Origin of the sequence: Streptomyces sp. NPDC085481 (assembly GCF_044541845.1) — a bacterium.
Lineage (GTDB): Bacteria > Actinomycetota > Actinomycetes > Streptomycetales > Streptomycetaceae > Streptomyces.
In genome coordinates, this window is the sequence record NZ_JBITTJ010000018.1 from 1 (window position 1) to 113,972 (window position 113,972).

103 protein-coding genes, 2 pseudogenes and 1 riboswitch (1 of these 106 running past the window's edge) are annotated in these 113,972 nt (G+C 71.8%); of the genes and pseudogenes, 79 read left to right on the plus strand and 26 right to left on the minus strand.

All coding sequences use genetic code 11. The features are described from left to right. Positions 1–284: 284 nt before the first annotated feature. From recG to mutM, 8 genes are all read left to right on the plus strand, one after another. Positions 285–2,498, plus strand: a complete 2,214-nt coding sequence (gene recG, locus ACIGEZ_RS30000; RefSeq protein ID WP_399837202.1) for an ATP-dependent DNA helicase RecG — start codon at positions 285–287, stop codon at positions 2,496–2,498. 139 nt (positions 2,499–2,637) lie between these two features. After that, positions 2,638–3,219 carry a 16S rRNA (guanine(966)-N(2))-methyltransferase RsmD gene (rsmD, locus tag ACIGEZ_RS30005; RefSeq protein ID WP_399837205.1) on the plus strand — a complete coding sequence of 194 codons (582 nt, stop codon included), beginning with the start codon at positions 2,638–2,640 and terminating at the stop codon, positions 3,217–3,219. Positions 3,220–3,245: 26 nt separating this feature from the next. Then, a complete protein-coding gene (coaD, locus tag ACIGEZ_RS30010; RefSeq protein ID WP_399837520.1) occupies positions 3,246–3,725 on the plus strand; it encodes a pantetheine-phosphate adenylyltransferase in 480 nt (159 codons plus the stop codon). Between the two features lie 109 nt (positions 3,726–3,834). Continuing rightward, a complete protein-coding gene (locus tag ACIGEZ_RS30015; RefSeq protein ID WP_399837207.1) occupies positions 3,835–4,914 on the plus strand; it encodes an ATP synthase F0 subunit B in 1,080 nt (359 codons plus the stop codon). 81 nt (positions 4,915–4,995) lie between these two features. Further along, positions 4,996–5,679 carry a YceD family protein gene (locus ACIGEZ_RS30020; RefSeq protein ID WP_399837210.1) on the plus strand — a complete coding sequence of 228 codons (684 nt, stop codon included), beginning with the start codon at positions 4,996–4,998 and terminating at the stop codon, positions 5,677–5,679. A 2-nt stretch (positions 5,680–5,681) separates the two neighbouring features. Further along, positions 5,682–5,855 (plus strand): 50S ribosomal protein L32, encoded by a 174-nt coding sequence (gene rpmF / locus ACIGEZ_RS30025; protein WP_030496967.1) that lies wholly within the window; start codon positions 5,682–5,684, stop codon positions 5,853–5,855. A 19-nt stretch (positions 5,856–5,874) separates the two neighbouring features. Then, positions 5,875–6,681 (plus strand): ribonuclease III, encoded by an 807-nt coding sequence (rnc, locus tag ACIGEZ_RS30030; RefSeq protein WP_399837213.1) that lies wholly within the window; start codon positions 5,875–5,877, stop codon positions 6,679–6,681. Between the two features lie 109 nt (positions 6,682–6,790). Continuing rightward, complete coding sequence (gene mutM, locus ACIGEZ_RS30035) at positions 6,791–7,654, plus strand: bifunctional DNA-formamidopyrimidine glycosylase/DNA-(apurinic or apyrimidinic site) lyase (protein WP_399837215.1); 864 nt, start codon at positions 6,791–6,793, stop codon at positions 7,652–7,654. A gap of 110 nt (positions 7,655–7,764) precedes the next feature. Here the strand turns inward: mutM and ACIGEZ_RS30040 are convergent, their stop codons facing one another. Further along, on the minus strand, positions 7,765–8,151 hold the full coding sequence (locus tag ACIGEZ_RS30040) for a winged helix-turn-helix transcriptional regulator (protein WP_399837219.1): 387 nt from the start codon (positions 8,149–8,151) through the stop codon (positions 7,765–7,767). A 131-nt stretch (positions 8,152–8,282) separates the two neighbouring features. Between ACIGEZ_RS30040 and ACIGEZ_RS30045 the strand changes: the two genes are divergently transcribed. Further along, entirely contained in the window at positions 8,283–8,867 is a 585-nt protein-coding gene (locus tag ACIGEZ_RS30045; protein ID WP_399837223.1) for a flavodoxin family protein, read from the plus strand. A gap of 91 nt (positions 8,868–8,958) precedes the next feature. On the opposite strand, the gene ACIGEZ_RS30050 is transcribed toward ACIGEZ_RS30045, so the two are convergent. Continuing rightward, the gene (locus tag ACIGEZ_RS30050; protein WP_399837225.1) at positions 8,959–9,813 is read right to left on the minus strand and encodes a CAP domain-containing protein; all 855 of its coding nucleotides are present in this window, start codon (positions 9,811–9,813) and stop codon (positions 8,959–8,961) included. Between the two features lie 169 nt (positions 9,814–9,982). Between ACIGEZ_RS30050 and ACIGEZ_RS30055 the strand changes: the two genes are divergently transcribed. From ACIGEZ_RS30055 to ACIGEZ_RS30070, 4 genes are all read left to right on the plus strand, one after another. After that, positions 9,983–10,264 (plus strand): acylphosphatase, encoded by a 282-nt coding sequence (locus ACIGEZ_RS30055; RefSeq protein ID WP_365332422.1) that lies wholly within the window; start codon positions 9,983–9,985, stop codon positions 10,262–10,264. Positions 10,265–10,677: 413 nt separating this feature from the next. Continuing rightward, on the plus strand, positions 10,678–10,893 hold the full coding sequence (locus tag ACIGEZ_RS30060) for a hypothetical protein (protein WP_399837227.1): 216 nt from the start codon (positions 10,678–10,680) through the stop codon (positions 10,891–10,893). A gap of 184 nt (positions 10,894–11,077) precedes the next feature. Continuing rightward, complete coding sequence (smc, locus tag ACIGEZ_RS30065; protein WP_399837229.1) at positions 11,078–14,644, plus strand: chromosome segregation protein SMC; 3,567 nt, start codon at positions 11,078–11,080, stop codon at positions 14,642–14,644. 207 nt (positions 14,645–14,851) lie between these two features. Then, positions 14,852–16,285: a sugar porter family MFS transporter gene (locus tag ACIGEZ_RS30070; protein WP_399837231.1), complete on the plus strand. Its 1,434-nt coding sequence runs from the start codon at positions 14,852–14,854 to the stop codon at positions 16,283–16,285. 48 nt (positions 16,286–16,333) lie between these two features. Here ACIGEZ_RS30070 and ACIGEZ_RS30075 read toward each other — a convergent pair whose 3' ends face one another. Both ACIGEZ_RS30075 and ACIGEZ_RS30080 read right to left on the minus strand, forming a co-directional pair. Further along, a complete protein-coding gene (locus ACIGEZ_RS30075; protein WP_399837233.1) occupies positions 16,334–17,311 on the minus strand; it encodes an LLM class flavin-dependent oxidoreductase in 978 nt (325 codons plus the stop codon). A 58-nt stretch (positions 17,312–17,369) separates the two neighbouring features. Continuing rightward, positions 17,370–18,833, minus strand: coding sequence for a cytosine permease (locus ACIGEZ_RS30080; protein ID WP_399837235.1), 1,464 nt, complete (start codon positions 18,831–18,833; stop codon positions 17,370–17,372). 87 nt (positions 18,834–18,920) lie between these two features. Here ACIGEZ_RS30080 and ftsY point away from each other — a divergent pair, with 87 nt between their 5' ends. Then, complete coding sequence (ftsY, locus tag ACIGEZ_RS30085) at positions 18,921–20,135, plus strand: signal recognition particle-docking protein FtsY (protein ID WP_399837238.1); 1,215 nt, start codon at positions 18,921–18,923, stop codon at positions 20,133–20,135. A gap of 78 nt (positions 20,136–20,213) precedes the next feature. Here ftsY and ACIGEZ_RS30090 read toward each other — a convergent pair whose 3' ends face one another. Continuing rightward, positions 20,214–20,867: a bifunctional DNA primase/polymerase gene (locus ACIGEZ_RS30090; RefSeq protein WP_399837240.1), complete on the minus strand. Its 654-nt coding sequence runs from the start codon at positions 20,865–20,867 to the stop codon at positions 20,214–20,216. 413 nt (positions 20,868–21,280) lie between these two features. Here ACIGEZ_RS30090 and ACIGEZ_RS30095 point away from each other — a divergent pair, with 413 nt between their 5' ends. The 6 genes from ACIGEZ_RS30095 to ftsH all read left to right on the plus strand — a co-directional run bounded on the left by ACIGEZ_RS30095 (position 21,281) and on the right by ftsH (position 31,041). Continuing rightward, positions 21,281–22,756, plus strand: a complete 1,476-nt coding sequence (locus tag ACIGEZ_RS30095; protein WP_399837242.1) for a hypothetical protein — start codon at positions 21,281–21,283, stop codon at positions 22,754–22,756. A gap of 342 nt (positions 22,757–23,098) precedes the next feature. After that, positions 23,099–24,448, plus strand: coding sequence for an ammonium transporter (locus ACIGEZ_RS30100; RefSeq protein ID WP_399837244.1), 1,350 nt, complete (start codon positions 23,099–23,101; stop codon positions 24,446–24,448). Then, on the plus strand, positions 24,445–24,783 hold the full coding sequence (locus ACIGEZ_RS30105; RefSeq protein ID WP_069170469.1) for a P-II family nitrogen regulator: 339 nt from the start codon (positions 24,445–24,447) through the stop codon (positions 24,781–24,783). Before ACIGEZ_RS30100 ends, ACIGEZ_RS30105 begins: the two co-directional genes overlap by 4 nt. A 62-nt stretch (positions 24,784–24,845) precedes the next feature. Next, positions 24,846–27,314 (plus strand): [protein-PII] uridylyltransferase, encoded by a 2,469-nt coding sequence (locus tag ACIGEZ_RS30110; RefSeq protein ID WP_399837246.1) that lies wholly within the window; start codon positions 24,846–24,848, stop codon positions 27,312–27,314. A gap of 98 nt (positions 27,315–27,412) precedes the next feature. Next, positions 27,413–28,966 carry a signal recognition particle protein gene (gene ffh, locus ACIGEZ_RS30115; RefSeq protein ID WP_399837248.1) on the plus strand — a complete coding sequence of 518 codons (1,554 nt, stop codon included), beginning with the start codon at positions 27,413–27,415 and terminating at the stop codon, positions 28,964–28,966. Between the two features lie 149 nt (positions 28,967–29,115). Continuing rightward, positions 29,116–31,041: an ATP-dependent zinc metalloprotease FtsH gene (gene ftsH, locus ACIGEZ_RS30120; RefSeq protein WP_399837250.1), complete on the plus strand. Its 1,926-nt coding sequence runs from the start codon at positions 29,116–29,118 to the stop codon at positions 31,039–31,041. Between the two features lie 18 nt (positions 31,042–31,059). Here ftsH and ACIGEZ_RS30125 read toward each other — a convergent pair whose 3' ends face one another. Then, the gene (locus ACIGEZ_RS30125; protein WP_399837254.1) at positions 31,060–31,785 is read right to left on the minus strand and encodes a class I SAM-dependent methyltransferase; all 726 of its coding nucleotides are present in this window, start codon (positions 31,783–31,785) and stop codon (positions 31,060–31,062) included. A gap of 294 nt (positions 31,786–32,079) precedes the next feature. On the opposite strand from ACIGEZ_RS30125, the gene ACIGEZ_RS30130 reads away from it, so the two are divergent. The 17 genes from ACIGEZ_RS30130 (at position 32,080) to ACIGEZ_RS30210 (ending at position 45,038) form a co-directional block, all read left to right on the plus strand. After that, a complete protein-coding gene (locus ACIGEZ_RS30130) occupies positions 32,080–32,673 on the plus strand; it encodes a hypothetical protein (RefSeq protein ID WP_345485364.1) in 594 nt (197 codons plus the stop codon). Between the two features lie 154 nt (positions 32,674–32,827). Next, complete coding sequence (gene rpsP / locus ACIGEZ_RS30135) at positions 32,828–33,271, plus strand: 30S ribosomal protein S16 (RefSeq protein ID WP_399837256.1); 444 nt, start codon at positions 32,828–32,830, stop codon at positions 33,269–33,271. A gap of 2 nt (positions 33,272–33,273) precedes the next feature. Further along, positions 33,274–33,513, plus strand: a complete 240-nt coding sequence (locus ACIGEZ_RS30140) for an RNA-binding protein (protein WP_005311361.1) — start codon at positions 33,274–33,276, stop codon at positions 33,511–33,513. Positions 33,514–33,612: 99 nt separating this feature from the next. Next, entirely contained in the window at positions 33,613–34,236 is a 624-nt protein-coding gene (rimM, locus tag ACIGEZ_RS30145; RefSeq protein WP_399837259.1) for a ribosome maturation factor RimM, read from the plus strand. Continuing rightward, positions 34,236–35,057 carry a tRNA (guanosine(37)-N1)-methyltransferase TrmD gene (gene trmD / locus ACIGEZ_RS30150; protein WP_399837262.1) on the plus strand — a complete coding sequence of 274 codons (822 nt, stop codon included), beginning with the start codon at positions 34,236–34,238 and terminating at the stop codon, positions 35,055–35,057. The genes rimM and trmD overlap by 1 nt, the downstream gene beginning before the upstream one ends. 128 nt (positions 35,058–35,185) lie before the next feature. Beyond that, complete coding sequence (rplS, locus tag ACIGEZ_RS30155; protein WP_356697895.1) at positions 35,186–35,536, plus strand: 50S ribosomal protein L19; 351 nt, start codon at positions 35,186–35,188, stop codon at positions 35,534–35,536. A gap of 39 nt (positions 35,537–35,575) precedes the next feature. Then, a complete protein-coding gene (gene lepB, locus ACIGEZ_RS30160; protein WP_399837266.1) occupies positions 35,576–36,382 on the plus strand; it encodes a signal peptidase I in 807 nt (268 codons plus the stop codon). Continuing rightward, positions 36,375–37,430 (plus strand): signal peptidase I, encoded by a 1,056-nt coding sequence (lepB, locus tag ACIGEZ_RS30165; protein ID WP_399837522.1) that lies wholly within the window; start codon positions 36,375–36,377, stop codon positions 37,428–37,430. Before lepB (ACIGEZ_RS30160) ends, lepB (ACIGEZ_RS30165) begins: the two co-directional genes overlap by 8 nt. After that, complete coding sequence (gene lepB / locus ACIGEZ_RS30170; protein ID WP_399837524.1) at positions 37,345–38,337, plus strand: signal peptidase I; 993 nt, start codon at positions 37,345–37,347, stop codon at positions 38,335–38,337. Before lepB (ACIGEZ_RS30165) ends, lepB (ACIGEZ_RS30170) begins: the two co-directional genes overlap by 86 nt. Before the next feature lie 72 nt (positions 38,338–38,409). Further along, positions 38,410–39,201 carry a signal peptidase I gene (gene lepB / locus ACIGEZ_RS30175; protein WP_399837270.1) on the plus strand — a complete coding sequence of 264 codons (792 nt, stop codon included), beginning with the start codon at positions 38,410–38,412 and terminating at the stop codon, positions 39,199–39,201. Further along, positions 39,198–39,683, plus strand: a complete 486-nt coding sequence (locus ACIGEZ_RS30180; RefSeq protein ID WP_399837272.1) for an NUDIX hydrolase — start codon at positions 39,198–39,200, stop codon at positions 39,681–39,683. Before lepB (ACIGEZ_RS30175) ends, ACIGEZ_RS30180 begins: the two co-directional genes overlap by 4 nt. 55 nt (positions 39,684–39,738) lie before the next feature. Further along, positions 39,739–40,047 (plus strand): DUF2469 domain-containing protein, encoded by a 309-nt coding sequence (locus tag ACIGEZ_RS30185; RefSeq protein WP_005311352.1) that lies wholly within the window; start codon positions 39,739–39,741, stop codon positions 40,045–40,047. Positions 40,048–40,166: 119 nt separating this feature from the next. Next, positions 40,167–40,532, plus strand: coding sequence for a YraN family protein (locus tag ACIGEZ_RS30190; protein ID WP_399837274.1), 366 nt, complete (start codon positions 40,167–40,169; stop codon positions 40,530–40,532). Then, the gene (locus ACIGEZ_RS30195) at positions 40,532–42,145 is read left to right on the plus strand and encodes a YifB family Mg chelatase-like AAA ATPase (RefSeq protein ID WP_399837277.1); all 1,614 of its coding nucleotides are present in this window, start codon (positions 40,532–40,534) and stop codon (positions 42,143–42,145) included. Before ACIGEZ_RS30190 ends, ACIGEZ_RS30195 begins: the two co-directional genes overlap by 1 nt. Next, complete coding sequence (gene dprA, locus ACIGEZ_RS30200) at positions 42,142–43,338, plus strand: DNA-processing protein DprA (RefSeq protein ID WP_399837280.1); 1,197 nt, start codon at positions 42,142–42,144, stop codon at positions 43,336–43,338. Before ACIGEZ_RS30195 ends, dprA begins: the two co-directional genes overlap by 4 nt. Before the next feature lie 245 nt (positions 43,339–43,583). After that, positions 43,584–44,420: an RNA polymerase sigma factor WhiG gene (whiG, locus tag ACIGEZ_RS30205; RefSeq protein WP_399837282.1), complete on the plus strand. Its 837-nt coding sequence runs from the start codon at positions 43,584–43,586 to the stop codon at positions 44,418–44,420. Positions 44,421–44,477: 57 nt separating this feature from the next. After that, complete coding sequence (locus ACIGEZ_RS30210; RefSeq protein ID WP_399837527.1) at positions 44,478–45,038, plus strand: TetR/AcrR family transcriptional regulator; 561 nt, start codon at positions 44,478–44,480, stop codon at positions 45,036–45,038. Position 45,039: 1 nt separating this feature from the next. Here the strand turns inward: ACIGEZ_RS30210 and ACIGEZ_RS30215 are convergent, their stop codons facing one another. After that, positions 45,040–45,519 carry a murein hydrolase activator EnvC family protein gene (locus tag ACIGEZ_RS30215; protein WP_399837284.1) on the minus strand — a complete coding sequence of 160 codons (480 nt, stop codon included), beginning with the start codon at positions 45,517–45,519 and terminating at the stop codon, positions 45,040–45,042. A 255-nt stretch (positions 45,520–45,774) separates the two neighbouring features. Here ACIGEZ_RS30215 and rpsB point away from each other — a divergent pair, with 255 nt between their 5' ends. The 9 genes from rpsB to ACIGEZ_RS30260 all read left to right on the plus strand — a co-directional run bounded on the left by rpsB (position 45,775) and on the right by ACIGEZ_RS30260 (position 55,553). Continuing rightward, complete coding sequence (gene rpsB / locus ACIGEZ_RS30220; protein WP_399837286.1) at positions 45,775–46,683, plus strand: 30S ribosomal protein S2; 909 nt, start codon at positions 45,775–45,777, stop codon at positions 46,681–46,683. A 113-nt stretch (positions 46,684–46,796) separates the two neighbouring features. After that, on the plus strand, positions 46,797–47,633 hold the full coding sequence (gene tsf, locus ACIGEZ_RS30225) for a translation elongation factor Ts (RefSeq protein ID WP_399837288.1): 837 nt from the start codon (positions 46,797–46,799) through the stop codon (positions 47,631–47,633). Positions 47,634–47,791: 158 nt separating this feature from the next. Then, positions 47,792–48,556, plus strand: a complete 765-nt coding sequence (gene pyrH, locus ACIGEZ_RS30230) for a UMP kinase (RefSeq protein WP_399837291.1) — start codon at positions 47,792–47,794, stop codon at positions 48,554–48,556. Between the two features lie 93 nt (positions 48,557–48,649). After that, complete coding sequence (gene frr / locus ACIGEZ_RS30235; RefSeq protein ID WP_026057589.1) at positions 48,650–49,207, plus strand: ribosome recycling factor; 558 nt, start codon at positions 48,650–48,652, stop codon at positions 49,205–49,207. Next, entirely contained in the window at positions 49,207–50,322 is a 1,116-nt protein-coding gene (locus ACIGEZ_RS30240; protein WP_399837292.1) for a phosphatidate cytidylyltransferase, read from the plus strand. Before frr ends, ACIGEZ_RS30240 begins: the two co-directional genes overlap by 1 nt. A 79-nt stretch (positions 50,323–50,401) precedes the next feature. Continuing rightward, positions 50,402–51,508 (plus strand): 23S rRNA (adenine(2503)-C(2))-methyltransferase RlmN, encoded by a 1,107-nt coding sequence (gene rlmN, locus ACIGEZ_RS30245; protein ID WP_399837294.1) that lies wholly within the window; start codon positions 50,402–50,404, stop codon positions 51,506–51,508. Positions 51,509–51,537: 29 nt separating this feature from the next. Next, positions 51,538–51,648, plus strand: a riboswitch (TPP riboswitch). A gap of 82 nt (positions 51,649–51,730) precedes the next feature. Further along, positions 51,731–52,843, plus strand: coding sequence for a thiamine ABC transporter substrate binding subunit (locus tag ACIGEZ_RS30250; RefSeq protein ID WP_399837297.1), 1,113 nt, complete (start codon positions 51,731–51,733; stop codon positions 52,841–52,843). 77 nt (positions 52,844–52,920) lie between these two features. Next, the gene (locus tag ACIGEZ_RS30255; protein WP_399837300.1) at positions 52,921–54,534 is read left to right on the plus strand and encodes an ABC transporter permease; all 1,614 of its coding nucleotides are present in this window, start codon (positions 52,921–52,923) and stop codon (positions 54,532–54,534) included. Beyond that, entirely contained in the window at positions 54,534–55,553 is a 1,020-nt protein-coding gene (locus tag ACIGEZ_RS30260) for an ABC transporter ATP-binding protein (RefSeq protein ID WP_399837303.1), read from the plus strand. The genes ACIGEZ_RS30255 and ACIGEZ_RS30260 overlap by 1 nt, the downstream gene beginning before the upstream one ends. Before the next feature lie 6 nt (positions 55,554–55,559). Here the strand turns inward: ACIGEZ_RS30260 and ACIGEZ_RS30265 are convergent, their stop codons facing one another. The 6 genes from ACIGEZ_RS30265 to ACIGEZ_RS30290 all read right to left on the minus strand — a co-directional run bounded on the left by ACIGEZ_RS30265 (position 55,560) and on the right by ACIGEZ_RS30290 (position 61,915). Beyond that, a complete protein-coding gene (locus ACIGEZ_RS30265; RefSeq protein ID WP_399837305.1) occupies positions 55,560–56,579 on the minus strand; it encodes a hypothetical protein in 1,020 nt (339 codons plus the stop codon). Positions 56,580–56,675: 96 nt separating this feature from the next. Continuing rightward, positions 56,676–57,791, minus strand: coding sequence for an LOG family protein (locus ACIGEZ_RS30270; protein WP_399837308.1), 1,116 nt, complete (start codon positions 57,789–57,791; stop codon positions 56,676–56,678). A gap of 193 nt (positions 57,792–57,984) precedes the next feature. Continuing rightward, positions 57,985–59,112, minus strand: a complete 1,128-nt coding sequence (locus tag ACIGEZ_RS30275) for a hypothetical protein (protein ID WP_399837311.1) — start codon at positions 59,110–59,112, stop codon at positions 57,985–57,987. Next, positions 59,094–59,822, minus strand: a complete 729-nt coding sequence (locus ACIGEZ_RS30280; protein WP_399837314.1) for an ABC transporter ATP-binding protein — start codon at positions 59,820–59,822, stop codon at positions 59,094–59,096. The genes ACIGEZ_RS30275 and ACIGEZ_RS30280 overlap by 19 nt, the downstream gene beginning before the upstream one ends. 237 nt (positions 59,823–60,059) lie before the next feature. Then, positions 60,060–61,439: an aspartate aminotransferase family protein gene (locus ACIGEZ_RS30285; protein WP_399837316.1), complete on the minus strand. Its 1,380-nt coding sequence runs from the start codon at positions 61,437–61,439 to the stop codon at positions 60,060–60,062. Beyond that, positions 61,424–61,915 carry an Lrp/AsnC family transcriptional regulator gene (locus ACIGEZ_RS30290; protein ID WP_384883078.1) on the minus strand — a complete coding sequence of 164 codons (492 nt, stop codon included), beginning with the start codon at positions 61,913–61,915 and terminating at the stop codon, positions 61,424–61,426. Before ACIGEZ_RS30290 ends, ACIGEZ_RS30285 begins: the two co-directional genes overlap by 16 nt. 205 nt (positions 61,916–62,120) lie before the next feature. Here ACIGEZ_RS30290 and ACIGEZ_RS30295 point away from each other — a divergent pair, with 205 nt between their 5' ends. From ACIGEZ_RS30295 to ACIGEZ_RS30310, 4 genes are all read left to right on the plus strand, one after another. Beyond that, positions 62,121–63,557, plus strand: a complete 1,437-nt coding sequence (locus tag ACIGEZ_RS30295; RefSeq protein ID WP_399837319.1) for a gamma-aminobutyraldehyde dehydrogenase — start codon at positions 62,121–62,123, stop codon at positions 63,555–63,557. A gap of 153 nt (positions 63,558–63,710) precedes the next feature. Continuing rightward, positions 63,711–64,874 (plus strand): PotD/PotF family extracellular solute-binding protein, encoded by a 1,164-nt coding sequence (locus ACIGEZ_RS30300; RefSeq protein WP_399837321.1) that lies wholly within the window; start codon positions 63,711–63,713, stop codon positions 64,872–64,874. Between the two features lie 11 nt (positions 64,875–64,885). After that, a complete protein-coding gene (locus ACIGEZ_RS30305; RefSeq protein ID WP_399837323.1) occupies positions 64,886–65,422 on the plus strand; it encodes an HXXEE domain-containing protein in 537 nt (178 codons plus the stop codon). A gap of 30 nt (positions 65,423–65,452) precedes the next feature. Beyond that, a complete protein-coding gene (locus tag ACIGEZ_RS30310) occupies positions 65,453–66,007 on the plus strand; it encodes a hypothetical protein (RefSeq protein ID WP_399837326.1) in 555 nt (184 codons plus the stop codon). Here ACIGEZ_RS30310 and ACIGEZ_RS30315 read toward each other — a convergent pair. The 5 genes and pseudogenes from ACIGEZ_RS30315 to ACIGEZ_RS30335 form a co-directional block, all read right to left on the minus strand. Then, positions 65,973–66,503 (minus strand): annotated as a pseudogene (locus ACIGEZ_RS30315) (serine hydrolase); the annotation flags it as partial. The gene ACIGEZ_RS30310 and the pseudogene ACIGEZ_RS30315 sit on opposite strands and share 35 nt — an antisense overlap. A gap of 3 nt (positions 66,504–66,506) precedes the next feature. Beyond that, positions 66,507–66,704 (minus strand): hypothetical protein, encoded by a 198-nt coding sequence (locus ACIGEZ_RS30320; protein WP_399837328.1) that lies wholly within the window; start codon positions 66,702–66,704, stop codon positions 66,507–66,509. Positions 66,705–66,769: 65 nt separating this feature from the next. Beyond that, on the minus strand, positions 66,770–67,549 hold the full coding sequence (locus ACIGEZ_RS30325; protein ID WP_399837331.1) for an SAM-dependent methyltransferase: 780 nt from the start codon (positions 67,547–67,549) through the stop codon (positions 66,770–66,772). After that, on the minus strand, positions 67,546–68,235 hold the full coding sequence (locus tag ACIGEZ_RS30330) for a glycerophosphodiester phosphodiesterase (protein WP_399837335.1): 690 nt from the start codon (positions 68,233–68,235) through the stop codon (positions 67,546–67,548). Before ACIGEZ_RS30330 ends, ACIGEZ_RS30325 begins: the two co-directional genes overlap by 4 nt. Positions 68,236–68,254: 19 nt before the next feature. After that, positions 68,255–69,280, minus strand: coding sequence for an adenosine deaminase (locus ACIGEZ_RS30335; protein WP_399837337.1), 1,026 nt, complete (start codon positions 69,278–69,280; stop codon positions 68,255–68,257). 75 nt (positions 69,281–69,355) lie between these two features. Here ACIGEZ_RS30335 and ACIGEZ_RS30340 point away from each other — a divergent pair, with 75 nt between their 5' ends. Then, positions 69,356–69,979 (plus strand): DUF4190 domain-containing protein, encoded by a 624-nt coding sequence (locus ACIGEZ_RS30340; RefSeq protein WP_399837340.1) that lies wholly within the window; start codon positions 69,356–69,358, stop codon positions 69,977–69,979. Positions 69,980–70,060: 81 nt separating this feature from the next. Here ACIGEZ_RS30340 and ACIGEZ_RS30345 read toward each other — a convergent pair whose 3' ends face one another. Next, on the minus strand, positions 70,061–70,612 hold the full coding sequence (locus ACIGEZ_RS30345; RefSeq protein ID WP_399837343.1) for an NADAR family protein: 552 nt from the start codon (positions 70,610–70,612) through the stop codon (positions 70,061–70,063). Between the two features lie 175 nt (positions 70,613–70,787). On the opposite strand from ACIGEZ_RS30345, the gene ACIGEZ_RS30350 reads away from it, so the two are divergent. The 8 genes from ACIGEZ_RS30350 (at position 70,788) to ACIGEZ_RS30385 (ending at position 80,466) form a co-directional block, all read left to right on the plus strand. Next, on the plus strand, positions 70,788–72,302 hold the full coding sequence (locus ACIGEZ_RS30350; protein ID WP_399837345.1) for a gamma-aminobutyraldehyde dehydrogenase: 1,515 nt from the start codon (positions 70,788–70,790) through the stop codon (positions 72,300–72,302). 29 nt (positions 72,303–72,331) lie between these two features. Then, positions 72,332–73,579: a PotD/PotF family extracellular solute-binding protein gene (locus ACIGEZ_RS30355; RefSeq protein WP_399837347.1), complete on the plus strand. Its 1,248-nt coding sequence runs from the start codon at positions 72,332–72,334 to the stop codon at positions 73,577–73,579. A gap of 43 nt (positions 73,580–73,622) precedes the next feature. Then, positions 73,623–74,771 carry an ABC transporter ATP-binding protein gene (locus ACIGEZ_RS30360; protein WP_399837349.1) on the plus strand — a complete coding sequence of 383 codons (1,149 nt, stop codon included), beginning with the start codon at positions 73,623–73,625 and terminating at the stop codon, positions 74,769–74,771. After that, the gene (locus ACIGEZ_RS30365) at positions 74,768–75,697 is read left to right on the plus strand and encodes an ABC transporter permease (RefSeq protein ID WP_399837351.1); all 930 of its coding nucleotides are present in this window, start codon (positions 74,768–74,770) and stop codon (positions 75,695–75,697) included. Before ACIGEZ_RS30360 ends, ACIGEZ_RS30365 begins: the two co-directional genes overlap by 4 nt. Next, positions 75,697–76,491 carry an ABC transporter permease gene (locus ACIGEZ_RS30370; protein ID WP_399837355.1) on the plus strand — a complete coding sequence of 265 codons (795 nt, stop codon included), beginning with the start codon at positions 75,697–75,699 and terminating at the stop codon, positions 76,489–76,491. The genes ACIGEZ_RS30365 and ACIGEZ_RS30370 overlap by 1 nt, the downstream gene beginning before the upstream one ends. 36 nt (positions 76,492–76,527) lie before the next feature. Then, positions 76,528–77,946 (plus strand): NAD(P)/FAD-dependent oxidoreductase, encoded by a 1,419-nt coding sequence (locus ACIGEZ_RS30375; RefSeq protein ID WP_399837357.1) that lies wholly within the window; start codon positions 76,528–76,530, stop codon positions 77,944–77,946. Positions 77,947–78,080: 134 nt separating this feature from the next. Next, positions 78,081–78,563 (plus strand): hypothetical protein, encoded by a 483-nt coding sequence (locus ACIGEZ_RS30380; protein WP_399837360.1) that lies wholly within the window; start codon positions 78,081–78,083, stop codon positions 78,561–78,563. Positions 78,564–78,660: 97 nt separating this feature from the next. Then, a complete protein-coding gene (locus ACIGEZ_RS30385; protein ID WP_399837363.1) occupies positions 78,661–80,466 on the plus strand; it encodes a chitinase in 1,806 nt (601 codons plus the stop codon). Here ACIGEZ_RS30385 and ACIGEZ_RS30390 read toward each other — a convergent pair. From ACIGEZ_RS30390 to gabT, 3 genes are all read right to left on the minus strand, one after another. After that, entirely contained in the window at positions 80,451–81,107 is a 657-nt protein-coding gene (locus tag ACIGEZ_RS30390) for a hypothetical protein (protein ID WP_399837367.1), read from the minus strand. The genes ACIGEZ_RS30385 and ACIGEZ_RS30390 overlap by 16 nt on opposite strands. Continuing rightward, complete coding sequence (locus ACIGEZ_RS30395; protein ID WP_399837371.1) at positions 81,104–81,871, minus strand: phosphatase PAP2 family protein; 768 nt, start codon at positions 81,869–81,871, stop codon at positions 81,104–81,106. Before ACIGEZ_RS30395 ends, ACIGEZ_RS30390 begins: the two co-directional genes overlap by 4 nt. A gap of 88 nt (positions 81,872–81,959) precedes the next feature. Next, entirely contained in the window at positions 81,960–83,294 is a 1,335-nt protein-coding gene (gabT, locus tag ACIGEZ_RS30400) for a 4-aminobutyrate--2-oxoglutarate transaminase (RefSeq protein ID WP_399837374.1), read from the minus strand. Between the two features lie 234 nt (positions 83,295–83,528). Here gabT and ACIGEZ_RS30405 point away from each other — a divergent pair, with 234 nt between their 5' ends. From ACIGEZ_RS30405 to ACIGEZ_RS30460, 12 genes are all read left to right on the plus strand, one after another. Further along, positions 83,529–85,949: an ATP/GTP-binding protein gene (locus ACIGEZ_RS30405; RefSeq protein WP_399837377.1), complete on the plus strand. Its 2,421-nt coding sequence runs from the start codon at positions 83,529–83,531 to the stop codon at positions 85,947–85,949. Positions 85,950–86,072: 123 nt separating this feature from the next. After that, positions 86,073–87,638 carry a PucR family transcriptional regulator gene (locus ACIGEZ_RS30410; protein ID WP_399837381.1) on the plus strand — a complete coding sequence of 522 codons (1,566 nt, stop codon included), beginning with the start codon at positions 86,073–86,075 and terminating at the stop codon, positions 87,636–87,638. Between the two features lie 111 nt (positions 87,639–87,749). Continuing rightward, complete coding sequence (locus tag ACIGEZ_RS30415; protein WP_399837384.1) at positions 87,750–88,700, plus strand: EamA family transporter; 951 nt, start codon at positions 87,750–87,752, stop codon at positions 88,698–88,700. A 210-nt stretch (positions 88,701–88,910) separates the two neighbouring features. Next, positions 88,911–90,356, plus strand: a complete 1,446-nt coding sequence (locus ACIGEZ_RS30420; protein WP_399837388.1) for an aldehyde dehydrogenase family protein — start codon at positions 88,911–88,913, stop codon at positions 90,354–90,356. A 148-nt stretch (positions 90,357–90,504) separates the two neighbouring features. Beyond that, a complete protein-coding gene (locus ACIGEZ_RS30425) occupies positions 90,505–92,430 on the plus strand; it encodes an acyl-CoA dehydrogenase family protein (protein ID WP_399837392.1) in 1,926 nt (641 codons plus the stop codon). Between the two features lie 94 nt (positions 92,431–92,524). Continuing rightward, entirely contained in the window at positions 92,525–93,772 is a 1,248-nt protein-coding gene (gene aroA, locus ACIGEZ_RS30430; RefSeq protein WP_399837394.1) for a 3-phosphoshikimate 1-carboxyvinyltransferase, read from the plus strand. Positions 93,773–93,806: 34 nt separating this feature from the next. After that, positions 93,807–95,057 (plus strand): 1-deoxy-D-xylulose-5-phosphate reductoisomerase, encoded by a 1,251-nt coding sequence (gene dxr / locus ACIGEZ_RS30435; protein WP_399837397.1) that lies wholly within the window; start codon positions 93,807–93,809, stop codon positions 95,055–95,057. Continuing rightward, complete coding sequence (locus tag ACIGEZ_RS30440) at positions 95,054–96,358, plus strand: M50 family metallopeptidase (RefSeq protein ID WP_399837400.1); 1,305 nt, start codon at positions 95,054–95,056, stop codon at positions 96,356–96,358. The genes dxr and ACIGEZ_RS30440 overlap by 4 nt, the downstream gene beginning before the upstream one ends. 114 nt (positions 96,359–96,472) lie before the next feature. After that, positions 96,473–97,630, plus strand: a complete 1,158-nt coding sequence (gene ispG / locus ACIGEZ_RS30445; RefSeq protein WP_399837403.1) for a flavodoxin-dependent (E)-4-hydroxy-3-methylbut-2-enyl-diphosphate synthase — start codon at positions 96,473–96,475, stop codon at positions 97,628–97,630. A 133-nt stretch (positions 97,631–97,763) separates the two neighbouring features. Continuing rightward, the gene (locus ACIGEZ_RS30450) at positions 97,764–98,609 is read left to right on the plus strand and encodes a GNAT family N-acetyltransferase (protein ID WP_399837405.1); all 846 of its coding nucleotides are present in this window, start codon (positions 97,764–97,766) and stop codon (positions 98,607–98,609) included. 29 nt (positions 98,610–98,638) lie between these two features. Continuing rightward, on the plus strand, positions 98,639–99,184 hold the full coding sequence (locus tag ACIGEZ_RS30455; RefSeq protein WP_399837408.1) for a GNAT family N-acetyltransferase: 546 nt from the start codon (positions 98,639–98,641) through the stop codon (positions 99,182–99,184). A 70-nt stretch (positions 99,185–99,254) separates the two neighbouring features. Then, the gene (locus ACIGEZ_RS30460; RefSeq protein WP_399837411.1) at positions 99,255–100,955 is read left to right on the plus strand and encodes a proline--tRNA ligase; all 1,701 of its coding nucleotides are present in this window, start codon (positions 99,255–99,257) and stop codon (positions 100,953–100,955) included. Positions 100,956–101,079: 124 nt separating this feature from the next. Here the strand turns inward: ACIGEZ_RS30460 and ACIGEZ_RS30465 are convergent, their stop codons facing one another. Genes ACIGEZ_RS30465 through ACIGEZ_RS30480 form a run of 4 tightly spaced genes read right to left on the minus strand, consistent with a single transcriptional unit; the run spans position 101,080 to position 104,007 of the window. After that, positions 101,080–102,036 carry a slipin family protein gene (locus ACIGEZ_RS30465; protein WP_399837414.1) on the minus strand — a complete coding sequence of 319 codons (957 nt, stop codon included), beginning with the start codon at positions 102,034–102,036 and terminating at the stop codon, positions 101,080–101,082. Positions 102,037–102,094: 58 nt separating this feature from the next. Beyond that, positions 102,095–102,979, minus strand: a complete 885-nt coding sequence (locus tag ACIGEZ_RS30470) for an aminoglycoside phosphotransferase family protein (protein ID WP_399837416.1) — start codon at positions 102,977–102,979, stop codon at positions 102,095–102,097. Between the two features lie 27 nt (positions 102,980–103,006). Continuing rightward, a complete protein-coding gene (locus ACIGEZ_RS30475; protein WP_399837419.1) occupies positions 103,007–103,423 on the minus strand; it encodes a ferritin-like domain-containing protein in 417 nt (138 codons plus the stop codon). Further along, the gene (locus tag ACIGEZ_RS30480; RefSeq protein ID WP_399837422.1) at positions 103,420–104,007 is read right to left on the minus strand and encodes a hypothetical protein; all 588 of its coding nucleotides are present in this window, start codon (positions 104,005–104,007) and stop codon (positions 103,420–103,422) included. The genes ACIGEZ_RS30475 and ACIGEZ_RS30480 overlap by 4 nt, the downstream gene beginning before the upstream one ends. A gap of 121 nt (positions 104,008–104,128) precedes the next feature. On the opposite strand from ACIGEZ_RS30480, the gene rimP reads away from it, so the two are divergent. The 8 genes and pseudogenes from rimP to ACIGEZ_RS30520 form a co-directional block, all read left to right on the plus strand. Then, positions 104,129–104,635 carry a ribosome maturation factor RimP gene (gene rimP / locus ACIGEZ_RS30485; protein WP_399837425.1) on the plus strand — a complete coding sequence of 169 codons (507 nt, stop codon included), beginning with the start codon at positions 104,129–104,131 and terminating at the stop codon, positions 104,633–104,635. Positions 104,636–104,637: 2 nt separating this feature from the next. Beyond that, the gene (gene nusA / locus ACIGEZ_RS30490) at positions 104,638–105,633 is read left to right on the plus strand and encodes a transcription termination factor NusA (RefSeq protein WP_399837428.1); all 996 of its coding nucleotides are present in this window, start codon (positions 104,638–104,640) and stop codon (positions 105,631–105,633) included. Positions 105,634–105,707: 74 nt separating this feature from the next. Further along, positions 105,708–105,989, plus strand: a complete 282-nt coding sequence (locus tag ACIGEZ_RS30495) for a YlxR family protein (protein WP_399837431.1) — start codon at positions 105,708–105,710, stop codon at positions 105,987–105,989. Between the two features lie 151 nt (positions 105,990–106,140). Continuing rightward, the gene (gene infB / locus ACIGEZ_RS30500; protein ID WP_399837434.1) at positions 106,141–109,236 is read left to right on the plus strand and encodes a translation initiation factor IF-2; all 3,096 of its coding nucleotides are present in this window, start codon (positions 106,141–106,143) and stop codon (positions 109,234–109,236) included. 137 nt (positions 109,237–109,373) lie between these two features. Then, positions 109,374–109,667, plus strand: coding sequence for a DUF503 domain-containing protein (locus ACIGEZ_RS30505; protein WP_399837437.1), 294 nt, complete (start codon positions 109,374–109,376; stop codon positions 109,665–109,667). 48 nt (positions 109,668–109,715) lie between these two features. Then, positions 109,716–110,156: a 30S ribosome-binding factor RbfA gene (rbfA, locus tag ACIGEZ_RS30510; RefSeq protein ID WP_399837440.1), complete on the plus strand. Its 441-nt coding sequence runs from the start codon at positions 109,716–109,718 to the stop codon at positions 110,154–110,156. Beyond that, positions 110,153–111,052 carry a tRNA pseudouridine(55) synthase TruB gene (gene truB, locus ACIGEZ_RS30515; RefSeq protein WP_399837442.1) on the plus strand — a complete coding sequence of 300 codons (900 nt, stop codon included), beginning with the start codon at positions 110,153–110,155 and terminating at the stop codon, positions 111,050–111,052. Before rbfA ends, truB begins: the two co-directional genes overlap by 4 nt. 199 nt (positions 111,053–111,251) lie before the next feature. Continuing rightward, positions 111,252–113,972: pseudogene (locus ACIGEZ_RS30520) on the plus strand (trypsin-like peptidase domain-containing protein); its annotated part runs 609 nt beyond the window's last position; the annotation flags it as partial.

Sequence of the window (113,972 nt, forward strand, 5' to 3'; positions counted from 1 at the left end):
TTCTGCAGCAGTTCGCGCAGGTAGACCCGGGGGCTGGAGTAGAGGTGGTGGGAGAGCAGATCCACCAGGCCACGCAGATCGACCTGGAACGTGTGCGGTGTCTGGTCAGCAGTCATCGTCGCTGCGCCGGTGGGGGGACGAGCGACGGCGCGGGTCGGGCGATCCCGGCGGGCCGGTGATCGCGGAGAGAAGAGCGGAAGAGGCGCCATCCTAGGGGCCACGGCGCCGACGTGACCAGGGGATATCCACAGCCTGCGCGACGTCTGTCAGTGCGGTGGTGTGCAATGGATCGCGTGCCCGCCCTCGACGAACCCCTCAGGAAACTGCTCGGCGCCGCCACCGCCAAGGTGATGGCCGAGCACATGGACCTCCACACGGTCGGCGACCTCCTCCACCACTACCCCCGGCGGTACGCGGAGCGCGGCGAGCTGACCGCACTCGCCGACCTGCCGCTGGACGAGCACGTCACCGTCGTCGCCCAGGTCGCCGACGCGCGCGTACACACCTTCAACAAGGGCGGGCGCGGCAAGGGGCAGCGCCTCGAGGTCACCATCACCGACGGCAGCGGGCGCATGCAGCTGGTGTTCTTCGGCCGCACCGTCCACTTCCACCAGAAGGAGCTGCTGCCCGGCCGGCGCGCCATGTTCGCCGGCAAGGTCGGCGTCTTCAACCGCCGGCTCCAGCTCGCCCACCCCGAGTACAAGCTCCTCGACGCCGACAGCAGCACCGACACCGTCAAGGCCTTCGCGAGCGAGCTGCTGCCCATCTACCCCGCCTGCAAGCAGATCGAGTCCTGGACCATCGAGCAGTCCGTCGCGATCGCCCTGGACTCGATGGCCGCCACGCACTGGGCCGGCCTCGTCGACCCGCTGCCGCCCGCCCTGCGCGAGGACCGCGGTCTCACCGACCTGCCCGACGCCCTCACCAAGGTCCACCGGCCCCGTACCAAGGCCGACATCGCCGACGCCCGCGACCGCCTCAAGTGGGACGAGGCCTTCGTCCTCCAGGTCGCCCTCGCCCGCCGCCGGCACGCCGACACCCAGCTGCCCGCCGTCCCCCGCAGACCCGCCGAGGGCGGCCTGCTCGACGCCTTCGACGCCAAGCTCCCCTTCACCCTCACCGAGGGCCAGCAGAAGGTCTCCAAGGAGATCTTCGACGACCTCGCCACCGACCACCCCATGCACCGCCTGCTCCAGGGCGAGGTGGGCTCGGGCAAGACGATGGTGGCCCTGCGCGCCATGCTCGCCGTCGTCGACACCGGGGGACAGGCCGCGATGCTCGCGCCCACCGAGGTCCTCGCCCAGCAACACCACCGCTCGGTCACCGAGATGATGGGCGAGCTCGCCGAAGGGGGCATGCTCGGCGGGTCAGAGCACGCCACCAAGGTCGTGCTGCTCACCGGCTCCATGGGCGCCGCCGCGCGCCGGCAGGCGCTGCTCGACCTGGTCACCGGTGAGGCCGGCATCGTCATCGGCACCCACGCGCTCATCGAGGACAAGGTGCAGTTCCACGACCTCGGCCTGGTCGTCGTCGACGAGCAGCACCGCTTCGGCGTGGAGCAGCGCGATGCCTTGCGCGGCAAGGGCAAGCAGCCGCCGCACCTGCTCGTGATGACCGCGACGCCCATTCCCCGTACGGTCGCGATGACCGTCTTCGGCGACCTGGAGACCTCCGTCCTCGACCAGCTGCCGGCCGGGCGCTCCCCGATCGCCAGCCATGTCGTCCCGGCCGCCGACAAGCCGCACTTCCTCGCCCGCGCCTGGGAGCGGGTCCGCGAGGAGGTCGAGGGCGGCCACCAGGGGTACGTGGTCTGCCCCCGGATCGGCGACGAGGAGGACCGGAAGCAGAAGCGGAAGGCGAGCCCGGAGGACGAGGCCGAGAAGCGCCCGCCGCTCGCCGTCCTCGACGTCGCCGAGCAGCTGCGCACGGGGCCGCTCGCCGGGCTCCGCGTCGAAGTGCTGCACGGCAGGATGCACCCCGACGACAAGGACGACGTCATGCGCCGCTTCGCCGCCGGCGAGGCCGACGTCCTGGTCGCCACCACCGTCATCGAGGTCGGCGTCAACGTGCCCAACGCGACCGCCATGGTGATCATGGACGCCGACCGCTTCGGCGTCTCCCAGCTCCACCAGCTCCGCGGCCGCGTCGGCCGTGGCTCCGCCGCCGGCCTGTGCCTGCTCGTGAGCGAGATGCCCGAGGCGAGCCCGGCCCGCCAGCGGCTGAACGCCGTCGCCTCCACCCTCGACGGCTTCGAGCTCTCCCGGATCGACCTCGAACAGCGCCGCGAGGGCGACGTCCTCGGCCAGGCCCAGTCCGGCGTCCGCTCCTCGCTGCGGATGCTCACCGTCATCGACGACGAGGAGGTCATCACCGCCGCCCGCGAGGAGGCCACCGCCCTCGTCCTCGCCGACCCCGACCTCACCGCCCACCCCGAGCTGCGCACCGCGCTCGACGCGCTCCTCGACAAGGACCGGGAGGAATACCTGGAGAAGGGCTGACCGCCAGGCTGACCGCCATGGCGCGCCCGGAGGGCCCGGAGGGCCTGCGCCGGGCCGGCCGTCGCGGGCCCGGTCCGCTCCGGCGTTCCTCGCCCTAAGCTATTGCTCAGGCAATCGCTGACGGAGAACGAGGACCCAGATGACCCGCGTGATCGCCGGCAGTGCCGGCGGACGCCGAATCGCCGTACCGCCGGGCCACGGCACCCGCCCCACCTCCGACCGGGCGCGGGAAGGCCTCTTCTCCACGTGGGAGTCGTTCCACGGCCTCGCCGGGGCCCGCGTCGCCGACCTGTACGCGGGTAGCGGCGCCGTCGGCCTGGAAGCGCTGTCCCGTGGCGCGTCCCACGCCCTGCTCGTCGAGGCCGACCCGCGCGCGGCGAAGACGGTGCGGGACAACATCCGCAGCCTCGCCCTGCCGGGCGCCGAGCTGCGCACCGGCAAGGCCGAACAGATCGTCGCGGGCCCGGCCCCGGCGGAGCCGTACGACCTGGTCTTCCTCGACCCTCCGTACGCCGTCGCGGACGACGATCTTCGCGAGATCCTCCTCACACTCCGCTCGGGGGGCTGGATCGCGGACGACGCGCTCGTCACCGTGGAGCGCAGCACCCGAGGCGGGGAGTTCGGCTGGCCGGCCGGCTTCGCACCACTGCGGGCCCGTCGCTACGGCGAGGGAACGTTTTGGTACGGTCGCGCCGCCTCTACGTGCGAAGACGCACGATGACCGGACCGGAGAGCGAGGGACCCAAGTTGCGCCGCGCCGTATGTCCGGGGTCATTCGACCCCATCACCAATGGACACCTCGACATCATCGCCCGCGCCTCCAAGCTGTACGACGTGGTGCACGTCGCGGTGATGATCAACCAGTCGAAGAAGGGCCTCTTCACGGTCGACGAGCGGATCGAGCTCATCCGTGAGGTCACCGCCGACTTCGGCAACGTCGAGGTGGAGTCCTTCCACGGCCTGCTCGTCGACTTCTGCAAGCAGCGCGACATCCCCGCCATCGTCAAGGGGCTGCGGGCCGTCAGCGACTTCGACTACGAGCTGCAGATGGCCCAGATGAACAACGGGCTCTCGGGCGTCGAGACCCTGTTCGTGCCGACCAACCCCACCTACAGCTTCCTGTCGTCCTCCCTGGTCAAGGAGGTCGCGGCCTGGGGCGGCGACGTCTCCCACCTGGTGCCCCCGCAGGTCCTGACCCGCCTCACCGAGCGGCTCGGCGAGCAGTGACCCGTGGCCACCGCCACTGACGCTCCGTCACCAGGTCCCGGACGGGGTCCGACTGGCCTTACAGTCGTCCCGTCCGTCTCCATCCAGCTGTAGAGAGTGGCGAGCACCGGTGGACGTGCAGAAGAAGCTCGACGAGATCGTCACGACGGTCCAAAGCGCCCGCTCCATGCCCATGTCGGCGTCGTGCGTGGTCAACCGTGCCGACCTGCTCGCCCTGCTCGAAGAGGTCCGCGAGGCCCTGCCGGGCTCGCTCGCCCAGGCGCAGGAGCTGCTCGGCGGCCGTGAGCAGATGGTCGAGCAGGCCCGTCGCGAGGCCGAGCGGATCATCGAGGCCGCGCACGCCGAGCGCGGCACGATCGTCTCCGACAGCCAGGTCGCCCGGCAGTCCCAGGGCGAGGCCGAGCGGATCCTCGCCGAGGCCCGCCGCGAGGCCGAGGAGATCCGTGCCGAGGCCGACGACTACGTCGACTCCAAGCTCGCCAACTTCGAGGTCGTCCTCAACAAGACCATCGCCTCCGTCGACCGCGGCCGCGAGAAGCTGCTCGGCCGCGGCCCCGGCCTCGACGAGCAGGGGTACGCCGACGAGGACGCCCCCGAGTACAGCGCGGACCCGCAGACCCTGATCCACCGGGCCGACGCCTACGTGGACACCAAGCTGGGCGCCTTCGAGGCGGTGCTGAGCAAGACCCTGGAGGCCGTGGGCCGGGGCCGGCAGAAGCTGCACGGCCGGATCGCCTCCGACGCCCTCGGCGAGCACATGGCCGCCCAGGACGCGGCCGGCGCCTCGGCGCAGCACACCAGTGACGCCGACTACCTGGCCGGCCTCGCGGAGCTGGCCGACCCCGAGCCCGTACAGATCCCGGCCCAGCAGCAGGCCGCCCCGCAGCCGCCGCAGCACGACCCCTACGCGTACCAGCAGCCCCAGCAGACGGACCCGTACGGCTACCAGCACCAGGACCCCTACGCCGGTGCGAGCACCGGGTCCACCGGAGCGGATTACGCCGCGCACTACACCGCGCAGCCCCAGCAGGCCGACCCCTACGCCTACCAGGGCCAGTACGGCTACGAGCAGCAGCAGGTCCAGCAGCCCCCGGCCGCCGCGCTCGACGAGACCAGCTTCTTCGACACGAGCATGATCGACCTGGAGCAGCTGCGCCGCTACGAGCAGGGCTACGACCAGGGGCGGTAGGCCCGGATTGGGTCGTGAGCGAAGCGTCCGTTATCCTGGCTCTTCGGTCGCGCGTATGCCCGCGATCCATGCTGCCCACGGATGGCAGCCCCCTCACGATGTGAACGATCGAAAGCAGGAAGAGCCCTGAGCACGCGCCTCGACCACCGCAACCCCCTCGTGTTCGACACGCACGAGCTGGGGCGGCGTCCTGGCGCCCTCCAGCGGATCTCCCGCACGATCGACGCGCCCAGGGACCTGGGTGTCGCGGGGGTCGTCGGAGTGCCCGAGGGCGCTCCGGTGGAGATCGAGCTCCGTCTCGAGTCGGTCATGGAAGGGGTGCTTGTCACAGGCACCGCCCGTGCATCGGCCGAGGGGGAGTGCGTAAGGTGTCTGGAGCCCGTCGAGCTGGAGCTCGACGCGGACTACCAGGAGATGTTCTCGTACCCCGACTCCGACGACCGGGGCCGCTCCAAGGCGGCCGCGGACGACGAAGCCGAGGACGACGAGAGCATGACCCCCCTCGAGGACGGCATGTTCGACCTCGAACCTGTGCTGCGTGATGCGGTGGTGCTCGCACTGCCGATGCAGCCGGTGTGCCGGGAGGACTGTGAGGGTCTGTGTTCCGAGTGCGGAATCAACCTGAACGACAATCCGGACCACCATCATGACGCCGTCGACGCACGTTGGGCGGCACTGCAGGGACTCGCCGGTTCGCTGGGAACCGATGAGAAGGACAACATGAGCGGCGCCGAAGCTGGCGTCGACGAGAAGCAGGAGAAGTAGCCGTGGCTGTTCCGAAGCGGAAGATGTCGCGCAGCAACACGCGCCACCGCCGGTCGCAGTGGAAGGCTGCGGTCCCCACCCTGGTTTCGTGTGAGCGTTGCCAGGAGCCGAAGCAGCAGCACATCGCGTGCCCGAGCTGCGGCACCTACAACAAGCGCCAGGTCCTCTCGGTCTGAGTGGCTGGTGAGAGGCACGATGTCTGACCACGTCAACACAGCCTCGTCCCACACGCTTCTGGAAGGGCGGCTCGGGTATCAGCTCGAGTCCGCCCTTCTGGTGCGTGCACTGACGCACCGCTCGTACGCGTACGAGAACGGCGGTCTGCCCACCAACGAGCGTCTCGAGTTCCTCGGGGACTCCGTGCTCGGCCTGGTGGTCACGGACACGCTGTACCGCACCCACCCCGACCTGCCCGAGGGCCAGCTGGCCAAGCTGCGGGCCGCGGTGGTCAACTCGCGTGCGCTGGCGGAGGTCGGTCGCGGCCTCGAACTGGGCTCCTTCATCCGGCTCGGCCGGGGCGAAGAGGGCACGGGCGGCCGGGACAAGGCGTCCATCCTCGCCGACACCCTTGAAGCGGTGATCGGCGCGGTCTATCTCGACCAGGGTCTCGAAGTGGCGTCCGAGCTGGTGCACCGGCTCTTCGACCCGCTCATCGAGAAGTCCTCGAACCTCGGCGCAGGCCTGGACTGGAAGACCAGTCTCCAGGAACTGACCGCGGCGGAGGGTCTGGGCGTGCCGGAGTACCTCGTCAGCGAGGAGGGTCCGGACCACGAGAAGACCTTCACTGCTGCCGCCCGCGTCGGTGGTGTCTCGTACGGCACCGGCACTGGCCGCAGCAAGAAGGAAGCGGAGCAGCAGGCGGCTGAATCCGCGTGGCGCGCGATCCGCGCGGCCGCGGACGAGCGCGCGGCGGCGGCCAAGGCCGCGGCCGAGAACGCCGTCACGAACGACCTGGAAGAGGGCGCCGACGCCTCTTCCGCCCAGGACCAGGCCTCGGCCTGACCCTTCGCTTCCCGATGCCCCCGCCCCCTTCAGGGGACGGGGGCATCGCCCTGTCACGGCGGTTGTAGGCTGCGGTCATCAGCCGTCGAGAGTCCTGCGGAGGAGTCCCGTGCCCGAGTTGCCCGAGGTCGAGGTCGTACGACGCGGTCTTGAGCGGTGGGTCGCGGGGCGCACCGTCGCCGAGGTCGAGGTCCTGCACCCGAGGGCCGTCCGGCGCCATCTCGCGGGCGGCGCGGACTTCGCGGCCCGGCTGAAGGGGCACCGGTTCGGCGTGGCGCGGCGGCGCGGCAAGTACCTGTGGGTGCCGCTCGCGGACACCGAAGCCTCCGTGCTCGGCCACCTCGGCATGAGCGGTCAGCTGCTCGTCCAGCCCGAGGACGCGGCGGAGGAGAAGCACCTTCGGATCCGGATCCGCTTCGACGACACGGCCGGCACCGAACTGCGCTTCGTCGACCAGCGGACCTTCGGTGGTCTCTCGCTTCACGACAACACCCCCGACGGGCTCCCGGACGTCATCGCGCACATCGCGCGTGACCCGCTGGACCCGGCCTTCGACGACGCCGCATTCCAGAGTGCGCTGCGCCTGCGGCGTACGACGATCAAGCGGGCGCTGCTCGACCAGTCGCTGATCAGCGGCGTCGGCAACATCTACGCCGACGAGGCGCTGTGGCGGGCGAGGCTGCACTACGACCGGCCCACCGCCACCCTCACCCGGCCGCGCTCGGCCGAGCTGCTCGGGCATGTGCGGGACGTGATGAACGCGGCGCTCGCGGCCGGCGGCACCAGCTTCGACGCGCTGTACGTCAACGTGAACGGCGAGTCGGGGTACTTCGACCGCTCGCTCGACGCGTACGGGCGGGAGGGCGAGCCCTGCCACCGCTGCGGGACGCCGATGCGCCGGCGCCCGTGGATGAACCGGTCCAGCTACTACTGCCCGCGCTGCCAGCGCCCGCCGCGCGGCACGGCGCTCTGAGGCGCGTCCGGCGGACCAGCCCTGCGACGAGCCGGCCGTGACGCCGGCTGTGACGAACCGGCTGTGACGCCGGCTGTGACGAACCGGCTGCGACGAGCCGACGAGCGGTCTTACGGCGTGACCGCGGCCGCGCGCTCCGTGTCGTAACTCTCGCGGGCGGCCAGCACCTGGTCCATGCGGCCCTCGACCAGGTGGATCAGACCGAGCAGCCGCTCCGCGACCTCAAGGCCGAGCGGCGTGAGCCGGTAGTCGACGCGCGGGGGGTTGGTGGGCTGCGCCTCGCGGTGGACGAGACCGTCGCGCTCGAGCGCGTGCAGCGTCTGGGACAGCATCTTCTCGCTCACGCCGTCGACCCTGCGCCGCAGCTCGTTGAAGCGGAAGCTGCCCTCGTGGAGGGCGCCGAGGGTGAGGCTTCCCCACCGGCCGGTCACGTGCTCCAGCGTGCCGCGCGAGGGACAGGCCTTCGCGAAGACGTCGTAGGCGAGGTCGTCACTCATGCTCCCTACCATACGCGGACACAGCGCTGCCTGCGAGATGGCGCTATGCGAATGCTTGCGCTTTCGAAAAGTTAGTGCTCTACTTCTTGTCGTTCCCCCTGCCTCCTGTCCCACCCCTTGAGGAGCCCCCTGTGACCACGCCCGTCGTGTCCATCGCGTACCACTCCGGCTTCGGCCACACCGCCGTCATCGCCGAGGCCGTCCGGGCCGGGGCCGCCGACGCCGGAGCCACCGTCCACCTGATCAAGGTCGACGAGATCACCGACGCGCAGTGGGAGCTCCTGGACGCCTCCGACGCGATCGTCTTCGGCTCGCCGACCTACATGGGCACCGCCTCCGGCGCCTTCCACCAGTTCGCCGAGGCCACCTCGAAGCGCTGGTTCACCGACGCCTGGCTGGACAAGCTCGCGGCCGGCTTCACCAACTCCGCCTCCAAGAGCGGCGACAAGCTGCACACCCTGCAGTTCTTCCAGACCCTCGCCGGCCAGCACGGCATGACCTGGGTCAACCTCGGCCTGAAGCCCGGCTGGAACAGCTCCGCGGCCTCCGAGAACGACATCAACCGCCTCGGCTTCTTCACCGGCGCCGCTGCCCAGACCCACAACGACCTGGGCCCCGAGGGTGTCCACAAGGCCGACATCGCGACCGCCGAGCACCTCGGCCGACGGGTCGCCGAGACCGCCCGCACGTTCGCGATCGGCAAGGCCGCCGCCTGACCCCGCCGTCCCTCCCCGGTACGGGAAAGGGCCCCGTCACCTTCCCGGTGACGGGGCCCTTCGCGTACGACCGGCGGGCGACCCTCGCGGGTCAGAAACCGAAGTCCTGCGTCCACCACGGACCGCCGTCCGCGAAGTGGACTCCCACGCCCAGCGTCGTGTACGTGCAGTTCAGGATGTTCGCGCGGTGGCCGTCGCTCTCCATCCAGGACTTCATCACCGCAGCCGCGTCCACCTGGCCGCGGGCGATGTTCTCGGCGCCGAGGCTGGTGATGCCTGCCTGCGTGGCGCGGTCCCACGGGGTCGCCCCGCTCGGATCGGTGTGGTCGAAGAAGCCACGCGCGGCCATGTCCGCGCTGAAGGCGCCCGCCAGCGAGGCCAGCCGGGCGTCGGAGCTGACCGGGGTGCAGCCCACCTTGGCACGCTCGACGTTCACCAGGCGCACGACCTCCGCCTCGGCCGCCGCCTCGCGGCTGCTGAGCGGGCGGACGGTGGGCTGCGGCGCGCGGGCGGCCTCGGTGGTCGGGGCGGCCTGCGCCGGACGGCTCGTCTTCGAGGGCTTCGGCTTCGGCTTGGGCTTCGGCGTGACCTTGGGTGCCGTGGCCTTCGGGCTCGGCTTGGCGGTCGTCCTGGAGGGGGTGGGCTTCGGCGACGGCGTCGCCGAGGGGGAGGCGGCCTTGCCGCTCCCCTTGGCCACACCCGTGCCCGTACCCGCCGAGCTGCCGGCCGGGGTGGCCGAGGAGCCGCCCTGGGTGTTCAGGCTCGGGGCCTGCTGCCGCGCTTCCACGCGCTGCTCGCTCTTGCCCGCGCTGCTCACCGTGAAGGTCTCGGCCCCGGGCAGCAGGCCCGTGGCGACGGCGACCGCGCCGACCGCGACGGCCGCCGAGACACCGAGCAGTCCGGTGCGTACGGGTGCGCCGCGTCGTGCGCCGCGATGGCGTCCCATCTGGTCTGCCTCCCTGGCGTTCTGGACCGCGATCTTTGCTGATCTTTGCTTCTGTGGATGCTTCGAACGGGACTCCGCCAACCGGGTGAGCCCCGTTCGGTCGGGACTGTACGCCATGACACGCGGGGCTGACGTGCTCCTTCCGTAATCCGCCCGTTAGCGTGCAGCCATGAATGACGACGTGCGGATGACCGCCTGGGTGCGCGGCCGAGTACAGGGAGTGGGCTTCCGTTGGTTCACCAGGGCAAACGCATTGGAGATCGGCGGGCTCGTCGGCTTCGCCCTGAACCTCGACGACGGCCGCGTCCAGGTCGTGGCCGAGGGGCCGAGTGAGAATTGCCACCGTCTGCTCGACTGGCTCCGGTCCGACGACACGCCCGGGCGGGTGGACGGGGTCACTGAGATCTGGGACACCCCGCGCGGCATCTACGAGACCTTCGCGATCCGCTGAGACCCGCCGGCGATCTTGTGCGTGACGCCCCGCCCGACGGCTCCGAGCGCCCTCGGGCGACCGGGCGTCCCCCTCGGGAAAACACTCGCCGAAGCGGAAACGACCTGGTGATTGCCAAGAAGGGCTTGCCATGCCAGGCTGCGCGAGGAAGGATGATCTCCACAGCCCCTCGGGCACCGAGTTGCGAGGCGCCGCCGCTCTGAATGCGGCCGCAGCCCCCCGGTGAACCCTTGATGCGGGGCGTGATCGTGTTGACCGTCAAACTTTTTGGTGAGACTCTGGAAGCCCCGCGCACCTTAGCTGTTCGACCGTGAGAACCGGCACGACAAAGAGCACGGTCGAGCACCGCGGGTGCGAATCCCTCACGACCCACACCGCTTCGGTCGGTCACTCAGTGTGGAGGACCATCCATCATGGCAAAGGCGCTTCTCGGTTACGTCGGCGGCTCCGACCCGCGACTCCTCGCCGAGATGCGACGGCTTCAGCAGCGCGTCCAGGACCTCGAGTCCGAGCTGGTTCGGATCCAGTCCGAGAACGACGCACTCACCGCCGCCGCTTCGCACCAGGGAGAGTCGCTGCTGGACAGCATCGATCTCGACGTCACCAAGGCGGAGCCTGCGCTCACCTGAGGTTCAGCCCCGAGGGGCCAGGTGAGAAACACTTTCGCCGGTACAGCTGGATATGCAAGGGGCGCTCCGGCGTCCCTTCTTTCTTGCACACCCCCTGCGTCCCCCATGCCCCACCCTCCTTGGGGGAGGGTGTGCCCTGCACGTTCATGGGTGAAACCCATGACCGCGGGTAGAGTCCGCAGGCGTGCATCTCAAGGCCCTGACGCTCCGCGGTTTCAAGTCGTTCGCCTCCGCCACCACCCTGCGGTTCGAACCCGGGATCACGTGCGTCGTCGGGCCCAACGGCTCGGGCAAGTCCAACGTCGTGGACGCGCTGTCCTGGGTCATGGGAGAGCAGGGCGCCAAGTCGCTGCGCGGCGGCAAGATGGAGGACGTCATCTTCGCCGGCACGACCGGGCGGCCCCCGCTCGGCCGCGCCGAGGTCTCGCTGACCATCGACAACTCCGACGGCGCGCTGCCCATCGACTACGCCGAAGTCACCATCACCCGGATCATGTTCCGCGGCGGCAGCAGCGAGTACCAGATCAACGGCGACACCTGCCGGCTGCTCGACATCCAGGACCTCCTCTCCGACTCCGGCATCGGCCGCGAGATGCACGTCATCGTCGGCCAGGGCCAGCTCGACTCCGTCCTGCACGCCGACCCGATGGGCCGGCGCGCCTTCATCGAGGAGGCCGCCGGCGTCCTCAAGCACCGCAAGCGCAAGGAGAAGGCGCTGCGGAAGCTCGACGCGATGCAGGCCAACCTCGCGCGCGTCCAGGACCTCACCGACGAACTGCGACGCCAGCTCAAGCCGCTCGGCCGGCAGGCCGCGGTCGCCCGCCGCGCCGCCGTCATCCAGGCCGACCTGCGCGACGCCCGGCTGCGGCTGCTCTCCGACGACCTCGTACGCCTCAAGGAGGCGCTGAGGACCGAGGTCGCCGACGAGGCCGCGCTGCTCGCCCGCAAGGAGACCACCGAGACCGCGCTGAACGCGGCGCTCGCGAAGGAGGCCGAGCTCGAAGAGGACGTGCGCCGCCTCGCGCCGCGGCTGCAACGCGCGCAGCAGACCTGGTACGAGCTGTCCCGGTTCGCCGAGCGGGTGCGCGGCACCGTCTCCCTCGCCGACGCTCGGGTCAAGAGCGCCACCGACCGGCCCGCGGAGGAGCGGCGCGGCCGCGACCCGGAGGACATGGAGCGCGAGGCCGCCCGCATCCGCGAGCAGGAGGCCGAACTCGGGGCCGCGCTCGAGGCGGCCGAGCGTGCCCTCGAGGACACCGTCGCCCACCGCGCCGAACTGGAGCGGGCGCTCACCGTCGAGGAACGCCGTCTCAAGGACGCCGCCCGCGCCATCGCCGACCGCCGCGAGGGCCTGGCCCGGCTGCACGGGCAGGTCAACGCGGCCCGCTCGCGCGCCGCGTCCGCCCAGGCCGAGATCGACCGGCTCGCCTCGTCGCGCGACGAGGCACAGGAGCGGGCGGTCGCAGCGCAGGAGGAGTACGAGCAGCTGAAGGCCGAGGTGGACGGCCTCGACGCCGGCGACACGGAGCTGGGGGAGCGGTACGAGGCCGCCCGGCGCGAGCTCGCCGACGCGGAGACCGCGCTCGCCGCCTCCCGGGAGGCCACCGGCGACGCCGAACGAGCCCGGGCCGCGACCCGCGCCCGGCACGACGCCCTCGCCCTCGGCCTGCGCCGCAAGGACGGCACGGGCGCGCTCCTGTCCGCCGACCTCACGGGCCTCCTCGGCCCGGCCGCCGAACTCCTCACCGTGACCCCCGGCCACGAGGTCCCGGTCGCCGCGGCCCTGGGCGCCGCCGCCGACGCCCTGGCCGTGACGGGCCCCGCGGCCGCGGCGGAGGCCCTGCGCCTGCTGCGCAAGCAGGACGCGGGGCGGGCGTCACTGCTCCTGGCGGCCGCGGCCGAAGCCGGGACCGCGGCGGGCGGCGACGCGGAGGTGCCTGCTCCGGACGGCGCGCTCCCCGCCGCCCGGCTGGTCGCCGGGCCCGACGAACTCATGGGAGCCGTACGGCGGCTGCTCAGGGACGTGGTGGTGGTCGGCGGGCTCGACGAGGCCGTCGAGGTGGTACGGGCGCGGCCCGACGTGACCGCGGTGACCGCCGAAGGCGACCTGCTCGGGGCGCACTTCGCGCAGGGCGGCGCCGCCGGGGCGCCCAGCCTCCTCGAGGTGCAGGCGTCCGTGGACGAGGCGGCGGCCGAGCTGGCCGAGCTCGAGGTGCGGTGCGCGGCGCTCGGAGGCGCCCAGGAGGAGGCCGCCGGACGCAGGCGCGAGGCGGCCCGCCTGGTGGACGAGCTGGGGGAGCGGCGGCGGGTCGCCGAGCGCGAGAAGTCCGCGGTCGCCCAGCAGCTCGGCAGGCTCGCCGGGCAGGCCAGGGGCGCCGCGGGCGAGGCCGAGCGGACCGCCGCGGCCGCCGCGCGGGCCCAGGAGGCCCTGGCGAAGGCCGTGGTCGAGGCGGAGGAACTGACCGAGCGGCTCCTTGTCGCCGAGGAGACGCCCGCCGAGGAGGAGCCCGACACCTCGGTGCGGGACCGGCTCGCCATCGACGGCTCCAACGCGCGCCAGACCGAGATGGAGGCCCGCCTCCAGGTCCGTACCCACGAGGAGCGGGTCAGGGGCCTCGCCGGCCGGGCCGACTCCCTCGACCGGGCCGCACGCGCCGAGCGCGAGGCCCGGGCCCGTGCCGAACAGCGCCGGGCGCGGCTGCGCCACGAGGCGGAGGTGGCAGGCGCCGTCGCGGCGGGTGCCCGCCAGTTGCTCGCGCACGTCGAGGTGTCCCTGGTCCGCGCCGAGCAGGAACGGGCCCGTGCCGAGGCCGCGAAGGGCGCCCGCGAGGAGGGCCTGGCCGCCGCCCGTACCCGGGGCCGCGACCTGAAGGCGGAGCTCGACAAGCTCACCGACTCGGTGCACCGCGGTGAGGTCCTGGGCGCGGAGAAGCGGTTGCGGATCGAGCAGCTGGAGACCCGCTCCCTGGAGGAGCTGGGCGTGGAGCCGGCCGCGCTGGTCGACGAGTACGGCCCCCACCAGCCCGTACCGCCGTCGCCGCCGGCCGAGGGCGAGGAGCTTCCGGAGGATCCGGAGCATCCGCGCAACCAGCCGCGCCCGTTCGTCCGTTCGGAGCAGGAAAAGCGGCTCAAGGCCGCCGAACGGGCGTACCAGCAGCTCGGCAAGGTCAATCCGCTGGCCCTCGAAGAGTTCGCGGCGCTGGAGGAGCGGCACCAGTTCCTCTCCGAGCAGCTGGAGGACCTGAAGAAGACCCGGGCCGATCTCCTTCAGGTCGTGAAGGAGGTGGACCTGCGGGTTGAGCAGGTGTTCACCGAGGCCTACCGGGACACCGCCCGCGAGTTCGAGGGGGTCTTCTCGCGGCTCTTCCCGGGCGGCGAGGGCCGGCTCGTCCTCACCGACCCGGACGACATGCTCAGCACCGGCGTGGACGTGGAGGCCCGCCCGCCGGGCAAGAAGGTCAAGCGGCTCTCGCTGCTGTCCGGCGGCGAGCGCTCGCTGACGGCGGTGGCGCTGCTCGTGTCCATCTTCAAGGCCAGGCCCAGCCCGTTCTACGTGATGGACGAGGTCGAGGCGGCGCTCGACGACACCAATCTGCAGCGGCTCATCCGGATCATGCAGGAGCTCCAGGAGTCCTCACAGCTGATCGTCATCACCCACCAGAAGCGGACGATGGAGGTCGCGGACGCGCTGTACGGCGTGTCGATGCAGGGCGACGGCGTCTCGAAGGTCATCAGCCAGCGGCTCCGCTGAGGGCTCGACGGTTCAAGTGTTGAACGCAGGTCGCCATACCTTGCGTTTCAAGTCATACGACATCCCCTCTTGACTTCGAAACCTGAAGGAATAGTCTCTGCAACGTTGCTTTTACCTTCAAGTGGTCGGCGGCGTGAAGTCATGCCCCACTTGAAGGGCTCGCCCCCCACCGCACCGGCGACGCTGCCGGAGCCCCGAGGAGTCCTTGTGACCAGCACCGCGCAGGCGCCCACACCGCCGCCGTCCGAAGGCCGACAGGCCCATCCGGACCACATCGGACACGTCATCTTCATCACGGCCTCGGCCGCGATGGGCGGCTTCCTCTTCGGCTACGACAGTTCCGTCATCAACGGCGCCGTCGAGGCCATCCGGCACCGGTACGACATCGGCTCGGGCACGCTGGCCCAGGTCATCGCCATCGCCCTGATCGGCTGCGCCATCGGCGCCGCCACCGCCGGCCGGATCGCCGACCGCATCGGCCGGATCCGCTGCATGCAGATCTCCGCGGTCCTCTTCGCCGTCAGCGCGGTGGGCTCCGCGCTGCCCTTCGCCCTGTGGGACCTGGCCTTCTGGCGGGTCATCGGCGGCTTCGCCATCGGCATGGCCTCCGTGATCGGCCCCGCCTACATCGCCGAGGTCGCCCCCGCCGCGTACCGCGGCCGCCTCGGCTCCTTCCAGCAGGCCGCCATCGTCATCGGCATCGCCGTCTCCCAGCTCGTCAACTACGGCATCCTCCAGCTCGCCGACGGCGACCAGCGCGGCGAGATCGGCGGCCTGGAGGCCTGGCAGTGGATGCTCGGCGTGATGGTGGTGCCCGCCGTCCTCTACGGCCTGCTCTCCTTCGCGATCCCCGAGTCCCCGCGCTTCCTCATCTCCGTCGGCCGCATCGAGCGGGCCAAGGAGGTGCTCGCCGAGGTCGAGGGCCGCGGCGTCGACCTCGACCACCGGGTCGCCGAGATCGACCGGGCCATGCGCAGCGAGCACAAGTCCACCTTCAAGGACCTGCTCGTCGCCGGCAGCAAGTCCCGGCTGCTGCCCATCGTCTGGGTCGGCATCGGACTCTCCGTCTTCCAGCAGCTCGTCGGCATCAACGTCGCCTTCTACTACTCCTCGACGCTGTGGCAGTCCGTCGGCGTCGACCCGTCGAGCTCGTTCTTCTACTCGTTCACCACGTCGATCATCAACATCATCGGCACCGTGATCGCGATGGTCCTGGTCGACCGGGTCGGCCGCAAGCCGCTCGCCCTCGTCGGCTCCGTCGGCATGGCCATCGCCCTCGCCTTCGAGGCCTGGGCCTTCTCCGCCGACCTCGTCGACGGCAAGCTGCCCACCACCGAGGGAGTCGTGGCGCTCGTCGCCGCCCATGTCTTCGTGCTCTTCTTCGCCCTCTCGTGGGGCGTGGTCGTCTGGGTCTTCCTCGGCGAGATGTTCCCCAACCGCATCCGCGCCGCCGCCCTCGGCGTGGCCGCCTCCGCCCAGTGGATCGCCAACTGGGCCATCACCGCCAGCTTCCCGTCCCTCGCGGACTGGAACCTCTCCGGCACCTACATCATCTACACGATCTTCGCCGTGCTCTCGATCCCCTTCGTGCTCCGGTACGTCAAGGAGACCAAGGGCAAGGCGTTGGAGGAGATGGGCTAATCCCCGCTGCCCCTCTCCTTGACCGCGAGACTGCCCCGGCCCGAGGCCCTATGCCCTGAGCCGGGGCAGTACGGCGTCGCAGAACAGCCGCAGACTCCGCCACCCCTCCTCCAGGGGCATCCCGCCACACAGCGGATGCAGCACCAGGCTGTCGAGATCCCGCCCGAGCGCCACGCACTCCTCGGGCGTCACCACCCGGTACACACCCTCCGCGCGCAGTTCTCCCACCGTCGCCGCGGCCGACCGGACCGCCGAACGGATCTCCTTCGACTGCCACGAGGCATAGGTCCGCGCCTCGTGCAGGAAGTGCTCGCCGAACTCCGCCCAGGTCCGGTCCGGATCCTCCGACACGTGCAGCAGCGGGGTCTCCCGCGCCGGCATCATCGTCCAGCCCTCGGTGCCGTACCCGGCGCACTGCTCCTGGTAGTACGTCTCCAGCTCCGGCAGGTGCGCGCTCGGGAAGAACGGCAGCCCGAGCCGGGCCGCCCGCCGCGCCGCCGCCTTCGACGAGCCGCCGACCAGCAGCAGCGGATGCGGCTGGGTGAAGGGCCGCGGGGTGACCCGTACCGTACGGCCCTGATACGTGAAGGGCTCACCGGACCAGGCCGCCAGCAGCGTCTCCAGGAGCGCGTCCTGCAGCTTGCCCCGGCGGCCCCAGTCCACCCCGCGCTCCTCGTACTCCTCCGGCCGGTAGCCGATCCCGGCGACCGTCACCAGGCGGCCCGCGCTCAGCAGGTCCAGGACCGCGATCTCCTCGGCGAGCCGCAGCGGATCGTGCAGCGGCCCGATGATCGCCGAGACGGTGACCGCGATCCTCCTCGTGGCCCCGAAGACCGCGCCCGCGAAGGCGAAGGGGGAGGGGAGCCAGTTGTTGGCCGCGCCGTGGTGCTCCTCGGTCTGCACCGTGTCGACGCCGTGCGCGTCGGCGTGCGCCGCCATCTCGACGGCCGCCTGGTACCTGCCCGAGAGGGAGACGGGGTCCGCGTGCGGATCGACGAGGTTGAACCGTACGACTGTGAAGGGCATGGGAAGTCCCCCTCCGCGGGTGGGATGCCGGCGAAGGGGGACGGTATCTGACGTCGCGTCAGATGGAAACGGTCGCGCGCACCTCGGCCGGATCCCCGGACTCCGCGTCCCGCGCCGCCCGCTCGCGCGGCAGTACGGCGTACAGCACACCCGCCACCACGATCGTCGCCGCCCAGCCCAGACCGTTCCGGCCGATCCAGGACGAGGCCAGCGGACCGCTGAACCACTCGACCTTGGTGAACAGCAGACCCGCCACGAGCGCCACGCCCCAGGCCGTCATCGCCTGCCAGGCGAAGCCGCCCCGGTACCAGTAGGCGCTGGTCCGCGTGGTGTCCATCAGCGCCTCGGCGTCGTAGGTACGCCGGTGCAGCATGTCCACGCCGAACACGCCGATCCACGCGGAGAACGCCACCGCGAGCAGCGTCAGGAAGGAGATGAACGAGCCGATGAAGCTGGTCGCCACCACCATCAGCAGCACACCGAAGACCAGACTGATCGCCGCGTTCACGCTCACCGCCGCGGCCCGCGGCACCTTGATGCCCAGGGTCTGCGCCGTGAACCCGGCCGAGTACATCGACATCGAGTTGATCAGCAGCATGCCGATCAGGGCGATCACCAGGTACGGCACCGAGATCCAGGCCGGCAGCAGCTCACCGATGAAGGAGACCGGGTCCTGCGCCGAGGCCAGGTCAGGCGTCGACACCGCCATCACCGCGCCCATCAGCACCATCGGCAGCACCACGATCCCGGCGCCGCCGACCGTCGAGCCGACCATCGCCTTCGAGGAGGCCGTCCGCGGCAGATAGCGGGTGAAGTCCGGGCCCGACGGCACCCAGCTGATGCCGCCCGCCGCGATCGTGCCGATCCCCGCGACCAGCATCGCGGTCGAACCGGCCGGCTTGGCGAAGACCGCCGACCAGTCGGTGTTCGCCACCAGGTAGACGAGGACCAGGACCGAGAACGCGCCGAAGAGATACGTCGACCACTTGCTGCACACCCGCAGCGCGTTGATCCCGAGCCCGGAGACCAGGAAGGTGCAGGCGACGAAGAGCAGCAGCGTCACCACGATCAGCGGTGTGTTCGACTTCACGCCGAAGAGCAGGTCGAGCACGGTCAGCACCGCGTAGGCGCCGGTGACCGCGTTGATCGTCTCCCAGCCCCAGCGGGCCACCCAGATCAGCGACCCAGGAAAAAGGTTTCCGCGCTGACCGAACACCGCCCGTGACAGCGCCATGCCGGGCGCTCCGCCGTGCTTGCCCGCGATCGAGATCAGGCCGACGATCCCGTACGACAGGACCGGCGCGGCCACCGCGACGAACAGCACCTGCCAGAAGTTCAGCCCGTTGAAGACGATCAGGCCGGCGCCCATCGTGAGCAGAAGCACACTGATGTTGGCCGCGACCCAGGTCGGGAACAGCTCGCCGACCCGCCCGGTCCGCTCGGCGTCGGGGACGGGTTCGAGGCCGCGGCTCTCCAGCGTGCCGCCGCTCTGCGCGCCTTCGGTCTCGGAGGCGTGGGACATAGCAGTACTCCGTTGTACAGATGTGGGGGAACCACACACTGTACGTGCTCCGCCTCCGTGCCTTTCGTGGCCGATACTGGACGGGTTATGGAACTCATCCTTGCTGTAGTCATCGCTCTGGTCGTCGCGGTCGCCGTGACCAGCGGCCTCGTGATCAGCGGTCGCAAGAAGAAGCAGCTGCCGCCGGCCGAGCCGCCGTCCACCACGCCGACCATCACCGCTCCGCCCGCCGAACCGCACGTCGGCGACGAGGCGGAGACACCGCGGGAAGAACCACGCCGCACCGTGGAGGAGGTCGAGCTCCCCACCGCCGAGGCCCCCGAGGCCACGGTCGCCGTCGAGGAGCCCGCCGCCGAGGTCCCCGCGATCGAGGTGCCCGAGCCGACCGCCGGCCGTCTCGTACGGCTCCGCGCCCGGCTCGCCCGCTCCCAGAACTCGCTCGGCAAGGGGCTGCTCACGCTCCTGTCCCGCGAGCACCTCGACGACGACACCTGGGAGGAGATCGAGGAGACCCTCCTCACCGCCGACGTCGGCGTCGCCCCCACCCAGGAGCTCGTCGAGCGGCTGCGCGAGCGGGTCAAGGTGCTCGGCACCCGCACCCCCGACGAGCTGCGCGGGCTGCTGCGCGAGGAGCTCATCACGCTGCTCGGCGCCGACCTCGACCGCACGGTGAAGACCGAGAGCCCCGAGGACGTCCCGGGCATCGTCATGGTCGTCGGCGTCAACGGCACCGGCAAGACCACCACGACCGGCAAGCTGGCCCGGGTCCTGGTCGCCGACGGCAAGTCCGTCGTCCTCGGCGCCGCCGACACCTTCCGAGCCGCCGCCGCCGACCAGCTGCAGACCTGGGGCGAGCGCGTCGGTGCCCGCACCGTGCGCGGCCCGGAGGGCGGCGACCCGGCGTCGATCGCCTTCGACGCGGTCAAGGAGGGCATCGCGGAGGGCGCCGACGTGGTCCTCATCGACACCGCCGGCCGCCTGCACACCAAGACCGGCCTCATGGACGAGCTCGGCAAGGTCAAGCGCGTCGTCGAGAAGCACGGCCCGCTCGACGAGGTCCTGCTCGTCCTCGACGCCACCACCGGCCAGAACGGTCTGATCCAGGCCCGTGTCTTCGCCGAGGTGGTCGACATCACCGGCATCGTCCTCACCAAGCTCGACGGCACCGCCAAGGGCGGCATCGTCGTCGCCGTCCAGCGCGAGCTGGGCGTCCCGGTCAAGCTGGTCGGCCTGGGCGAGGGCCCGGACGACCTGGCCCCGTTCGAGCCGGGCGCGTTCGTGGACGCCCTCATCGGCGACTGACCACCAGCGCGGAACGCGTACGAAAAGGGCCCCTGCCGCAGCTCAACGGCAGGGGCCCTTCGACGTGACCGGGTCCGGTCAGAGGTGCGTCCGGTGGCAGATGTACGCGAGCGTGCCGAGCAGCAGCCGGGCCTGCGGCGGCGCCCCCGCGGTGTCCAGCGCCGGCGGCCGCAGCCAGTGCACGGGCCCCAGCCCCCCCAGGTCCGAGGGCGGTGCGGTGACATGGGCGCCCGGACCCAGGCAGTGCAGGTCCAGATCGGCGTCGTCCCAGCCCATCCGGTACAGCAGCTGCGGCAGCTCGGCCGCCGCGCCCGGGGCCACGAAGAACTGCGCCCGGCCCGTCGGCGTCACGCACACCGGCCCGAGCGGCAGTCCCATGCGCTCCAGGCGCACCAGCGCCCGCCGGCCGGCCGCCTCGGCGACCTCGATCACGTCGAAGGCCCGGCCGACCGGCAGCAGCACCGCCGCCCCCGGATACTCCGACCACGCCTTGGTCGCGTCGTCGAGGCCCGCGCCCGCCGGTACCTGCCCGGCGAAGGCCAGCGGGTGCGCCCCCGGAGCCGTACAGCCGAGATCGCCGCAGGAGCACCGGCCGGCGACCGCCCGCGCTCCCGGGACCACGTCCCAGCCCCACAGCCCTGTGTACTCCGCCACCGCAGTGCACTCCGTGGTGCGTACGCGGCGACGTGAGCCGGACCGCATCTCACGAATGCCGCCGATCGTGAAGCCCATGCCCCCTCCAACGGGTCGAACGCGCCGGTGGTTACGGACCGGGAATCCTCCGTCACACTCCGCCGCCGCGAGGGGCGCACGGTGGTGCGGCCGGTGGTGCGGACCGCCGCGCGCGCCTCTTCGCGCACCGGTACGCCGAGCCCGGTTCGTCGCATGTCAAGTGAATCGTGTTCTGTGCACGGCGAGTTCATTCGAAGGGGTGGCGAATGGTGGCGTTTCTTGAAACGCCATGCCGGACGGGTGATCGTAGGATTACCTTCGGTGCACGAACCCCGGGGTCGACCGCGCAACCGGGTATGCCGGAGGCATACCGGTCTCCCGTTCGAAGGAGGAGAAACGCCGGACGGGCGCCGCGGAACACGGCATTCTGGCAGGGGTTCGCAGGACGACATCAGGTGGATGGGGGCGTTCCAGTGGGCGGCAACGGCGCAGACGGTACGACTGCCGGCAAGCGCCCCAACGAGCAGCTGAGCTCGTGGTTCGTGCGCAGCGGCTGGTCGAAGGGCGAGCTGGCGCGCCAGGTGAACCGCAGGGCACGCCAGATGGGCGCGCACCACATCTCCACCGACACCTCCCGCGTGCGCCGCTGGCTCGACGGCGAACAGCCCCGCGAACCCATCCCGCGGATCCTCTCCGAGCTGTTCTCCGAGCGCTTCGGCTCCGTCGTGGCCATCGAGGACATCGGCCTGCGCACCGCCCACCAGTCGCCCTCCGTGTCCGGTGTCGACCTCCCCTGGGCCGGCCCCCAGACCGTCGCCCTGCTCAGCGAGTTCTCCCGCAGCGACCTGATGCTCGCCCGCCGCGGTTTCCTCGGCTCCTCGCTCTCACTGGCCGCCGGGCCCTCCCTCATCGAGCCCATGCAGCGCTGGCTGGTTCCCACCCCCACCGGCGAATCCGAGCGGCCGGCACCCGGCGCCGATGAGCGGCGCACGCACCGGCTCTCCCCGGTCGAACTCGACCTCCTGGAGTCCACCACCGCGATGTTCCGCCAGTGGGACGCCCAGTGCGGCGGCGGCCTGCGCCGCAAGGCGGTCGTCGGCCAGCTCCACGAGGTCACCGACCTCCTCCAGGAGCCACAGCCCGCCGCGACCGCCCAGCGCCTCTTCAAATGCGCCGCCGAACTCGCCGAACTCGCCGGCTGGATGAGCTACGACGTGGGCCTGCAGCCCACCGCCCAGAAGTACTTCGTGCTCGCACTGCACGCCGCCAAGGAAGCCGGCGACAAGCCCCTGGGCTCGTACATCCTCTCCTCCATGAGCCGCCAGATGATCCACCTCGGCCGGCCCGACGACGCCCTCGAACTCATCCACCTCGCCCAGTACGGCAGCCGGGACTGCGCCACCCCGCGCACCCAGGCCATGCTGTATGCGATGGAGGCCCGCGCCTACGCCAACATGGGCCAGCCCTCCAAGTGCAAGCGGGCCGTCCGCATGGCCGAGGACACTTTCGCCGACGTCGGCCTCGACGGCGAGCCCGAGCCCGACTGGATCCGCTTCTTCTCCGAGGCCGAGCTCAACGGCGAGAACTCCCACTCCTACCGCGACCTCGCCTACGTCGCCGGGCGCTCCCCGACCTACGCCTCGCTCGCGGAACCCGTCATGGAGCGGGCCGTCGACCTGTTCGAGAAGGACCCCGAGCACCAGCGCAGCTACGCCCTCAACCTCATCGGCATGGCCACCGTCCACCTCCTCAAGCGGGAACCCGAGCAGTCCGTCGTCCTCGCCGAGAAGGCCCTCGGCGTGGCCCGCAAGGTCCGCTCCGAGCGGGTCAACACCCGGCTGCGCAAGACCGTCGACACCGCCGCCCGCGACTACGGCCACGTCGCCGAGGTCGTCCAGCTCACCGACCGGCTCACCGCGCTGCTCCCCGAGACGGCGGAGGCCGTCTGACCGGGCCGCCCCGCGCCCGCCCCGAGACTCCGGCCGCGCCGGCCGTCCCGTAAAGCCCGACTCGGCTCCCCCGCCGCAAGGACACACGGACGGCCGACGCGGCCGGTCCGCGTCTCCCCGGCCACGGCGCCCGCGCCGGGATGGTACGCCCGTTACATCTCCGTGACCCCGGCGTTCACGGCCGCGTAACACGCCTCGTCCCTTCGTCACTGCGGCGAAACATCGAGCGGCATCGGCGGAAACCGCGCTGCGCGAATCTCTGGCGCATAACCGGCCACCCCTCATGGCCGAGCCGCTCACCGGCCCCGCCCCGCACAGGCCCCCGACGACGAGGAGACGCCGATGGCATCAGCCATCACGACCCTGGCAGCAGACACGCCCACGCTGTCCGCCGCCAACACCGGGTTCATGCTCATCTGCTCCGCCCTGGTCATGCTGATGACCCCGGCCCTCGCCTTCTTCTACGGAGGCATGGTCCGCGTGAAGTCCACCCTCAACATGCTGATGATGAGCTTCATCAGCCTCGGGATCGTCACGATCCTGTGGGTGCTCTACGGCTTCAGCATCGCCTTCGGCACCGACTCCGCCTCGCTCTTCGGCTGGTCGTCCGAATACGTCGGCCTGAGCGGCATCGGCATCACCGAACTGTGGGACGGCTACACCATCCCGGTGTACGTCTTCGCCGTCTTCCAGCTGATGTTCGCCATCATCACGCCGGCCCTGATCAGCGGCGCCCTCGCCGACCGCGTCAAGTTCACCGCCTGGGCCCTCTTCATCACCCTGTGGGTCACGGTTGTCTACTTCCCGGTCGCCCACTGGGTCTGGGGCGCCGGCGGCTGGCTCTTCGAGATGGGCGTCATCGACTTCGCCGGCGGCACCGCCGTCCACATCAACGCCGGCGCCGCGGCCCTCGGCGTGATCCTCGTCATCGGCAAGCGGGTCGGCTTCAAGAAGGACCCGATGCGCCCGCACAGCCTCCCGCTGGTCATGCTCGGCGCCGGTCTGCTCTGGTTCGGCTGGTTCGGCTTCAACGCCGGCTCCTGGCTCGGCAACGACGACGGCGTCGGCGCGGTGATGTTCGTCAACACCCAGGTCGCCACCGCCGCCGCCATGCTCGCCTGGCTGGCGTACGAGAAGCTCCGCCACGGCTCCTTCACGACCCTCGGCGCCGCCTCCGGCGCGGTCGCCGGCCTCGTCGCCATCACCCCCTCCGGCGGCTCCTGCTCCCCGCTCGGCGCGATCGCCATCGGCGCCGTGGCCGGTCTGCTGTGCGCCATGGCCGTCGGCCTCAAGTACAGGTTCGGCTACGACGACTCCCTCGACGTCGTCGGCGTCCACCTCGTCGGCGGAGTCGTCGGCTCCCTCCTCGTCGGCTTCTTCGCCACCGGCGGCGTCCAGTCCGACGCCAAGGGCCTCTTCTACGGCGGCGGCCTCGACCAGCTCGGCAAGCAGGCCATCGGAGTCTTCTCCGTCCTCGCCTACTCTCTGATCGCCTCCGCGATCCTCGCCCTCGTCATCGACAAGACGATGGGGATGCGGGTCAGCGAGGACGACGAGGTCTCCGGCATCGACCAGGTCGAGCACGCGGAGACCGCGTACGACTTCAGCGGCGCGGGCGGTGGCATCGCCGGGCGCACCGCCACCGCCGTAGCCGCCCCCGCCCCGACGGAGAACAAGAAGGTGGACGCATGAAGCTCATCACCGCGGTCGTGAAGCCGCACCGGCTGGACGAGATCAAGGAGGCCCTCCAGGCCTTCGGCGTCCAGGGCCTCACGGTCACCGAGGCCAGCGGATACGGCCGTCAGCGCGGCCACACCGAGGTCTACCGCGGCGCCGAGTACACCGTCGACCTCGTCCCCAAGATCCGCATCGAGGTCCTGGTCGAGGACGAGGACGCCGAACAGCTCATCGACGTCGTCGTGAAGGCCGCCCGCACCGGCAAGATCGGTGACGGCAAGGTGTGGAGCGTGCCGGTCGAGACCGCCGTACGCGTCCGCACCGGCGAACGCGGGCCGGACGCGCTGTAAGGCGCACCGCAAGGCCCGGACGCACTGTTCAAGACGCGGGAACCGTTCTAAGGAGCCGCTGGGTGACGAGCCTCGACGAGAGCGACACGACGGAAGATCCGGGACCCAGCGGCTATGCGGCGGCCCGGCTGCGCCTTCTCACCGAGAAGGCGCAGTCCGGGCCGCCGCGCCGTACCGCCCTGGCCCGGCTCACCGACGACTGGCTGGCCGGCCTCTTCGACGCCGCGGCCCCACCGCGCGGGGTGGCCCTCGTCGCCGTCGGCGGCTACGGGCGCGGCGAACTCTCCCCGCGCAGCGACCTCGACCTCCTGCTCCTGCACGACGGCAGCACCGACGCCGGCACCGTCGCGACCCTCGCCGACCGCGTCTGGTACCCCGTATGGGACCTCGGCCTCGCCCTCGACCACTCGGTACGCACCCCCGCCGAGGCCCGCAGGACCGCGAGCGAGGACCTCAAGGTCCAGCTGGGTCTCCTCGACGCCCGGACCGTCGCCGGCGACGGCGGCCTCGTCGCCACCCTGCGCACCGCCGTCCTCGCCGACTGGCGCAACCAGGCGATCCGCCGCCTCCCCGAACTCGACGCCCTCTGCCGCGAGCGCGCCGAACGCTCCGGCGAGCTCCAGTACCTCCTCGAACCCGACCTCAAGGAGGCCCGCGGCGGACTGCGCGACGCCCAGGCCCTGCGCGCCGTGGCCGCCTCCTGGCTCGCCGACGCCCCCCGCGAAGGCCTCGACGACGCCCGCCGCCGTCTCCTCGACGCCCGTGACGCCCTCCACCTCGCCACCGGCCGCGCCACCGACCGCCTCGCGCTCCAGGAACAGGACGCCGTCGCCGCCGAACTCGGCCTCCTCGACGCCGACACCCTGCTCCGCGAGGTGTACGAGGCCGCCCGCACCATCTCGTACGCCTCCGACGTCACCTGGCGCGAGGTCAACCGCGTCCTCAAGGCCCGCTCGGCCCGCCCCCGGCTGCGCGGCCTCCTCGGCGGCCGCGGCCGTGCGGGCGCCGGCCGGCCGGGCGCAGGGAAACCGCCCGTCGAGCGCACCCCGCTCGCCGAGGGCGTCGTCGAGATGGACGGCGAGGTCGTCCTCGCCCTCAGCGCCCGCCCCGAACGCGACCCCGTCCTGCCCCTGCGGGCCGCCGCGGCCGCCGCCCAGGCCGGCCTGCCGCTCTCGCTGCACGCCGTACGCCGGCTGGCCGCCACGGCGAAGCCGCTGCCCGTGCCCTGGCCCGCCGAGGCCCGCGAGGAACTCGTCACCCTGCTCGGCGCGGGCGAGTCCACCGTCCCCGTCTGGGAGGCCCTGGAGGCCGAAGGGCTGGTCACGCGGCTGCTGCCCGACTGGGAGCGGGTCCGCTGCCGCCCGCAGCGCAACCCCGTCCACACCTGGACCGTCGACCGGCACCTCGTCGAGACCGCCGTCCGCGCCGCCTCCCTCACCCGCCGCGTCCACCGGCCCGACCTGCTGCTCGTCGCCGCCCTCCTGCACGACATCGGCAAGGGCTGGCCGGGCGACCACTCCGTCGCCGGCGAGACCATCGCCCACGACGTCGCCACCCGGATCGGCTTCGACCGCGCCGACGTCGCCGTCGTCGCCACCGTCGTCCGCCACCACCTGCTGCTCGTCGAGGCCGCCACCCGGCGCGACCTCGACGACCCCGCCACCGTCCAGACCGTGGCCGCCGCCGTCGGCACCACCGGCGCCCTGGAACTGCTGCACGCCCTCACCGAGGCCGACGCCCTCGCCACCGGACCGGCCGCCTGGTCGTCCTGGCGCGCCTCTCTTGTGGCCGACCTCGTCAAACGCGTCGCCGGAGTGCTCGCGGGGGAGGAGCCGCCCGACCCGGAGGCCGCCGCGCCCAGCGCCGAACAGGAACGCCTCGCCATCGAGGCGCTGCGGACGGGGGAGCCCGTCCTGACCCTGCACACCGACCCCCTGGCCGACGCGCCCGGCGAGCCGGAGCCCGTGGGCGTCGAGCTCCTCGTCGCCCTGCCCGAACGCCCCGGCGTGCTGCCCGCCGTCGCCGGCGTCCTCGCGCTGCACCGCCTCACCGTCCGCGCCGCCGAGCTGCGCGCCGTGGCCCTGCCCTGTGAGCTCGGCGACGGCCCGGTGCTCGTCCTGGACTGGCGGGTCGCCGCCGAGTACGGCTCCCTGCCGGAGGCCCACCGGCTCCGGGCCGACCTGGTCCGCGCCCTGGACGGCTCCCTCGACATCCCGGCCCGCCTCGCCGAACGCGATGCCGCGTACCCCCGTCGCCGCGGCGTCACTGCCCCGCCGCCCCAGGTCACGGTGGCCCCGGCCGACTCACGCCTCGCCACCGTCCTTGAGGTCCGCGCCCAGGACGCCCCCGGCCTCCTCCACCGCATCGGCCGCGCCCTGGAGGGCGCCGAGGTCCGCGTCCGCAGCGCCCATGTCTCGACCCTGGGCGCGAACGCGGTGGACACCCTGTACGTGACCCGCCCGGACGGCTCCCTCCTGGCCCCGGAGGAGGCGGCGGGGCTGGCGAAGACGCTGGAGGAGGCGCTGCGCTGAAAGGTGTTTCGGTGGGCGGGGCCACGTCCTTCGGCCGGGCAGATACCCTGGAGGGCAGTCCGTACGCCCGCCCCCGACACCGAGGATCCGCGACCACCGTGTTCGATACCCTCTCCGACCGCCTTGCAGCGACATTCAAGAACCTCCGCGGCAAGGGGCGCCTGTCCGAGGCGGACATCGACGCCACCGCGCGTGAGATCCGTATCGCCCTCCTTGAGGCGGACGTGGCCCTGCCCGTCGTACGGACGTTCATCAAGCAGGTCAAGGAGCGGGCCGCCGGTGCCGAGGTCTCCCAGGCGCTGAACCCGGCCCAGCAGGTCATCAAGATCGTCAACGAGGAGCTCATCGGCATCCTCGGCGGCGAGACCCGCCGCCTGCGGTTCGCCAAGACCGCGCCGACCGTGATCATGCTCGCCGGTCTCCAGGGTGCCGGTAAGACCACTCTCGCCGGAAAGCTCGGTCTCTGGCTCAAGGGCCAGGGGCACTCCCCGCTGCTCGTCGCCTGCGACCTCCAGCGCCCCAACGCCGTCACCCAGCTCGGCGTGGTCGCCGAGCGCGCCGGCGTGGCGTTCTACGGGCCGCAGCCGGGCAACGGCGTCGGCGACCCGGTCCAGGTCGCGAAGGACTCGATCGAGTACGCGCGGACCAAGCTGTACGACGTCGTGATCGTCGACACCGCCGGCCGCCTCGGCATCGACCAGGAGCTGATGCAGCAGGCCGCGGACATCCGCGACGCCGTCAGCCCCGACGAGGTGCTCTTCGTCGTCGACGCCATGATCGGTCAGGACGCGGTCAACACCGCCGAGGCCTTCCGCGACGGCGTCGGCTTCGACGGCGTGGTGCTGTCCAAGCTCGACGGCGACGCCCGCGGTGGTGCCGCGCTCTCCATCGCGCACGTCACCGGCAAGCAGATCATGTTCGCCTCCAACGGCGAGAAGCTGGACGACTTCGACGCGTTCCACCCGGACCGCATGGCGTCCCGCATCCTCGGCATGGGCGACATGCTCTCGCTCATCGAGAAGGCCGAGCAGACCTTCAGCCAGGAAGAGGCCGCCAAGATGGCCTCCAAGCTGGCGTCCAAGAAGGGGCAGGACTTCACCCTCGACGACTTCCTGGCCCAGATGGAGCAGGTCCGCCGGATGGGCTCCATCTCCAAGCTCCTCGGCATGCTGCCCGGCATGGCCCAGATGAAGGAGCAGATCAACAACATCGACGAGCGCGACGTCGACCGCACGGCCGCCATCATCAAGTCGATGACCCCGGGCGAGCGCCAGGACCCCACGATCATCAACGGCTCCCGCCGCGCGCGCATCGCCCGCGGCTCCGGCGTCGAGGTGAGCATGGTCAAGGGTCTGGTCGAGCGCTTCTTCGAGGCCCGCAAGATGATGTCCCGCATGGCGCAGGGCGGCGGCATGCCGGGCATGCCCGGCATCCCCGGGATGGGCGGCGGCCCCGGCCGGCAGAAGAAGCAGCAGAAGCAGGCCAAGGGCAAGCGCAAGAGCGGCAACCCGATGAAGCGGAAGGCCGAGGAGCAGGCCGCGGCGGAGCGTCGTGAGCAGGCGCAGGCCGGTGGCGCGTTCGGGCTGCCGGCGGCGGGTGAGGGCCCGGGCGACTTCGAGCTTCCCGACGAGTTCAAGAAGTTCATGGGCTGACAGCCGGCAGACGGCTCGGTCCGTACGACTCAGGGGCCCGCGGCGGTACGAAACCGCCGCGGGCCCCTTTTCGTTCGATCAGCGCACCCGTAATGCCGGGAAGGTGACGCTCTTCGATACTGGGGCCACTGCCGCCCCGAGGAGAGCCCGTGGCCAACCCCGTACCCCCACGCGAGCGGACCGACCAGCCGTGGCGCTCGGAAGGGGCCCCGCCACCCCCGCCGTCCAAGAGGAAGATGCCCGGCGGCTGGGGCGGCCTCATCCTCACCGCCCTCGCCGTCTACCTCATCACCAACCTCATCCTGTCGTTCTTCAACGAGGGCGACGGGCCGACCATCTCGTACACCGAGTTCGACAAGCAGGTCGCCGCCGGCAACGTCTCCAAGATCTACTCCAAGGGCGACGCCATCCAGGGACAGCTGAAGAACAAGCAGCCCGTCCCCGACGGCGACGGCGACTACACCAAGTTCCAGACCCAGCGCCCCGCCTTCGCCGACGACGACCTGTGGGCCCAGCTCAGCAAGCAGAAGGTCACCGTCACCGCCGAGCCCGTGGTCCAGGAACGCAGCTTCCTGGCCAACCTGCTCATCTCGCTCGCACCGATGCTGCTGCTCGTCCTGCTGTGGGTGTTCATCGCCCGCCGGATGAGCGCCGGCATGGGCGGCGCGGGCGGCATGCTCGGCCGCAAGGCCCCGCCGAAACCGGTCGAGCTGGAGGGCGGCAAGCGCACCACCTTCGACGACGTCGCCGGCATCGACGAGGTCGAGGGCGAGCTCAACGACGTCGTCGACTTCCTCAAGAACCCCGGCGCCTACCGCGAGATGGGCGCCAAGATGCCCCGCGGCGTGCTGCTCGCCGGGCCGCCCGGAACCGGCAAGACGCTCCTCGCCCGGGCCGTCGCCGGCGAGGCGGGCGTCCCCTTCTTCTCCGCCTCCGCCTCCGAGTTCATCGAGATGATCGTCGGCGTCGGCGCCTCCCGCGTACGCGAACTGTTCGCCGAGGCCCGCAAGGTCGCCCCGGCGATCATCTTCATCGACGAGATCGACACCATCGGCCGGGCCCGCGGCGCCGGGGCCGGCATGGGCGGCCACGACGAGCGCGAGCAGACCCTCAACCAGATCCTCACCGAGATGGACGGGTTCACCGGTTCCGAAGGCGTCATCGTGCTCGCCGCCACCAACCGCGCCGACGTCCTCGACCCCGCCCTGACCCGCCCCGGCCGCTTCGACCGGGTCGTCCACGTCAACCCGCCCGACCGCGGCGGCCGCGAGGCCATCCTGCGGATCCACACCCGCGAGATCCCCCTCGCCAAGGACGTCGACCTCCAGCACGTGGCCAAGACCACCCCCGGCATGACCGGCGCCGAACTCGCCAACCTCGCCAACGAGGCCGCCCTGCTCGCCGTCAAACGCCAGCAGCGGGCCGTCACCCAGTCCGATCTCTCCGACGCCCTGGAGAAGGTACAGCTCGGCGCCGAGCGCCCCCTCGTCATGCCCGCCGAGGAACGCCGCCGCACCGCGTACCACGAGAGCGGCCACGCCCTGCTCGGCATGCTCCAGCCCGGCGCCGACCCCGTCCGCAAGATCACCATCGTGCCGCGCGGCCGCGCCCTCGGCGTCACCCTCTCCACCCCCGAGGCCGACAAGTACGCCTACACAGAGGAGTACCTGCGCGGCCGGATCATCGGAGCCCTCGGAGGCATGGCGGCCGAACGGGTCGTCTTCGACGTCGTCACCACCGGCGCCGAGAGCGACCTGGAGCAGGTCACCAACATCGCCCGCGGCATGGTCGGCCGCTGGGGCATGAGCGACCGGGTCGGCCGGCTCACCGCCATCCCCAGCGACGCCCAGCAGGCGTACGGCCTGTCGGCGGCGCCCGCCACCCTCGACGCGGTCGAGCACGAGATGCGGCGCATCGTCGACGAGTGCTACGAGAGCGCCGTCCGCCGGCTCCGCGAGAACCGCGACAAGCTCGACGCCCTCGCCGAGGCCCTCCTGGAGAGCGAGACCCTGGAGGAGGAGGCGGCCTACCGGGCGGCGGGAATCCCGCGCCTGAAGAAGGAGGAGGAGCCGTAGGGCGCGTCCAGGTGCTCTCTACGGCACCCGGGCGATCACGTAGCGGAAGACGTTCGCCATCCACACCGTGCCGTCCGCGCGGACGAACGGCTCCAGCGCCTCCAGGAGTTCCTTCTCCACCTGGTCCGGATCGGTCGCCCGGACCGCCGCGTCGAAGTCGCCCGTCGACAGCAGCCCGCGCACCGCGCTGTCCCGGTCCGCGTAGCCGAACGGGCACGCCACCCGGCCCGAACCCTCCGGCCGCAGCCCCGCCTCGGCGACCACCTCCTCAAGGTCGTCGCGCTCCGACGGGCGCCAGCCCGTCAGGCGCGCCGCGACCCGAAGCACCGAGGCCGTCGCACACCGCTCGGGGGGACCCCAGCCCGCGACGACGACCGCCGCGCCGGGCTGGGCCGAACGGGTGAGTGCCGCCAGCTCCTCGCCGAGTCCCGCGTCCGTATGGAAGGCCGTGATCACGTCGTACGGGCCGCCCTCGGGCACCCCCGCCGTGCTCACCGCCCCCTCGGGCAGCCGCTCCCGGGCCAGCGCCAGGCGCGCGTGGTCCCGGTCCACGCCGGCCACCCGCGCGCCCCGCCCCGCCGCCATCAGCAGCGCGAGGCCGGAACCGCAGCCCAGGCCGAGGACCCGGGACCGGGCGCCGACGCCGAGCCGGTCGTACACCGCCTCGTAGAGGGGGACGAGCATGCGTTCCTGGATCTCTGCCCAGTCGCGCGCGGGGTGGTGCGGGACGAGCGTAGGTGTCATGGAAAGCGCCCCTATCCGTGCCTGGACGACAACCCCCCGTAGTCAGGGAACTGCGCATCACCGCCCGCGTCCAGTGCTCACACCGGACGACTTGCGTACGAGAGGGGGCGGTGCCCGACTTCGGGCAGGCACCCGATACTGTCCCTCTCGGCGCATGGGCAGGCCCCGCGCGCCGGGGCGTATGCGCCGTACGCACCGGCATGGCGCGCATCGAGCCCAACTGACGGGTACGTGCAAAATATTTGAGATGCCCCGGAATGGAACCCGGACGGGATCCGGCTCGTTAGACCCGACGTGAGCACGACACCACCTGTTCTCGCCGCAGAGCTGGCACAGGCGTGGGCCGACATTCAGCGGCACCACCCCGAACTGCCCGACCTTGCCGCGCCCGAGTCCCTGATCGGAGAGTCCTCGTCCGCCTGCGGCGCCGAGCTCTCCTTCGAACGGCTGCTCCACGAGGCAGTCCACGGCATCGCCGCCGCCCGAGGTGTCCGCGACACTTCCCGGGCCGGCCGCTACCACAACCGCAGATTCCTGGCGATCGCCGAGGAGCTGGGCCTCGACCATCCCGAGGAGCCGCACGCCAGCAGCGGCTTCTCCCTGGTCACGCTGAACGCGGAGGCCAGGCGGCGCTACCGCCCCACCATCGAACGGCTCCAGCGCGCCCTGAAGGCCCACACCGTCGCGACCGCCGCCGACACCAAGCGCTCCTTCCGCGGACCGGCCGCCCGGCACGGCTCCTCTGGCGGCGGCGTGCGGGTCAAGGCCGTGTGCGACTGTGGGCGCAATGTGCGCGTGGTCCCGTCCGTGCTCGCCCAGGCGCCGATCGTCTGCGGCGGCTGTGGCAAGCCGTTCCGCATCCCGGAGACGGTGGGCGCCGCAAGCTGACCCCGCGGTGTGTGGCACAATGGCTAGCTGTACTCGACAGTCGCATAGGACCCCTCTCTCCTCCGGCTGACGCGTCCATCGGGCACCCGAGTACCGCAACCCCACGTGGCATCTCAAGTGCCCAACCACGTCAAGACCAGGAGACACCACTCCAGTGGCAGTCAAGATCAAGCTCAAGCGCCTCGGCAAGATTCGCCAGCCGCACTACCGCATCGTCGTCGCCGACTCGCGCACCCGCCGCGATGGTCGTGCGATCGAGGAGATCGGTCTGTACCACCCCACGTACAACCCGTCGCGCATCGAGGTCGACTCGGAGCGCGCGCAGTACTGGCTGTCCGTCGGTGCCCAGCCGACCGAGCCGGTTCTCGCCATCCTGAAGCTCACCGGCGACTGGCAGAAGCACAAGGGCCTCCCGGCCCCGGAGAAGCCGCTGCTCGCCCCGGCGACCAAGGAAGCCAAGCGCGCCTCGTTCGACGAGTTCGCGAAGGCTCTCGAGGGCGACGAGGCCAAGGGTGAGGCCATCACCCCCAAGGCCAAGAAGGCCGACAAGAAGGCGGACGAGGCTGAGGCCGAGTCCACCGAGTCGACCGAGGCCTGATCATGCTCGAGGAGGCTCTCGAGCACCTCGTGAAGGGCATTGTCGACAACCCCGACGACGTGCAGGTCGCCTCGCGCAACCTGCGCCGCGGTCGCGTACTCGAGGTCCGGGTCCACCCGGATGACCTCGGCAAGGTGATCGGCCGCAACGGCCGCACCGCGCGTGCGCTGCGTACCGTCGTGGGTGCCATCGGCGGTCGCGGTATCCGAGTCGACCTCGTCGACGTGGACCAGGTCCGCTGATCAAGTCGGCAGCGTTTTCTTGAAGATGCGCCGGCACGGGCCGGGGAGGGCTTTTCGAGCCCGCCCCGGCCCGTTGTCGTACGACAGGAGAGTTCACCAGTGCAGTTGGTAGTCGCGCGGATCGGCCGCGCCCACGGCATCAAGGGCGAGGTCACCGTCGAGGTGCGGACCGACGAGCCCGAGCTGCGGCTCGGCCCCGGCGCCGTCCTGGCCACCGACCCGGCCTCCGCCGGGCCGCTCACCATCCAGACCGGCCGGGTGCACAGCGGCCGGCTGCTGCTGCGCTTCGAGGGCGTCGCCGACCGCAACGCCGCCGAGGCCCTGCGCAACATCCTGCTCATCGCGGACGTCGACCCCGACGAGATGCCCGAGGAGGAGGACGAGTACTACGACCACCAGCTCATGGACCTCGACGTCGTCCTCGCCGACGGCACCGAGATCGGCGTGATCTCCGAGATCTCCCACCTGCCGTCCCAGGACCTCTTCATCGTGGAGCGGCCCGACGGCAGCGAGCTGATGATCCCCTTCGTCTCGGAGATCGTCACCGAGATCGACCTGGAGAACCAGCGCGCCGTGATCGACCCCCCGCCGGGCCTGATCGACGACAGCGAGGCGGTCGTCGCCTCCGCGCGCGACGCCGAAGCCGAAGGCGCCGACGAGGCCCACCCGGGGTCGGACTCGGGGTCGGGGTCGGAGCCGGGCTCGGACAAGGACGCCTCCTGATGCGTCTCGACGTCGTCACGATCTTCCCCGAGTACCTGGAACCGCTGAACGTCTCGCTGGTCGGCAAGGCCCGCGCCCGCGGCCAGCTCGACGTACACGTCCACCATCTGCGCGACTGGACCTACGACCGGCACAACACCGTCGACGACACCCCGTACGGCGGCGGCCCCGGCATGGTCATGAAGACCGAGCCCTGGGGCGACGCCCTGGACCAGACCCTCGCCGACGGCTTCGAGGCCGGCGCGCACGGCCCCGTCCTCGTCGTCCCGACCCCCAGCGGCCGCCCCTTCACCCAGGAACTCGCCGTCGAGCTCTCCGAGCGGCCCTGGCTGATCTTCACGCCGGCCCGTTACGAGGGCATCGACCGCCGCGTCATCGACGAGTACGCCACCCGGATGCCGGTCTACGAGGTGTCCATCGGCGACTACGTGCTGGCCGGCGGGGAGGCCGCCGTCCTCGTCGTCACCGAGGCCGTCGCCCGGCTCCTGCCCGGCGTCCTCGGCAACGCCGAGTCGCACCGGGACGACTCCTTCGCCCCCGGCGCCATGGCCAACCTCCTGGAAGGCCCCGTCTACACCAAGCCGCCCGAGTGGCGCGGCCGCGCCATCCCCGACGTGCTTCTCAGCGGGCACCACGGGAAGATCGCGCGCTGGCGGCGCGACGAGGCCTTCCGGCGCACCGCGGCCAACCGGCCCGATCTCATCGAGCGCTGCGACCCCGCGGCCTTCGACAAGAAGGACCGCGAGATCCTCTCGATGCTGGGCTGGGCCCCCGAGCCCGGTGGCCGATTTTGGCGCAGGCCCGACAGCGTGGAAGAATGAGCAGCTGCCGTACGTCCGGCGCGCGCCCCTGCCACAGGGGGAACGACGCCCGCCAAGGTCGGACGGCGATCCCGATCATTCTTACGTTCCGCTGATGACCTGTGGCATCAGCGAGGAAAGAGACCTCCATGGCCTCCCTGCTCGACCAGGTCAACGCCGGTTCGCTGCGCTCCGACGTCCCGGCCTTCCGCCCCGGCGACACCGTGAACGTCCACGTTCGCGTCATCGAGGGCAACCGCTCCCGTATCCAGCAGTTCAAGGGCGTCGTCATCCGCCGTCAGGGCTCGGGCGTCAGCGAGACCTTCACGGTCCGCAAGGTCTCGTTCTCCGTCGGCGTCGAGCGCACCTTCCCGGTGAACAGCCCGATCTTCGAGAAGATCGAGCTCGTCTCCCGCGGTGACGTCCGTCGCGCCAAGCTCTACTACCTCCGTGAGCTGCGCGGCAAGGCTGCCAAGATCAAGGAGAAGCGCGACAACTGAGCTCCGGCCCACAGGGCGGCGGGATAGGCTCTGCCCCCGATGGACACCGAAGCACAGCACACGGAGCGCGATCGCTCTTCCGACGAGGAGGAGCGGTCGCGCTCCGCGCGCATGTCCGGGGCTCTGACCTGGCGCGGTACGGGTCTGGTCGGCGTCGCCTGCATGGTCTTCCTGCTGCTGTTCAGCCACTTCGTGCTGCAGCCCTTCCTGGTGCCCAGCGGCTCCATGGAGCCCACCCTGCAGGTCGGCGACCGGATCCTGGTCAACAAGCTGGCGTACCGTTTCGGCGACCAGCCGCGCCGCGGTGACGTCGTCGTCTTCGACGGCACCGGCTCCTTCGTCCAGGAGGAGCAGGGCGGGAACCCGGTCACTGGCGCGCTGCACGACGCGGCCGCCGCGCTCGGCCTCGCGGAGCCCGACGAGACCGACTTCGTGAAGCGGGTCGTCGGCACCGGCGGCGACCGGGTGGTCTGCTGCGACAAGGACGGCCGGATCAGCGTCAACGGCGTCCCCGTCCAGGAGCGGTACGTGATGCTGGGTGACCAGCCCTCCAGGGTGCCGTTCGACATCGTCGTGCCCCCGGGCACCCTGTGGGTGATGGGCGACCACCGCAGCCAGTCCAGCGACTCCCGCGACCACCTGGGGCAGCCCGGCGGCGGGATGGTCCCGGTCGACAAGGTCGTGGGCCGCGCGGACTGGATCGGCTGGCCCGTCGGCCGCTGGTCCACCGTCGCCGAGACCGACGCCTTCGCCGCCGTACCCGACTGGGCGGCGGACGGCCATGGCGGAACGGGTCACGCCGGCACCGGCCCCGCCGGGCCAGGCGGCGGGCAAGGCCGTGGGTAGGCGCGGCAAGGCGCCCGAGGGCGGCCGCGGAGCCGCCGCCCCCTACCCGGAGGACGAGGTCCGTCCGCTGCCGGGGCGCGCCGAGCGGCGCAGGCTCGCCCGCAAGGTGAAGCGGCGCCGGCAGCGCTCCGCCATCAAGGAGATCCCCCTCCTCATCACCGTCGCCGTCCTCATCGCCCTGGTCCTGAAGACCTTCCTCGTGCAGGCCTTCGTGATCCCGTCCGGCTCGATGGAGCAGACGATCCGCATCGACGACCGGGTGCTCGTCGACAAGCTGACGCCCTGGTTCGGTGCGAAGCCGCAGCGCGGTGACGTCGTCGTCTTCAGGGACCCGGGCAACTGGCTCCAGGCGGAGACCTCGCCGCCCGCCGACGACCCGGTGGGCGTCAAACAGGTCAAGCAGGCGCTGACCTTCATCGGGCTGCTGCCCTCGGCCGACGAGCAGGACCTGATCAAGCGGGTCATCGCGGTCGGCGGGGACACCGTGAAGTGCTGCGGCAAGGACGGGCGGATCACCGTCAACGGCGTACCGTTGGACGAACCGTATCTGCACCCGGGGAACGAACCTTCGAAGATCCCCTTCGAGGTGAAGGTCCCGCAGGGGAGGATCTTCGTCATGGGCGACCACCGCTCCGACTCCGCGGACTCGCGCTTCCACCTCGACGAGAAGGACCACGGGACCGTCGCCGAGGAGCAGGTCGTGGGCCGGGCCGTCGTCATCGCCTGGCCCGTCGGTCACTGGCGGCGTCTTGCGGAGCGGTCCACATTCGCCTCCGTACCCGATGTCGGCGCGGTGAGCGGCGCGGAAGCGCAGGGTCTGTCGCATAGTGTGTCCCAGCGGAATCTGAACGGATTGCCCTGGCTCCCGACCCCTGCGGAACTCCCGCTCGTTATGGGAGTGGTGGGCCTGTCCCTGTTCCGGGACGGGCGGTTGCACGGATTGAGGAGTGGATGTGGGGGATTTGGCCGTCGGCGCACGATCCGGACACGACGAGCCCGAGAAGAGGCCCGATCGGCCCGCCCAACCTGGAGCGGCCATGACGGATGACTCGACGGGCCGTCCGAACGGTGACCAGGGCTCCGACCAGGGCTCCGACCAGGGTCCTGACCGTGGCACCGCCCCGTCCGGCGACACCTCGGCCGACGGCACCGGCGACGGGCACGGCGAAGACGGTCCCGGGCGCGGCAGGGACGCGAGGAAGCAGCGTTCCTTCTGGCGTGAGCTGCCCCTGCTCATCGGCATCGCGCTGGTTCTCGCGCTGCTGATCAAGACTTTCCTGGTGCAGGCGTTCTCGATCCCCTCGGACTCGATGATGAACACCCTGCAGCGGGGCGACCGGGTCCTCGTCGACAAGCTCACCCCGTGGTTCGGCTCCGAGCCCGAGCGCGGCGAGGTCGTCGTCTTCCACGACCCGGGCGGCTGGCTCGAAGAGGGCAAGACCCCCGAGCCCAACGTGTTGCAGAAGGTCCTGAGCTTCATCGGCCTCATGCCGTCCGCCGAGGAGAAGGACCTGATCAAGCGGGTCATCGCGGTCGGCGGCGACACGGTCTCCTGCAAGGAGGGCGGCAAGGTCGTCCTCAACGGCAAGGAGCTCGACGAGACCTCCTACCTCTACCCCGGCTCGCTGCCCTGTGAGCCCGCCTTCGGCCCGATCAAGGTCCCCGAGGGCCGGATCTGGGTCATGGGCGACAACCGGCAGAACTCGCTGGACTCCCGATACCACCAGGAGCTCGCGGGCGGCGGTACCGTCTCCAACGACGAGGTCGTCGGCCGGGCCGTCGTCATCGCCTGGCCGGTGACCCGCTGGGCCACCCTGCCGGTGCCGGCCACCTTCGACCAGCCCGGACTCAGCCAGGCCCTGGCCGTCGCCCCGGGTGCCGCGGGCCTCGCCGGAGCGCTTCCGCTGGTGCTGTGGCGGCGCAAGAAGCTCGTCGCACGTCATACCGCGGAGTAGCGACCCGCGGGTAGGGTGCCCTCCCGGACCGTCGACAGGGCGGCCGGTGGATCTTCGAGTCCTGGGGTGCCCATGAGCGTCACACCGCGTAGGGAACGTCCGGAAGGCGGCCGCGGCCGCCTCGGCAGCGTGCTGTCGGGGCTGGCCGTGGCCGTCGGCTGTGTGCTCTTCCTCGGCGGCTTCGTCCTCGGGGCCGTGCTCTACCAGCCGTACACGGTGCCCAGTGACTCCATGACGCCGACGCTCGACGTCGGCTCCAAGGTGCTCGCCCAGCGCATCGACGGCGCGGAGGTCAGGCGCGGCGACATCGTGGTCTTCAACGACCCGCTCTGGGGCGACGTGACCATGGTCAAGCGGGTCGTCGGCGTCGGCGGCGACACCGTCGCCTGCTGCGGCGCCGACGGGCGGCTGACGATCAACGGCAAGCCGATCGACGAACCGTATCTGGCGGCGGGCAAGGTCGTCTCCGGTACGACGTTCTCCGTGACCGTCCCGGCCGGGAAGCTCTTCCTCCTCGGCGACGAGCGGCACACCTCGATGGACTCCCGCGCCCACCTCCAGGAGGCCGGCCACGGCTCCGTGCCCGCCTCGGCCGTCGCCGCCCGCGTGGACGCCGTCGCCTGGCCCGCCAAGGGCGTCGTACAGCGGCCGGCCGGCTTCGCGGCCCTGCCCGGCGGCATCTCGGAGCCCGGACCGGTCGCCTCGCTCTTCTACGCGATCGTCGCCGGGTGCGTACTGATCCTGGCCGGGGCCGCGTACGGGCCGCTGGCCCGGCTCGCGGGCGGGAAGCGGCGGGGCACGACGGATGGGAAGCCGGGGAGCCCCGGGAAGCCCGGGAGCGCCAAGGAGGCGGTGAGGGCATGACGGAGGCCCGGCGGGTGGCACGAGTCGTCCTGCTCGACCCCGACGACCGGATCCTGCTTCTTCACGGCTACGAGCCCGACGACCCCGCGCAGACCTGGTGGTTCACCCCCGGCGGCGGCCTGGAGGGCGACGAGACCCGCGAGCAGGCCGCGCTGCGCGAGCTCGCCGAGGAGACCGGGATCACCGAGGTCGAGCTCGGCCCGGTGGTGTGGCAGCGCTACTGCTCGTTCCCCTTCGACGGCCGCCGCTGGGACCAGGACGAGTGGTACTACCTGGCCCGCACCTCCCAGACCGAGACCGCGCCCGCCGGCCTCACCGAACTGGAGGCCCGCAGCGTCGCGGGCCTGAGGTGGTGGACCTCCGCCGAACTGTCGGCGGCCCGTGAGACGGTGTACCCCAACAGACTCGCCGAGCTGGTCCGCAACCTGCTCGACGACGGACCCCCGAGCGTGCCGCTCGTTCTCGCCCCGGAAATCGTTTAGGGGCCTGGGCGACTGGCGCACAATAGGGGGACGCACGGCTGAAGGGGAACATGCCATGAGCGCCGAGGACCTCGAGAAGTACGAGACCGAGATGGAGCTGAAGCTCTACCGGGAGTACCGCGACGTCGTCGGGCTGTTCAAATACGTGATCGAGACCGAGCGGCGCTTCTACCTCACCAACGACTACGAGATGCAGGTGCACTCGGTCCAGGGCGAGGTCTTCTTCGAGGTCTCGATGGCCGATGCCTGGGTCTGGGACATGTACCGGCCCGCCAGGTTCGTCAAGCAGGTCCGCGTCCTCACGTTCAAGGACGTGAACATCGAGGAGCTGAACAAGAGCGACCTGGAGCTCCCCGGCAGCTGAGGCCGCTGAGGCAGGACCACCCGTAGGAGTGGCCGGGTTTTCCACAACGGGCCGTCCGTCCACAGCGCCGCACACGCAGCGTCGCGAAGCGTCACAGTCGGTGCCGGAGGTGGTACCGAATGAACGCAACCGGAGCACTCGGGCGGTACGGGGAAGAGCTCGCCGTCCGCACGCTCACCGCGACCGGCCTGCACGTCCTCGCCAGGAACTGGCGCTGCGGCCGCACCGGAGAGATCGACATCGTCGCCCGCGACGGCGACACCCTCGTCGTCTGCGAGGTCAAGACCCGCCGCGAGGGAGCCTTCGAGCACCCCATGGCCGCCGTCACCCCGCACAAGGCCGAGCGACTGCGCCGCCTCGCAGCCTGCTGGCTCGACCGGCACGGCGGACCACCCGCGGGCGGCGGCGTCCGGATCGACCTGATCGGCGTCGTCCTGCCCCGCAGGGGCGCACCCGTCCTCACCCACGCCCAGGGGGTGGCGTGATGGGATTCGCCCGCACCTGCTCCGTCGCCCTCGTCGGCGTCGAAGGCGTCGTCGTCGAGGTCCAGGCCGACCTCGAGCCCGGAGTCGCCGCCTTCACCCTCGTCGGACTCCCCGACAAGAGCCTCACCGAAAGCCGCGACCGCGTCCGCGCCGCCGTCGTCAACTCCGACGCCGAATGGCCACAGAAGAAACTCACCGTCGGCCTCAGCCCCGCCTCCGTCCCCAAGGGCGGCTCGGGATTCGACCTCGCCGTGGCGGCCGCCGTCCTCGGCGCCGCCGAACGCATCGACCCCCGCGCGATCGCCGACCTCGTCCTCATCGGCGAACTCGGCCTCGACGGCCGCGTCCGGCCCGTGCGGGGCGTCCTGCCCGCCGTGCTCGCCGCCGCCGACGCCGGATACCGGCAGGTCGTCGTCCCCGAGCAGACCGCGGGCGAAGCCGCCCTCGTGCCCGGCATCTCCGTCCTCGGCATCCGCAGCCTGCGCCAGCTCATCGCCGTCCTCTCCGACGAACCCGTCCCCGAAGAGGAAGCCCTGGAGGACGGCAGGCCCGACCCCATGCTCGCCGGACTCCTCGTCCCCGGCGCCGGAGTCGGCACGGGCCTGGCCGCCGACCCCGCCGACGGACCCGACCTCGGCGACGTCGCGGGCCAGCACACCGCCCGCCGCGCCCTGGAGATCGCCGCCGCCGGCAGCCACCACCTGCTGCTCTCCGGACCACCCGGCGCCGGCAAGACCATGCTCGCCGAACGGCTCCCCGGCATCCTGCCCCCGCTCACCCGGCAGGAGTCCCTGGAAGTCACCGCCGTCCACTCGGTCGCCGGCATCCTCCCGCCCGGCGAACCCCTCGTCCACCGCCCGCCCTACTGCGCACCTCACCACTCCGCGACCATGCAGTCCCTCGTCGGCGGCGGCAACGGACTGCCCCGCCCCGGCGCCGTCTCGCTCGCCCACCGAGGGGTCCTCTTCCTGGACGAAGCGCCCGAATTCTCCACCAAGTCCCTCGACGCCCTGCGCCAACCCCTCGAATCCGGCCACGTCGTCGTCGCCCGGGCCGCCGGAGTCGTCCGGCTCCCCGCCCGCTTCCTGCTCACCCTCGCCGCCAACCCCTGCCCCTGCGGCCGCCACACCCTCCACGGCACCGGCTGCGACTGCCCCGCCTCCCTCATCCGCCGCTACCAGGCCCGCCTCTCCGGCCCCCTCCTCGACCGCGTCGACCTACGCGTCGAAGTCGAACCCGTCACCCGCTCCGACCTCCTCGGCCACGGCAGCCGGGGCGAAGCCAGCAGCGCCGTCGCCGACCGCGTCCGCGAGGCCAGAGGCCGCGCCGCCGCCCGCCTCGACGGCACCCCCTGGACCGTGAACAGCGAAGTCCCCGGCCACGAACTGCGCACCCGCTACGCCGCCGCGCCCGGCGCCCTCGCCGCCGCCGAACGCGACATCGACCGCGGCCTGCTCACCGCCCGCGGCCTCGACCGGGTGCTGCGCGTCGCCTGGACCGTCGCCGACCTCGCCGGCCACGACCGCCCCGAAGCCGAGGACCTCGCCCTCGCCCTCGAACTTCGCACCGGCATCGCCCGAGGCGTTCCCATCGCCGCGGGGGAGTGGACATGACCGCCCCCGACCACGACCGCCTCGCCCGCGCCGCCCTCACCCACATCGTCGAACCCGGCGACGAGCACGCCGGCCGCGCCCTGCGCCGCCACGGCGCCGCCCGCTTCCTGGAACTCCTCCGGGAGGAGGACGGCGGGGTACGGGACCGGGAGGCCCCGTCGGACCCGTCGGAGGCGGAACCCTTCCCCGGGACCGGCGCCGGGCGGGTCGAAGGCTGGCGCCGCCGCGCCCGTACCGCCGCGCCCGAGCGGGACCTCGAGCTCGTCACCCGGCTCGGCGGACGCTTCCTCGTCCCCGGCGACACCGAGTGGCCCCGTCAACTCGACGACCTGGAAGACGCCCGCCCCATCGGCCTCTGGGTCCGCGGCCCCGCCGACCTGCGCGGCTGGGCCCTGCGCTCCGTCGCCGTCGTCGGCGCCCGCGCCTGCACCCCCTACGGCGCCCACACCGCCGCCACCCTCGCCGCCGGCCTCGCGGAACGCGGCTGGGTGGTGGTCTCCGGCGCCGCCTTCGGTATCGACGGCGCCGCCCACCGCGGCGCCCTCGGCTCCGGCGGCGCCACCGTCGCCGTCCTCGCCTGCGGAGTCGACGTCGCCTACCCCCGCGGCCACGCCGCACTCATCCGGCGCATCACCGAACAGGGCCTCGTCATCGGCGAACTACCGCCCGGCGCCCACCCCACGCGCAGCCGCTTCATCCTGCGCAACCGCGTGATCGCCGCCCTCACCCGCGGCACCGTCGTGGTCGAGGCCCAGTACCGCAGCGGCTCCCTCGTCACCGCCCGCGCCGCAGCCTCGCTCGGCCGCCACACCATGGGCATCCCCGGCCCCGTGACCAGCGGGCTCTCCGCCGGAGTCCACGAACTGCTGCGAGGTGAGGCCACCCTCGTCACCGACGCCGCCGAGATCGTCGAGCTCGTCGGCTCCATCGGCCAGCTCGCCCCGCCCCGCCGCGGCCCCGTCCTGCCCCGCGACCTCCTCGCCCCCGCCACCGCCCGCGTCCTCGAAGCCCTCCCCGGCCACGACCCCGCACCCCTGACCGCCATCGCCGCCCGCGCCGGCACCCACCCCGACCACACCCTCGCCAAGCTGTACGAACTCCACTCCCTGGGGTTCGTCGAACGGCGAAAGGACGACTGGCAGTTGACGAACAGGCGGACAGAAGCGTCGAACGCCCGGCATGGCGGTACTTGACCTGGAGCAATCGGGTGAAATGGTGAACGCGATGAGCATTGGAGTTCTCTCGGCCGCACCCGAGGGGTCGACCCGCGCCACGGCCCCCGTTCGAAGATGTGGCCGACGGTACCCACCCGGACCGGCGCGATCCACCGATGTTCGCTCACCGCGACAGCCCACTCACGCTACGCTCACGAGGTTTCCCCGCCCGACAACCGGACCGAATCCTCCGCACCCGACAGCAGAACGGCTCAAGGCGACGCATGCCCCAGCACACCTCCGGGTCTGACCGCGCTGCGGTGCCCCCAGCAGCCCGGGGCACCGTGCGACCGCCCGCACCGACCTCGCTCGACGAGCTGTGGCGCTCGTACAAGGACACCGGCGACGAGCGGCTGCGGGAACAGCTGATCCTGCACTACTCGCCCCTCGTGAAATACGTCGCCGGACGTGTCAGCGTCGGTCTGCCCTCCAACGTCGAGCAGGCCGACTTCGTCTCCTCCGGGGTGTTCGGACTCATCGACGCCATCGAGAAGTTCGATGTCGATCGGGCCATCAAGTTCGAGACCTACGCCATCACCCGCATCCGCGGCGCGATGATCGACGAGCTCCGGGCGCTCGACTGGATTCCCCGTTCCGTCCGCCAGAAGGCCCGCAACGTCGAACGCGCTTACGCCACCCTGGAGGCGCAGCTGCGGCGCACCCCCTCCGAGGCCGAGGTCGCCACCGAGATGGGCATCACCCTGGAGGAACTCCACTCCGTCTTCAGCCAGTTGTCCCTGGCCAACGTCGTCGCCCTCGAAGAGCTCCTGCACGTCGGCGGCGAGGGCGGCGACCGGCTGTCCCTCATGGACACCCTGGAGGACACCGCAGCCGACAACCCGGTCGAGGTCGCCGAGGACCGTGAGCTGCGCAGACTCCTCGCCCGCGCCATCAACACCCTCCCCGAGCGGGAGAAGACCGTCGTCACGCTCTACTACTACGAGGGCCTCACCCTCGCCGAGATCGGCCATGTCCTCGGCGTCACCGAGAGCCGCGTCAGCCAGATCCACACCAAGTCCGTCCTCCAGTTGCGCGCCAAGCTGGCCGACGTAGGGCGCTGACCGGGCGGCGCATCGCGGCCGTACAGTGGAGCCGTGCCAAGGATTCGAGCGGCCAGCGTGGCCGAGCACCGGACGATGCAGCGCGGCGCCCTGCTGGACGCCGCGCGATCCCTGCTGTCCGAAGGCGGAACGGAGGCGCTGACCTTCCCCGCCCTCGCCGAGCGCACGGGCCTGGCCCGCTCGTCGGTCTACGAGTACTTCCGCTCCCGCGCCGCCGTCGTCGAGGAGCTGTGCGCCGTCGACTTCCCCGTCTGGGCCGCCGAGGTCGAGACGGCCATGGCCGGCGCCACCACCGCAGAGGGCAAGGTCGAGGCGTACGTCCGCACCCAGCTCGAGCTGGTGGGGGACCGGCGCCACCGCGCGGTGGTCGCGATCTCCGCCAGCGAGCTCGACGACGGCGCGCGCGAGAAGATCCGCGCCGCCCACGGCGGCCTGATCACCATGATCGTCGACGCCCTCACCGCCATCGGCCGCCCCCAGCCCCGCCTTGAGGCCATGCTCCTCCAGGGCGTGGTCGACGCGGCCGTCCGCCGCATCGAACTCGGCGCGGCCGAGGACCCCGCGACCGTCGCGGACGCGGCGGTGTCGATGGCCCTGGGCGGCATCCGCGGCGCCTGATTCAGGCGGCACCCCCTGTCACCGGCAGCAGCCGGGACGGTCCGCCGCGCAGCAGCCCCAGGGGGTTCAGATACCTCTCGCCGCGGAGCAGGCCCCAGTGGAGGCAGGCCCTCGGGCAGTGGCCGCCCGGGGCGACGCGGGCGACGGGGTCTCCGGCCCTCACCACCGTGCCGGTACGGACCAGGGGTTCCACGGGGCCGTAGGTGGTGCGCAAGGGCGGGCTGCCCGTGCCCGTCAGGGTGATCGTGAGGACTCCGCGGCCCGCGACCGGGCCCGCGAAGCCGACCGTGCCCGGGGCCGGGGCGAGGACCTCGGCGCCCGGTGGGGCCGCGAGGTCGAGGCCGCGGTGGCCCGATGCGTACGGGCCGGGTGGGGGCTCCCAGCCGCGCAGGACCTCGGGGCGCGGTGGGCCGACGGGCCACACCGCAGCGGTGACGAGGGACAAGGTCAGGGGCAGCAGGAGCGTCGTCATGGTGTGCATGACGGCAGGCTGCCCCGCCCGCACGCCGCATGACCGGCACCGGCGGAATCTGTGGACAACCGACCGGTTGTGGACAGCGCCGTCACCCGGCGCCCCCGGGGTCCCGTACACTTTCCATGGCGACCCGGGTCACCGGGTCGACTTCGCACGCCCCGCCACCAGCCTCTTCGGCGGGTGGCAGCGCCTTTCGGTCCCTCGTGGCACGGCGCGCCGGGGCGTCAGGAACACAACCGAGAAACCCAAGGAGATACGGCCATGGCCGTCGTCACGATGCGGGAGCTGCTGGAGAGCGGCGTCCACTTCGGTCACCAGACCCGTCGCTGGAACCCGAAGATGAAGCGCTTCATCTTCACCGAGCGCAACGGCATCTACATCATCGACCTGCTCCAGTCGCTGTCGTACATCGACCGCGCCTACGAGTTCGTCAAGGAGACCGTCGCGCACGGCGGCTCCATCATGTTCGTCGGTACGAAGAAGCAGGCGCAGGAGGCCATCGCCGAGCAGGCGACCCGCGTCGGCATGCCGTACGTCAACCAGCGCTGGCTGGGCGGCATGCTCACCAACTTCTCGACCGTCTACAAGCGTCTGCAGCGCCTCAAGGAGCTCGAGCAGATCGACTTCGAGGACGTGGCCGCCTCCGGCCTCACCAAGAAGGAGCTCCTGGTCCTCTCCCGCGAGAAGGCCAAGCTGGAGAAGACCCTTGGTGGTATCCGCGAGATGCAGAAGGTGCCGAGCGCCGTCTGGATCGTCGACACCAAGAAGGAGCACATCGCCGTCGGTGAGGCGCGCAAGCTCCACATCCCGGTCGTCGCGATCCTCGACACCAACTGCGACCCCGACGAGGTCGACTACAAGATCCCGGGCAACGACGACGCGATCCGCTCCGTCACCCTGCTCACCCGCGTGATCGCCGACGCCGTCGCCGAGGGCCTCATCGCCCGCTCCGGCGCCGCGACCGGCGACTCGAAGCCGGGCGAGAAGGCCGCGGGCGAGCCGCTCGCCGAGTGGGAGCGCGACCTGCTCGAGGGTGAGAAGAAGGCCGACGAGGCTGCTGAGAAGCCGGCCGAGACCGAGGCTGCCGCCGAGGTCGTCGCCGAGGCTCCGGCCGAGGCCGCCGCCGAGGCCGAGGCCGAGGCCCCGGCCGCGGACGCCGAGCAGGCCTGACCCTTCAGGACCCGCAGGACCTTCGGGTGACGACGGCGGGGGCCCACGAAGCCCCCGCCGTCCACCCGTGGGACCCCGCCCGATCTTTCAGACTTCGAGAGAGAAACAGACTCATGGCGAACTACACCGCCGCTGACGTCAAGAAGCTCCGCGAGCTCACCGGCGCCGGCATGATGGACTGCAAGAAGGCCCTGGACGAGGCCGACGGCGACGTCGACAAGGCCGTCGAGGCCCTGCGCATCAAGGGCCAGAAGGGTGTCGCCAAGCGTGAGGGCCGCTCCGCCGAGAACGGCGCCGTGGTCTCCCTCATCGCCGCCGACAACACCTCCGGCGTCCTGGTCGAGCTGAAGTGCGAGACGGACTTCGTCGCCAAGGGTGACAAGTTCCAGGCCGTCGCCGCCGCGCTCGCCGCGCACGTCGCCGCCACCTCCCCGGCCGACCTCGAGGCCCTGCTCGCCTCCGAGATCGAGGCCGGCAAGACCGTCCAGGCGTACGTCGACGAGGCCAACGCCAACCTCGGCGAGAAGATCGTCCTCGACCGCTTCGCGCAGTACGCCGACGGTTTCGTCTCCGCGTACATGCACCGCACCATGCCCGACCTGCCGCCGCAGATCGGTGTCCTGGTCGAGCTGGACAAGGAGAACGCCGAGGTCGCCAAGGGTGTCGCGCAGCACATCGCCGCGTTCGCCCCGAAGTACCTCTCCAAGGACGACGTCCCGGCCGAGGTCGTCGAGACCGAGCGTCGCGTCGCCGAGGAGACCACCCGCGCCGAGGGCAAGCCCGAGGCCGCGCTCCCGAAGATCGTCGAGGGTCGCATCAACGGCTTCTTCAAGGACGCGACGCTGCTCGGTCAGCCGTACGCCCTTGACAACAAGAAGACCGTTCAGCAGATCCTGAACGAGGCCGGTGTCACCCTGAAGCGCTTCACCCGCATCAAGGTCGGCATCTGAGTCCGTACGCAACGGACACCGGACCCCGGTAGGGTCTGAAGCAGCCGCCCGCGTTCGCGCCGGACGGCCGCAGATCTGACGAGGAGGCCATTGCCGTACGGGAAACCGCAAGGACCCCAGGGCAATGGCCTTCTTCGTATGTGCACGAGGAGATCTCCATGAATCAGGGCCCCGCACAGGGCGACGACAACAACGGCAAGAAGGCCGGCCGCTACATGCTGAAGCTGTCCGGAGAAGCCTTCTCCGGCGGTACGGGCCTGGGCGTCGACCCGGACGTCGTGCACGCCATCGCGCGCGAGATCGCCGCCGTCGTCCGCGACGGCGCGGAGATCGCGATCGTGATCGGCGGCGGCAACTTCTTCCGCGGCGCCGAGCTCCAGCAGCGCGGCATGGACCGCGCCCGCTCGGACTACATGGGCATGCTCGGCACGGTGATGAACTGCCTCGCCCTCCAGGACTTCCTGGAGAAGGAGGGCATCGACTCCCGCGTCCAGACCGCCATCACCATGGGCCAGGTCGCCGAGCCGTACATCCCGCTGCGCGCCGTGCGCCACCTGGAGAAGGGCCGCGTGGTCATCTTCGGCGCCGGAATGGGCATGCCGTACTTCTCCACCGACACCACCGCCGCACAGCGTGCCCTGGAGATCGACGCCGAGGCGCTGCTGATGGGCAAGAACGGCGTCGACGGGGTCTACGACTCCGACCCGAAGACCAACCCCGACGCGGTCAAGTTCGACGCACTGGAGTACGGCGAGGTGCTCTCCCGCGACCTCAAGGTCGCCGACGCCACCGCCATCACCCTGTGCCGCGACAACAACCTCCCGATCCTCGTCTTCGAACTGCTCGCCGAGGGCAATATCGCGCGCGCGGTGAAGGGTGAGAAGATCGGCACTCTCGTGAGCGACCAGGGCACCCGGGCCTGACCCGATCCGGGAACCGCCCCGCGAGGGGATGGACAGAGCCCTGCCGGTCGTACACCGTGCAGGACACAACGCGACGACACGCAGGAGCAAGTGGTGATCGAAGAGACCCTCCTCGAGGCCGAGGAGAAGATGGAGAAGGCCGTCGTGGTCGCCAAGGAGGACTTCGCCGCGATCCGCACCGGCCGTGCGCACCCGGCGATGTTCAACAAGATCGTGGCGGACTACTACGGTGCCATCACCCCGATCAATCAGCTGGCGTCGTTCTCGGTGCCGGAGCCGCGCATGGCCGTGGTGACCCCGTTCGACAAGAGCGCGCTGCGCAACATCGAGCAGGCCATCCGCGACTCGGACCTCGGCGTCAACCCGAGCAACGACGGCAACATCATCCGTGTGGTGTTCCCCGAGCTCACCGAGGAGCGCCGCCGGGAGTACATCAAGGTCGCCAAGGGCAAGGCCGAGGACTCCAAGATCTCGATCCGCTCCGTGCGCCGCAAGGCCAAGGAGACCATCGACAAGCTCGTCAAGGACGGCGAGGTCGGTGAGGACGAGGGCCGCCGCGCGGAGAAGGAGCTCGACGACACCACCGCGAAGTACGTCGCGCAGGTGGACGAGCTGCTCAAGCACAAGGAAGCCGAGCTGCTCGAGGTCTGATGAACGACTCTTCCTGGGGGGCCCCGGCCGGTTCCGGCTTCGGGGGACCCGACCAGGGGCCTGCCCCGGCGGGTCCCGCCTACGAAGGGCGGCAGGCGGCGCAGACTCGGCCCATGCCCATCGCGTCCGACGTTCCCGCCGGCGACAACCAGGACGATCACGACCGGGGGGCCGCTCAGCCGAGCGGTCCCCTGTTCCGTGACGAGACCCCGCACGAGCACCCGCACGAGCATCCGCAGGAGCCCATGTCCAGCCCGTCCCAGCCCGCGCCTTCGCCTCGGCAGAAGCCGCGGCAGAAGAAGAGCGCGGGTCGTGACCTCGGCGCTGCGATAGGGGTCGGCCTCGGGCTCGGCGCCGTCATCATCGCGTCGCTGTTCATCTGGAAGCCGGCGTTCGTCGGGGTGATAACGGTCGCCGTCGTGGTCGGCCTGTGGGAGCTGACCTCCCGCCTCCAGGAGCGCAAGGGCATCAAGGCGCCGCTGGTCCCGCTCGCGGTCGGCGGCGCGGCGATGGTCGTCGTCGGGTACGTGCGGGGAGCGGAGGGTGCCTGGGTCGCGATGGCCCTGACCGCGCTCGCCGTGCTCGTGTGGCGGATGACGGAGCCGCCCGAGGGCTATCTGAAGGACGTCACGGCGGGCGTGTTCGCCGCGTTCTACGTGCCGTTCCTGGCGACGTTCGTGGCCATGCTGCTGACCGCGGACGACGGCCCGTGGCGGGTGCTGACCTTCCTGGTCCTGACGGTGGTCAGCGACACCGGCGCGTACGCGATCGGGTGGCGTTTCGGCAAGCACAAGCTGGCCCCGCGCATCAGCCCCGGCAAGACCCGCGAGGGCCTCGTCGGCGCGGTGACGTTCGCGATGGCGGCGGGCGCGCTGTGCATGCAGTTCCTGATCGACGACGGCACGTGGTGGCAGGGCCTGATCCTGGGCCTCGCGGTCGCGGCGAGCGCGACCCTGGGCGACCTGGGCGAGTCGATGATCAAGCGCGACCTGGGCATCAAGGACATGGGCACCCTGCTGCCGGGCCACGGCGGCATCATGGACCGCCTGGACTCCCTGCTGCCGACGGCTCCGGTGGTGTGGCTGCTGCTCGTGCTGTTCGTAGGAAGCGGCTGACCTGTGTTTTTGCCATGAAGGGCTCGTTATCCACAGGGTGACGGGCCCTTCGTCGTATCTCTGCGACACTGGTAGGACCATGCCCAAGCCCGGAGAACTCACTTTCGTCGCCCCGCGCGGAGCCAAGCAGCCCCCGCGGCACCTCGCCGACCTCTCGCCCGCCGAGCGCAAGGAGGCGGTCGCCGCGATCGGCGAGAAGCCGTTTCGCGCCAAGCAGCTGTCCACGCACTACTTCGCGCGATACGCGCACGACCCCGTGGAGTGGACCGACATTCCCGCGGGCTCGCGCGAGAAGCTCGCGGGGGAGCTGCTGCCCGATCTGATGTCCGTGGTGCGGCACGTCTCGTGCGACGACGACACCACCCGTAAGACGCTGTGGCGGCTGCATGACGGCACGCTGGTCGAGTCGGTGCTCATGCGCTACCCGGACCGGGTGACCATGTGCATCTCCTCGCAGGCCGGCTGCGGTATGAACTGCCCGTTCTGCGCCACCGGCCAGGCCGGTCTCGACCGCAACCTGTCGACGGCCGAGATCGTGCACCAGATCGTCGACGGCATGCGCGCGCTGCGCGACGGCGAGGTCCCGGGTGGTCCGGCACGGCTGTCGAACATCGTCTTCATGGGGATGGGCGAGCCGCTCGCCAACTACAAGCGGGTCGTCGGCGCCATCCGCCGGCTCACCGACCCCGAGCCCGACGGCCTGGGCCTGTCCCAGCGCGGCATCACCGTCTCCACCGTCGGTCTGGTGCCCGCGATGCTGCGGTTCGCCGACGAGGGCTTCAAGTGCCGCCTCGCCGTCTCGCTGCACGCCCCCGACGACGAGCTGCGCGACACCCTCGTGCCGGTGAACACCCGCTGGAAGGTCCGCGAGGTGCTCGACGCGGCCTGGGAGTACGCGGAGAAGTCCGGGCGCCGGATCTCGATCGAGTACGCGCTGATCCGGGACATCAACGACCAGGCCTGGCGCGGCGACCTCCTCGGCCGGCTGCTCAAGGGCAAGAGGGTGCACGTCAACCTGATCCCGCTCAACCCCACGCCCGGCTCGAAGTGGACCGCGTCCCGTCCCGAGGACGAGAAGGCGTTCGTCGAGGCCATCGCCGCCCACGGCGTGCCCGTCACCGTCCGCGACACCCGCGGCCAGGAGATCGACGGTGCCTGTGGACAGCTCGCGGCCGCCCAACGCTGACCTTGTACCCTGAGCTCGAACACATCTGCATATTCCGACAGGGGAGCGCCACAGCGCTGAGAGTGCGGTGACCGTCAGACCGCAGACCCTCTGAACCTCGCCCAGGTCATTCTGGGTAGGAAGTTCGGTCGTAACTCGAGCTGTTGCGCCCTGCCCGCGTCCGGTGTCCCCGGCCGCGGGCAGGGCCGCGTCTCTTCCTGGTCACCCCCAGGAGGACATCAAGTGAGCACCACCAAGTCCGGCATCGGAAAGCTGGCCGCCACCGCGCTCGTCGCGGCGCTCGGCGTCACCACCCTCGCCGCCTGCGGCACCGAGGACATCCGCGGTGCGGCCGGCAAGACGGGTGCTCCCGCGCCCAAGACCGTCACGCTGGTCAGCCACGACTCCTTCAACGCCTCCAAGGAGGTGCTCGCGGAGTTCACCAAGGAGACCGGTTTCACGATCAAGGTCCTCAAGAGCGGTGACGCCGGCGAGGCCGTCAACAAGGAGATCCTGACCAAGGGCTCCCCCCAGGGCGACGTCTTCTTCGGCGTCGACAACACGCTCCTGTCCCGCGCCCTCGACAACGGCATCTTCACGTCGTACGAGGCGAAGGGCCTGGACCGGATCCCCGCCGCGCTCCAGCTCGACAAGGAGCAGCACCGGGTCACCCCGATCGACTCCGGCGACATCTGCGTCAACTACGACAAGCAGTACTTCGCCGACAGGAAGCTCGCGCCCCCGCAGTCCTTCGACGACCTGGCCAAGCCCGCGTACAAGGACCTCCTCGTCGTCGAGAACCCCGAGCGCTCCTCCCCGGGCCTCGGCTTCCTCCTCGGCACGGCCGCGAAGTACGGCGACGCCGGCTGGGCGGACTACTGGAAGAAGCTCAAGGCCAACGGTGTGAAGACCGTCGACAGCTGGGAGCTCGCCTACAACCAGGAGTTCTCCGGCTCCGCCGGCGGCAAGAAGGCCAAGGGCGACCGCCCGCTGGTCGTCTCGTACGCCTCCAGCCCGCCGGTCGAGGTGCTCTACTCCGAGCCGCAGCCGAAGGTGGCGCCCACCGGCGTCTCCACCGGCACCTGCTTCCGGCAGACGGAGTTCGCCGGCCTGCTGAACGGGGCGAAGAACCCCGAGGGCGGCAAGGCGCTGATCGACTTCCTGATCTCCAAGAAGTTCCAGGACGACATGCCGCTGCAGATGTTCGTCAACCCGGTGACCAACGACGCGACCCTCCCCAAGCTCTTCACCCAGCACGGCGTGGTGGTCGACAAGCCGGAGACCATGGCGCCGGAGAAGATCGCCGAGCACCGTGACCAGTGGATTCAGCAGTGGTCGTCGCTCGTCCTGAAGTAGTCCCCCCGGACCGGCTTCCGGACCGCCCCCCGGACCGCCCCCCGGGCCGCAGGGGAAGCGCGGCGCGGCTGGGGCTGATGCTCCTGCCCGTCGCCTTCTTCGCGGTCTTCTTCGCCTGGCCCGTCGTCTCGATCGTCGAGCGCGGGCTCAGGCCGGACGGACACTGGGAGCTCGGCCGCTTCGGCGAGACGCTGAGCAGCCCGGAGATCCTCGACGTCCTGTGGTTCACCCTGTGGCAGGCGCTCGCCTCCACCGTGCTCACCCTGCTCGTCGCGCTGCCCGGCGCGTACGTCTTCGCCCGGCTCGACTTCCCGGGCAAGCGCATCCTGCGGGCCGTCGTCACGGTGCCGTTCGTGCTGCCCACGGTCATGGTCGGCACCGCGTTCCTCGCCCTGGTGGGCCGCCGCGGGCTGCTCGACGAGCTGTGGGGCGTACGGCTCGACACCACCGTGTGGGCCATCCTCCTCGCCCACGTCTTCTTCAACTACGCCGTCGTCGTCCGCACCGTCGGCGGCCTCTGGTCCCAGCTCGACCCGCGCCAGGAGGAGGCCGCCCGGGTCCTCGGCGCCTCCCGCCGGCGGGCCTGGCGGACGGTCACCCTGCCCGCGCTCGGCCCGTCCGTCGCCGCCGCCGCGCTCATGGTGTTCCTGTTCACCGCGAGCTCCTTCGGCATCGTGCAGATCCTCGGCGGCCCCGCGTACTCCACCCTGGAGACCGAGATCTACCGGCAGACCGCCGACCGGCTCCAGCTGTCCACGGCCGCCGTCCTGACCATCGTCCAGTTCGTCGCGGTCGGCGTCATCCTCGGCGTGCACGCGCGGACCGTACGGCGCCGGGAGACGGCGCTGAAGCTGGTCCCGCCGGAGCGCACCGCCCGCCGGCCCCGCGGCGCCGGACAGTGGCTGCTCCTCGGCGGAGTCCTGCTCTCCATCGCCCTGCTGATCCTCGCCCCGCTCGCCGTCCTCGTCGAGCGCTCCCTGTCCACCCCCACCGGCTACGGCCTCGACTACTACCGGGCGCTGCAGCACGTCGACGACAACGGCACCTTCCTCGTGCCGATGACCGACACGATCGTCAACTCCCTCCAGTACGCGCTCGCCGCCACCGCCATCGCCGTCGTCATCGGCGGTCTCGCCGCGGCCGCGCTCACCAGGCGGGCCGGACGGCTGGTCCGCGGTTTCGACGCGCTGCTCATGCTGCCGCTCGGGGTGTCCGCCGTCACCGTCGGCTTCGGCTTCCTCATCACCCTCGACGAGCCGCCCTTCGACCTGCGGGCCAGCTGGATCCTGGTGCCGCTCGCGCAGGCGCTGGTCGGTGTGCCGTTCGTCGTACGGACCATGCTGCCGGTGCTGCGCGCGGTGGACGACCGGCTCCGCGAGGCGGCCGCCGTGCTCGGGGCCTCGCCGTGGCGGGCCTGGCGTGAGGTCGACCTGCCGCTCGTGCGACGGGCCCTGCTCATCGCGGCCGGCTTCGCCTTCGCCGTGTCGCTCGGCGAGTTCGGCGCGACCGTCTTCATCGCCCGTCCCGACAACCCGACCCTGCCGGTCGCGGTGGCCCGCCTCCTGAACCGGCCCGGCGAGCTCAACTACGGCCAGGCCATGGCCCTTTCGACGATCCTCATGGTGGTGTGCGCGGTGTCCCTGCTGCTCCTCGAACGGCTCCGTACCGACCGGACCTCGGGGGAGTTCTGATGCTGACGCTCAAGGACGCGACCGTACGCTTCGGGGACCGAGCCGCGCTCGACGCGGTGGACCTGGAGGTCGCCGACCACGAGATCGTGTGCGTGCTCGGGCCGAGCGGCAGCGGCAAGTCCACGCTGCTGCGAGCCGTCGCCGGACTCCAGCCGCTGAGCGCCGGCCGCGTCCTGCTCGGCGGCGCCGACCAGGCCGGCGTGCCCGTGCACCGGCGCGGGGTCGGCCTGATGTTCCAGGACCACCAGCTCTTCCCGCAGCGCGACGTCGCCGGCAACGTCGCCTTCGGGTTGCGCATGCGCGGCGTGACGAAGGCCGAACAGGCCGCCCGCGTCAAGGAGTTGCTCGACCTCGTCGGCCTCCCCGGTGCCGGCCGCCGCGCCGTCTCCTCCCTCTCCGGCGGCGAACAGCAGCGCGTGGCCCTCGCCCGTGCGCTCGCCCCGCGGCCCCGCCTGCTGATGCTGGACGAGCCGCTCGGGCAGCTCGACCGGGGCCTGCGGGAACGACTCGTGGTCGAACTCCGGCAGCTCTTCGGGCAGTTGGGTACGACCGTGCTCGCGGTCACGCACGACCAGGGCGAGGCGTTCGCGCTCGCCGACCGGGTCGTGGTGATGCGCGACGGACGAATCGCCCAGTCCGGCACGCCCCTTGAGGTGTGGCGGCGCCCGGCCTCGGAGTTCGTGGCCCGCTTCCTCGGCTTCGACAACGTGGTCCCGGCGACCGTCACCGGCGCCGCCGCCGACACCGTCTGGGGCAAGATCCCCGTCCCCGACGGCTCTCCCCAGGGCGAGCGCCGCCTCCTCGTCCGCCCCGGCGGCGTCGCCCTCGCCGCGGCCGGCGAGGGCCTGTCCTGCCGCGTCGAAGCCCGCACCTTCCGCGGCAACCACGTCGCCGTACGCCTCCTCCCCGCCGAAGGCCCGCCGCTGGAGGCGGAGTTCCCCCTGCGGGACGCACCCGAGGAGGGCGCGGAGGCGGAGGTGGTCTTCCGGGCGGAGGACGTGGTGGTACTCGACGACTGACCCACGTCAGCGCCAGGGGTCCCATGCGCGGTCGTGGATGGCCCGCAGCCACGGCAGCCGGACCTCGGGCAGCCGGGCAAGGGTGTGGCGGAACACGTGACGATCGGGCCGGAAGAGGCCGCGGGGCCGCAAGGGCAGCGGATAGTCGTCGCGCAGCACGCCCTCCGGCAGCGTGCCGGACACCGGCACCGGCGAGATCTCCCCGGGCAGCGCGAGATACGCCCACACGGAGGCCTCCAGCGGCACGGGCACCGCCCCGCCGTCCGGCTGCCACGGCTCGCCTGTCAGCGGATGAGGCGGTACGAGGGCGATGTCCACTCCCATCGCGGGCACCCCCGGCCCGGCCAGGCCCACGGACCTCGCCCCCGGACCCGAAGGGAGCAGTGTGGCGACGGCGCGTCCGAACATCTCACCGAGGTAGCCGTCCGGCAGGGCCACGGGTCCGCCCGCGGAGGCGACGAGCAGATGGGCGAGCGCGGTCCCGGCGGCCGCCTCCCACAGCGGGCTCCAACAACCGCTGGGGTCGACCGGGGATGTCGCCTCGGCCGGGACGGTCGGCGCGGCCCCGGTCACGCGCGTCCGGCGCACCGCGTCCGGCTCGAACCACACCGCCTGCCACAACCCGTAGTCGTCCACACGGGTCGCCACCGGGAGCCCGCACTCCTCGCACGCCAGGTTGGGCCCCGCCCCGCCGTCGAGACCCATGCAGTGGCTCTCGCATCGCTCCTGGATCAGCACGGTGCCGCGCGAGTCACCCGGCGCAACGACGATCCGGCCCGGTGCCCCGAGGGACACCGAGTACACCGGCGCGAACACCCCACGGGCCGCCGCTTCCGCCTCCCCGAGCTCCTCCCAGGTCCGCCACGGCGGCCCGGACGGCGCCGGGTCGACGGCGTACGTCCCCGGCCCCATCAGCGGCGGCAGCAACACGTGCCCGAAGCACTGAGCCGCCTGGGCGGGAAGCGGCACCCGGGTCAGTGGTGCGGTCAGCCCGGCGCCGCACCCCCCACACACGAACACATCCATCGCTGCGGGATTCTGCCCGCCGGGCGCCCCGGCCTCCAACCGGTTTGCGGCCGCCCCGTACAGCGGTCGGCACCCGCTCCGCCGGGCGGGGGAGAGCTACTGCGCCGCCAGTCGGGCCAGCGCCTGAGGGGCCTCGTCGATCGAGTCGACCAGGGCGATCCGCGCCGCCATCGGTCGCTCGGCCGCCAGGGCCCGGAGCAGGGGCCAGGTCGGCAGGCGCTCGGTCCAGTGGGCCTGGTTCACCAGGACCATCGGCGTCGGGGTGCCCCGCGACTCGTAGTAGTTGGGGGTCGCGTTGTCGAAGATCTCCTGCACGGTGCCCGCGGCGCCCGGCAGGAACACGACGCCGGCGGTCGAGCGGGCGAGCAGGCCGTCCTCACGGGTCGCGTTGGCGAAGTACTTGCCGATCCGGGCGGCGAAGGCGTTGGGCGGCTCGTGCCCGTAGAACCAGGTCGGGATGCCCACCGAGTCACCGCCGCGCGGCCAGCGGGACCGCACCTCGAAGGCCGCTCGGGCCCAGTCCGTGACCGAGGGGGTGAACGACGGGGCCTTCGCGAGGAGTTCCTGGGCCTCGTCGAGGACGTCGTCGGCGAGGGGTGCGGTGTACGCGCCCAGGTTCGCCGCCTCCATCGCGCCCGGCCCACCACCCGTCGCCACCGTCAGTCCCGAGCGGGTCAGCGACCGGCCGAGCCTCGCCGCCCCCGCGTACGCGTCGGTGCCGCGGCCCATCGCGTGGCCGCCCATCACGCCGACGACCCGCGCGCCCGCCAAGTGCTCGTCCAGCGCGTCGGAGATGGCGTCGTCGTGGATCGACCGCAGCATCGACGCGAAGACGTCGCCGTCGGCCTTGGTCCGCTGGAACCAGTCGTACGCGAGAGCGTCCGGCGTCGAGGCGTACGGGTGCTCGGCGACGCCCTCGAACAGTTCCTCGGGGGAGTAGAGCCGGGCCCGGTACGGATCGAACGGCAGGTCCGGCACCGGCGGGAACACCAGCGCGCCGTCGGCCCGCACCTTCGCCGCGGCCTCCGGTTGCATGGCGCAGCCCAGGAAGACGGCGTCGGTGGTCTGGGCGGTGAGCAGCGCGAAGGTGCGGTCGGTGAGGTCGACCGACTGGACCCGGCAGCCGCCGAGGCCGCCGGGCGCGGCGAGCGCCGTGTCGAACTCGTCTAGCGAGTGGATCTCGCGGCCCTGCCGCGCGTGCTGGGTGACCATTTGCCCACGATAGGCACGTCGCCGCTGTGTGGTGGATCAGGAGGTGCGGCTCCTGCGTCCTTTGCGGCTCCCCCGGTGCCACGGCACGCCGTCGGCGGCTGTCGCCCGTAGCCCGCCGGTCCCGCCCGTAGCCCGCCGGTCCCGCCGTGGCCGGCCGGTCCCGCCCCCGGCCGCGGCCAGTCCCCGGCCGTGGTCAGCCCGAGAGGGGGACGGCCGCCAACGCGCCCACCGTCCACGTCAGCGGGACGAAGACCGCCAGCAGGATGCCCGCGCGCAGGAGGGCCGCCGTGCGGAGGGCGTTCGGTGGGGCACCGACGCGGAGCAGGGCTTCCGTCGTCTCGGCGCGGGACTGCTTCGACTCCAGGGCCGCGGTCAGGAGGGTTGCCGTCGTGCAGGCCAGGACCAGCGTCGCGCCCAGGCCCGTCAGCGGACCGAAGTCGTCCGACGCCGGGTCGTACAGCGTGACCGCCGCCACCGCCGCCGAGCCCACCGCGCAGACCACGCCCAGCGGCCTGCCGATCCGCCGTGACTCGTCCATCAGCACCCGGCCCGCCAGCAACCGCACCGCCCCCGGCCGCACCGACTGCAACAGGCGCCCGCACCAGTGCGTGAGGCCCGGGCCTGCCATCGCCAGGCCCACGGCCGTGAGGGCCCAGCCGACGAGTACCCCGGCGGGCAGCGGGGCGCCGTCGGAGCCGGAGTCGGCCGTGGCCGCGTACGTCTCCACCGCAAGGCCCACCGCAAGCAGGGCCACACCCCACGGGAGGCCCGAGGGCGGGGACTGCTCCCCGGCCGTCTCCGCCGGGACCGGCTTCCCCGGGCGCAGCGCCAGGCCCGCCGCCGTCGCCGCGGTCACCGGGAGGATCGCGAGGAGGGTGAGGGCGCCCGCGAGCGGGACCGGCTGGTCGGCGGCCAGGAGTTCCGCGGCCGCTCCGTCGAAGGGGAGCCCGGTGATGTCGCCGCGCAGGTGGAGGTAGAAGAGCAGGGCGATCATCGAGCCGAGCGTGCACTCGACCGCCGTGGACGCCGCCGCGATCGCCGTGAGCCGGGCGGGTCCGAGGCCGATGGCCGAGAGGCCGGGGCGTGGCCGGGTGCTGGGGTCCGTCCGCGCCACCGCCACCGCGAACTGCACCGTCGCGGCCAGCGGCAGCGCGCACCACAGCAGGCGCAGGACGGACGCGGAGGAGTACGCGGGGTGCCCGACGGCGTAACCGAGGGTGCACAGGAGCAGGAAGCCCACCCCGGCGGCCGCCGTGGCGACGGCGAGCCGGCGTAGCTGGACGACGGGGTGGGTGCCGCGGACTAGACGGAGAGCGAGCACGCGGTGACGCCCTCCGCCCCGGTGGCCGGCGGTACGGACCCCACGCGGCGTCCGTCGAGCAGGGCGACGGTGCGGTCGGCGAGGGCGGCGACCTCGGCGTCGTGGGTCGCGAGCAGCACGGTGATCCCGTGCGAGCGGGCCGCGGCGGTGAGGGTGCGCAGCACCTGCGCGCCGTCGGCGCGGTGCAGGGACGCGGTCGGTTCGTCGGCGAACAGCACCGAGGGGGTGGTGACGAGCGCGCGGGCGATCGCGATCCGCTGCCGCTGCGACTGGGTGAGGGCGCCCGGCCGCTTGCGGGCACAGGCGCCGATGTCGAGCCGTTCCAGCCACTCGGTGGCCGCCGTCTTGGCGGCCCGGTGGGAGAGCCCGCGCAGCAGCAGGGGGAGGGCCGCGTTCTCCCACCCGGTCAGTTCGGGGACGAGGCCGGGTTCGGGGTCGATCCAGCCGAAGCGCTCCCGGCGCAGCCGCTCCCGCTGGGCCGCGCCGAGGGTGTGGACGGGGGCGCTGTTGAACCAGACCTCGCCCTGCTGGGCGACGGTCTGGCCGGACAGGCAGCGCATGAGGGTGGTCTTGCCGCTGCCGCGCGGTCCGACGAGCGCGAGGATCTCGCTCTCGCGTACGCCGACCGAGACGCCGGTCAGCACGTCCGAGCCGCCCAGGGTGCAGTGCAGGGAACGCGCCCAGAGCACGTCGTTGTCCGGTGGGGCCATCGCGTACACCTCGATGTCGAAGCCGAGTCGAAGCCAAACAGTGTCCGTTCCCCCGGACGGGGGAACGAGGGGACCGGCCTGTCGGTCACTGGGGGGTCACTCGGCACCGTAAGGATTCAGATCGGTTTGTACGGACAGCACGCGGCCCGGGCGGGCCGTCATCCACTCGGATGGCGGCATGCCCGGGCCGGGGTCACGCCGTGAGGGCGGCGTGAGGTCATGCGGGGGGACGAAGGATCAGAGCTTCGTCCACGCCTCGGTCAGGGTGGCGCGCAGGATCCCCTCGATCTCGTCGAACGTCGACTGGTCCGAGATCAGCGGCGGGGCCAGCTGGATGACCGGGTCGCCACGGTCGTCGGCGCGGCAGTACAGGCCGTTGTCGAACAGCGCCTTCGAGAGGAAGCCGTACAGGACGCGCTCGGTCTCCTCGTCGTTGAAGGACTCCTTGGTGGCCTTGTCCTTGACGAGCTCGATGCCGTAGAAGAAGCCGTTGCCGCGGACGTCGCCGACGATCGGCAGGTCGTGCAGCTTCTGCAGGGTCGACAGGAAGTTGCCCTCGTTGTCGAGCACGTGCTGGTTCAGCTTCTCCTTCTCGAAGATGTCGAGGTTGGCGAGGCCGACGGCCGCGGAGACCGGGTGGCCGCCGAAGGTGTAGCCGTGCAGGAAGGTGTTGTCGCCCTTGTAGAACGGCTCGGCGAGCCGGTCGGAGACGATGCAGGCGCCGATCGGGGAGTAGCCCGAGGTCATGCCCTTCGCGCAGGTGATCATGTCCGGCACGTAGCCGAACTTGTCGCAGGCGAAGGTGGTGCCGAGGCGGCCGAAGGCGCAGATGACCTCGTCGGAGACGAGCAGCACGTCGTACTGGTCACAGATCTCGCGGACCCGCTGGAAGTACCCGGGCGGCGGCGGGAAGCAGCCGCCGGCGTTCTGCACCGGCTCCAGGAAGACGGCGGCGACGGTGTCGGGGCCCTCGAAGAGGATCTCCTGCTCGATCTGGTCGGCGGCCCAGCGGCCGAAGGCCTCGGGGTCGTCGCCGTAGATCGGGGCGCGGTAGATGTTGGTGTTCGGCACCTTGTGCGCGCCGGGGACCAGCGGCTCGAAGGGGGCCTTCAGGCCGGGCAGGCCGGTGATGGACAGGGCGCCCTGCGGGGTGCCGTGGTAGGCGACCGCGCGGGAGATGACCTTGTACTTGGTGGGCTTGCCGACCAGCTTGAAGTACTGCTTGGCGAGCTTCCAGGCGGTCTCGACGGCCTCGCCGCCACCGGTGGTGAAGAAGACCTTGTTGAGGTCGCCCGGGGCTTCGTTGGCGAGGCGCTCGGCCAGCTCGACGGCCTTGGGGTGGGCGTAGGACCACACCGGGAAGAAGGCGAGCTCCTTGGCCTGCTTGGCGGCCGTCTCGGCGAGCTCGGTACGGCCGTGTCCGGCCTGCACCACGAACAGGCCGGCGAGGCCGTCGAGGTACTTCCTGCCCTTGTCGTCGTAGATGTAGGTGCCCTCACCGCGGACGATGGTGGGGACGGGGTTGTTCTCGTACGACGACATGCGGGTGAAGTGCATCCACAGGTGGTCGTAGGCGGTTTTCGAGAGGTCCTTGCTCACGGCTATCGGGTTCCCCACATATAGGTCTGCTTCTTGAGCTTCAGGTAGACGAAGCTCTCGGTGGAGCGCACCCCGGGGAGGGTGCGGATGCGCTTGTTGATCACATCCAGGAGGTGGTCGTCGTCCTCGCAGACGACCTCCACCATGAGGTCGAACGAGCCCGCGGTCATCACCACGTACTCGCATTCGGCCATGGCGGTCAGTGCCTCCGCAACCGGATCCAGGTCGCCCTCGACGTTGATGCCGACCATCGCCTGCCGCCGGAATCCCACGGTGAGCGGGTCGGTGACGGCGACGATCTGCATGACGCCCTGGTCGAGCAGCTTCTGGACGCGCTGTCGTACGGCGGCTTCGGAGAGGCCGACGGCCTTGCCGATGGCGGCGTAGGGACGGCGGCCGTCCTCCTGGAGCTGTTCGATGATCGCCAGGGAGACGGCATCGATCGTCGGGGAGGAACCGGTTCCGGTTCTCGGGTCTGTGCTTCGACTGGCCACGACCTCACTGTGCACCGAACCTCGTCGGTCTGGCAACCCCAGAGTGATGAAATCCGTTGTTCTTGGCGCCGAATCTCACTGAATCCGAAGTTGCGGGGGGTCAGGCCTGTTGAAAGCGTCGGTGGACCGACTAGGCTGAGGTGTCTCGCCCATCGGGACACCGCACGACGGAGTGCGGGTCAGAACGTGACAGGAGGGGTGGCAAGTGACCACCGAGCTGCGCCGGCTGCGCAACTACATCAACGGGGAGTTCCGGGACGCGGCCGACGGCCGCACGATCGACGTGATCAACCCGGCCACCGGTGAGGTGTACGCCACCTCCCCGCTGTCCGGCCAGGCCGACGTCGACGCCGCCATGGAGGCTGCCGCGGCCGCCTTCCCCGCCTGGCGTGACACCACGCCCGCCGAGCGTCAGAAGGTCCTCCTGAAGATCGCGGACGCGTTCGAGGAGCGCGCCGAGGACCTGATCGCCGCCGAGGTCGAGAACACCGGCAAGCCGGTCGCCCTCACCGCGAGCGAAGAGGTTCCGCCGATGGTGGACCAGATCCGCTTCTTCGCGGGTGCCGCCCGCATGCTCGAAGGCCGCTCGGCCGGCGAGTACATGGAGGGCATGACCTCGATCATCCGCCGCGAGCCGGTGGGCGTCTGCGCCCAGGTCGCGCCGTGGAACTACCCGATGATGATGGCCGTGTGGAAGTTCGCCCCGGCCCTCGCCGCGGGCAACACGGTCGTCCTCAAGCCCTCGGACACCACGCCCGCGTCGACCGTCCTCATGGCCGAGATCATCGGCCAGATCGTCCCCAAGGGTGTCTTCAACGTCATCTGCGGCGACCGCGACACCGGCAAGGCCATGGTGGAGCACCCGACCCCGGCGATGGCCTCCATCACCGGTTCGGTACGCGCCGGCATGCAGGTCGCCGAGTCGGCGGCCAAGGACGTCAAGCGCGTCCACCTGGAGCTGGGCGGCAAGGCCCCGGTCGTCGTCTTCGAGGACACCGACATCGACAAGGCCGTCGAGGACATCTCCGTGGCCGGCTTCTTCAACGCGGGCCAGGACTGTACGGCTGCGACCCGCGTCCTGGTCCACGAGTCCATCCACGACGAGTTCGTCGCCGCCCTCGCCAAGGCCGCCGGCGAGACCAAGACCGGTCAGCCGGACGACGAGGACGTGCTGTACGGCCCGCTGAACAACGCCAACCAGCTGAACCAGGTCACCGGCTTCATCGACCGCCTCCCGGCCCACGCCAAGGTCGAGTCCGGCGGCCACCGGGTCGGCGACAAGGGCTACTTCTACGCCCCGACCGTCGTCTCCGGCCTGAAGCAGGACGACGAGATCATCCAGAACGAGGTCTTCGGCCCGGTCATCACGGTCCAGTCCTTCACCGACGAGGCCCAGGCCCTGCAGTACGCCAACGGCGTCGAGTACGCCCTGGCCTCCTCCGTCTGGACCAAGGACCACGCCCGCGCGATGCGCATGTCCAAGGCCCTCGACTTCGGCTGTGTGTGGATCAACACCCACATCCCGCTGGTCGCCGAGATGCCCCACGGCGGCTTCAAGAAGTCCGGCTACGGCAAGGACCTGTCGGCGTACGGCTTCGACGACTACACGCGCATCAAGCACGTGATGACGTCCCTGGGCTGATCCCCCGGACCCGCGACGCGGCCCCGGCACCTTGATCGACAGGGTGTCGGGGCCGCGCCGTTCGAGTCGACGGAATGTGCATTGCCGGCCGCCGCCGCGTCCCGCGATGCTGCACGGGTGACAGCGAAAGCCAGACTCAGCGCCAGGAACCACGTGTCCCGCCGTGCCCTGCTGCGCGGGATCGGCGGCACCGGCGCCGCTGCCCTCCTCGCCGGGTGCGGGGTGCCGGCCGCGTACGTCGAGCCGGAGGACCGGGCCGGGCGGGACCTGTCCGCGCGGGACCGGTCGCTGCACTTCGCGAACTGGCCGCTCTACATCGACACCGATGACGACGACGCCTCGAAGCGGCCCACCCTCGACGCCTTCGCGAAGCGCACCGGGATCTCCGTGCGCTACACGGAGGAGATCAACGACAACGACGAGTTCTTCGGCAAGATCAGCCCGGCCCTGATGAACCACCAGGAGACCGGCCGCGACCTGGTCGTGATCAGCGACTGGATGGCCGCGCGCTTCGTCCGGCTCGGCTGGGTGCAGGAGATGGACCGGGCCAAGCAGCCCAACGTCGCCAGGTACCTGGACCCGCTGCTGCGCTCGCCCGCCTTCGACCAGGGGCGGCGGCACGCGGTGCCCTGGCAGTCCGGGATCACCGGCATCGCGTACAACCGCAGGAAGCTCGGCCGGGAGATCCGGTCGACCAAGGACCTGTGGGCCGCCGACCTGCGCGGGAAGGTCACCCTGCTCTCCGGTCTCGACGAGTCGTTCTCGCTGCTGATGCAGGGCAACGACGTCGACGTCACCCGCTGGACCGCGGACGACTTCCACGCCCTGTGCGAGCAGATCGAGGGCCTGGTCCGCACGAAGCACATCCGGCGCTTCACCGGCAACGACTACATCAAGGACCTGTCCACCGGCGACGTCCTCGCCTGCCAGGCCTACTCCGGAGACGTCATCCAGCTCCAGGCCGACAACCCGGACATCGAGTTCGTCGTGCCCGAGGAGGGCGCCGAGCTGTGGGCCGAGTCCCTGATGATCCCCAACCTGGCCCGGCACAAGACCAGTGCCGAACAGCTCGTGGACTACTACTACGAGCCCGAGGTCGCCGCCGAACTCGCCGCCTGGGTCAACTACGTCTGCCCGGTCCCCGCCGCCCGCGACATCCTCGCCGACTCCGACGACGAGGAGCTGGCGGCGCTCGCCGAGGACCCGCTGATCTTCCCCGACGACGCGATGCGGTCCCGCCTCGCGATCGCCCGGGACATCACCTCCGAGGAGCGCACCGAGTTCGCCAAGCGGTGGAACTCGATCGTCGGTCTGTGAGTTTCCGGGGTATGGAGAGGATCGACAACCCCCTCAATCCGATGGTGACTTACGGGCTGTTCGCCGCGTGGGCGCTGCACGACGCCGAGGAGGTCGCCTTCGGGCCGCGCTGGCTGCGGGAGAACTTTCCGGAGCTGCGGGAGCGCTTCCCCGGCGTGCCGGAGACGGTGTGGAAGGCTGCGGGCTCGGTCGACGAGCGGGAGTTCCGTGCCGCCGTCGCCGTGATGGCGGCGATCGTCGGCTCCGCCGCCGTGGCCGGCGCGCGCTCCGGCGGCCGGTCCGCCTTCTACCAGGGCGCGTTGAACGGCTTCGGGCTGCACGGCCTGGTCCATCTCGCGCAGGCCGCCGCCGTCCGCGGGGTGACCCCCGGCTCGGTCACCTCGCCGCTCCTCGTCATCCCCTTCACCGTGTGGGCGCGCGGCCGGCTGCGGCGGGCCGGAGTGCTGCGGCCCACGCGGGGCAGGGACGTGCTGACGGGGCTCGCGGTGGCGGCGGGGGCGACGGTGGTCGCGCATGCCGTCGGGCGCCGGTTGGCCCCCCATTTTTGAACGCGTTCATGGGGGGCGTACGCTGCCCTCATGAGCGACACGAACGGGCCCAGAGCCCTCCTCAAGCGCATCCGCGTCTGGCTGGTCGTCTTCATCGTCTGTCTGGTCCTCAGCGGGGCCACCGCCTTCCCGCTCGTCACCGAACTCCGCCTCGTCGACGAGGCACTGGGGTCCTGGGCCTCGCCCCTCGGCGAGACCTTCCCCGGCCTCGCCGAATGGATCGCGCGGGTACGGACCGGGGTCGAGGGCGCCGACGCCCGGGCCCCGTACCTCCTCTACGGCACCGACTGGCTGGCCTTCGCCCACCTCGTCATCGCCGTCGCCTTCTACGGGCCCTACCGCGACCCCGTCCGCAACATCTGGGTGATCGACTTCGGCATGATCGCCTGCGCCGGCATCATCCCGCTCGCCCTGGTCTGCGGGCCGATCCGCGGCATCCCCTTCTGGTGGTCGGTGATCGACATGTCGTTCGGCGTCATCGGGATCCTCCCGCTGCTCGCCGTACGCCGTCTGATCAAGCGACTCGAAGCCCTGCAGGCCGCCCCGGCCCTCACTTCGACGGCGGCCCGTACGTCGCCAGCATGAGGTTCAGCGCCACCTTGTTCATGTCCTGGCCCTTGGCGTCGGTGGAGTTGACGCTGTAGACCAGCGTCCGCTCACCGTGGCGGGTCGAGGCGATGGCCGCGTTGTAGCCCCAGCGGCCACCCGTCTTGCCCCACACCTCGCGCCCGCCGAGCTTCTTCATCGACAGACCGACGGAGTACGCGGCCGGGTCCCCGGTCCTGAAGTCCGCCACCTTCGGCAGCGTGAACATCTCCTCCAGGAGCGGTCCTCGCACCACCCGGCCCGCGAACAGGGCGTTCGTGAAGCGCTCCAGGTCCGCGGTGGTGGAGATCAGGTCCCCGGCCGCCCAGCCGTCAGTCGTCCCCCAGACGGTGACGTCCCGCAGACCGGTCGTCCCGTCGTCCAGCCCCATCCACTGGTAGCCGTGGTTGTGCCGGCCCTCGATACGGGGGCTCCTGCCGGGGAAGTAGGTGTCGCGCAGCCCGAGCGGACGCAGGACACGGGCGCTCACACGCCGGGATCAGCTCCGGGAGGTACGAGCGGTCGCCATGATCGCGAGCAGCACGGCCATCGGGGCCCGCCGCCACACCAGGGGGACGACGGTCAGGGAGGTCAGCGCGTACGCGGGCCAGGTCGCCGGCTCCAGGTCGGGCGGGCGCGGCACCACGAACGGCATCGTCATCGCCGCCTGCACGAGCAGCGCGATCCCGATGTCCACGGCCCACGGGTTGGCGGCGCTCCACCGGCGGACCTCCCGTATCCCCCCTATCCCCCCTCTCCGCATTACGGCTTGCGGCCCACCGCACCGAACTGCGCCACCGCGGCCGCCTCCGGCGTACGCCAGCGGGAGCACGACACGATCCCCGGCTCCAGGAGCTCGAGGCCCGTCAGGAAGGAGGCGAACTCCTCCCGGCTGCGCGCGGTGATCGGCGGCGTGGCGTTGGCGTTCCAGAACTCCATCGCCGCCACGTTGCCCTCGCCGCCGAGCTCCGGGTCGAAGGTCGGATGGGTCAGGACCAGATAGCTGCCCGAGGGCACCGCGTCCATCACCGTACGGACGATCGACCGCGCCTCGTCCGCGTCGAGGACGAAGTTGAGGATGCCCAGCATCAGCACGGCGACCGGCCGCGAGAGGTCGAGCGTCGCCTCGGCCGCCTCGAGGATCTTCCCCGGGTCGTGCGCGTCGGCGTCCACGTACTCCGTGACGCCCTCCGGAGAGCTGGTGAGCAGCGCCCGGGCGTGGGTGAGGACGATCGGGTCGTTGTCGACGTAGACGACCCGGGACTCCGGCGCCACCCGCTGGGCGACCTCGTGGGTGTTGTCGGCGGTCGGCAGGCCGGTGCCGATGTCGAGGAACTGGCGCACCCCCGCCTCCGCGGCGAGGTGGGTCACCGCCCGGCCGAGGAACGCCCGGTCCGCGCGCGCCACTTCGCCGATGCTCGGGTGGAAGGACGTCACCTGGTCGCCGACGGCCCGGTCCACCGGGTAGTTGTCCTTGCCGCCGAGCCAGTAGTTCCACACGCGCGCGTTGTGCGCGATGTCGGTGCGGATCCTGTCGTTCATTCACGGCCCTTTCGCAGTACGGCGGCCAGCGCGTCGACCCGGTTGGTGGTGATCGAGTCGACCCCGTTGCGGATCAGCTTACGCATGCTCCAGGTGGTGTCCGCGGTCCACGCCGACACGAGCAGACCGTCCCGGTGCACCCGCTCGACCAGCTCCCGACTCGCCAGCCCGAAGCGGTAGTTGAGCCACTTCGGGCGCACCGCGTCGAGCAGGGTGCGGCGCGGTGGTGCCAGGGTGTTCCAGGTCAGCGCGATCTCCGCGGCCGGGTCGGCGGCCCGCACCTGCAGCATGGCGACGGCCCCCGCGCAGTAGTAGACGCGCTCGCCGGCCCCGCACTCGCGGACCGTGCCGACGATCGTGCGCACCGAGCGCTCGTCGCCGCCGGGCAGATCGAGCATCACGGGGTGCGCCCCGGCGGCGATCAGCGCCTCCCGGAGCGTGGGCACCCCGTCGTAGGTCACCTCCCGCAGCTCTTCGAGCGTCATGGAGGCGAGCGGCCGGTCGAATCCCCAGAGCCGCTTCAGGGTGTCGTCGTGCAGCAGGACGGGGACGCCGTCCTCGGTGAGGCGGACGTCGACCTCCACCGCGTCCGCGCCCCGGTCGAACGCCGAGACGATCGACGGGACGGTGTTCTCGCGGACGCGGTAGGGGTCGCCGCGGTGGCCTACGACAGTGACGGGGTCCATGCCCCCATTCTCCCGGCCGTCAGCGCGCCAGCCACTGCTCCGTGTACGTGTCGATCTCCTCGGCGATACGGGCCTTGCCGGCCGCGTCCAGGAACGAGGCCTCCACCGCGTTCTTGGCGAGGGCCGCGAGACCGCGCTCGTCCAGGTCGAGCAGGCGGGCGGCGACGGCGTACTCGTTGTTGAGGTCCGTGCCGAACATCGGCGGGTCGTCGCTGTTGATGGTCACGAGGACACCCGCGTCCACCATCTGCCGGATCGGGTGGTCCTCCATGCGCTCCACCGCCCGCGTGGCGATGTTCGAGGTCGGGCAGACCTCCAGGGCGATCCGGTGCTCGGCCAGGTGCTTCAGGAGCGCGGGATCCCGTACGGAGCTGGTGCCGTGACCGATGCGCTCCGCGCCCAGCTCGTTCAGGGCGTCCCACACGGTCTCCGGGCCGGTGGTCTCGCCGGCGTGCGGCACCGAGCGCAGACCGGCCGCGATGGCCCGGTCGAAGTACGGCTTGAACTGGGGCCGCGGCACACCGATCTCCGGGCCGCCGAGACCGAACGACACCAGGCCCTCGGGCCGCAGCTCCACCGCGAGGCGCGCCGTCTCCTCGGCCGCCTCCAGACCGGCCTCGCCGGGGATGTCGAAGCACCAGCGGAGGATCACGCCGAGCTCGGCCTCGGCGGCCTTGCGGGCGTCCTCGATGGCGGCCATGAACGCGCGCTCGTCGATGCCGCGACGGGTCGAGCTGTACGGCGTGATGGTCAGCTCGGCGTAGCGGATGTTCTGCCGGGCCATGTCGCGGGCGACCTCGAAGGTCAGCAGGCGCACGTCCTCAGGGGTGCGGACCAGGTCCACGACGGACAGGTACACCTCGATGAAGTGCGCGAAGTCCGTGAAGGTGAAGTAGTCGCTCAGCGCCTCCGGGTCCGTCGGAACCTTGGAGTCCGGGTGGCGGGCGGCCAGCTCGGCGACGATGCGGGGCGAGGCGGAACCCACGTGGTGGACGTGCAGCTCGGCCTTGGGGAGGCCGGCGATGAAGGAATGCAGGTCGGTCATCCGGTCATCGTAGGCCGGGCCGTTCCCCCGGAAGTGCGAGGTCGTAGCATGGCGTGACCACGATGGGGGAGGCCCATGTCCGAGAACAGCGACCAGCCGGTGGACCCGTGGGCTCCGCCGAACCACGACGGCGTCGAACTGAGCAAGCCGGCGACGCCGCCGGTGCACGACCAGCCGCCGGTGCACGACCAGATGACGGTCACGTCCATGCCGAGCGCGGAGGTTCCGCCGCCGCCGGTCGCGCCGGGCGGCGCGTACGGCTACCCGACGCCCGCCCCCGCCCCGCCGGCCGCCGCGGCCACGCCGTCGTACGGCTACCCCGCGGCGCCCTCGTACCCGGGCTACGGAGCGGGTTACGGGGGCCAGCCGGGCTGGCAGCAGTCCCCGTCCAACGGCATGGGCATCGCTGCGATGGTGCTCGGCATCGTCGCGGTGGTCGGCTTCTGCCTGTACGGCCTGGGGGCGATCCTCGGCATCCTGGCGCTGATCTTCGGCGTCATCGGCCTGAAGAAGGCGAACAGGGGTGAGGCGACGAACCGGGGGATGGCGATCGCCGGGATCGTGCTCGGTGCGATCGGCACGCTCGTGAGCGCGGTCTTCCTGGGCTTCATCATCTGGGCCATCGCCCAGGACCCGGACGCCTTCGAGGACTCGGAAGACCCCTGGGCGACGTCCCTGGTCGTCGACGCGCGCCACTGACGCAGCAGGCGCTTCTGGGACCCGCCGCCGGCCTCTGCCGCCGGCGGGTTCACCACCCCGCAGTGAACGCACGCCGTGAGGTCACGCCCGCCCCGTCAGCTCCGCTCGCGCCCCCATCAGGGCGAAGCCCAGGAGGTTAAGGCCCCGCCAGCGGTCGGGGTCCTTCGCCCGCGGGTCGTCCGCGGCCAGGCCGATGCCCCAGATGCGGTCCAGGGGGCTCGCCTCCACCAGGACGCGGGAGCCCGTGCCCGCCAGGAAGCCCCGTAGCGCGTCGTCCGAGGCGAATTTGTGGACGCTGCCCCTGACCACGATGCCGAAGCGCTCCCGCTCCCACACCGCGTCGTCGAAGCCCCGCACCAGCCGCCCGGCCTTCTTCGCCGCCGCCGGTGACCCCGCTTCGAGGGCCGCGCGCTCGGCCTCCGCGTCCCCGAAGAGCCGCGCCTTCTCGGCCATCATCCAGTGCTCCGCCGTGGCGTACCGCACGCCCTCCACCACGAACGGTGACGGCCACCACTGGCTCAGACAGCTCGCCGAGAGCCGGCCGTCAGGGTGCGGACGGTGGCCCCAGAAGTGCAGCCATTTGATCCGCTCGCCACGCCTGACCTGCTCCTTCAGTCGTTCCAGATCGCTCATGCATGCCACTGTTTCAGTTGCCACGGACAGTCCGTACGGCAATTTCCCTCCGTCCTCGACACATGGTCGACCGATTCCGTCGCGTAACCAAAAGGCAACAACGGAATCACTTGTTGCACCAGTTTCCCTCTGTCAGGATCGGCACTCAATTCGAGCTGGAACAACGGAGAGCGTCATGGGCAACCGCTTCCAGGTGACCGACCGCTTCGCGGACGGCGCGCAGTACATCGGCGGACGGCTCCGCGCCGGGACCTCCGGCCAGGAACACCGCGTGATCGATCCGGCGACCGGGGAGAGCGTGTACTCCTACACCCTCGCCTCCACCGCCGACGTCGACGAGGCCGTCGCCGCCGCCAAGGCCGCCTTCCCGGGCTGGGCGGGCGCCACCCCCGGCGAGCGCTCCGACGCCCTGCACCGGTTCGCCGGCGTCCTGGCCGAGTGGGCCGAGGACTTCGCCCGCGTCGAGTCCCTCCAGTGCGGCAAGCCGCTCAAGCTCACCACCGAGTTCGACGTGCCCGGCACCGTCGACAACACCGCGTTCTTCGCGGGGGCCGCCCGCCACCTCCAGGGCCAGTCCGCCGCCGAGTACAGCGGCGACCACACCTCGTACATCCGGCGCGAACCGATCGGTGTCGTCGGCTCCATCGCCCCCTGGAACTACCCGCTCCAGATGGCCGCGTGGAAGATCCTCCCGGCCATCGCCGCCGGCAACACGATCGTCCTGAAGCCCGCCGAGCTCACCCCGCTGACCTCCCTGATGTTCGCGCAGGCGGCGAAGGAGGCCGGCATCCCCGACGGTGTCGTGAACATCGTCAACGGCGCGGGCAGGACCGTCGGCGAACACCTCGTCGGCCACCCCGACGTCGTCATGACCTCCTTCACCGGCTCCACCCCCGTCGGCAAGCGGGTCGCCGAGATCGCCACCGCCACCGTGAAGCGCCTCCACCTCGAACTCGGCGGCAAGGCACCCTTCGTGGTCTTCGACGACGCCGACCTGGAGGCCGCCGCCCACGGTGCCGTCGCCGCCTCCCTCATCAACAGCGGCCAGGACTGCACGGCCGCCACCCGCGCGTACGTCCAGCGACCGCTCTTCGACGCGTTCGTCGCGCGCGTGGCCGAGCTGATGGAGACCGTCCGGCTCGGCGACCCCTTCGCGCCGACCACCGACCTCGGCCCGCTGATCAGTCACGCCCAGCGCGACCGGGTCGCCGCCTTCGTCGAGCGGGCCCGCGGCTACGCCACCGTCGTCACCGGCGGGGAAGCCCCTGGCGGAGACCTCAAGGACGGTGCGTACTATCGTCCGACCCTGATCACCGGTGCCGCGCAGGACAGCGAGGTCGTGCAGTCGGAGATCTTCGGTCCGGTCCTGGTGGCCCTGCCCTTCGACAGCGACGACGAGGGCATCCGGCTCGCCAACGACACCCCCTACGGCCTGGCCGCCTCGGCCTGGAGCCGGGACGTCTACCGGGCCAACCGCGCCACCCGGGAGATCAAGGCCGGCTGTGTCTGGGTCAACGACCACATCCCGATCATCAGCGAGATGCCCCACGGCGGCACCAAGGCATCGGGCTACGGGAAGGACATGTCGGCGTACTCCTTCGAGGAGTACACGCAGGTCAAGCACGTGATGTACGACAACACCGCGGTGGCCCGGAAGGACTGGCACCGCACGATCTTCGGAGACCGGTAGTCCTCCCCAACCCCCGAGAGGCACAGCGCATGGAGCAGTACGAGCCCGACAGCCTGTCCGCCGCGCAGCTGGCGGCGATACGTCGCAGCCTGACGAACGGCCGGGGCGCCCTCAGCCGCCGTTCGATGCTGCGCGCGGGTGGCGTCGGCGCGCTCACGGTCGGCGGATTCGCGTCCTTGAGCGCCTGTGGCATCCCGCCGGCCAAGCGGGAGGGCCAGGGGCCCGCCTCCACCGACGTCTCGGACAAGGAGAAGACCCTCGCCTTCTCCAACTGGACCGAGTACATGGACATCAGCGAGGACGAGAAGTCCCGCCCGACGCTGGAGGCGTTCACCAAGCGGACCGGGATCAAGGTCAAGTACACCGAGGACATCAACGACAACGTCGAGTTCTTCGGCAAGATCAAGCCGCAGCTCGCGGCCGGCCAGGACACCGGCCGCGACCTGATCTGCGTCACCGACTGGCTCGCCGCCCGCATCATCCGGCTCGGCTGGGCGCAGAAGCTGGACCCCTCGAACCTCCCGCACGCGTACGCGAACCTCTCCGCCCAGTTCCGCAGCCCCGACTGGGACCCCGGCCGCGCCTACTCGTACCCGTGGACCGGCATCTCCACGGTCATCGCGTACAACGTCAAGGCGACCGGCGGGAAGAAGGTCGACTCCGTCACCCAGCTCCTGGACGACCCCTCGCTCAGGGGCCGCGTCGGCTTCCTCACCGAGATGCGCGACTCCGTCGGCATGACCCTGCTCGACCTCGGCAAGGACCCGGGCGCCTTCACGGACGCCGACTACGACGCGGCGATCGGACGCCTCCAGAAGGGCGTCGACAAGAAGCAGATCCGCCGTTTCACCGGCAACGACTACACCTCCGACCTGGACAAGGGCGACATCGCCGCCTGCCTCGCCTGGGCCGGTGACATCATCCAGCTCCAGGCGGACAACCCGGACATCAGGTTCTCCATCCCGTCCGCCGGTTACATCACCTCAAGTGACAACCTGCTCGTTCCCGCCCAGGCCCGGCACAAGACGAACGCCGAGAAGCTCATCGACCACTACTACGAGCTTCCGAACGCCGCCCAGCTCGCCGCGTACATCAACTACGTGTGCCCCGTCGACGGGGTGAAGGACGAGCTCGCCAGGATCGACCCCGAACTCGCGAACAACACGCTGATCCTCCCGGACAAGGCCATGGCCAAGAAGTCGCACGCCTTCCGCTCGCTCACCAGCGCGGAGGAGACGGCGTACGAGGAGAAGTTCGCCAAGCTCATCGGCGCCTGAGGCCCCGCCGCCCACCTCTCTCACTCCCCTGGGACCACGACCCATGACTGACAAGAACACCGGCGGCGACGTCCGTCTCACCGGCATCAGCAAGTCCTACGGCTCCTTCACCGCCGTCCACCCGCTCGACCTGACCGTCCCCCAGGGCTCGTTCTTCGCCCTCCTCGGCGCCTCCGGCTGCGGCAAGACGACCACCCTGCGCATGATCGCCGGCCTGGAGGACCCGTCCACCGGCACCGTCTTCCTCGGCGACCGGGACGTCACCGACCTCCCGCCGTACAAGCGGCCGGTCAACACGGTCTTCCAGTCCTACGCGCTCTTCCCGCACATGGACGTGCACGAGAACGTCGCCTTCGGTCTGCGCCGGCGCGGCGTCAAGTCGGTGAAGAAGCAGGTCGACGAGATGCTCGAGCTCGTCCAGCTCGGCGACAAGGCCCGGCACAAGCCGCACCAGCTCTCCGGCGGCCAGCAGCAGCGCGTCGCCGTCGCCCGTGCGCTCATCAACCACCCGCAGGTGCTGTTGCTCGACGAGCCGCTCGGCGCGCTCGACCTCAAGCTGCGCCGGCAGATGCAGCTGGAGCTCAAGCGGATCCAGACCGAGGTCGGCATCACCTTCGTGCACGTCACCCACGACCAGGAGGAGGCCATGACCATGGCCGACCAGGTCGCGGTGATGAACGGCGGCCGGGTCGAGCAGCTCGGCGCCCCCGCCGACCTGTACGAGAACCCGCAGACCACCTTCGTCGCCAACTTCCTCGGCACCTCCAACCTCATCGAGGCCGAGGTCGCAGAGACCGGCGCCGACGTGGTCGTCACCGCCGGCGGCGGCAAGCTCAAGGTGCCCGGCGCGCGCTGTACCTCCGCCGTCCGCCAGGGCGGCAAGGTGCTCGTGGGCGTACGCCCCGAGAAGATCTCCCTCACCCACGCCGACGACGCCGGGCGGATAGCCGACGGCCGCAACCGCGTCACCGGCCGGATCGTCGACTCCTCGTTCATCGGCGTCTCCACGCAGTACGTGGTGAACTCGCCGGCCGGCGCCGAACTCCAGGTGTACGAGCAGAACATCGAGCGCGACGCGCGGCTCCGCCCGGGCGCCGAGGTCGTGCTGCACTGGAACCCGGCCCACACCTTCGGTCTCGACGCCGCGCAGGACATCGACGCGGGCGTGGAGACGGTGGAGGACGCCGCATGAGCGCGACCCTGACGAAGGAGGAGGCGCCGCCCGCCGCGGACCCCGTGCCGCGCAAGCCCTCCACCCGCAAGCGGCTCGTCCCGTACTGGCTGCTGCTGCCCGGCATCGTCTGGCTGCTGGTCTTCTTCGCGCTGCCGATGATCTACCAGGCCTCGACCTCGGTGCAGACCGGCTCCCTGGAGAAGGGCTTCGAGGTCACCTGGCACTTCCAGACCTACTGGGACGCCTTCCAGGAGTACTGGCCGCAGTTCGTCCGCTCCCTGCTGTACGCCGGGACCGCGACCCTGCTCTGCCTGCTGCTCGGCTACCCGCTCGCGTACCTGATCGCCTTCAAGGCCGGCCGCTGGCGCAATCTGCTGCTCGTCCTGGTGATCGCGCCCTTCTTCACCAGCTTCCTCATCCGGACCCTGGCGTGGAAGACGATCCTGGCCGACGACAGCCTGGTGGTCGACGCGCTGAACGCGCTGCACGTCCTCGACGTCACCAGCTGGCTCGGCTGGACCGAGGGCGAGCGGGTGCTCGCCACCCCGATGGCGGTCGTGTGCGGTCTGACGTACAACTTCCTGCCGTTCATGATCCTGCCGCTCTACACCTCCCTGGAGCGGATCGACGGCCGGCTGCACGAGGCCGCGCAGGACCTGTACGCCTCCCCGGCGACCACCTTCCGCAAGGTGACCTTCCCGCTGTCGATGCCCGGCGTCGTCTCGGGCACGCTGCTCACCTTCATCCCGGCGAGCGGCGACTACGTCAACGCCGAGCTCCTCGGCTCGACCGACACCAAGATGGTCGGCAACGTCATCCAGTCGCAGTTCCTGCGCGTGCTCGACTACCCGACGGCCGCCGCCCTGTCGTTCATCCTCATGGCGATCGTGCTGCTCATGGTCACCGTCTACATCCGCCGAGCGGGAACGGAGGACCTGGTCTGATGCGCTGGATCCGTCGGAACCTCGTGGTCATCGCGGGCCTGCTCACGCTCGCGTACATGATCCTGCCGAACGTCGTCGTGATGGCGTTCTCGTTCAACAAGCCCAACGGGCGCTTCAACTACTCCTGGCAGCAGTTCTCGCTGGACGCCTGGAAGGACCCCTGCGGCGTCGCCGACATGTGCGAGTCGCTCACGCTCTCGCTCCAGCTCGCCGCCTGGGCCACGGTCGGCGCCGTCGTCCTCGGCACGATGATCGCCTTCGCGCTCGTCCGCTACCGCTTCCGGGCGCGGGGCGCGATCAACTCGCTGATCTTCCTGCCGATGGCGATGCCCGAGGTCGTGATGGCCGCCTCGCTGCTCACCCTCTTCCTCAACATGGGGATCGAGCTGGGCTTCTGGACGGTCCTCATCGCCCACGTCATGTTCTGTCTGTCGTTCGTCGTGACGGCGGTCAAGGCCCGGGTCATGTCCATGGACCCGCGTCTGGAGGAGGCCGCGAACGACCTCTACGCGGGCCCCGTGCAGACCTTCCTGCGGGTCACCCTGCCGATCGCCGCGCCCGGCATCGCCGCCGGCGCCCTCCTCGCCTTCGCGCTCTCGTTCGACGATTTCATCATCACCAACTTCAACGCGGGCTCCACCGTGACCTTCCCCATGTTCGTCTGGGGCTCGGCACAGCGAGGAACACCCGTTCAGATCAACGTCATCGGCACCGCGATGTTCGTCCTCGCGGTACTGGTGGTCGTGGCCGGCCAGATCGTCACGAACCGGCGCAAGAAAACAGCAACGGCCTGACCGACCGTCGGTCAGGCACCGAAGGAGTTGGAAACCATGGCCCCAGTCGCCATGCGTCTCGCTGCACAATCTCTCTCCGACGCCCAGCCCGTCCCCTTCTGGCTGGAAGACCCCGGCAAGCCCGGCGCCCTGCCCGCCCTCACCGGCAACGAGAAGTGCGATCTCCTCGTCGTCGGCGGCGGATACAGCGGACTGTGGACGGCGCTGCTCGCCAAGGAGCGCGACCCCTCCAGGGACGTCGTCCTCGTCGAAGGCCGCGAGGTGGGCTGGGCCGCCTCGGGCCGCAACGGCGGCTTCTGCGCCGCCTCCCTCACCCACGGCCTCGGCAACGGCCTCGCCCGCTGGCCGGGGGAGCTCGCCACCCTGGAGCGGATGGGCGAACGGAACCTCGACGCCATCGAGGAGGCCGTCGCCCGCTACTCCCTGGACTGCGACTTCGAGCGCACCGGCGAGATCGACGTGGCCACCGAGGCCTACCAGCTCGAGGAGCTGCACGAGCTGTACGAGGAGGCCGACCGGCACGGTCTGGCCGGCGGCCTGGAGTTCCTGGACCGCGACGCGCTCCGGGCCGAGGTCGACTCGCCCACCTTCCAGGGCGGCCTCTGGGACCGCCGCGGGGTCGCCATGCTGCACCCGGCCAAGCTGGCCTGGGGCCTCAAGCGGGCCTGCCTCGACCTGGGCGTACGGATCTTCGAGAACACCCCCGCCCTCGACCTGGTCGCGGCCGGCGGCGGCATGGCCGTGCGCACCCCGTACGGCCGGGTGGCGGCCCGCCGGGTCGCCCTCGGCACCAACGTCTTCCCCTCGCTGGTCAAGCGGGTGCGGCACTACACCGTCCCGGTCTACGACTACGCGCTGATGACCGAGCCGCTCAGCCCCGAGCAGCTCGCCTCGATCGGCTGGAAGAACCGGCAGGGCCTCGGCGACAGCGCCAACCAGTTCCACTACTTCCGCATCACCGCCGACCACCGCATCCTGTGGGGCGGTTACGACGCGATCTACCGCTTCGGCGGCAAGGTCGCCTCGGAGATGGACAACCGCCCGGAGACGTACCTCAAGCTCGCCCAGCATTTCTTCACCTGCTTCCCGCAGTTGGAGGGCCTGCGCTTCAGCCACGCCTGGGGCGGCGCGATCGACACCTGCTCGCGCTTCTCGGCCTTCTTCGGTACGGCGCACCAGGGCAAGGTGGCGTACGCGGTCGGCTACACGGGTCTCGGCGTCGGCGCCACGCGCTTCGGCGCGGACGTGATGCTGGACCTGCTGGCGGGGGAGCGGACCGAGCGCACGGAGCTCGAGATGGTGCGCTCCAAGCCGCTGCCGTTCCCGCCGGAGCCGATCGCCTGGGCGGGCATCGGGCTGACCAAGTGGTCGCTCGCACGGGCCGACGAGAACGGCGGCCGGCGCAACCTGTGGCTGAAGACGATGGACAAGCTGGGTCTCGGCTTCGACAGCTAGGACGGCACAGGTGCGCTGTGGGTGTGATGCAAGTCACAACTGATGGGTAGGGAATCCGCGTCATAGCGGCGGATCGGCCCGCTCTCTCCGTGTGGACACCGCGACCGGCGGGTCCGCACGGAGAGGAGACCGTTGTGGCGACTGGTTCGGAGGCTTCGGGGGTCAGGGCCGCCGTGGAGTGGCTGGTGTCGGTCGCGCCGGATCCCGACGCCTGCCGCTGGGAGTGGGAGCGCAACCCGCACGGTGTCGCCCTGCTGCCCGCCGGCCGGGGCTGGGACGTGCTGATCCTGCCGGCCGGGCTCGGCTATCCGACGCTCGACGTGCTGACCCGCATGGTGGACCGGCCGGGCCCGGTCCTGGCCGACTTCGGCGACGCCCGGATGGGCTTCTTCGTGCCGTCGGGCACGGCTGCCCGCTGGCTGGGCACGGGGGTGCGCAGCGCGGGGCGCGGCACGTGGATCGTCGTCCCGTATCCGGGGCGGGCGACCGGCGGCGTGCGCTGGCTCGTGGTGCCGGACGGGAGCGGCACGCTCACCGACGCCGCGCTGCTCGAACTGGCGATGCACGAGGCCGCGGGGCAACTGGCGCAGGGGGACGGGGGCGTGGGCGGCGGGTGACCGGGTGCGTTGCCCGGGCAGAGGTCTTGACCACTTGATTGGTCTGGACCATGCTGTGGCGCGCTCCACCTCGATTCCCCCACCCCCGGAGGCAGTTGTGGACCGCACCAGACCCCTCACCCTTCTGCTGGCAGGCGCCCTCGCCGCCGGCGGACTCGTGGCGCTCACCCCCCTGGCCCAGGCCGCCGACACCGAACTCGCCCGCAACGGCGGGTTCGAGTCCGGCCTGGACGGCTGGAGCTGCACGGCCGGCAGCGGGGCCGTCGTCCCGACCCCCGTGCGCAGCGGGACGAAGGCCCTGCAGGCGACCCCGGCCGGCAGCGACAACGCCAAGTGCTCCCAGACCGTCACCGTCAAGCCGAACTCCACCTACGCGCTGAGCGGTTGGGTCCGCGGCAGCTACGTGTACCTCGGCGCGTCCGGCACCGGCACCAGCGACGTCTCCACCTGGACCCAGTCAGCCCCCGACTGGCAGCGGCTCGCCACCACCTTCACCACCGGCGCCTCGACGACCTCCGTCACGATCTTCACCCACGGCTGGTACGGCACCGGCGCCTACCAGGCGGACGACCTGTCCCTGCTCGGCCCGGGCGGCGACCCCGTCCAGACACCGGCGACGCCCACCGGGCTCGCCGCCGGCTCCGCTACCTCCTCCTCGGTGACGCTCACCTGGCCCGCGGTCGCCGGCGCCACCTCGTACAAGGTCTACCGGGACGGCGTGCTCGTCGCGACCGTCAGCGGCACCTCGTACACGGCGACCGGGCTCGCGGCCTCGACCTCGTACAGCTTCCAGGTCTCCGCGGCGAACAGCGCCGGAGAGTCGGCCAGATCCACCGCCGTCACCGCCACCACGACCTCCGGGGGAGGCGGCAACCCCGGCGGCTCACTGCCCGCCCACGCCCTCGTCGGCTACCTCCACGCCAGCTTCGCCAACGGATCCGGCTACACCCGCATGGCCGACGTCCCCGACTCCTGGGACGTCGTCAACCTCGCCTTCGGTGAGCCGACCTCGGTGACCTCCGGCGACATCCGCTTCAGCCTCTGCCCGGCGACGGAGTGCCCGAACGCCGAGTCCCCCGCGGAGTTCAAGGCCGCCATCAAGGCCAAGCAGGCCGCCGGCAAGAAGGTCCTCATCTCCATCGGCGGCCAGAACGGCCAGGTCCAGCTCTCCACCACCGCCGCCCGCGACACCTTCGTCTCCTCCGTCTCGAAGATCATCGACGAGTACGGGCTCGACGGTCTCGACATCGACTTCGAGGGCCACTCGCTCTCGCTGCAGACCGGCGACACCGACTTCCGCAGCCCGACCAGTCCCGTCATCGTCAACCTGATCTCCGCCGTCAGGACCCTCAAGGCGAAGTACGGCGCGAAGTTCGTCCTGACCATGGCCCCGGAGACCTTCTTCGTCCAGCTCGGCTACCAGTACTACGGCTCAGGCCCCTGGGGCGGCCAGGACCCCCGCGCCGGTGCCTACCTCCCGGTCATCCACGCCCTGCGCGACGACCTCACCCTGCTGCACGTCCAGGACTACAACTCGGGCTCCATCATGGGCCTCGACAACCAGTACCACTCCATGGGCGGCGCCGACTTCCACATCGCCATGACCGACATGCTGCTCACCGGCTTTCCGGTCGCCGGCAACACCGACCGCGTCTTCCCGGCCCTGCGCCCCGACCAGGTCGCCATCGGCCTCCCCGCCTCCACCCAGGCGGGCAACGGCCACACCAGCCCGGCCGAGGTGAACAAGGCGCTCAACTGCCTGACGAGGAAGACCGACTGCGGCGGCTACCAGACCCACGGCACCTGGCCGGGCCTGCGCGGCCTGATGACCTGGTCGATCAACTGGGACCGCTACAACCAGTGGGAGTTCAGCCGCAACTTCGACGCCTACGCCTGGAGCTGACCCGCCACAGGCTCCAGACCCGTTCGCCGCAGCGCCCGGACCATCGCCGGAAGGTCCGGGTCGCCGCGGTCCTCCGCCACGACGTGCGCCGCCAGCAGCTCCGGCGTCAGCCGGCGCTCCTCGGCGGCGGCCAGGAGGGTCTCCGCCGAGGCCCGGTCGTACCCGACGGGGTCGGCCAGCAGAAGCAGCGCCTCGCCCCGCTCGACGAAGCGGCTCATCCCGCAGTCCAGGCCGTCGTCGTCGAGGTCCTCGGGGTACGGGGCGCGGCCCCAGGCGCCCTCCTCGTACCAGTACACGCAGCCCAGCTCGTTCCCCGCGAGCCGGTCGCGCAGCTCCTCGTACGGCAGCCAGTCCGGGCCGCCCGCCAGCATGTCGACGGGCGGCTCGTACCACTTGCAGCCGCTCGACTCGTCCTCGCCGAACAGCACGAATCGTCCCGCGGCGATCCGGGAGAACGTCCACCAGGTGCAGCCGCCGTCGTCGAGGTGCAGGCCCTCGTCGTCGATCCACACGCCGCTCCGGTGCCCGCCCTGGCCCTCGGCCTCCGTCGTCGCCCGCACCACCGCGTGCACGCCCCAGCGCACCCACAGCAGTTCGGGGTCGGGCAGGTCGCCGGGTAGTCCGGGCCGGTGGATCGTCATGCGCTCTCCGGTGCGTCAGGTGGTGACCGGTCCGCCCGACCGTACCGCGCGGCGAGCACTGGCCAGCGCAGCAGGGGCAGGCAGAGCGCGAGGGAGGCGAGGACGTCGAGCGGCCAGTGGAAGCCGCGCAGAACCAGCCCGGTCGCCGTGACCGCGGTGAGGACGGCGGCGACCGGCAGGAGGCGGCGGGAGACCAGCAGGGCCGCACCGGTGTACGCCACCATCGCGGTGGCCGTGTGACCCGACGGGAAGTAGCCGTGCGCCCACGGTTCGAGCGGGCCGGGGCGGGCCGTCCAGAGCTTCAACGGGACGACCAGGAGCGGGACGAGCGCCATCGCCAGGCCCGCGCAGAAGGCGGCGGCCCGCCGCCCCCGCCAGGCCGCGTACGCCATCGCGCAGGCCAGCACGGGCAGCGCGACCGTCATGCCGCCCAGGTCGGAGGCGGCCTCGCTCAGACCGCGCGGGACGGTGTCCACCAGGGCGCGGGAGAGGCGTTCGTCCAGCCGGGCCAGCGGGCCGTGGGCCAGGACCTGCCAGGTGACGAGGGTGAGGGCGACCACCGCCCAGAAGACAGCCGACCGCCCCGGAACAGGGGGGGTGGTTCCGGGGCGGTCGCCTGGACCGGGCTGCCGCGCGCCCCGGGGGGTGTGGGGCGGGCGGCCATCCGATCGGTGAGGAGTTCCGGAGCCCAGGGCTCCAGCGGTGTGCGCGATGGCACGGTCTGGGCGGGGCTGGGGAGGCTCCGCCCGGGGTGTTTCTCTCATCTGCGGAAACCGTACGGCACGAGGAAGGGGGCCGACAGCCGGATCTCCATCCCGCCATCGGCCCCCCACAGCTTCTTCACACGGAGCGTCAGATCTGGGCGAACGCGCTCTCGATGACGTCCAGACCCTCGTTCAGCAGGTCCTCGCCGATCACCAGCGGCGGCAGGAAACGCAGCACGTTGCCGTAGGTGCCACAGGTGAGGACGAGCACGCCCTCGGCGTGGCAGGCCTTGGCCAGCGTGGCGGCGGCCTCCGGGAACGGCTCCTTGGTCGCCGGGTCCTTGACCAGCTCGATGGCGATCATCGCGCCACGGCCACGGATGTCGCCGATGGCCGGGTACTTCTCCTGCATGGCGGTGAGGCGGGTCTTCATGACCTCCTCGATGCGCTTGGCCTTGGCGTTGAGGTCGAGCTCCTTCATCATCTCGATGGAGCCCAGCGCACCCGCACACGCGACCGGGTTGCCGCCGTAGGTGCCGCCGAGGCCGCCGCCGTGGACGGAGTCCATGATCTCGGCGCGGCCGGTGACGGCGGCGAGCGGCAGACCGCCCGCGATGCCCTTGGCGGTGGTGATCAGGTCCGGGACGATGCCCTCGTCCTCGCACGCGAACCACTGGCCGGTGCGGCAGAAGCCGGACTGGATCTCGTCGGCGACGAAGACGATGCCGTTGTCGTTGGCGAACTTCACGATCGCCGGCAGGAAGCCCTTGGCCGGCTCGATGAAGCCGCCCTCGCCGAGCACCGGCTCGATGATGATCGCGGCGACGTTCTCGGCGCCGATCTGCTTGCTGATCTGGTCGATGGCCTGGGCGGCGGCCTCGGGGCCGCAGTTCTCCGGGCCGGTGGGCCAGCGGTAGCCGTAGGCGACCGGCACGCGGTAGACCTCGGGCGCGAACGGGCCGAAGCCCTGCTTGTACGGCATGTTCTTCGCCGTCAGCGCCATGGTGAGGTTGGTACGGCCGTGGTAGCCGTGGTCGAAGACGACGACGGCCTGGCGCTTGGTGTACGAACGGGCGATCTTGACCGCGTTCTCGACCGCCTCGGCGCCCGAGTTGAACAGCGCGGACTTCTTGGCGTGGTCGCCCGGGGTCAGCTCGGACAGCGCCTCGCAGACCTCGACGTAGCCCTCGTACGGCGTCACCATGAAGCAGGTGTGGGTGAAGTCCGCGAGCTGGGCGGAGGCGCGGCGGACCACGGCCTCGGCGGAGGCGCCGACCGAGGTCACGGCGATGCCGGAACCGAAGTCGATCAGCAGGTTGTCGTCGACGTCCTCGATGATGCCGCCGCCGGCCCGCTTGGTGAACACGGGCAGCACCGAGCCCACGCCACCGGCGACCGCGTCGAGACGGCGGGCCTGAAGCTCCTGCGACTTCGGGCCGGGGATGGCGGTGACGATGCGCCGCTCCTGCGGGACAGCGTTCATGCGGGGCTCCTGGGGGTGTTCTGGACGCACTTGCGGGTTTCCTCCGCAGGCTAGGCGCGGGGGCGGGGCTCGGGCATGCGCCGATCGGGAGTGTTGGGGGGTGTGTCGTTGTCCGCGGTGGACATGGCGGCACGTCGTCGCCCGGGTGGGCGAAACCGCTCCGGGGCGGCCGATCACCACTAGATTGACGCTTGCACGGATGCGGCGACCTGGCAGGTCAGGGGGCAGGGGTTCATGGAGACCGAAGGCACGTACGAGTCACGCGACGCGCGGGGGGACCGCGAGGCGCGGGGGCCGGCGGTCCCGCACCCGGCCGGGCCGCCGCCTTCCGGTCCTCCGCCCGGGCCGCCTTCCGCTCCTGCGTCCGGGTCGCCCTCCGGTCCTTCCTCCGGGCCGTCCTCCGGCGCTGCCGCGTCCGCCGCCCGTACCGGGCCCGTCGTGCCCCCGCCGCCCTCGCACGCCCCCGTCACCGGGCCCGCCGTCGCCGACTGGCTGAGGATGCCCCGGCCCGCGGCCGCCGTCGGCGTGTGGCGGCTCGGCCACCGGGCACGGCCCGAGGCCGAGCCGGACGAGGTGCCCGGCCGCCAGCTGTTCGCCGGCGCCGCCATCGCCTACCTCTGCGGCTGGCTGCTCTGGTCGCTGCTGTGGAACGGCTACCTGGAGGGGTGGTGGATCTTCGTCGACGACTGGTGGCTGCTGCCCATGCTCCTGCTCGTCCCCGACTCCTGGCGCTCGGCCACCAGTCCCGACTTCGACCTCTTCGTCACCGCCACCTACCTCTGGGACGCCGTCGTCCTCGGCCTGATCGCCTTCGGCTTCGGCCGGGTCGGCAACTGGCGGGAGATCTGGCAGCGCTACGGCGTGCCGATCTGGCCGCTGTTCATCCTCGTCCAGGGCGTCTGGCGGGAGCTGCCCCGGGACCGCACCGCCTGGCTGACCTGGACCTCCAACATCCACTACGTGCTGCTCGCCGTCGCCGTGATCGCCGCCGCCGGGCGGATCGGCCGCTGGCCCGCCGTCCGCCGCCGCCTCGGCACCCGGGCCGGCGAGGCCCCGCCCCCGCCGCCCGCGCCCGCCGCCGACCCCGCCGAATGGCCCGAACTGCGCGAGGCCGGGCTCACCGACGCCGCCCGGATGCTCGCCGACGCCACCCGGCAGGGCAGCCTCGGCGACGTCGACTACGCCCGGATCCGGCGCGCCTGGCAGGGCGTGAGGACCCGGCCCGAGCGGCTCGCCGCCTTCACCGACGCCGTACGCACGCGGGGCGCCGCCGCCTGCGGCCACCCCTCCGGGCGGCGCGACCTGCCCCAGCGCACCGCCACCCACGACCTCGCCACCGGGCAGCTGCTCCTCGGCACCGCCGCCGACCACCCGCGCAACCCCTACGTCCGGCGCACCACCGGCGTCGCCCTGGAGCCCGGGCTCCTCGGCACCTCGCTGCTCGCCGTCGGACCCGCCGGCGCGGGCAAGACCGCCCGCCTGGTCCGGCCGGTCGTCGAGTCGCTCAGCCTCCAGGCCCTCGCCAACCGCGCCGCAGTCGTCGCCGTCGCCGCCCACGGCACCCCCCTCGGCCCCGACGAGGCCTTCGACGTCGTCGTCTCCGTAGGCCGCCCCGACTCCACCCACGACCTCGACCTCTACAGCGGCGCCGACGACCCCGACGAGGCCGCCCGCATCCTCGCCGAGGCCCTGATCGGCGACCTGGTCCCCGACAGCCGGCGCGCCGCCACCGCCCTCGCCCAGCTCATCGGCCCCTTCCGCACCGGCTACGGGCGCTTCCCGGCCGTCCCCGAACTGCGCGAACTGCTCGGCGGCAGCCCCGAGGCCCTGCGTGCCCTGCGCGAGGCCGTCGCCGGCGCCCCCGCCCAGCTGCGCGAGCTCGACGCCCGCGCCCGCCAGGCCGACCGCGGCGACGAGACCGGCGAACTGCTCGCCGAACGCCTCGCCTTCCTGGACCGGCCCGCCTTCGCCGCCTTCTTCGCCACGGACGCGGCGGCAGGGAAGGGCGAGGGCCGCCGTCCGCAGTTCACCCCGCGCGCGCTCGAACACCCCTTGCGGGTCCGGGTCGACCTCCCCGACCGCGGCCACGCCGAGGCCTCCCGGATCGTCTCCCGGCTGCTGCTCGCCCAGTTCGCCGAGGCCGCGCTCGGCCGCCGTGACCGGTCCCTGTTCACCTGCCTGGTCCTCGACGACGCCACGTACACCGTCACCGGCGAGTCCGTACGGGCGATCCAGCGCCTGCGCTCCGCCCACGCGGGCGTCGTCCTCGCCCTGCGCGGCCTGGAGGACGTCCCCGAGCAGCTGCGCGGACCGCTCCTCGGGGCGGTCGGCTGCCGGATGGCCTTCGCCGGGATCGCCCCCTGGGACGGCAACCGGTTCGCCGAGGCGTGGGGCACCGAATGGGTGCAGACCCGGGACGTCACCAACCGCCAGATCATCTCCGACGAGCCGCTCACCAAGGCCCTGCACTTCATGCGGCGCGTGGTCACCGGCAAGGCGGCCACCGCGGAGGCCGTGACGGTACGCGAGGTGGAACGGGAGCGGTGGTCCGCCTCCGACCTCGCGCATTCCGTGCCGGCGGGGCACGCGGTGGTCTCCCTCAGTCATGTACGGGGCGAGCACATGCACCCGCTCCTCGTGGAGCTGCGGAGCTGAGCGCGAAGCCGGGCCGGAGCCGGGTCGCCGAGCCGGAGCGGGCCGGGGGAGGCCCTGGCACAATCGGGGGCGCGCCGCCCGACGGTGGTGCGCCTCCCTCCCCCCTAAGGTCCGACGGTCCCAATGCCGCCCACCCTCGCCTCGCTCGTCCAGCACTCGGCGCTCAAGCTCACCGTCCGCGCCGGTGAGGACCGCCTCGACACTCCCGTGCGCTGGGCCCACGTCAGCGAGCTCGCCGACCCCGTCCCCTACATGGAGGGCGGCGAGCTGCTGCTGACCACCGCGCTCACCCTCGACGCCGAGGACCCGGAGGTGATGGGCCGCTACGTACGGCGGCTGCTCGGCGCGGGTGTCGTCGGGCTCGGCTTCGCCGTCGGCGTCAACTACGACGAGATCCCGCAGGCGCTGATCGACGCGGCCCGCGCGGAGTCCCTGCCGTTGCTCGAAGTGCCGCGCCGCACCCCGTTCCTCGCGATCAGCAAGGCCGTGTCGGCGGCGATCGCGGCCGACCAGTACCGGGCCGTGACCGCCGGCTTCGAGGCCCAGCGCGAGCTGACCCGGGCCGCGCTCGGCGAGGGCCCGGACGCGGTCGTCGCCCGCCTCGCGGCGCACGTCGACGGCTGGGCGGCGCTGTACGACACCTCCGGCACGGTCCTCGCCGTCTCGCCCGAGTGGGCGGCGCGCCGGGCCGCCCGGCTCACCCCCGACGTGGAGCGGCTGCGGGAGCGGCCCGCGCCCGCGAGCGCGGTGGTCGGCGGCACCGAAGACCGGGTGGAGCTGCAGTCGCTCGGGACCGGGCGGCGGGTGCGCGGTGCGCTCGCGGTCGGCACCGGGGCGCCGCTCGGAACGGCCGAGCGGTACGCGGTGCACTCCGCCATCGCCCTGCTCACCCTGACCACCGAGCGGTCCCGCTCGCTGCAGGCCGCCGAGCAGCGGCTCGGGGCGGCGGTGCTGCGGATGCTGCTCGCCGGGCAGCCGGACCACGCCCGCGCGGTGGCCGGCGATCTGTACGGCGGGCTGCTCGACGCCCCCTTCCGGCTGCTGATCGCCGAGCCCGCGTCGGCCGAGGCGAAGGAGGGCGAGGCCCCGCTGCCGGTGCTCGCCGAGTCACTGGAGGCCGCGGCGGCCCGGGCGGGCGAGTCAGTGCTCACCGTGCCGGACGGCGAGGACCGGCTCGTGGTCCTGGCGGGGGACGGCGGCGCCGTCGTCACGGAGTGCGAGGGGTACGCGGCGCGGGAGGCGGAGGAGGCCGAGGTCGTGGTCGGCCTGTCGGCCCCGACCGGGCCGATCGCGGCGGCCGCCGCGTACAAGCAGGCCGAGCAGGCGCTGTCGGTGGCCCGGCGGCGCGGCCGGGCGCTCGTCGAGCACGAGGAGCTGGCGTCGGGCTCGGTCCTTCCGCTGCTCGCCGACGACGCCGTCCGGGCCTTCGCGGACGGTCTGCTGCGCGCCCTGTACGAGCACGACGCCACCGGCCGCGGTGACCTGGTCGCCTCGCTGCGCGCCTGGCTCTCCCGGCACGGCCAGTGGGACGCGGCCGCCGCGGACCTGGGCGTCCACCGGCACACCCTGCGCTACCGGATGCGGCGGGTGGAGGAGATCCTCGGCCGCTCCCTCGACGACCCGGACGTCCGCATGGAGCTGTGGCTGGCCCTGAAGGCCACGGGGGACGGCGGCACGACCGGCCCGTGAGGCACCCCGGGGGCGGCTTCCGCCGACTTCGACGTCCGAATTCCGCTTGCCCTGCCCGATGCCGGGCAGGATTCTTGGTTCCGGCCGCGCTCCCTACCTAGTCTCCTGATCATGACAAAACCCGCCGTCGATCCGGCTTCCCAGGTCACGTCGCCTGCCCCCATCCCCTCCGCCCGCCGCATCCCCGCCGCCGTATGGGTGGCGCTCGGGATCGTGTACGTCGTGTGGGGGTCCACGTACCTCGGAATCCGGATCGCCGTCGAGACGATGCCGCCGTTCCTCTCCGCGGCCACCCGCTTCGTCACGGCCGGGCTGCTCCTCATGGGGATCATCGCCTGGCGGCAGGGACCCGCCGCGCTGAGGGTGAACCGCCGGCAGCTCGGCTCCGCCGCCGTGGTCGGCCTGCTGCTCCTCGTCGGCGGAAACGGCCTCGTCGTCCTCGCCGAGACCTCCGTGCCCTCCGGGCTCGCCGCACTGCTCATCGCCGTCGTCCCGGCCTGGGTCGTCGTGCTCAAGGCCGGCTTCGGCGAACGCCCGAGCGCCGGCGGTGTCATCGGCGTGCTGCTCGGCCTCGGCGGTCTGGCCGTGCTCACGCTCCCGGGTCTCAGCGGTGACGTGAAGGTCGGCGGCGTCGTCCTCGTGGTGATCGGGACGGTGTGCTGGTCGGTCGGATCCTTCTCGTCCTCCAGGATCCCGATGCCCGCGAACCCCTTCACCGCCAGCGCGTACGAGATGATCGCCGGCGGCGTCGGCTGCCTCGGTGTCGCTCTGGTCCGCGGCGAGCAGCACGGCCTGGACCTCTCCGCCATCTCCGGCCGCTCCTGGGCCGCCCTCGCGTACCTGATCGTCTTCGGCTCGCTGATCGCCTTCACCGCGTACGCCTGGCTGCTGCAGACCGCCCCGCTCTCCCTCGTCGCCACCTACGCCTACGTCAACCCGGTCGTCGCCGTCGCCCTCGGCGCCCTCGTCCTGAACGAGGCCCTGTCGTGGCCCATCGTGCTCGGCGGCGTGATCGTCGTCGCCGGGGTCTGTCTGATCGTGTCGACCGAGCGGCGCCGCTGACCGGGCGCCCCGGATGATCAAGGTCGGCGCGGTGCTGCGGAAGCCGGCACGTCAGAGCCGGGGATCCCGTGCGCCTCGCCAAAGCGGACAGGATCCCCCGCCTACCACTCCATACCGGCCAAGCGCCCGTTCGCCCGCTTCGCCCTACCGTGGCACGAGAGCGCGAGAACACCCCCTCGCACCACCCCAAACGGAAAGGGCCGGGACGCAATGACGACCACCCACGCCTTCTGGCTCGCCGGCCGCGAGGCCACCGGCGAGGCCACCTTCGACGTCACGAACTCCTTCGACGGACGTCTGGTCGGCAAGGTCAGCGTGCCCACCGAGGCCCAGGTCGAAGAGGCCGTCGCCGCCGCCCACGCCGTCGTCGACGAGTTCGCCGCCACCCCGGCGCACGTCCGCGCCGCCGCCCTCGACCACGTGTCGAAGCGGCTCGCCGAGCGCACCGAGGAGATCGCCCAGCTGATCTCCGCCGAGAACGGCAAGCCCATCAAGTGGGCCCGCGGCGAGGTCGGCCGCGCCGTCTCCGTCTTCCGTTTCGCCGCCGAGGAGGCCCGCCGCTTCAACGGCGGCGAGGCCCAGCGCCTCGACACCGAGGCCGGTGGCGTGGGCCGCCTGGCGCTGACCCGCCGCATCCCCAAGGGCGTCGTGCTCGGCATCGCGCCGTTCAACTTCCCCCTGAACCTCAGCGCCCACAAGGTCGCCCCGGCCATCGCCGTCGGCGCCCCGATCATCCTCAAGCCGGCGCCGTCGACCCCGATCTCCTCCCTGATCCTGGGCGAGATCCTGGCCGAGACCGACCTGCCGGCCGGCTCCTGGTCGGTCCTGACCGTGCCGAACGACCGCATGCCCGCCCTCGTCAAGGACGAGCGCCTCCCGGTCATCTCCTTCACCGGCTCCGACAAGGTCGGCTACGCCATCCAGGAGTCCGTGCCGCACAAGCACTGCACCCTGGAGCTCGGCGGCAACGCGGCCGCCGTCGTCCTGCCCGACTGGTCCTCCGAGGCCGACCTGGACTGGGCCGCCAGCCGCATCGCCACCTTCTCCAACTACCAGGGCGGCCAGTCCTGCATCTCCGTGCAGCGCGTGATCGCGGACGCCTCCGTCTACGACCGCCTGGTGCCGAAGATCGTCGCCGCCGTCGAGGCCCAGGTCACCGGTGACCCGGCCGACGACGCCACCGACGTCGGCCCGCTCGTCGACGAGGCCGCCGCCCAGCGCGTCGAGGCCTGGGTGGACGAGGCCGTCGCGGCCGGCGCGAAGCTGCTCGCCGGCGGCAAGCGCGAGGGCGCCACCTACGCCCCGACCGTCCTCACCGAGCTGCCCGCCGACGTCACCCTGGCCCGCGCCGAGGTCTTCGGCCCGGTCCTGACCATCGCCAAGGTGGACGGCGAGGCCGAGGCCTTCGCCGCGGTCAACGACTCCGACTTCGGCCTCCAGGCCGGCGTCTTCACCCGCGACCTGCAGGCCGCCTTCCGCGCCCACCGCGCCCTCGAGGTCGGCGGCGTGATCGTGGGCGACGTCCCCTCGTACCGCGCCGACCAGATGCCGTACGGCGGCGCCAAGCGCTCCGGCGTCGGCCGCGAGGGCGTCAAGTACGCGATGGACGACTACACCTACGAGCGAGTCCTGGTCCTCACCGGCCTCGCCCTGTAGTCCGTCACCCGTACGGACGAAGAGACCGACGGCCGGAGCCCACTGTGCGGGGGCTCCGGCCGTCCTTCGTCTTTCCGAAACCGTGGATATCGGGTACGACGGACGAGTAGCCACAAGGCCCCCGACGAGCGGCGAGGTGAGCTCCTCCATGACCGCACCCACCCAGCGGCCGCCCAAGGTAACCGAACGCGAAGCCCGGCAGGTCGCCGAGGCGGCCCGCCAGCAGGACTGGCACAAGCCGAGTTTCGCGAAGGAACTGTTCCTCGGCCGGTTCCGACTGGACCTGATCCACCCCCACCCGCTGCCCGCCGACGAGGACGTCCGCCGCGGCGAGGCCTTCCTCGCCAAGCTGCGCACGTTCTGCGAGACCCAGGTCGACGGCGCCCGCATCGAGCGCGAGGCCCGCATCCCCGACGAGACCATCGCCGGTCTCAAGGAACTCGGCGCACTCGGCATGAAGATCGACCCCAAGTACGGCGGCCTCGGCCTCACCCAGCTGTACTACAACCGGGCCCTCGCCCTGGTCGGCTCGGTCAGCCCCGCACTCGGCGCGCTGCTCTCCGCGCATCAGTCGATCGGCGTACCGCAGCCGCTGAAGATCTTCGGCACCCAGGAGCAGAAGGACGCCTTCCTGCCCCGGCTCGCCCGCAGCGACATCTCCGCCTTCCTCCTGACCGAGCCCGACGTCGGCTCCGACCCCGCCCGGCTCGCCACCACGGCCGTACCGGACGGCGAGGACTACGTCCTCGACGGCGTGAAGCTGTGGACCACCAACGGCGTCGTCGCCGACCTCCTCGTGGTCATGGCCCGCGTCCCCGCCTCCGACGGCCACCGGGGCGGTATCACCGCCTTCGTCGTCGAGGGCGACTCGCCCGGCATCACCGTGGAGAACCGCAACGCCTTCATGGGCCTGCGCGGCCTGGAGAACGGCGTCACCCGCTTCCACCGGGTCCGGGTCCCGGCCGCCAACCGCATCGGCCCCGAGGGCTCCGGCCTCAAGATCGCCCTCACCACCCTCAACACCGGCCGGCTCTCGCTGCCCGCCGCCTGCGCGGGCGCGGGCAAGTGGTGCCTGAAGATCGCCCGGGAATGGGCCGCCGAACGCGAGCAGTGGGGCAAGCCGGTCGCCCGGCACGAGGCCGTCGGCACGAAGATCGCTTTCATCGCCGCCACCGCCTTCGCCCTGGAGGCCGTCGTCGACCTCGCCTCCCAGATGGCCGACGAGGACCGCAACGACATCCGCATCGAGGCCGCCCTCGCCAAGCTCTACGGCTCCGAGATGTCCTGGCTCATCGCCGACGAACTGGTCCAGATCCGCGGCGGCCGCGGCTACGAGACCGCCGACTCGCTCGCCGCCCGCGGCGAACGCGCCGTACCCGCCGAACAGCTCCTGCGCGACCTGCGGATCAACCGGATCTTCGAGGGGTCGACGGAGATCATGCACCTGCTGATCGCCCGCGAGGCCGTCGACGCCCACCTCGCCGTCGCCGGCGACATCATCGACCCCGACAAGGCCCTCGCCGACAAGGCGAAGGCGGGCGCGAGGGCCGGCGGCTTCTACGCCCGCTGGCTGCCCAGACTCGTCGCAGGACAGGGTCAGCTTCCCGGCGCGTACGGGGAGTTCGGCGACCTCGCGACCCATCTGCGGTACGTCGAGCGGACCTCCCGCAAGCTCGCCCGCTCCACCTTCTACGCGATGTCCCGCTGGCAGGGGAAGATGGAGCTCAAGCAGGCCTTCCTGGGCCGGATCGTCGACATCGGCGCCGAGCTCTTCGCGATGAGCGCGGTCTGCGTACGGGCCGAACTGCTGCGCACCACCGGCCCCCACGGCCGCGAGGCCCACCAGCTCGCCGACGCCTTCTGCCGCCAGGCCCGACTCCGGGTGGCCGAGCTGTTCGGCCGCCTGTGGGCCAACACGGACGACCTGGACCGCCGCGTCGTCGACGGCGTCCTGGCCGGCTCGTACACCTGGCTGGAGGAGGGCATCCTCGACCCGAGCGACGACGGCCCGTGGATCGCGGACACGACACCGGGCGAGTCGACGAAGGAGAACGTCCACCGGAAGATCCGCTGACGGCGGTACAGCCCGCTACAGAGGAAGGTCAGGGTCCCGTCCAGGTTCCGGACGGGACCCCCGCCGCGCCCCGCCCCACGGCAGGATGGCGCCCGTGACCGTCATCGACATCCCCGGCTCCAAGTCCGTCACCGCCCGCGCCCTCTTCCTCGCCGCCGCGGCCGACGGCACCACCACCCTCCTGCGCCCCCTTCGCTCCGACGACACCGAGGGCTTCGCCGAAGGGCTGAAGGCCCTCGGTCACGCCGTACGGCAGGAGCCCGGTGCCTGGCACATCGAGGGCCGCCCCGCGGGGCCCGGCGTCGCCGAGGCCGACGTGTACTGCCGCGACGGCGCCACCACGGCCCGCTTCCTGCCGGCCCTCGCCGCCGCCGGGCACGGCACCTTCCGCTTCGACGCCTCGGCCCAGATGCGCCGCCGCCCGCTCGGCCCGCTCACCACCGCCCTGCGCGAGCTGGGCGTCGACCTCGAGCACGGCGAGCGCGAGGGCCACCACCCGCTCACCGTCACCGGCCGCGGCATCCGCGGCGGGGCGATCCGGCTCGACGCGGGCCAGTCCTCGCAGTACCTCACCGCGCTGCTGATGCTCGGCCCGCTCACCGCCGAGGGCCTGTCGATCACCGTCACCGACCTGGTCTCCGAGCCGTACGTGGAGATCACCCTCGCGATGATGCGGGCCTTCGGCGCGAAGACCACCCGCGAGGACGGCCCCGAAGGCCGTACGTACACCGTCGCCCCCACCGGCTACCAGGCGACCACGTACGCCATCGAGCCGGACGCCTCCACCTCCAGCTACTTCTTCGCCGCGGCCGCCCTGACCCCCGGCGGCGCCGTCACCGTCCCCGGTCTCGGCACCGGCGCACTCCAGGGCGACCTCGGATTCGTCGAGGTCCTTCGCCGCATGGGCGCCGACGTCGAGATCGGCGCCGACGCCACCACCGTCCGCTCCACGGGCGCCCTGCGCGGTGTCACGGTCAACATGCGGGACATCTCCGACACCATGCCGACCCTCGCCGCCCTCGCCCCCTTCGCCGAAGGACCGGTCCGCATCGAGGACGTCGCCAACACCCGGGTCAAGGAGTGCGACCGCCTCGACGCCTGCGCCGAGAACCTGCGCCGCCTCGGCATCACCGTCGACACCGGCCCCGACTGGATCGAGATCCACCCCGGCACCCCGGCGGGGCCCGCCGAGATCGCCACCCACGGCGACCACCGCATCGTGATGTCCTTCGCGGTCACCGCCCTGCGCACCCCGGGCGTCACCTTCGACGACCCCGGCTGCGTGCGGAAGACGTTCCCGGACTTCCACTCCGCTTTCGACGCGTTCGCCCGGGGGCAGTGAAGAGCGCACAGTCTTTGCGGCAAGAATGGGGGGCATGACCGACCGCCCCTCTCCTCTCGCCGACCCGCGCATCGCCTTCGACGTGTCCGAAGGCCGCCGGGACATCGTCGTCCTCGGCTCCACCGGGTCCATCGGCACCCAGGCCATCGACCTGGTCCTGCGCAACCCCGACCGCTTCCGGGTCACCGCCCTCGCCGCCTCCGGCGGCCGCGTCGGGCTGCTCGCCGAGCAGGCGCACCGGCTGCGGGTCGACGCGGTCGCGGTCGCCCGCGAGGAGGCGCTGCCGGAGCTGCGTGAGGCGCTGACCGCGCTGTACGGCTCCGAGCCGCTGCCCCGGCTGCTCGCGGGCCCGGACGCGGCCACCGAGCTGGCCGCGTCGCCCTGCCACACCGTCCTCAACGGCATCACCGGCTCCATCGGCCTCGCGCCGACCCTCGCCGCCCTGGAGGCCGGCCGGACCCTGGCGCTCGCCAACAAGGAGTCGCTGATCGTCGGCGGCCCGCTGGTGAAGGCCCTGGCCAAGCCGGGCCAGATCATCCCGGTCGACTCCGAGCACGCGGCCCTGTTCCAGGCCCTGGCGGCCGGCACCCGCGCCGACGTCCGCAAGCTGGTCGTCACCGCCTCCGGGGGCCCCTTCCGCGGCCGTACGCGCGACCAGCTGGCGAACGTGACCCGCGAGGACGCGCTGGCCCACCCCACCTGGGCCATGGGCCCGGTCATCACGGTCAACAGCGCCACGCTCGTGAACAAGGGCCTGGAGGTCATCGAGGCCCACCTGCTCTACGACATCCCGTTCGAGCGCATCGAGGTCGTCGTCCACCCCCAGTCGTACGTCCACTCGATGGTCGAGTTCACGGACGGCTCCACGCTCGCCCAGGCCACCCCGCCGGACATGCGCGGCCCGATCGCCATCGGCATCGGCTGGCCCGAGCGGGTCCCCGACGCGGCCCCCGCCTTCGACTGGTCCCAGGCCTCCACCTGGGAGTTCTTCCCCCTCGACAACGAGGCCTTCCCCTCGGTGAACCTCGCCCGCCACGTCGGCGCGCTCGGCGGTACCGCCCCCGCCGTCTTCAACGCCGCCAACGAGGAGTGCGTCGACGCCTTCCTCGCCGGAAGGCTGCCGTTCAACGGAATCATGGATACGGTCACGGCAGTCGTCACCGAGCACGGGCAGCCCGGAACGGGAACCTCGCTCACGGTGTCGGACGTCCTGGAAGCGGAGACCTGGGCACGCGCCCGGGCCCGGGAACTCGCGGCGAAGGCAATCGCGGAGGCGCGCGCATGACCGTTCTCTTGTACGTACTCGGCCTCGTGCTGTTCGCACTGGGCCTGCTCGTCTCCATCGCCTGGCACGAGCTCGGCCACCTCTCCACGGCCAAGCTCTTCGGCATCCGCGTGCCCCAGTACATGGTCGGCTTCGGCCCGACCATCTGGTCGCGCAGGAAGGGCGAGACCGAGTACGGCATCAAGGCGATCCCCGCCGGCGGCTACATCCGCATGATCGGCATGTTCCCGCCCGGCAAGGACGGCCGGATCGAGGCACGCTCGACCTCCCCCTGGCGCTCGATGATCGAGGACGCCCGAGAGGCCTCCTTCGAGGAGCTCCAGCCCGGCGACGAGGACCGGCTCTTCTACACGCGCAAGCCGTGGAAGCGCGTCATCGTCATGTTCGCCGGACCGTTCATGAACCTGGTCCTCGCCGTGCTGCTGTTCTTCGGCAGCGCCATGGCCATCGGCTTCGAGACCCAGACCACCAAGGTCGCCGGCGTCCAGAAGTGCGTCATCGCCCAGTCCACCAAGCGCGAGCAGTGCCAGGCCGGCGACCCCGTCTCGCCCGCGTACGCCGCCGGACTGAAGGAGGGCGACAAGATCGTCGCCTTCAACGGCACCCCGGTCTCGGACTGGAACACCCTCTCCGACCGCATCCGCGACACCATCGGCCCCGCCACGGTCACCGTCCAGCGCGGTGACCAGCGAGTCGACCTGCACCCGAACCTCATCCGGAACGAGGTCTACAAGAAGGACGCCGACGGCCGGGTCGTCCAGCCGCTGCAGACGGTCCCCGCCGGCTACCTCGGCTTCGCCTCCAAGACCGAGGTGCTGCCGCTCGGCTTCGGCCAGTCCGTCGACCGGATGTCCGACCAGCTGCAGGCCGGCGTCGAGTCCGTCATCGCCCTGCCGGGCAAGATCCCCGCCCTGTGGGACGCCGCCTTCGGCGACGGCGAGCGCAAGCAGGACTCGCCGGTCGGCGTCGTCGGCGCCGCCCGCATCAGCGGCGAGCTGATGACCCTGGAAGCACCGCCGCAGACGATCCTCGTCTGGTTCATGAACCTGCTGGTCATGTTCAACGTGTCGCTTTTCCTGTTCAACATGCTCCCGCTGCTCCCGCTCGACGGCGGCCACATCGCCGGCGCCCTGTGGGAGTCGATCCGCCGCAACACCGCGCGGATCTTCCGCCGGCCCGACCCGGGTCCGTTCGACGTGGCCAAGCTGATGCCGGCCGCCTACGTGGTGGCGGGCGTGTTCGTCTGCTTCACCCTGCTCGTCCTCGTCGCCGACATCGTCAATCCGGTGAAACTGACCTGATGCCGCGGCGCGACGGGCGGCCGGAACCCGTGCGGTGTCCGGCCGCCCGCCGCCGGGGCGGTAATCTCGAAGACCTGAGCCCGACGAACCACACCTCTTGGGGTTGTACAGCTGATGACCGCGATCTCTCTCGGTATCCCGTCCGTTCCGACCAAGCTCGCTGAGCGGCGCAAGAGCCGCCAGATCCAGGTCGGATCGGTGGCCGTCGGCGGCGACGCCCCCGTGTCGGTGCAGTCGATGACCACCACCCGCACCTCGGACATCGGCGCCACGCTGCAGCAGATCGCCGAGCTGACCGCCTCCGGCTGCCAGATCGTGCGCGTGGCCTGCCCCACCCAGGACGACGCCGACGCGCTCGCGACGATCGCGAGGAAGTCGCAGATCCCGGTCATCGCCGACATCCACTTCCAGCCGAAGTACGTGTTCGCCGCCATCGACGCCGGCTGCGCCGCGGTCCGCGTCAACCCGGGCAACATCAAGCAGTTCGACGACAAGGTCAAGGAGATCGCCAAGGCGGCCTCCGCGGCCGGCACCCCGATCCGAATCGGCGTCAACGCCGGCTCGCTCGACGCGCGCCTGCTGGCGAAGTACGGCAAGGCCACCCCCGAGGCACTCGTCGAGTCCGCCCTCTGGGAGGCCTCCCTCTTCGAGGAGCACGGCTTCCAGGACATCAAGATCTCGGTCAAGCACAACGACCCGGTCGTGATGGTCAACGCCTACCGCCAGCTCGCCGCCCAGTGCGACTACCCGCTCCACCTCGGCGTCACCGAGGCGGGCCCCGCCTTCCAGGGCACCATCAAGTCCGCCGTCGCCTTCGGCGCCCTGCTCTCCGAGGGCATCGGCGACACCATCCGGGTCTCCCTCTCCGCCCCGCCGGCCGAGGAGATCAAGGTCGGCATCCAGATCCTGGAGTCGCTCAACCTGCGCCAGCGCCGCCTGGAGATCGTCTCCTGCCCGTCCTGCGGCCGCGCCCAGGTCGACGTCTACAAGCTCGCCGAGGAGGTCACCGCCGGTCTCGAGGGCATGGAGGTCCCGCTGCGCGTCGCCGTCATGGGCTGCGTCGTCAACGGCCCCGGCGAGGCCCGCGAGGCCGACCTCGGCGTCGCCTCCGGCAACGGCAAGGGCCAGATCTTCGTCAAGGGCGAGGTCATCAAGACCGTCCCCGAGTCGAAGATCGTCGAGACCCTCATCGACGAGGCGATGAAGATCGCCGAGCAGATGGAGAAGGACGGCGTGATGAGCGGCGAGCCCACCGTCTCCGTCGCGGGCTGACGCCCGGGGCCCGTCCGGCCCGTACGAGAAGCCCCTCCGCCCCGCACGGGACGGAGGGGCTTCTCGCACCCCCCTGGCAGCGGGAAGGGGGGTAAAGTGCGGAGACCAGCAGAACCGTACGGTGAGGCCCCACGTGTTGACGCAATCATCGACGCGGGTCCTCGAACCCGCCGACCTCGGCGCCGCGCTCGCCGTCCTGGAGAGCGCCCCTGTCGAGAACGCCTTCGTCACCGCCCGCGTCCAGATCGCCGGGCTCGACCCGTGGCGCCTCGGCGGCGAGATGTGGGGCTGGTACTCCGACGGACACCTCGCCTCGCTCTGCTACTCAGGCGCCAACCTGGTCCCCATCTGCGCCACCCCCGAAGCCGTCCGCGCCTTCGCCGACCGGGCCCGCCGGGTCGGCCGCCGCTGCTCCTCGATCGTCGGCCCCGCCGAGTCCACCGCCCGGCTCTGGCAGCTCCTGGAGCCCAGCTGGGGGCCCGCCCGCGACGTCCGCGCCCGCCAGCCGCTGATGGTCGCCGACGAGCCCTCCACCACCGTCACCGCCGACCCGCTGGTCCGCCGGGTCCGCAAGGACGAGATGGAGGTGATCATGCCCGCCTGCGTGGCCATGTTCACCGAGGAGGTCGGCATCTCGCCGATGGCCGGCGACGGCGGACTGCTCTACCAGGCCCGGGTCGCCGAACTCGTCGGCTCCGGACGATCCTTCGCCCGCATCGAGGACGGCAAGGTCGTCTTCAAGGCCGAGATCGGCGCCGCCACCCGCCAGGCCTGCCAGATCCAGGGCGTCTGGGTCGCCCCGGAGTACCGCGGCCGCGGCCTGTCCGAGTCCGGCATGGCCGCCGTCCTGCGCTACGCGCTCGCCGATGTCGCCCCCGTGGCCAGCCTCTACGTCAACGACTACAACACCCCCGCCCGGGCCTCGTACCGCCGCGTCGGCTTCCGCGAGGTCGGCGCATTCATGAGCGTCCTGTTCTGAGGCCTCGACGGGCTCATAGGATGCGGCGCATGGATGACACGAAGGTCGTGATCGGGCCGGTCAATCTCGCCGCGCGGGTGGACGAGGCGCTCGCCGTGCAGGCCCTCGCCTTCGGGCTGGAAGAGGACGAGATCGTCGTGCGCCGCCACATCGTGCTGCGCCACCTCCTCAACCCCGGCGCCTGCGCCTACGGCGCGACCACCCCCGACGGACGGCTCGTCGGTTTCGTGTACGGGATGCCCAACGACCGCACCCACTGGTGGTCCACGATCGTCGAGCCCTATCTGCGCTCCACTGGCGGCGAGGGCTGGCTCGACGACTCCTTCGTCATCACCGAGCTGCACGTCCACCCCGGCTTCCAGGGGCGGGGGATCGGCCGCGAACTGATCACCACCATCACCGACGGCTCCGCGCTGCCGCGCTCCATCCTCTCCGCCATCGACACCGAGAGCCCGGCCCGCGGCCTGTACCGCTCGCTCGGCTACACCGACCTCGCCCGGCAGGTCCTCTTCCCCAGCGCGCCCCGCCCGTACGCGGTGATGGGCGCCCCGCTGCCGCTCAAGCGCCGGAACTGATTTCACCGAGCTGGGGCGCCCCGGCTAACCTCCTAGCCATCACCAATCATTCGGCAGGAGTACGAGAACCATGGCCAACGCACCGGTCCAGCGCATGTCCCAGTTGATGGCGAAGACGCTGCGCGACGACCCGGCGGACGCCGAGGTCCTCAGCCACAAGCTCCTCGTCCGTGCCGGCTACGTCCGCCGCACCGCCGCCGGCATCTGGAGCTGGCTGCCCCTCGGCAAGAAGGTCCTGGCCAACGTCGAGCGCATCGTCCGCGAGGAGATGGACGCCATCGGCGCCCAGGAGGTCTCCCTCCCCGCCCTGCTGCCGCGCGAGCCGTACGAGGCGACCGGCCGCTGGGACGAGTACGGCGCCGAGCTCTTCCGCCTCCAGGACCGCAAGGGCGGCGACTACCTCCTCGGCCCGACCCACGAGGAGATCTTCACCCTCCTGGTCAAGGACCAGTGCTCGTCCTACAAGGACCTGCCGGTCATCCTCTACCAGATCCAGACGAAGTTCCGCGACGAGGCCCGTCCGCGGGCCGGCATCCTGCGCGGCCGCGAGTTCCTGATGAAGGACTCGTACTCCTTCGACACGGAGGACGAGGGCCTCGCCCGGTCCTACGCGCTGCACCGCGAGGCCTACCGGCGCGTCTTCGAGCGCCTCGGCCTCGACTACCGCATCGTCGCCGCCACCGCCGGCGCCATGGGCGGCTCGAAGTCCGAGGAGTTCCTCGCCCCGGCCGAGGCCGGCGAGGACACCTTCGCCGACTGCCCGAACTGCGACTTCGCGGCCAACACCGAGGCGATCTCCTACGAGCTCGACCCGGTCGACGGCTCCGCCGTCCCCGCCGCCGAGGAGATCCCCACCCCCGACACCCCGACCATCGAGACCCTGGCCGCCTCCCTCGGCGTCCCGGCCTCCGCCACGCTGAAGAACCTGCTGGTGAAGGTCGACGGCGAGATCGTCGCGGTCGGCGTGCCCGGCGACCGCGAGGTCGACCTGGGCAAGGTCGAGGAGCACTTCGCCCCCGCGACCGTCGAGATGGTCACCGAGGCCGACTTCGCCGAGCGCCGGGACCTGGTCCGCGGCTACGTCGGCCCGCAGGGCCTGGACAAGGTCACGTACATCGCCGACCCGCGCGTCGCGCCGGGCACGGCGTGGATCACCGGCGCCAACAAGGACGGGATGCACGCGAAGAACGTCGTCGCGGGCCGTGACTTCGAGGTCGACGAGTACGTCGACGTCGTCGTCGTCCAGGAGGGCGACCCCTGCCCGAAGTGCGGCACCGGCCTGAAGCTGGACCGCGCGATCGAGATCGGCCACATCTTCCAGCTGGGCCGCAAGTACGCCGACGCCCTCAAGCTCGACGTCCTCGGCCAGAACGGCAAGCCGGTCCGCGTCACCATGGGCTCCTACGGCATCGGCGTCTCGCGGGCCGTGGCCGCCCTCGCCGAGCAGTCCGCCGACGACAAGGGCCTGTGCTGGCCCGCCGAGGTCGCCCCGGCCGACGTCCACGTCGTCGCCGCCGGCAAGGCCCTCCAGACCGAGCTGGCCCTCGAGGTCTCCGACAAGCTCTCCGCCGCGGGCCTGCGCGTCCTGGTCGACGACCGCGCCGGCGTCTCCCCGGGCGTCAAGTTCACCGACGCGGAGCTGATCGGCGTCCCGAAGATCCTGGTGGCCGGCCGCCGCTCGGCCGAGGGCGTGCTCGAACTGAAGGACCGCCGCACGGGCGACCGCGAGGAACTGACGGTCGACGAGGCCATCGCCCGCCTCACGGCGTAACGGCGCAACGGCGCAACGCGGAGAGGGCAAGGCCGGTCAGGCCCTGCCCTCTCCGCATCCGCCGCCGCGCGCCTGAACGTCAGCGCCCGAACGTCAGCGCCCGAACGTCAGCGCCCGAACCCCGTCAGCCGCCGTCCTCCCGAGGCGCCGGCTCCACCGACGCGCCCGTCAGGTCCTCGATGGCCTCGACCGCATCCGCATGCCCCCGCAGATACGCCTCGGACGGCGGCGGGACCTCCGGCGGCACGACCCCCGGCAAAGGCTCCTGCGCAGGCGCCTGCCCGGCAGACGGCAAGGTCTCGGCGGCACCCGGCCCGGAACCCGGCGCCGCCCGCTCCAGGAACCGCAGCAGCTCCACCGGAATCGGCAGCACCAGCGTCGAGTTCTTCTCCGCCGACACCGCCATCACCGTCTGCAACAGCCTCAGCTGCAGCGCCGCCGGCTGCGCGGACATCACCCCCGCCGCCTCCGCCAGCTTCTTCGACGCCTGTAGCTCCGCGTCCGCGTTGATCACCCGCGCCCGCCGCTCCCGGTCCGCCTCCGCCTGCCGGGCCATCGACCGCTTCATCGTCTCCGGCAGCGAGACGTCCTTGATCTCCACCCGGTCGATCTGCACGCCCCACCCGATCGCCGGAGAGTCCAGCATGAGCTCGAGCCCCTGGTTGAGCTTCTCGCGGTTGGACAGCAGGTCGTCCAGGTCGCTCTTGCCGATGATCGACCGCAGCGAGGTCTGCGCCATCTGCGAGACGGCGAACTTGTAGTCCTCCACGCGCACGAGCGCCTCTGCCGCGTCCACGACCTTGAAGTAGACGACCGCGTCGACCCGCACCGTCACGTTGTCCCGGGTGATGCCCTCCTGGGCCGGCACCGGCATCGTGACGATCTGCATGTTCACCTTGTGCAGCCGGTCCACGACCGGCACGATCATCGTGAAGCCGGGCTGGCGCACCTCGCCGACCAGCCGCCCGAAGCGGAACACGACACCGCGCTCGTACTGCTTCACGACCCGCGCCGCGGCACTCGCGTACACCCCGAACGCCGCAGCCGCTCCGGCGGCCGCCACCAACAGCTCTTCGATCATCACGGCCCCCTCTGGAAGGGTTACAGCAAGGGTATTCCCCGGCGGCCGACCCGCGAACTCACAGCCAGCCCGCGAACTCCAGCAGCAGCTCCGCGTCCGCCCGCCGACCCGCCGCGAGCGCGCGGGTCGCGGACTCCACCGCGCGGAACAGCGTCCAGCCGCGCAGCCGCTCCCGGTCGACGTCCAGCGAGTCCGCCAGCTTGTTCACCCGGCGGCGCGCCGACGAGGCGCCCGCCGACGCGGCGACCAGGTCCTCCACCCGGTCCCGTACCAGCCGGGCCAGGTCGAAGGCCCGCTCGCCGACCAGCGGCTCGGGCCCGACCGCGAGCCAGGGGACCCGGTCGCCGGCCAGCACCTTGCCCTGCCGGAAGCAGCCGTGCAGCAGGAAGTTCTCGTCGCCGTCCGCGACGAGCTCCTCGCGGGCCGCGAGCACGGCCGTCACGAGGGCGCCGGCCAGGACGTCGCCCCGGTAGTGCTCCATCGCGGAGGCCTGCCGTGCGGTCCGCTCGGCGACCGATTCGAAGCCGTGCCCCGCGGGCGGCTCGACCCACAGCCGCCGGATGATCCCGGCCGCCTCCAGGAGCGCCTTCGCCTCCGGCAGCGAGCGCAGGGAGACCTCGGGGTGCAGCCGCTCCAGGAGCAGTCCGCCCTCCTCCGTCTCGCCGAGCAGCCGCACGGCGCCCCAGCCGTCCCAGTGCGCGAGCGCATCCCGCTCCAGGTCCGGACGGGTGAAGTCCGGAGCGATCTTCAGGACGGCCTCGGGTACGAGCACGACGAGGCTGCTCCGCCCACCGGGGGCCATCACGCGCTCGGCGGCCAGACCGGCGTGCTCCAGCGTTTCCCGGGTGAGCTCGGGGAGCTTCCCGAGCCACTCGGCCGCGACAGCGTCCCCGTACGTCTCGCCGAGAGCCCGCACCAGTCGCTGCGGCGGTTCGAAACCCATGCGTGCGTCGTTCCTTCGATGTCCGGGTCAGGCCCGCTCGGCGAGCCCAGGAAAGGTTACGTCGCTGCCGCGCCAGCGGACGGCCCGGACCGCCGCCTCGCGCAGCGCGGCGGCCGCGTCCCGGCGCAGCGGGCCCTCGGCGGCGCGCACCAGGTCGGAGTAGACCCCGGCCACCCGGTCCTCCAGGACGGCCGCGAGGCGTACGGCGGCGGCCCCGTCCGGCACCGCGAAGGGCAGCTCGTAGCCCGCGGCCGCGGCGACCGGCTCGCCGCCCAGGTCCCGTACGGCGCGGCGCAGTACGTCCCGCCGGGCGCGGTGGGCCTCGTACGCGGCGGTGGCCTCGGCGCGGCGGGTCTCGCCGATCCGGCCGCCGACGACCCCGTACCCGTACACGGCGGCGTGCTCGGCGGCGAGCGCGGCCTGCGCCGCGTCGAGCGCGGTCATGCCCGGTCCCCCTTGGTCGGAGCGGTCAGCAGATAGGCGTGCGCGGCCCCGGCGGCGGCGACGGACGCGAGCAGCCGCGCGTACTCGGGCGGCGCCTGCAGAAGCGTCGCCGCATGTGCGTCGGCCGTCGCCCGAACGGCCGCGGCGAGCTCCGCGAGCGCGGCCGCGGGGTCGGGGGGTACGGGAGGGGGCGCCGGGGGCGCCGGGGCCGAGGCGGAAGCCGAAGCGGAAGCGGAAGCCGAAGCCGAAGCGGAGGCCCCCGACCCGGAGAGCGAGTCCGCCCCCTCGCCCAGCGCCGCCACATGCGCCGCCACCGACGCCCGCAACGGCGTCAGACGGACGGCGAGCGACGGGTGTGCCGCGAGGACGGCGTCGTAGCGGGCGAGGAGGGCGCGGCCGGTCGCCGCGGAGCGGGCGCGCAGGGCCGCTTCGGCGCGCGCCGCCCGTTCGGCCGCACTCGGCGGCTCGGGACGGCCGTCGCCGGACGAGGTGCACCCCGCGAGGGTCACCGCCGCCCCGGCCGTCAGGAGCGCGCGCCTGCCCACCGTCGTCACGCCTTCTCCCCTCGCGTCATCGAAGATCACCGCAGGCGAGCGTACCCGCGGCCCCCGGCCCGGTGGACGGCAACACCCTCCTGGACCGGATACCCTTTGATCTGACACGCGACGAACCCACAACAGCACACGCGGCCGAGGAGTCACCCGGATGAGCACCACCCAGAGCGAACGGCTGCGCGGTCTTCTGGAGCCGCTCGTTCACGCGAAGGATCTCGACCTCGAGGAGATCGAGGTGTCCCGGGCCGGCCGCCGTGGACTGCTGAGGGTCGTCGTCGACTCGGAGGAGGGCGTCGAACTGGACGCCTGCGCCGAGCTGAGCCGCGTCATCTCCGAGAAGCTCGACGAGACGGACGCGATGGGCGAGGGCGAGTACGTCCTCGAAGTCAGCTCCCCCGGCGCCGACCGCCCCCTCACCCAGCACCGTCACTACGTGCGCGCCACCGGCCGCCTGGTGAAGCTCCAGCTGACCCCCGAGGCGGGCGGTGACGAGGTCGTCACCCGCATCCTCGCCGTGGACGAGGACGGTCTCGACACCGAGGTGCCGGGTGTGAAGGGCCGCAAGGCCACCGCCCGCCGGGTCGAGTTCGCCGAGATCGCCAAGGCGCGTGTCGAGATCGAGTTCAACCGCAAGGACAAGAAGGAAGAGGAGGCGTAGCCGTGGACATCGACGTGAAGCTCCTGAAGGGCTTGGCACAGGAGAAGGAAATCTCCTTCGAGATGCTGGTCGAGGCGATCGAGTCGGCCCTCCTCATCGCGTACCACCGCACCCCGTCCGCCCGGCGCCACGCCCGCGTCGAGCTGGACCGGCACACCGGTCACGTGACGGTGTGGGCGAAGGAAGACCCCGCCGAGCTGGAGGAGGGGCAGCAGCCCAAGGAGTTCGACGACACGCCGTCGGACTTCGGCCGGATCGCGGCGAGCACCGCCCGCCAGGTCATCCAGCAGCGGCTGCGGGACGCCGAGAACGACGTCACGTTCGGCGAGTACGCGCGCCGCGAGGGCGACATCGTGGCCGGCCAGGTGCAGCAGGGCAAGGACCCGAAGAACGTCCTCGTCAAGCTGGACGACAAGCTGGAGGCCATCCTTCCGGTGCAGGAGCAGGTGCCGGGCGAGGACTACACGCACGGTCTGCGGCTGCGTACGTACGTCGTTCGGGTGGCCAAGGGTGTCCGTGGTCCGTCCGTCACCCTGTCGCGCACCCACCCCAATCTGGTGAAGAAGCTGTTCGCCCTGGAGGTGCCGGAGATCGCCGACGGTTCCGTCGAGATCTCGGCCATCGCCCGTGAGGCCGGTCACCGCACCAAGATCGCCGTCCGCTCCACCCGTTCGGGCCTGAACGCCAAGGGCGCCTGCATCGGCCCCATGGGCAGCCGGGTGCGCAATGTCATGGCGGAGCTGCTCGGCGAGAAGATCGACATCGTCGACTGGTCGGACGACCCGGCCGAGATGGTGGCGAACGCGCTGTCCCCGGCGCGGGTCTCCAAGGTCGAGATCGTCGACCTGGCCGCCCGCTCGGCCCGGGTCACGGTGCCCGACTACCAGCTGTCGCTGGCGATCGGCAAGGAGGGGCAGAACGCCCGCCTGGCCGCCCGGCTGACCGGCTGGCGGATCGACATCCGGCCCGACACCGAACCCTCCGCTCCGCAGGGCTGAGATCGTTTTTGGCCATCAGCTGTTCGATTTTTGCCCCAAACGGGTGAGGTCGGTACGGGGAGGTAGACTTAATCGTGTCTGGCCGGACGCATGCCCGCGCGTGCCCTGAGCGAACCTGTGTGGGATGCCGGGAGCGAGCGGCCAAGAGCGACCTGCTGCGGATCGTGATGAATAAGGACGAGTGCGTCCCCGATCATCGCGGTACGCTGCCCGGCCGGGGTGCGTATCTGCACCCCGCCTTGGTCTGTCTCGACCTGGCGGTCCGTCGCCGGGCGTTCCCGAGGGCCTTCCGGGTCCAGGGACCGCTCGACACCGCGACACTCCGTCACCACGTCGAGCAGTCGGCACCGCAGTGAAAGAAGAAGTACGGCACGGAACACACCGTGCGGTCAGGTACCTCGCGAGTTGGAAGTAGGTCGAGATTGCGATGAGCACTCGATGAGTACGCGATGAGTACGCCCATGAAGTAGCGACGGTCCGGCGGTAACCGGACCTAAAAGGAGCGAAGTGGCTAAGGTCCGGGTATACGAACTCGCCAAGGAGTTCGGTGTGGAGAGCAAGGTCGTCATGGCCAAGCTCCAAGAACTCGGTGAATTCGTCCGTTCGGCGTCCTCGACGATCGAGGCGCCGGTCGTGCGCAAGTTGACTGATGCGTTGCAGGGTCCCGGCGGTAGCGCCGGCAAGACCGCAGCGAAGCCTGGCGCGCCTCGTAAGGCCGCCCCCGCGAAGCCCGCGGCGCCGTCTCCGGCCGCCGCGGCACGTCCCGCTGCCCCCAAGCCCGGCGCACCGGCTCCCAAGCCGGCCCCCGCCGCGCCCGCGGCCCCGGTCACCCCGGCGGCCCCGGCGAGCAGCACCCCCTCTCCGGCTCCGGCCGCCCCGGCGGGCCCCCGCCCGGGCCCGAAGCCCGCGCCCAAGCCGGTCACGCCGGCTCCGGCCGCGCCCGAGTTCACCGCGCCTCCGTCGGCTCCCGCCGCCGGTCAGCGTCCCGGTGGCGCGACCCCGGGACCCCGTCCCACCGGCGAGCGTCCCGCCCGTCCGGGTCAGGGCGCGCCGCGTCCGCAGGGCCAGGGTGCCCCGCGTCCGCAGGGCCAGGGCGCTCCGCGTCCGGGCGGTGCCCGTCCGGCCGGTCCGCGTCCGGGCAACAACCCCTTCACCTCGGGTGGCTCCACCGGAATGGCGCGCCCGCAGGCGCCCCGTCCGGGTGGCGGTGCCCCCCGTCCCGGCGGCCCCGGTGCCGTTCCGGGTGCCCCGCGTCCGCAGGGCGGCCCCGGTGGCGCCCCGCGTCCCCAGGGTCAGGGCGGTGCCCGTCCGACCCCCGGTGGCATGCCTCGTCCGCAGGCTCCCCGTCCGGGCGGCGCGCCCGGCGGTAACCGTCCGAACCCGGGCATGATGCCGCAGCGTCCCGCTGCCGGCCCGCGTCCCGGCGGTGGCCCCGGCGGCCGCGGCCCCGGTGGCCCCGGCGGTCGTCCGGGTGGCGCCGGTGGCGGCGGCGGTCGTCCCGGCTTCGCCGGTCGTCCGGCCGGTCCCGGTGGTGGCGGCGGCTTCGCCGGCCGTCCCGGCGGTCCCGGTGGTGGCGGCGGCGGTCGTCCGGGTGGTCCCGGCGGCGGTGGCGGCGGCTTCGGCGGTCGTCCCGGTGGCTTCGGTGGCCGTCCCGGCGGTCCGGGTGGCCGTGGTGGCACGCAGGGCGCCTTCGGACGTCCCGGCGGTCCCGCGCGTCGCGGTCGTAAGTCGAAGCGTCAGAGGCGCCAGGAGTACGAGGCCATGCAGGCCCCGTCCGTGGGCGGCGTGATGCTTCCTCGCGGCGGTGGCGAGACCATTCGCCTGTCGCGCGGTGCGTCCCTCACCGACTTCGCCGAGAAGATCAACGCCAACCCGGCGTCGCTCGTCGCGGTGATGATGAACCTCGGCGAGATGGTCACGGCCACGCAGTCCGTCTCCGACGAGACGCTGCAGCTCCTCGGCGACGAGATGAACTACCAGGTTCAGATCGTCTCCCCCGAGGAGGAGGACCGCGAGCTGCTCGAGTCCTTCGACATCGAGTTCGGCGAGGACGAGGGCGGCGAAGAGGCCCTGGTCTCCCGTCCGCCGGTCGTCACCGTCATGGGTCACGTCGACCACGGTAAGACCCGACTGCTCGACGCGATCCGCAAGACGAACGTCGTCGCGGGCGAGGCCGGTGGCATCACCCAGCACATCGGTGCCTACCAGGTGGGTACCGAGGTCAACGGCGAAGAGCGTCGCATCACCTTCATCGACACCCCGGGTCACGAGGCGTTCACCGCCATGCGTGCCCGTGGTGCGAAGTCGACCGACATCGCGATCCTCGTGGTCGCGGCCAACGACGGCGTCATGCCGCAGACGATCGAGGCGCTCAACCACGCCAAGGCCGCCGGCGTCCCGATCGTCGTCGCGGTCAACAAGATCGACGTCGAGGGTGCGGACCCGGTCAAGGTCCGTGGTCAGCTGACCGAGTTCGGTCTGGTGGCCGAGGAGTACGGCGGCGACACCATGTTCGTCGACATCTCCGCCAAGCAGGGTCTGCACATCGACTCCCTGCTGGAGGCCGTGGTCCTCACCGCGGACGCCTCGCTCGACCTGCGGGCCAACCCGAACCAGGACGCGCAGGGTATTGCGATCGAGTCCCACCTCGACCGTGGTCGTGGTGCCGTCTCGACCGTCCTCGTCCAGCGCGGAACGCTGCGCATCGGCGACACGATGGTCGTCGGCGACGCGTACGGCCGTGTCCGGGCGATGCTCGACGACAAGGGCAACAACGTCGAGGTCGCGACCCCGTCGACCCCGGTCCTGGTCCTCGGTCTGACCAACGTTCCGGGCGCCGGCGACAACTTCCTGGTCGTCGACGAGGACCGTACGGCCCGTCAGATCGCCGAGAAGCGCGCTGCGCGTGAGCGCAACGCCGCCTTCGCCAAGCGCGTCCGCCGGGTGTCCCTCGAGGACCTCGACAAGGTGCTCAAGGCCGGTCTGGTCCAGGAACTCAACCTCATCATCAAGGGCGACGCGTCCGGTGCGGTCGAGGCTCTCGAGTCCTCGCTGCTCCAGCTCGACGTCGGCGAAGAGGTGGACATCCGGGTCCTGCACCGCGGTGTGGGTGCGGTCACCGAGTCCGACATCGACCTGGCCATGGGCTCCGACGCCATCGTCATCGGCTACAACGTCCGTGCGGCCGGCCGTGCCGCGCAGATGGCGGAGCGCGAGGGCGTCGACGTCCGGTACTACTCGGTCATCTACCAGGCGATCGAGGAGATCGAGGCCGCGCTCAAGGGCCTGCTCAAGCCGGAGTACGAAGAGGTCGAGCTCGGTACGGCGGAGATCCGCGAGGTCTTCCGCTCGTCCAAGCTGGGCAACATCGCCGGTGTCCTCATCCGCTCCGGCGAGGTCAAGCGCAACACCAAGGCGCGCCTCATCCGCGACGGCAAGGTCGTGGCCGAGAACCTCAACATCGAGGGTCTGCGCCGCTTCAAGGACGACGTCACCGAGATCCGCGAGGGCTTCGAGGGTGGTATCAACCTCGGAAACTTCAACGACATCAAGATCGACGACGTCATCGCGACGTACGAGATGCGCGAGAAGCCGCGCGCCTAAGGCACAGCGGTGATCCGGGGCCGGTCGGCGGGAGTTATTTCCGTCGATCGGCCCCGGCCGTTGCGTGTACGGTTCTGATGTCCCTGCCAAGGTCGGCGGGGCCACTGAACCCGAACCGGCGGGACATCCGGGCATACATGTATGTGGGGACGCTGTCCTTCGATCTGCTCCTCGGCGACGTACGGTCGCTCAAGGAGAAGCGCTCCGTCGTCAAGCCGATCCTCGCCGAGCTCCAGCGGAAGTTCTCCGTGAGCGTCGCGGAGGTCGCGGACCAGAACCTCCACCGGCGGGCCGAGATCGGCGTCGCGATGGTGTCGGGGGACCCTGGGCACCTCAGTGACGTGCTCGACCGGTGCGAGCGCCTGGTCGCCGCCCGCCCGGAAGTGGAACTGCTGTCGGTTCGACGCAGGCTCCACACCGACGAAGACTGAAGTCAGTGCTGCATCAGTGCAGCGAAGCAAGAAAGAGGAGAAGGACCAGTGGCCGACAACGCGCGGGCGAAGAAACTGGCGGACCTCATCCGGGAGGTGGTCGCCGAGAAGCTGCAGCGCGGCATCAAGGACCCGCGCCTGGGTACGCACGTGACCATCACGGACACCCGCGTCACCGGTGACCTGCGGGAGGCCACGGTCTTCTACACGGTCTACGGCGACGAGGAGGAGCGCGCGAGCGCCGCCGCCGGCCTGGAGAGCGCCAAGGGCGTCCTGCGCTCGGCCGTCGGCCGGGCCGCGGGCACCAAGTTCACGCCGACGCTCACCTTCGTGGCCGACGCCCTCCCGGAGACCGCCAAGAACATCGAGGACCTCCTCGACCAGGCGCGGGCCTCCGACGCCAAGGTGCGGGAGACGTCCTCGGGCGCCACCTTCGCCGGTGACGCCGACCCCTACAAGAAGCCGGGCGAGGACGAAGCCGCCGAATGAGCACCGCACACAGGACGCCCGACGGCCTTGTCATCGTCGACAAGCCGTCGGGCTTCACTTCGCATGACGTCGTGGCCAAGATGCGCGGGATCGCCAGGACCCGCCGCGTCGGCCACGCGGGCACGCTCGACCCCATGGCGACGGGCGTTCTCGTCCTCGGCGTGGAGCGGGCGACCAAGCTGCTCGGTCACCTCGCGCTGACCGAGAAGGAGTACCTGGGCACGATCCGTCTCGGGCAGACCACCATCACCGACGACGCCGAGGGCGAGATCACGGCGTCGGTCGACGCGTCGAAGGTCACCCCCGAGCAGATCGACGCGGGCGTGGCCGAGCTCAGCGGCGACATCATGCAGGTCCCGTCGAAGGTCTCCGCGATCAAGATCGACGGCAAGCGGTCCTACGCGCGCGTCCGCGGCGGCGAGGAGTTCGAGATCCCGGCCCGCCCGGTGACCGTCTCCTCGTTCCACGTGTACGACGTGCGCGAGGCGACCGCGGAGGACGGCACCCCGGTCATGGACCTGGTGGTCTCCGTCGTCTGCTCCTCCGGCACGTACATCCGGGCGCTCGCCCGCGACCTGGGCGCCGGGCTCGGCGTGGGCGGCCACCTGACCGCGCTGCGCCGCACCCGGGTCGGCCCGTACAAGCTGGACGCGGCCCGCACCCTGGACCAGCTCCAGGAGGACCTCACGGTCATGCCGGTCGCCGACGCGGCCGCGGCGGCGTTCCCGCGCTGGGAAGTCGACGAGAAGCGGGCCAAGCTGCTGCTCAACGGCGTACGCCTGGAGATGCCGGAGTACCCGGCGGGCCCGGTCGCGGTCTTCGGACCCGACGGGCGGCTGCTCGCGCTGGTCGAGGAACAGCGGGGCAAGGCGAAGAGCCTGGCCGTCTTCGGCTGAGCCGCGCTTTCCTTCGTCACAGTGGGGCGGGCACGCGCGCGTGCCCGCCCCACGATCCCCCTCCGGGAAGTGTCTGTCCCACCGGCGAGCGCCCATTCACCCCTTCGGGCAGGCGCTCGGAGCGAACGGGGGGAGCGAGAGGGGGCGCTTTCGTCTCAGGTGCTTCTCCCGGTGATCACCAGCCGCCTACCGTCGACCCATGGGGAGCGGGGACCTGGCGACGCTGGTACGGATCGAGGATCCGACCGGCCGGCCGCGCGGCACCGGATTCCTCGCCGACCACCGGGGCACGGTGCTCACCGGCCATGAAGTGGTCGAGGGACACACGGGGCTGCTGCTGCACACCCCCGAGGGCCGGAGCTGGCGTGCCACCGCCGCCGACATCACCCCGCTGCCCGAGAGCGGGCTCGCGCTCGTCCGCACCGAGGGCCTGACCGGGCGGCCACTGCCCCTCGCGACCCGGCAGGGCATCGAGCCCGGCACGTACGTACGGATCGCCGCCCACGGCTGGCGCGAGGCGCGGGTCCTCGGTGGCACCGCGGGACCCGCCCTGGAACTCGCCATCGGCACCGAGGGCGCAGAGGCCCTGCACGGCGGACCGGCCGCCGGAGGCCCCGTGCTCGACCCCGCCACCGGCGCCGTCCTCGCCGTCCTCGGCACCGCCCTGCACGGCGACCGGCGCGCCGCGGGACACGCCCTGCCGATCCGGCCCGTCGGCCCGCTCGCCGCCCTCCTGCGCCGTAACGCCGCCACCGTCCCCGCCTACGGCCAGGACCTCAACCTGGCCGGCGTCCTCGAGCTGACCGCCACCACCACCGGCTCGCGCGAGGACCTGCCCGCCGCACGGCTCCAGGACGACCCCGACGCGCTCGTCCTCGCCGTCGTCGGCGCCCCGGGCACCGGCCGCAGCACCGCCCTCGCGGGCCTCGCCGCCCGCCGCGCCGGCGGTCACGCGCCCGCGCCCACCGTCTGGCTGCGCGGCGCCGACCTGCGCTCCGACGACCGCTCCCTCGCCGACGCCGTCGGCCGCGCCCTGCACCGGGCCGGCCGCATCGCCGCCGCCTCCGGTACCCCGGGCGACCCCGCCACCGTGAGCCCGGAGCACGCCGCAGCCCTCGCCCGCGCCGCCGACCGCCCCCTCCTGGTCCTGCTCGACGCCCCCGAGGAGATGCCCCCGCTCCTCGCCCACCGCCTCGCCCCCTGGACAGCCGCCACCGAGGAGTGGCTCACGGCCCACGGCGTCCGCCTGGTGACCGCCTGCCGGCCCGAGCACTGGGAGCAGGCGGGACGCCTGTACGGCACGGAGCCGAGGACCGTCGTCCTGGGCGGGCTCACGGAGGAGGAGGCCCGCGAGGCGCGGCGGAAGCACGGCATCCCCGACGACGGCATCGCACCGGAGGACGCCCGGCACCCGCTGGCCCTGCGGCTCCTCGGCGAGGTGCGGGCGGCGACGCCGGACGGGACGCCGGGCAGGCCCGGGCGGGACGAGATCTTCGGGGCGTACCTGGACCTGATGTGCCTGCGCATCGCGGTGCGGATCGCCGCGGCCGCCCGCCCGGTCGAGCGGGGCACCGCCGTACGCCGCCTCGCCGCGCGGGTCAGCGCCCAGGTCCACGAGGCCGCCCGTCGCTGCCTCGGCCCCGGGCAGGGGGAGCTGGACCGGGAGTCCTTCGAGGAGCTGTTCCCCTGGCGGCCGGGCTGGGCCTCCGCCGTCCTCACCGAGGCGCTGCTCGTCCCGGCGGGCGGCGGCTACCGCTTCGCCCACGAGGAGCTCGCCGACTGGCTCCAGGGCGCCCACCTCGACATCGACCGCGCCCTTGACTCCCTGATCCACCGCCCGTCCGCGCTGCCGGTCCCGCGCCACCGCATCGGCCCGGTGCTCCAGGCCCTGCACCACCTCCACCGGGACCAGGGCCCCGCCGGGCTCTCGCCACGGCTGATGTCCCTGGCGGACGCGCTGGCGGGCTTCGCGGATGCGGGTGCGGAATCGGAGCCGGACACGGAGCCGGACACGGAGCCGGACACGGAGTCGGACACGGGCGGGGGCGCGGGCACAGCCGCCGGAGGCGTCTGGTGGGCCTCCCGGCTCCTGGCCGGTGCCCTGAGCGGGATCCGGGACCTCAGGCCGTATCTGCCGGTCCTGCGCAGGCTCGCCGATCACCTCGGCGACCGGCCGGGCGCGCAGGACGCCTTCCCCGGGTTCGACGCGGGGTTCTGGCGCGGGCTTCGCGTACCGGAGGGGGAGCGGTTGGACCTGCTGCGCCGGCTCGTGCCCGCCGACCCCGCGCCCGGCGGGACCGGCGGCGCGCCCCGGTTCCTCGAAGTCGTCGCCGCGTGCCTGGCGGCCGACCCGCGGGGCGTACAGCCGTTGCTGTGCCGGTGGTTCGGGGACGAGCGGGAGCTGGCGGCCGCGCCCGGTGCCACCGTCGGCACCGCCGCGCAGGCGCTGCTGCACAGCCGCCGCGCGCTCGCCGTCGACGACCTGTGCGAGGCGCTCGTCGCCACCGCCCACCCGCTCGCCGAGGGGCTGCTCGCCGCGCTCGCCGAGGACGAGCCCGCGGCCCTCTGCCGGGCCGTCGACCGGTGGGCGCACGACGACGGCCGCCCGGACCGGCGGGCGGCGGCAGCGGCGTACGGGCAGCTGGTCGCCCCGCACGTCACGACCAGGGCCGACCGCAGCACCCTGCGCTTCGCGGCCCTCGCCCTGCTCGCCCGGCCCGCGGACCTCGCGCTACACGGCCCGGCCCTCGGCCTGCTCCTCCAGGACCCCGACGCGCGCGCCCGGCACCTGCCCCGCGCCGTCACCGACCCGGGCGTGCCCGTCGACGCCCTCGCCGCCGGGCTCGCCACCGATCCCGAGCCCGTGCTCGACGCCCTCCGCGTCCGGCTCCATGCCGAGCCGGCGGCCGTCCTGCGGATC

What these genes read in the sequence shown, in the direction of transcription:
- ACIGEZ_RS30360 (WP_399837349.1), top strand. Translation starts at nt 73,623, where the DNA reads ATGACTGACAAGAACACCGGCGGCGACGTCCGTCTCACCGGCATCAGC.
- ACIGEZ_RS30355 (WP_399837347.1), top strand. Translation starts at nt 72,332, where the DNA reads ATGGAGCAGTACGAGCCCGACAGCCTGTCCGCCGCGCAGCTGGCGGCG.
- ACIGEZ_RS30240 (WP_399837292.1), top strand. Translation starts at nt 49,207, where the DNA reads ATGAACGACTCTTCCTGGGGGGCCCCGGCCGGTTCCGGCTTCGGGGGA.
- ACIGEZ_RS30270 (WP_399837308.1), bottom strand. Translation starts at nt 57,791, where the DNA reads ATGGTCACCCAGCACGCGCGGCAGGGCCGCGAGATCCACTCGCTAGAC.
- ACIGEZ_RS30310 (WP_399837326.1), top strand. Translation starts at nt 65,453, where the DNA reads ATGAGCGACACGAACGGGCCCAGAGCCCTCCTCAAGCGCATCCGCGTC.
- ACIGEZ_RS30020 (WP_399837210.1), top strand. Translation starts at nt 4,996, where the DNA reads ATGGCAGCCCCCTCACGATGTGAACGATCGAAAGCAGGAAGAGCCCTG.
- ACIGEZ_RS30125 (WP_399837254.1), bottom strand. Translation starts at nt 31,785, where the DNA reads ATGACACCTACGCTCGTCCCGCACCACCCCGCGCGCGACTGGGCAGAG.
- ACIGEZ_RS30090 (WP_399837240.1), bottom strand. Translation starts at nt 20,867, where the DNA reads ATGGGCTTCACGATCGGCGGCATTCGTGAGATGCGGTCCGGCTCACGT.
- ACIGEZ_RS30455 (WP_399837408.1), top strand. Translation starts at nt 98,639, where the DNA reads ATGGATGACACGAAGGTCGTGATCGGGCCGGTCAATCTCGCCGCGCGG.
- ftsY (WP_399837238.1), top strand. Translation starts at nt 18,921, where the DNA reads ATGGAACTCATCCTTGCTGTAGTCATCGCTCTGGTCGTCGCGGTCGCC.
- ACIGEZ_RS30470 (WP_399837416.1), bottom strand. Translation starts at nt 102,979, where the DNA reads ATGGGTTTCGAACCGCCGCAGCGACTGGTGCGGGCTCTCGGCGAGACG.
- dxr (WP_399837397.1), top strand. Translation starts at nt 93,807, where the DNA reads ATGACCGACCGCCCCTCTCCTCTCGCCGACCCGCGCATCGCCTTCGAC.
- lepB (WP_399837270.1), top strand. Translation starts at nt 38,410, where the DNA reads ATGAGCGTCACACCGCGTAGGGAACGTCCGGAAGGCGGCCGCGGCCGC.
- ACIGEZ_RS30255 (WP_399837300.1), top strand. Translation starts at nt 52,921, where the DNA reads ATGCTCCTGCCCGTCGCCTTCTTCGCGGTCTTCTTCGCCTGGCCCGTC.
- ACIGEZ_RS30050 (WP_399837225.1), bottom strand. Translation starts at nt 9,813, where the DNA reads ATGGGACGCCATCGCGGCGCACGACGCGGCGCACCCGTACGCACCGGA.
- ACIGEZ_RS30350 (WP_399837345.1), top strand. Translation starts at nt 70,788, where the DNA reads ATGGGCAACCGCTTCCAGGTGACCGACCGCTTCGCGGACGGCGCGCAG.
- ACIGEZ_RS30365 (WP_399837351.1), top strand. Translation starts at nt 74,768, where the DNA reads ATGAGCGCGACCCTGACGAAGGAGGAGGCGCCGCCCGCCGCGGACCCC.
- ACIGEZ_RS30410 (WP_399837381.1), top strand. Translation starts at nt 86,073, where the DNA reads ATGCCGCCCACCCTCGCCTCGCTCGTCCAGCACTCGGCGCTCAAGCTC.
- ACIGEZ_RS30055 (WP_365332422.1), top strand. Translation starts at nt 9,983, where the DNA reads ATGAATGACGACGTGCGGATGACCGCCTGGGTGCGCGGCCGAGTACAG.
- ACIGEZ_RS30190 (WP_399837274.1), top strand. Translation starts at nt 40,167, where the DNA reads ATGAACGCAACCGGAGCACTCGGGCGGTACGGGGAAGAGCTCGCCGTC.
- ACIGEZ_RS30420 (WP_399837388.1), top strand. Translation starts at nt 88,911, where the DNA reads ATGACGACCACCCACGCCTTCTGGCTCGCCGGCCGCGAGGCCACCGGC.
- rplS (WP_356697895.1), top strand. Translation starts at nt 35,186, where the DNA reads ATGGCCTCCCTGCTCGACCAGGTCAACGCCGGTTCGCTGCGCTCCGAC.
- ACIGEZ_RS30140 (WP_005311361.1), top strand. Translation starts at nt 33,274, where the DNA reads ATGCTCGAGGAGGCTCTCGAGCACCTCGTGAAGGGCATTGTCGACAAC.
- ACIGEZ_RS30215 (WP_399837284.1), bottom strand. Translation starts at nt 45,519, where the DNA reads ATGCACACCATGACGACGCTCCTGCTGCCCCTGACCTTGTCCCTCGTC.
- ACIGEZ_RS30335 (WP_399837337.1), bottom strand. Translation starts at nt 69,280, where the DNA reads ATGACCGACCTGCATTCCTTCATCGCCGGCCTCCCCAAGGCCGAGCTG.
- ACIGEZ_RS30395 (WP_399837371.1), bottom strand. Translation starts at nt 81,871, where the DNA reads ATGAGAGAAACACCCCGGGCGGAGCCTCCCCAGCCCCGCCCAGACCGT.
- ACIGEZ_RS30195 (WP_399837277.1), top strand. Translation starts at nt 40,532, where the DNA reads ATGGGATTCGCCCGCACCTGCTCCGTCGCCCTCGTCGGCGTCGAAGGC.
- truB (WP_399837442.1), top strand. Translation starts at nt 110,153, where the DNA reads ATGAGCACCGCACACAGGACGCCCGACGGCCTTGTCATCGTCGACAAG.
- ACIGEZ_RS30040 (WP_399837219.1), bottom strand. Translation starts at nt 8,151, where the DNA reads ATGAGTGACGACCTCGCCTACGACGTCTTCGCGAAGGCCTGTCCCTCG.
- ACIGEZ_RS30105 (WP_069170469.1), top strand. Translation starts at nt 24,445, where the DNA reads ATGAAGCTCATCACCGCGGTCGTGAAGCCGCACCGGCTGGACGAGATC.
- ACIGEZ_RS30440 (WP_399837400.1), top strand. Translation starts at nt 95,054, where the DNA reads ATGACCGTTCTCTTGTACGTACTCGGCCTCGTGCTGTTCGCACTGGGC.
- ACIGEZ_RS30505 (WP_399837437.1), top strand. Translation starts at nt 109,374, where the DNA reads ATGTATGTGGGGACGCTGTCCTTCGATCTGCTCCTCGGCGACGTACGG.
- ispG (WP_399837403.1), top strand. Translation starts at nt 96,473, where the DNA reads ATGACCGCGATCTCTCTCGGTATCCCGTCCGTTCCGACCAAGCTCGCT.
- trmD (WP_399837262.1), top strand. Translation starts at nt 34,236, where the DNA reads ATGCGTCTCGACGTCGTCACGATCTTCCCCGAGTACCTGGAACCGCTG.
- rpsB (WP_399837286.1), top strand. Translation starts at nt 45,775, where the DNA reads ATGGCCGTCGTCACGATGCGGGAGCTGCTGGAGAGCGGCGTCCACTTC.
- ACIGEZ_RS30265 (WP_399837305.1), bottom strand. Translation starts at nt 56,579, where the DNA reads ATGGATGTGTTCGTGTGTGGGGGGTGCGGCGCCGGGCTGACCGCACCA.
- ACIGEZ_RS30185 (WP_005311352.1), top strand. Translation starts at nt 39,739, where the DNA reads ATGAGCGCCGAGGACCTCGAGAAGTACGAGACCGAGATGGAGCTGAAG.
- ACIGEZ_RS30305 (WP_399837323.1), top strand. Translation starts at nt 64,886, where the DNA reads ATGGAGAGGATCGACAACCCCCTCAATCCGATGGTGACTTACGGGCTG.
- ACIGEZ_RS30340 (WP_399837340.1), top strand. Translation starts at nt 69,356, where the DNA reads ATGTCCGAGAACAGCGACCAGCCGGTGGACCCGTGGGCTCCGCCGAAC.
- ACIGEZ_RS30080 (WP_399837235.1), bottom strand. Translation starts at nt 18,833, where the DNA reads ATGTCCCACGCCTCCGAGACCGAAGGCGCGCAGAGCGGCGGCACGCTG.
- ACIGEZ_RS30260 (WP_399837303.1), top strand. Translation starts at nt 54,534, where the DNA reads ATGCTGACGCTCAAGGACGCGACCGTACGCTTCGGGGACCGAGCCGCG.
- tsf (WP_399837288.1), top strand. Translation starts at nt 46,797, where the DNA reads ATGGCGAACTACACCGCCGCTGACGTCAAGAAGCTCCGCGAGCTCACC.
- ACIGEZ_RS30060 (WP_399837227.1), top strand. Translation starts at nt 10,678, where the DNA reads ATGGCAAAGGCGCTTCTCGGTTACGTCGGCGGCTCCGACCCGCGACTC.
- recG (WP_399837202.1), top strand. Translation starts at nt 285, where the DNA reads ATGGATCGCGTGCCCGCCCTCGACGAACCCCTCAGGAAACTGCTCGGC.
- ACIGEZ_RS30370 (WP_399837355.1), top strand. Translation starts at nt 75,697, where the DNA reads ATGCGCTGGATCCGTCGGAACCTCGTGGTCATCGCGGGCCTGCTCACG.
- ACIGEZ_RS30425 (WP_399837392.1), top strand. Translation starts at nt 90,505, where the DNA reads ATGACCGCACCCACCCAGCGGCCGCCCAAGGTAACCGAACGCGAAGCC.
- ACIGEZ_RS30460 (WP_399837411.1), top strand. Translation starts at nt 99,255, where the DNA reads ATGGCCAACGCACCGGTCCAGCGCATGTCCCAGTTGATGGCGAAGACG.
- ACIGEZ_RS30390 (WP_399837367.1), bottom strand. Translation starts at nt 81,107, where the DNA reads ATGACGATCCACCGGCCCGGACTACCCGGCGACCTGCCCGACCCCGAA.
- rimP (WP_399837425.1), top strand. Translation starts at nt 104,129, where the DNA reads ATGAGCACCACCCAGAGCGAACGGCTGCGCGGTCTTCTGGAGCCGCTC.
- ACIGEZ_RS30375 (WP_399837357.1), top strand. Translation starts at nt 76,528, where the DNA reads ATGGCCCCAGTCGCCATGCGTCTCGCTGCACAATCTCTCTCCGACGCC.
- ACIGEZ_RS30405 (WP_399837377.1), top strand. Translation starts at nt 83,529, where the DNA reads ATGGAGACCGAAGGCACGTACGAGTCACGCGACGCGCGGGGGGACCGC.
- ACIGEZ_RS30280 (WP_399837314.1), bottom strand. Translation starts at nt 59,822, where the DNA reads ATGGCCCCACCGGACAACGACGTGCTCTGGGCGCGTTCCCTGCACTGC.
- ACIGEZ_RS30345 (WP_399837343.1), bottom strand. Translation starts at nt 70,612, where the DNA reads ATGAGCGATCTGGAACGACTGAAGGAGCAGGTCAGGCGTGGCGAGCGG.
- whiG (WP_399837282.1), top strand. Translation starts at nt 43,584, where the DNA reads ATGCCCCAGCACACCTCCGGGTCTGACCGCGCTGCGGTGCCCCCAGCA.
- ACIGEZ_RS30330 (WP_399837335.1), bottom strand. Translation starts at nt 68,235, where the DNA reads ATGGACCCCGTCACTGTCGTAGGCCACCGCGGCGACCCCTACCGCGTC.
- ACIGEZ_RS30180 (WP_399837272.1), top strand. Translation starts at nt 39,198, where the DNA reads ATGACGGAGGCCCGGCGGGTGGCACGAGTCGTCCTGCTCGACCCCGAC.
- ACIGEZ_RS30465 (WP_399837414.1), bottom strand. Translation starts at nt 102,036, where the DNA reads ATGATCGAAGAGCTGTTGGTGGCGGCCGCCGGAGCGGCTGCGGCGTTC.
- ACIGEZ_RS30325 (WP_399837331.1), bottom strand. Translation starts at nt 67,549, where the DNA reads ATGAACGACAGGATCCGCACCGACATCGCGCACAACGCGCGCGTGTGG.
- ACIGEZ_RS30100 (WP_399837244.1), top strand. Translation starts at nt 23,099, where the DNA reads ATGGCATCAGCCATCACGACCCTGGCAGCAGACACGCCCACGCTGTCC.
- ACIGEZ_RS30475 (WP_399837419.1), bottom strand. Translation starts at nt 103,423, where the DNA reads ATGACCGCGCTCGACGCGGCGCAGGCCGCGCTCGCCGCCGAGCACGCC.
- ACIGEZ_RS30415 (WP_399837384.1), top strand. Translation starts at nt 87,750, where the DNA reads ATGACAAAACCCGCCGTCGATCCGGCTTCCCAGGTCACGTCGCCTGCC.
- ACIGEZ_RS30075 (WP_399837233.1), bottom strand. Translation starts at nt 17,311, where the DNA reads ATGCCCTTCACAGTCGTACGGTTCAACCTCGTCGATCCGCACGCGGAC.
- lepB (WP_399837266.1), top strand. Translation starts at nt 35,576, where the DNA reads ATGGACACCGAAGCACAGCACACGGAGCGCGATCGCTCTTCCGACGAG.
- rlmN (WP_399837294.1), top strand. Translation starts at nt 50,402, where the DNA reads ATGCCCAAGCCCGGAGAACTCACTTTCGTCGCCCCGCGCGGAGCCAAG.
- rnc (WP_399837213.1), top strand. Translation starts at nt 5,875, where the DNA reads ATGTCTGACCACGTCAACACAGCCTCGTCCCACACGCTTCTGGAAGGG.
- pyrH (WP_399837291.1), top strand. Translation starts at nt 47,792, where the DNA reads ATGAATCAGGGCCCCGCACAGGGCGACGACAACAACGGCAAGAAGGCC.
- dprA (WP_399837280.1), top strand. Translation starts at nt 42,142, where the DNA reads ATGACCGCCCCCGACCACGACCGCCTCGCCCGCGCCGCCCTCACCCAC.
- rsmD (WP_399837205.1), top strand. Translation starts at nt 2,638, where the DNA reads ATGACCCGCGTGATCGCCGGCAGTGCCGGCGGACGCCGAATCGCCGTA.
- gabT (WP_399837374.1), bottom strand. Translation starts at nt 83,294, where the DNA reads ATGAACGCTGTCCCGCAGGAGCGGCGCATCGTCACCGCCATCCCCGGC.